This window comes from Micromonospora sp. NPDC004551, assembly GCF_040609975.1.
In the GTDB taxonomy this organism is placed as follows: Bacteria; Actinomycetota; Actinomycetes; order Mycobacteriales; family Micromonosporaceae; genus Micromonospora.
Genome location: NZ_JBEXLM010000012.1, coordinates 1 through 111,428, shown reverse-complemented (window position 1 = coordinate 111,428; position 111,428 = coordinate 1). Strand labels below are relative to the sequence as shown.

At 74.0% G+C, this 111,428-nt stretch carries 104 protein-coding genes and 1 tRNA gene (1 of these 105 running past the window's edge); 64 read left to right on the top strand and 41 right to left on the bottom strand.

The window, feature by feature from the left end; all coding sequences use genetic code 11:
* The 3 genes from ABZW14_RS16690 to eccCa form a co-directional block, all read right to left on the bottom strand.
* A protein-coding gene (locus ABZW14_RS16690; protein WP_355346554.1) for a phosphatase PAP2 family protein crosses the window boundary here: on the bottom strand, window positions 1-211 show its 5' end (the start). 587 nt of this gene lie to the left of the window's left edge; only the first 211 of its 798 coding nucleotides appear in the window; its start codon is at window positions 209-211; its stop codon lies beyond the left edge, outside the window.
* Between the two features lie 48 nt (window positions 212-259).
* The gene (gene mycP / locus ABZW14_RS16685; RefSeq protein WP_355346551.1) at window positions 260-1,612 is read right to left on the bottom strand and encodes a type VII secretion-associated serine protease mycosin; all 1,353 of its coding nucleotides are present in this window, start codon (window positions 1,610-1,612) and stop codon (window positions 260-262) included.
* A 62-nt stretch (window positions 1,613-1,674) separates the two neighbouring features.
* On the bottom strand, window positions 1,675-5,616 hold the full coding sequence (eccCa, locus tag ABZW14_RS16680; RefSeq protein WP_355346548.1) for a type VII secretion protein EccCa: 3,942 nt from the start codon (window positions 5,614-5,616) through the stop codon (window positions 1,675-1,677).
* A gap of 100 nt (window positions 5,617-5,716) precedes the next feature.
* Between eccCa and eccD the strand changes: the two genes are divergently transcribed.
* Complete coding sequence (gene eccD / locus ABZW14_RS16675) at window positions 5,717-7,114, top strand: type VII secretion integral membrane protein EccD (RefSeq protein WP_355346545.1); 1,398 nt, start codon at window positions 5,717-5,719, stop codon at window positions 7,112-7,114.
* 63 nt (window positions 7,115-7,177) lie between these two features.
* Here the strand turns inward: eccD and ABZW14_RS16670 are convergent, their stop codons facing one another.
* On the bottom strand, window positions 7,178-7,684 hold the full coding sequence (locus ABZW14_RS16670) for an inorganic diphosphatase (RefSeq protein WP_091266984.1): 507 nt from the start codon (window positions 7,682-7,684) through the stop codon (window positions 7,178-7,180).
* A 636-nt stretch (window positions 7,685-8,320) separates the two neighbouring features.
* On the opposite strand from ABZW14_RS16670, the gene dacB reads away from it, so the two are divergent.
* The 4 genes from dacB to ABZW14_RS16650 all read left to right on the top strand — a co-directional run bounded on the left by dacB (window position 8,321) and on the right by ABZW14_RS16650 (window position 13,667).
* On the top strand, window positions 8,321-9,751 hold the full coding sequence (gene dacB, locus ABZW14_RS16665; protein WP_355346804.1) for a D-alanyl-D-alanine carboxypeptidase/D-alanyl-D-alanine-endopeptidase: 1,431 nt from the start codon (window positions 8,321-8,323) through the stop codon (window positions 9,749-9,751).
* An 80-nt stretch (window positions 9,752-9,831) separates the two neighbouring features.
* Window positions 9,832-10,902 carry a zinc-dependent metalloprotease gene (locus ABZW14_RS16660; protein WP_355346542.1) on the top strand — a complete coding sequence of 357 codons (1,071 nt, stop codon included), beginning with the start codon at window positions 9,832-9,834 and terminating at the stop codon, window positions 10,900-10,902.
* Window positions 10,903-10,933: 31 nt separating this feature from the next.
* The gene (tilS, locus tag ABZW14_RS16655; RefSeq protein ID WP_355346801.1) at window positions 10,934-11,938 is read left to right on the top strand and encodes a tRNA lysidine(34) synthetase TilS; all 1,005 of its coding nucleotides are present in this window, start codon (window positions 10,934-10,936) and stop codon (window positions 11,936-11,938) included.
* A 100-nt stretch (window positions 11,939-12,038) separates the two neighbouring features.
* Window positions 12,039-13,667 (top strand): gamma-glutamyltransferase family protein, encoded by a 1,629-nt coding sequence (locus tag ABZW14_RS16650; RefSeq protein WP_355346539.1) that lies wholly within the window; start codon window positions 12,039-12,041, stop codon window positions 13,665-13,667.
* Here the strand turns inward: ABZW14_RS16650 and ABZW14_RS16645 are convergent, their stop codons facing one another.
* Window positions 13,668-14,630 (bottom strand): helix-turn-helix domain-containing protein, encoded by a 963-nt coding sequence (locus ABZW14_RS16645; protein ID WP_355346536.1) that lies wholly within the window; start codon window positions 14,628-14,630, stop codon window positions 13,668-13,670.
* 150 nt (window positions 14,631-14,780) lie between these two features.
* Here ABZW14_RS16645 and ABZW14_RS16640 point away from each other — a divergent pair, with 150 nt between their 5' ends.
* The 4 genes from ABZW14_RS16640 (at window position 14,781) to folE (ending at window position 18,682) form a co-directional block, all read left to right on the top strand.
* Window positions 14,781-14,918 (top strand): hypothetical protein, encoded by a 138-nt coding sequence (locus tag ABZW14_RS16640; RefSeq protein ID WP_355346533.1) that lies wholly within the window; start codon window positions 14,781-14,783, stop codon window positions 14,916-14,918.
* Between the two features lie 99 nt (window positions 14,919-15,017).
* Window positions 15,018-15,593, top strand: a complete 576-nt coding sequence (gene hpt, locus ABZW14_RS16635) for a hypoxanthine phosphoribosyltransferase (protein WP_091267002.1) — start codon at window positions 15,018-15,020, stop codon at window positions 15,591-15,593.
* Between the two features lie 378 nt (window positions 15,594-15,971).
* On the top strand, window positions 15,972-17,981 hold the full coding sequence (gene ftsH / locus ABZW14_RS16630; RefSeq protein WP_355346530.1) for an ATP-dependent zinc metalloprotease FtsH: 2,010 nt from the start codon (window positions 15,972-15,974) through the stop codon (window positions 17,979-17,981).
* A gap of 35 nt (window positions 17,982-18,016) precedes the next feature.
* A complete protein-coding gene (gene folE, locus ABZW14_RS16625; protein ID WP_355346798.1) occupies window positions 18,017-18,682 on the top strand; it encodes a GTP cyclohydrolase I FolE in 666 nt (221 codons plus the stop codon).
* Between the two features lie 55 nt (window positions 18,683-18,737).
* On the opposite strand, the gene ABZW14_RS16620 is transcribed toward folE, so the two are convergent.
* Window positions 18,738-19,418 (bottom strand): hypothetical protein, encoded by a 681-nt coding sequence (locus ABZW14_RS16620; RefSeq protein WP_355346795.1) that lies wholly within the window; start codon window positions 19,416-19,418, stop codon window positions 18,738-18,740.
* 194 nt (window positions 19,419-19,612) lie between these two features.
* Window positions 19,613-22,126 carry an FtsK/SpoIIIE domain-containing protein gene (locus ABZW14_RS16615; protein WP_355346527.1) on the bottom strand — a complete coding sequence of 838 codons (2,514 nt, stop codon included), beginning with the start codon at window positions 22,124-22,126 and terminating at the stop codon, window positions 19,613-19,615.
* Between the two features lie 211 nt (window positions 22,127-22,337).
* Between ABZW14_RS16615 and ABZW14_RS16610 the strand changes: the two genes are divergently transcribed.
* Entirely contained in the window at window positions 22,338-22,898 is a 561-nt protein-coding gene (locus tag ABZW14_RS16610) for a hypothetical protein (protein ID WP_355346792.1), read from the top strand.
* A 6-nt stretch (window positions 22,899-22,904) separates the two neighbouring features.
* Here ABZW14_RS16610 and ABZW14_RS16605 read toward each other — a convergent pair whose 3' ends face one another.
* From ABZW14_RS16605 to ABZW14_RS16575, 7 genes are all read right to left on the bottom strand, one after another.
* Window positions 22,905-23,504 (bottom strand): hypothetical protein, encoded by a 600-nt coding sequence (locus tag ABZW14_RS16605; RefSeq protein ID WP_355346524.1) that lies wholly within the window; start codon window positions 23,502-23,504, stop codon window positions 22,905-22,907.
* Between the two features lie 13 nt (window positions 23,505-23,517).
* Window positions 23,518-24,693: a M23 family metallopeptidase gene (locus ABZW14_RS16600; protein ID WP_355346521.1), complete on the bottom strand. Its 1,176-nt coding sequence runs from the start codon at window positions 24,691-24,693 to the stop codon at window positions 23,518-23,520.
* On the bottom strand, window positions 24,690-25,250 hold the full coding sequence (locus tag ABZW14_RS16595) for a hypothetical protein (RefSeq protein ID WP_355346518.1): 561 nt from the start codon (window positions 25,248-25,250) through the stop codon (window positions 24,690-24,692). The genes ABZW14_RS16600 and ABZW14_RS16595 overlap by 4 nt, the downstream gene beginning before the upstream one ends.
* Complete coding sequence (locus ABZW14_RS16590) at window positions 25,247-27,127, bottom strand: MFS transporter (RefSeq protein WP_355346789.1); 1,881 nt, start codon at window positions 27,125-27,127, stop codon at window positions 25,247-25,249. Before ABZW14_RS16590 ends, ABZW14_RS16595 begins: the two co-directional genes overlap by 4 nt.
* 163 nt (window positions 27,128-27,290) lie before the next feature.
* The gene (locus ABZW14_RS16585; protein ID WP_355346515.1) at window positions 27,291-30,803 is read right to left on the bottom strand and encodes an ATP-binding protein; all 3,513 of its coding nucleotides are present in this window, start codon (window positions 30,801-30,803) and stop codon (window positions 27,291-27,293) included.
* A gap of 49 nt (window positions 30,804-30,852) precedes the next feature.
* A complete protein-coding gene (locus tag ABZW14_RS16580; RefSeq protein ID WP_091317037.1) occupies window positions 30,853-31,215 on the bottom strand; it encodes a hypothetical protein in 363 nt (120 codons plus the stop codon).
* Window positions 31,216-31,228: 13 nt separating this feature from the next.
* The gene (locus ABZW14_RS16575) at window positions 31,229-31,543 is read right to left on the bottom strand and encodes a hypothetical protein (RefSeq protein ID WP_355346512.1); all 315 of its coding nucleotides are present in this window, start codon (window positions 31,541-31,543) and stop codon (window positions 31,229-31,231) included.
* Between the two features lie 360 nt (window positions 31,544-31,903).
* On the opposite strand from ABZW14_RS16575, the gene folP reads away from it, so the two are divergent.
* From folP to ABZW14_RS16540, 7 genes are all read left to right on the top strand, one after another.
* Window positions 31,904-32,770, top strand: a complete 867-nt coding sequence (gene folP / locus ABZW14_RS16570; RefSeq protein ID WP_355346509.1) for a dihydropteroate synthase — start codon at window positions 31,904-31,906, stop codon at window positions 32,768-32,770.
* Window positions 32,767-33,126, top strand: a complete 360-nt coding sequence (gene folB / locus ABZW14_RS16565) for a dihydroneopterin aldolase (RefSeq protein WP_355346506.1) — start codon at window positions 32,767-32,769, stop codon at window positions 33,124-33,126. The genes folP and folB overlap by 4 nt, the downstream gene beginning before the upstream one ends.
* Complete coding sequence (folK, locus tag ABZW14_RS16560; protein ID WP_355346503.1) at window positions 33,123-33,650, top strand: 2-amino-4-hydroxy-6-hydroxymethyldihydropteridine diphosphokinase; 528 nt, start codon at window positions 33,123-33,125, stop codon at window positions 33,648-33,650. The genes folB and folK overlap by 4 nt, the downstream gene beginning before the upstream one ends.
* Before the next feature lie 19 nt (window positions 33,651-33,669).
* Window positions 33,670-34,200 (top strand): DUF3180 domain-containing protein, encoded by a 531-nt coding sequence (locus ABZW14_RS16555; protein WP_355346500.1) that lies wholly within the window; start codon window positions 33,670-33,672, stop codon window positions 34,198-34,200.
* Window positions 34,201-34,318: 118 nt separating this feature from the next.
* Entirely contained in the window at window positions 34,319-35,548 is a 1,230-nt protein-coding gene (locus ABZW14_RS16550) for an ABC transporter permease (RefSeq protein WP_355346497.1), read from the top strand.
* A gap of 69 nt (window positions 35,549-35,617) precedes the next feature.
* On the top strand, window positions 35,618-35,926 hold the full coding sequence (locus tag ABZW14_RS16545) for a hypothetical protein (protein WP_355346494.1): 309 nt from the start codon (window positions 35,618-35,620) through the stop codon (window positions 35,924-35,926).
* 82 nt (window positions 35,927-36,008) lie between these two features.
* Complete coding sequence (locus ABZW14_RS16540; protein WP_355346491.1) at window positions 36,009-36,509, top strand: hypothetical protein; 501 nt, start codon at window positions 36,009-36,011, stop codon at window positions 36,507-36,509.
* Between the two features lie 31 nt (window positions 36,510-36,540).
* Here the strand turns inward: ABZW14_RS16540 and ABZW14_RS16535 are convergent, their stop codons facing one another.
* Entirely contained in the window at window positions 36,541-37,527 is a 987-nt protein-coding gene (locus tag ABZW14_RS16535; RefSeq protein ID WP_355346488.1) for an ATP-binding cassette domain-containing protein, read from the bottom strand.
* Between the two features lie 2 nt (window positions 37,528-37,529).
* Here ABZW14_RS16535 and ABZW14_RS16530 point away from each other — a divergent pair, with 2 nt between their 5' ends.
* From ABZW14_RS16530 to ABZW14_RS16515, 4 genes are all read left to right on the top strand, one after another.
* Complete coding sequence (locus tag ABZW14_RS16530) at window positions 37,530-38,216, top strand: ABC transporter permease (protein ID WP_355346485.1); 687 nt, start codon at window positions 37,530-37,532, stop codon at window positions 38,214-38,216.
* On the top strand, window positions 38,213-38,935 hold the full coding sequence (locus tag ABZW14_RS16525; RefSeq protein ID WP_355346482.1) for an ABC transporter permease subunit: 723 nt from the start codon (window positions 38,213-38,215) through the stop codon (window positions 38,933-38,935). The genes ABZW14_RS16530 and ABZW14_RS16525 overlap by 4 nt, the downstream gene beginning before the upstream one ends.
* Window positions 38,936-39,094: 159 nt before the next feature.
* Window positions 39,095-40,099 (top strand): glycine betaine ABC transporter substrate-binding protein, encoded by a 1,005-nt coding sequence (locus ABZW14_RS16520; protein WP_355346479.1) that lies wholly within the window; start codon window positions 39,095-39,097, stop codon window positions 40,097-40,099.
* Between the two features lie 148 nt (window positions 40,100-40,247).
* Entirely contained in the window at window positions 40,248-42,218 is a 1,971-nt protein-coding gene (locus tag ABZW14_RS16515; RefSeq protein ID WP_355346476.1) for a hypothetical protein, read from the top strand.
* Between the two features lie 6 nt (window positions 42,219-42,224).
* Here ABZW14_RS16515 and ABZW14_RS16510 read toward each other — a convergent pair whose 3' ends face one another.
* Together ABZW14_RS16510 and ABZW14_RS16505 are read right to left on the bottom strand one after the other, a co-directional pair.
* Window positions 42,225-43,394, bottom strand: a complete 1,170-nt coding sequence (locus tag ABZW14_RS16510; RefSeq protein ID WP_204343179.1) for an NADH-quinone oxidoreductase subunit D — start codon at window positions 43,392-43,394, stop codon at window positions 42,225-42,227.
* Window positions 43,391-44,536 (bottom strand): SAM-dependent methyltransferase, encoded by a 1,146-nt coding sequence (locus ABZW14_RS16505; RefSeq protein WP_355346473.1) that lies wholly within the window; start codon window positions 44,534-44,536, stop codon window positions 43,391-43,393. Before ABZW14_RS16505 ends, ABZW14_RS16510 begins: the two co-directional genes overlap by 4 nt.
* Window positions 44,537-44,590: 54 nt before the next feature.
* Between ABZW14_RS16505 and ABZW14_RS16500 the strand changes: the two genes are divergently transcribed.
* The 7 genes from ABZW14_RS16500 (at window position 44,591) to nadC (ending at window position 52,018) form a co-directional block, all read left to right on the top strand.
* Window positions 44,591-45,868 carry a phytase gene (locus ABZW14_RS16500; RefSeq protein WP_355346470.1) on the top strand — a complete coding sequence of 426 codons (1,278 nt, stop codon included), beginning with the start codon at window positions 44,591-44,593 and terminating at the stop codon, window positions 45,866-45,868.
* A 145-nt stretch (window positions 45,869-46,013) separates the two neighbouring features.
* Complete coding sequence (locus ABZW14_RS16495) at window positions 46,014-46,961, top strand: Rossmann-like and DUF2520 domain-containing protein (protein ID WP_355346467.1); 948 nt, start codon at window positions 46,014-46,016, stop codon at window positions 46,959-46,961.
* 56 nt (window positions 46,962-47,017) lie between these two features.
* Window positions 47,018-47,866: a pantoate--beta-alanine ligase gene (gene panC, locus ABZW14_RS16490; RefSeq protein ID WP_355346464.1), complete on the top strand. Its 849-nt coding sequence runs from the start codon at window positions 47,018-47,020 to the stop codon at window positions 47,864-47,866.
* 31 nt (window positions 47,867-47,897) lie between these two features.
* Window positions 47,898-48,326, top strand: coding sequence for an aspartate 1-decarboxylase (gene panD, locus ABZW14_RS16485; RefSeq protein ID WP_355346461.1), 429 nt, complete (start codon window positions 47,898-47,900; stop codon window positions 48,324-48,326).
* 96 nt (window positions 48,327-48,422) lie between these two features.
* The gene (locus tag ABZW14_RS16480) at window positions 48,423-49,316 is read left to right on the top strand and encodes a septum formation family protein (protein ID WP_355346458.1); all 894 of its coding nucleotides are present in this window, start codon (window positions 48,423-48,425) and stop codon (window positions 49,314-49,316) included.
* A gap of 61 nt (window positions 49,317-49,377) precedes the next feature.
* Window positions 49,378-51,066, top strand: a complete 1,689-nt coding sequence (locus ABZW14_RS16475; protein ID WP_355346455.1) for an L-aspartate oxidase — start codon at window positions 49,378-49,380, stop codon at window positions 51,064-51,066.
* 55 nt (window positions 51,067-51,121) lie between these two features.
* Complete coding sequence (gene nadC, locus ABZW14_RS16470; RefSeq protein WP_355346452.1) at window positions 51,122-52,018, top strand: carboxylating nicotinate-nucleotide diphosphorylase; 897 nt, start codon at window positions 51,122-51,124, stop codon at window positions 52,016-52,018.
* A gap of 4 nt (window positions 52,019-52,022) precedes the next feature.
* On the opposite strand, the gene ABZW14_RS16465 is transcribed toward nadC, so the two are convergent.
* On the bottom strand, window positions 52,023-53,123 hold the full coding sequence (locus ABZW14_RS16465; protein ID WP_355346449.1) for a hypothetical protein: 1,101 nt from the start codon (window positions 53,121-53,123) through the stop codon (window positions 52,023-52,025).
* A 118-nt stretch (window positions 53,124-53,241) separates the two neighbouring features.
* On the opposite strand from ABZW14_RS16465, the gene ABZW14_RS16460 reads away from it, so the two are divergent.
* Window positions 53,242-54,000: a type III pantothenate kinase gene (locus ABZW14_RS16460; RefSeq protein WP_091267095.1), complete on the top strand. Its 759-nt coding sequence runs from the start codon at window positions 53,242-53,244 to the stop codon at window positions 53,998-54,000.
* Here the strand turns inward: ABZW14_RS16460 and ABZW14_RS16455 are convergent.
* Window positions 53,957-54,163, bottom strand: coding sequence for a hypothetical protein (locus ABZW14_RS16455; RefSeq protein WP_355346446.1), 207 nt, complete (start codon window positions 54,161-54,163; stop codon window positions 53,957-53,959). The two genes, ABZW14_RS16460 and ABZW14_RS16455, sit on opposite strands and share 44 nt — an antisense overlap.
* Before the next feature lie 62 nt (window positions 54,164-54,225).
* Window positions 54,226-54,966, bottom strand: a complete 741-nt coding sequence (locus tag ABZW14_RS16450) for a methyltransferase domain-containing protein (RefSeq protein WP_355346443.1) — start codon at window positions 54,964-54,966, stop codon at window positions 54,226-54,228.
* A 91-nt stretch (window positions 54,967-55,057) separates the two neighbouring features.
* Between ABZW14_RS16450 and lysS the strand changes: the two genes are divergently transcribed.
* From lysS to ABZW14_RS16435, 3 genes are all read left to right on the top strand, one after another.
* Window positions 55,058-56,566 (top strand): lysine--tRNA ligase, encoded by a 1,509-nt coding sequence (lysS, locus tag ABZW14_RS16445; protein ID WP_355346440.1) that lies wholly within the window; start codon window positions 55,058-55,060, stop codon window positions 56,564-56,566.
* Window positions 56,567-56,678: 112 nt separating this feature from the next.
* Window positions 56,679-57,029 carry an Lsr2 family protein gene (locus tag ABZW14_RS16440; protein WP_091267630.1) on the top strand — a complete coding sequence of 117 codons (351 nt, stop codon included), beginning with the start codon at window positions 56,679-56,681 and terminating at the stop codon, window positions 57,027-57,029.
* Window positions 57,030-57,511: 482 nt separating this feature from the next.
* Window positions 57,512-60,049 carry an ATP-dependent Clp protease ATP-binding subunit gene (locus ABZW14_RS16435; RefSeq protein WP_355346437.1) on the top strand — a complete coding sequence of 846 codons (2,538 nt, stop codon included), beginning with the start codon at window positions 57,512-57,514 and terminating at the stop codon, window positions 60,047-60,049.
* A gap of 85 nt (window positions 60,050-60,134) precedes the next feature.
* Here ABZW14_RS16435 and ABZW14_RS16430 read toward each other — a convergent pair whose 3' ends face one another.
* The gene (locus ABZW14_RS16430) at window positions 60,135-61,040 is read right to left on the bottom strand and encodes an A/G-specific adenine glycosylase (protein WP_355346434.1); all 906 of its coding nucleotides are present in this window, start codon (window positions 61,038-61,040) and stop codon (window positions 60,135-60,137) included.
* A gap of 96 nt (window positions 61,041-61,136) precedes the next feature.
* Here ABZW14_RS16430 and ABZW14_RS16425 point away from each other — a divergent pair, with 96 nt between their 5' ends.
* The 3 genes from ABZW14_RS16425 to ABZW14_RS16415 all read left to right on the top strand — a co-directional run bounded on the left by ABZW14_RS16425 (window position 61,137) and on the right by ABZW14_RS16415 (window position 63,095).
* Window positions 61,137-61,649 carry an ACT domain-containing protein gene (locus tag ABZW14_RS16425; protein ID WP_355346431.1) on the top strand — a complete coding sequence of 171 codons (513 nt, stop codon included), beginning with the start codon at window positions 61,137-61,139 and terminating at the stop codon, window positions 61,647-61,649.
* Window positions 61,646-62,209, top strand: a complete 564-nt coding sequence (locus tag ABZW14_RS16420) for a peptide deformylase (protein WP_355346428.1) — start codon at window positions 61,646-61,648, stop codon at window positions 62,207-62,209. Before ABZW14_RS16425 ends, ABZW14_RS16420 begins: the two co-directional genes overlap by 4 nt.
* A gap of 130 nt (window positions 62,210-62,339) precedes the next feature.
* Window positions 62,340-63,095 (top strand): hypothetical protein, encoded by a 756-nt coding sequence (locus ABZW14_RS16415; protein WP_355346425.1) that lies wholly within the window; start codon window positions 62,340-62,342, stop codon window positions 63,093-63,095.
* A gap of 5 nt (window positions 63,096-63,100) precedes the next feature.
* On the opposite strand, the gene disA is transcribed toward ABZW14_RS16415, so the two are convergent.
* The 4 genes from disA to ABZW14_RS16395 form a co-directional block, all read right to left on the bottom strand.
* Window positions 63,101-64,285, bottom strand: a complete 1,185-nt coding sequence (gene disA / locus ABZW14_RS16410) for a DNA integrity scanning diadenylate cyclase DisA (protein WP_091267634.1) — start codon at window positions 64,283-64,285, stop codon at window positions 63,101-63,103.
* 142 nt (window positions 64,286-64,427) lie between these two features.
* Window positions 64,428-65,891 (bottom strand): DNA repair protein RadA, encoded by a 1,464-nt coding sequence (gene radA / locus ABZW14_RS16405; protein WP_355346422.1) that lies wholly within the window; start codon window positions 65,889-65,891, stop codon window positions 64,428-64,430.
* Window positions 65,892-65,998: 107 nt separating this feature from the next.
* Window positions 65,999-66,805: a hypothetical protein gene (locus ABZW14_RS16400; protein WP_355346419.1), complete on the bottom strand. Its 807-nt coding sequence runs from the start codon at window positions 66,803-66,805 to the stop codon at window positions 65,999-66,001.
* A gap of 142 nt (window positions 66,806-66,947) precedes the next feature.
* Window positions 66,948-67,787 carry a UbiA family prenyltransferase gene (locus ABZW14_RS16395; protein WP_355346416.1) on the bottom strand — a complete coding sequence of 280 codons (840 nt, stop codon included), beginning with the start codon at window positions 67,785-67,787 and terminating at the stop codon, window positions 66,948-66,950.
* Between the two features lie 45 nt (window positions 67,788-67,832).
* Between ABZW14_RS16395 and ABZW14_RS16390 the strand changes: the two genes are divergently transcribed.
* Genes ABZW14_RS16390 through ABZW14_RS16375 form a run of 4 tightly spaced genes read left to right on the top strand, consistent with a single transcriptional unit; the run spans window position 67,833 to window position 71,484 of the window.
* Window positions 67,833-68,588: a methyltransferase domain-containing protein gene (locus tag ABZW14_RS16390; protein ID WP_355346413.1), complete on the top strand. Its 756-nt coding sequence runs from the start codon at window positions 67,833-67,835 to the stop codon at window positions 68,586-68,588.
* A gap of 42 nt (window positions 68,589-68,630) precedes the next feature.
* Window positions 68,631-69,797, top strand: a complete 1,167-nt coding sequence (locus ABZW14_RS16385) for an acyl-CoA dehydrogenase family protein (protein ID WP_355346410.1) — start codon at window positions 68,631-68,633, stop codon at window positions 69,795-69,797.
* A 32-nt stretch (window positions 69,798-69,829) separates the two neighbouring features.
* Complete coding sequence (locus ABZW14_RS16380) at window positions 69,830-70,879, top strand: type III polyketide synthase (RefSeq protein ID WP_355346407.1); 1,050 nt, start codon at window positions 69,830-69,832, stop codon at window positions 70,877-70,879.
* 41 nt (window positions 70,880-70,920) lie between these two features.
* The gene (locus ABZW14_RS16375) at window positions 70,921-71,484 is read left to right on the top strand and encodes a hypothetical protein (protein WP_355346405.1); all 564 of its coding nucleotides are present in this window, start codon (window positions 70,921-70,923) and stop codon (window positions 71,482-71,484) included.
* Between the two features lie 7 nt (window positions 71,485-71,491).
* On the opposite strand, the gene ABZW14_RS16370 is transcribed toward ABZW14_RS16375, so the two are convergent.
* On the bottom strand, window positions 71,492-72,193 hold the full coding sequence (locus ABZW14_RS16370) for a hypothetical protein (RefSeq protein ID WP_355346402.1): 702 nt from the start codon (window positions 72,191-72,193) through the stop codon (window positions 71,492-71,494).
* 327 nt (window positions 72,194-72,520) lie between these two features.
* On the opposite strand from ABZW14_RS16370, the gene ABZW14_RS16365 reads away from it, so the two are divergent.
* From ABZW14_RS16365 to ispF, 3 genes are read left to right on the top strand one after another with little or no spacing between them, the layout of a single operon-like run.
* Complete coding sequence (locus ABZW14_RS16365; RefSeq protein ID WP_007073334.1) at window positions 72,521-73,006, top strand: CarD family transcriptional regulator; 486 nt, start codon at window positions 72,521-72,523, stop codon at window positions 73,004-73,006.
* Window positions 73,007-73,060: 54 nt separating this feature from the next.
* Window positions 73,061-73,756, top strand: a complete 696-nt coding sequence (ispD, locus tag ABZW14_RS16360; RefSeq protein ID WP_355346400.1) for a 2-C-methyl-D-erythritol 4-phosphate cytidylyltransferase — start codon at window positions 73,061-73,063, stop codon at window positions 73,754-73,756.
* Window positions 73,757-73,772: 16 nt separating this feature from the next.
* Entirely contained in the window at window positions 73,773-74,255 is a 483-nt protein-coding gene (ispF, locus tag ABZW14_RS16355) for a 2-C-methyl-D-erythritol 2,4-cyclodiphosphate synthase (protein ID WP_355346397.1), read from the top strand.
* Between the two features lie 40 nt (window positions 74,256-74,295).
* Here the strand turns inward: ispF and ABZW14_RS16350 are convergent, their stop codons facing one another.
* The gene (locus ABZW14_RS16350; RefSeq protein ID WP_355346394.1) at window positions 74,296-74,823 is read right to left on the bottom strand and encodes a hypothetical protein; all 528 of its coding nucleotides are present in this window, start codon (window positions 74,821-74,823) and stop codon (window positions 74,296-74,298) included.
* A 186-nt stretch (window positions 74,824-75,009) separates the two neighbouring features.
* On the opposite strand from ABZW14_RS16350, the gene ABZW14_RS16345 reads away from it, so the two are divergent.
* Window positions 75,010-76,365 carry a BTAD domain-containing putative transcriptional regulator gene (locus ABZW14_RS16345; protein ID WP_355346391.1) on the top strand — a complete coding sequence of 452 codons (1,356 nt, stop codon included), beginning with the start codon at window positions 75,010-75,012 and terminating at the stop codon, window positions 76,363-76,365.
* Window positions 76,366-76,428: 63 nt separating this feature from the next.
* On the top strand, window positions 76,429-77,550 hold the full coding sequence (locus ABZW14_RS16340) for a tetratricopeptide repeat protein (protein ID WP_355346388.1): 1,122 nt from the start codon (window positions 76,429-76,431) through the stop codon (window positions 77,548-77,550).
* On the opposite strand, the gene ABZW14_RS16335 is transcribed toward ABZW14_RS16340, so the two are convergent.
* Window positions 77,547-78,713 (bottom strand): cupin domain-containing protein, encoded by a 1,167-nt coding sequence (locus tag ABZW14_RS16335; RefSeq protein WP_355346385.1) that lies wholly within the window; start codon window positions 78,711-78,713, stop codon window positions 77,547-77,549. The genes ABZW14_RS16340 and ABZW14_RS16335 overlap by 4 nt on opposite strands.
* Window positions 78,714-78,807: 94 nt before the next feature.
* Here ABZW14_RS16335 and ABZW14_RS16330 point away from each other — a divergent pair, with 94 nt between their 5' ends.
* The 5 genes from ABZW14_RS16330 (at window position 78,808) to ABZW14_RS16310 (ending at window position 83,203) form a co-directional block, all read left to right on the top strand.
* Entirely contained in the window at window positions 78,808-79,665 is an 858-nt protein-coding gene (locus ABZW14_RS16330) for a hypothetical protein (RefSeq protein ID WP_355346382.1), read from the top strand.
* Window positions 79,662-80,861: a fumarylacetoacetase gene (gene fahA / locus ABZW14_RS16325; RefSeq protein ID WP_355346379.1), complete on the top strand. Its 1,200-nt coding sequence runs from the start codon at window positions 79,662-79,664 to the stop codon at window positions 80,859-80,861. Before ABZW14_RS16330 ends, fahA begins: the two co-directional genes overlap by 4 nt.
* 143 nt (window positions 80,862-81,004) lie before the next feature.
* Window positions 81,005-81,214: a DUF397 domain-containing protein gene (locus tag ABZW14_RS16320; RefSeq protein WP_355346376.1), complete on the top strand. Its 210-nt coding sequence runs from the start codon at window positions 81,005-81,007 to the stop codon at window positions 81,212-81,214.
* 108 nt (window positions 81,215-81,322) lie between these two features.
* Window positions 81,323-81,805: an SRPBCC family protein gene (locus ABZW14_RS16315; RefSeq protein WP_355346373.1), complete on the top strand. Its 483-nt coding sequence runs from the start codon at window positions 81,323-81,325 to the stop codon at window positions 81,803-81,805.
* A gap of 144 nt (window positions 81,806-81,949) precedes the next feature.
* Entirely contained in the window at window positions 81,950-83,203 is a 1,254-nt protein-coding gene (locus ABZW14_RS16310; protein ID WP_355346370.1) for a PQQ-binding-like beta-propeller repeat protein, read from the top strand.
* A 111-nt stretch (window positions 83,204-83,314) separates the two neighbouring features.
* On the opposite strand, the gene hisC is transcribed toward ABZW14_RS16310, so the two are convergent.
* Genes hisC through hppD form a run of 4 tightly spaced genes read right to left on the bottom strand, consistent with a single transcriptional unit; the run spans window position 83,315 to window position 87,371 of the window.
* Window positions 83,315-84,418, bottom strand: a complete 1,104-nt coding sequence (gene hisC / locus ABZW14_RS16305) for a histidinol-phosphate transaminase (RefSeq protein WP_355346367.1) — start codon at window positions 84,416-84,418, stop codon at window positions 83,315-83,317.
* Window positions 84,415-85,386, bottom strand: a complete 972-nt coding sequence (locus ABZW14_RS16300; protein ID WP_355346364.1) for an RDD family protein — start codon at window positions 85,384-85,386, stop codon at window positions 84,415-84,417. The genes hisC and ABZW14_RS16300 overlap by 4 nt, the downstream gene beginning before the upstream one ends.
* Window positions 85,387-85,441: 55 nt before the next feature.
* Window positions 85,442-86,155, bottom strand: a complete 714-nt coding sequence (locus ABZW14_RS16295; protein WP_355346361.1) for an RDD family protein — start codon at window positions 86,153-86,155, stop codon at window positions 85,442-85,444.
* Window positions 86,156-86,165: 10 nt separating this feature from the next.
* Complete coding sequence (hppD, locus tag ABZW14_RS16290) at window positions 86,166-87,371, bottom strand: 4-hydroxyphenylpyruvate dioxygenase (protein ID WP_355346358.1); 1,206 nt, start codon at window positions 87,369-87,371, stop codon at window positions 86,166-86,168.
* Between the two features lie 140 nt (window positions 87,372-87,511).
* Here hppD and ABZW14_RS16285 point away from each other — a divergent pair, with 140 nt between their 5' ends.
* From ABZW14_RS16285 to ABZW14_RS16270, 4 genes are all read left to right on the top strand, one after another.
* Window positions 87,512-88,003: an Lrp/AsnC family transcriptional regulator gene (locus ABZW14_RS16285; RefSeq protein WP_355346355.1), complete on the top strand. Its 492-nt coding sequence runs from the start codon at window positions 87,512-87,514 to the stop codon at window positions 88,001-88,003.
* A 60-nt stretch (window positions 88,004-88,063) separates the two neighbouring features.
* Window positions 88,064-89,497 (top strand): PQQ-binding-like beta-propeller repeat protein, encoded by a 1,434-nt coding sequence (locus ABZW14_RS16280; RefSeq protein ID WP_355346352.1) that lies wholly within the window; start codon window positions 88,064-88,066, stop codon window positions 89,495-89,497.
* Window positions 89,498-89,574: 77 nt separating this feature from the next.
* Window positions 89,575-91,242, top strand: coding sequence for a fumarate hydratase (locus tag ABZW14_RS16275; protein ID WP_355346349.1), 1,668 nt, complete (start codon window positions 89,575-89,577; stop codon window positions 91,240-91,242).
* Between the two features lie 124 nt (window positions 91,243-91,366).
* The gene (locus ABZW14_RS16270; protein ID WP_355346346.1) at window positions 91,367-92,776 is read left to right on the top strand and encodes a class II fumarate hydratase; all 1,410 of its coding nucleotides are present in this window, start codon (window positions 91,367-91,369) and stop codon (window positions 92,774-92,776) included.
* 48 nt (window positions 92,777-92,824) lie between these two features.
* Here ABZW14_RS16270 and ABZW14_RS16265 read toward each other — a convergent pair whose 3' ends face one another.
* On the bottom strand, window positions 92,825-93,370 hold the full coding sequence (locus ABZW14_RS16265; protein WP_355346343.1) for a CGNR zinc finger domain-containing protein: 546 nt from the start codon (window positions 93,368-93,370) through the stop codon (window positions 92,825-92,827).
* An 82-nt stretch (window positions 93,371-93,452) separates the two neighbouring features.
* Here ABZW14_RS16265 and ABZW14_RS16260 point away from each other — a divergent pair, with 82 nt between their 5' ends.
* From ABZW14_RS16260 to ABZW14_RS16250, 3 genes are all read left to right on the top strand, one after another.
* Window positions 93,453-94,409: an EamA family transporter gene (locus ABZW14_RS16260; RefSeq protein WP_355346341.1), complete on the top strand. Its 957-nt coding sequence runs from the start codon at window positions 93,453-93,455 to the stop codon at window positions 94,407-94,409.
* A 13-nt stretch (window positions 94,410-94,422) separates the two neighbouring features.
* Complete coding sequence (locus ABZW14_RS16255) at window positions 94,423-95,124, top strand: HAD family hydrolase (RefSeq protein WP_355346338.1); 702 nt, start codon at window positions 94,423-94,425, stop codon at window positions 95,122-95,124.
* Between the two features lie 83 nt (window positions 95,125-95,207).
* Complete coding sequence (locus ABZW14_RS16250) at window positions 95,208-96,893, top strand: vanadium-dependent haloperoxidase (RefSeq protein ID WP_355346335.1); 1,686 nt, start codon at window positions 95,208-95,210, stop codon at window positions 96,891-96,893.
* On the opposite strand, the gene ABZW14_RS16245 is transcribed toward ABZW14_RS16250, so the two are convergent.
* From ABZW14_RS16245 to ABZW14_RS16235, 3 genes are all read right to left on the bottom strand, one after another.
* Complete coding sequence (locus ABZW14_RS16245) at window positions 96,855-97,781, bottom strand: BTAD domain-containing putative transcriptional regulator (RefSeq protein WP_355346332.1); 927 nt, start codon at window positions 97,779-97,781, stop codon at window positions 96,855-96,857. The genes ABZW14_RS16250 and ABZW14_RS16245 overlap by 39 nt on opposite strands.
* Before the next feature lie 190 nt (window positions 97,782-97,971).
* Window positions 97,972-98,976, bottom strand: a complete 1,005-nt coding sequence (locus ABZW14_RS16240; RefSeq protein WP_355346329.1) for a hypothetical protein — start codon at window positions 98,974-98,976, stop codon at window positions 97,972-97,974.
* A gap of 151 nt (window positions 98,977-99,127) precedes the next feature.
* Complete coding sequence (locus ABZW14_RS16235) at window positions 99,128-99,775, bottom strand: helix-turn-helix domain-containing protein (RefSeq protein ID WP_091267228.1); 648 nt, start codon at window positions 99,773-99,775, stop codon at window positions 99,128-99,130.
* A gap of 63 nt (window positions 99,776-99,838) precedes the next feature.
* Between ABZW14_RS16235 and cysS the strand changes: the two genes are divergently transcribed.
* The gene (gene cysS / locus ABZW14_RS16230) at window positions 99,839-101,254 is read left to right on the top strand and encodes a cysteine--tRNA ligase (RefSeq protein ID WP_355346326.1); all 1,416 of its coding nucleotides are present in this window, start codon (window positions 99,839-99,841) and stop codon (window positions 101,252-101,254) included.
* Window positions 101,254-102,372: a 23S rRNA (guanosine(2251)-2'-O)-methyltransferase RlmB gene (gene rlmB, locus ABZW14_RS16225; RefSeq protein WP_355346324.1), complete on the top strand. Its 1,119-nt coding sequence runs from the start codon at window positions 101,254-101,256 to the stop codon at window positions 102,370-102,372. The genes cysS and rlmB overlap by 1 nt, the downstream gene beginning before the upstream one ends.
* A gap of 59 nt (window positions 102,373-102,431) precedes the next feature.
* On the opposite strand, the gene ugpC is transcribed toward rlmB, so the two are convergent.
* Complete coding sequence (gene ugpC, locus ABZW14_RS16220; RefSeq protein WP_355346321.1) at window positions 102,432-103,523, bottom strand: sn-glycerol-3-phosphate ABC transporter ATP-binding protein UgpC; 1,092 nt, start codon at window positions 103,521-103,523, stop codon at window positions 102,432-102,434.
* A 364-nt stretch (window positions 103,524-103,887) separates the two neighbouring features.
* Here ugpC and ABZW14_RS16215 point away from each other — a divergent pair.
* Window positions 103,888-103,964: transfer RNA gene (locus ABZW14_RS16215), tRNA-Thr, on the top strand.
* Between the two features lie 111 nt (window positions 103,965-104,075).
* Here the strand turns inward: ABZW14_RS16215 and ABZW14_RS16210 are convergent.
* A complete protein-coding gene (locus ABZW14_RS16210; protein WP_355346318.1) occupies window positions 104,076-104,903 on the bottom strand; it encodes a helix-turn-helix transcriptional regulator in 828 nt (275 codons plus the stop codon).
* Between the two features lie 105 nt (window positions 104,904-105,008).
* On the opposite strand from ABZW14_RS16210, the gene ABZW14_RS16205 reads away from it, so the two are divergent.
* Window positions 105,009-105,752 (top strand): SDR family NAD(P)-dependent oxidoreductase, encoded by a 744-nt coding sequence (locus ABZW14_RS16205; RefSeq protein ID WP_355346315.1) that lies wholly within the window; start codon window positions 105,009-105,011, stop codon window positions 105,750-105,752.
* Window positions 105,753-105,761: 9 nt separating this feature from the next.
* Here the strand turns inward: ABZW14_RS16205 and ABZW14_RS16200 are convergent, their stop codons facing one another.
* Window positions 105,762-106,262, bottom strand: a complete 501-nt coding sequence (locus ABZW14_RS16200) for an HIT family protein (protein ID WP_355346312.1) — start codon at window positions 106,260-106,262, stop codon at window positions 105,762-105,764.
* 76 nt (window positions 106,263-106,338) lie between these two features.
* Window positions 106,339-106,803, bottom strand: coding sequence for a carboxymuconolactone decarboxylase family protein (locus tag ABZW14_RS16195; RefSeq protein WP_355346309.1), 465 nt, complete (start codon window positions 106,801-106,803; stop codon window positions 106,339-106,341).
* Between the two features lie 142 nt (window positions 106,804-106,945).
* On the opposite strand from ABZW14_RS16195, the gene ABZW14_RS16190 reads away from it, so the two are divergent.
* From ABZW14_RS16190 to ABZW14_RS16180, 3 genes are read left to right on the top strand one after another with little or no spacing between them, the layout of a single operon-like run.
* Window positions 106,946-107,812 carry a sigma-70 family RNA polymerase sigma factor gene (locus ABZW14_RS16190; RefSeq protein WP_355346306.1) on the top strand — a complete coding sequence of 289 codons (867 nt, stop codon included), beginning with the start codon at window positions 106,946-106,948 and terminating at the stop codon, window positions 107,810-107,812.
* Window positions 107,809-108,213, top strand: coding sequence for an AraC family transcriptional regulator (locus ABZW14_RS16185; RefSeq protein WP_355346303.1), 405 nt, complete (start codon window positions 107,809-107,811; stop codon window positions 108,211-108,213). The genes ABZW14_RS16190 and ABZW14_RS16185 overlap by 4 nt, the downstream gene beginning before the upstream one ends.
* A gap of 53 nt (window positions 108,214-108,266) precedes the next feature.
* Complete coding sequence (locus ABZW14_RS16180; RefSeq protein ID WP_355346300.1) at window positions 108,267-108,686, top strand: VOC family protein; 420 nt, start codon at window positions 108,267-108,269, stop codon at window positions 108,684-108,686.
* 116 nt (window positions 108,687-108,802) lie between these two features.
* On the opposite strand, the gene ABZW14_RS16175 is transcribed toward ABZW14_RS16180, so the two are convergent.
* The gene (locus ABZW14_RS16175) at window positions 108,803-109,255 is read right to left on the bottom strand and encodes a hypothetical protein (protein WP_355346297.1); all 453 of its coding nucleotides are present in this window, start codon (window positions 109,253-109,255) and stop codon (window positions 108,803-108,805) included.
* A 171-nt stretch (window positions 109,256-109,426) separates the two neighbouring features.
* Here ABZW14_RS16175 and ABZW14_RS16170 point away from each other — a divergent pair.
* Window positions 109,427-111,428, top strand: a 2,002-nt coding sequence (locus ABZW14_RS16170; protein WP_355346294.1) for a M4 family metallopeptidase, incomplete at its 3' end; no start/stop codon positions are given.

The window sequence follows — 111,428 nt, the reverse complement described above, 5'->3', positions numbered from 1 at the left end:
CGTGCAGCGAGTCGGTGATCGCCGCGTCCAGCCGGGACAGCGGCGGCCACGCGCCGAGCACCAGCAGCGCGAGCAGGGCGAAGGGCACCAGCACCAGGAACGCGCCGGTGGCCGCCAGGGTCAGCCGGAGTCCCAGCGAGTGGTCGGGGTCGAGGCGGCGGCGCCGCCAGGAGCTCTTGCGCGTGGAGATCAGGCCGCCCGGCGTGTTCATGCGCTGTTCACTACCCACGGTGGGACCGGCTCAGACCGGCGGGACCGGTCAGCGGCGGGACTGCCGGAAGCGGCGGATCGCCAGGGCGGTGCTGGTGACCAGGGCGACGAAGAGGACGAGCCCCGGCCAGAGCCGCTCCCGCGTCGAGTTGTCGACCTGGCCGGCCGGCCGGGCGGCCCAGCGGGCCTGCTGGTTGGGCGCGGCGGCGTGGAACGGATCGCCGCCCGGCGCGGCGGCGGCCTGGTTGTCCGGGCCGAAGCCGGGCGCCCAGCCGAAGCCCACCGACCCGGGGGAGTCGTTGTCGTCGAGCGGGTTGCGTCCCACCGGGGGCACGTCCGCCGTCAGCGCCGCCACCGGGTTCACCATGCCGTAGCCGAACCGGTCGTCGCGGCCGGTGGGTCCGAGGTCCCGCGCCGTCGTGATGATCCGGTTGACCACGTCCGCGGCCGACATCTGCGGGTACTTCGCCCGGACCAGGGCCGCCGTCGCCGCGACCAGGGGAGCCGCGAAGCTGGTGCCCTGCATGAGCCAGTAGCCGCCGCCGGGGCGGGCGCCGTAGATCGCGGTCGCCGGAGCGCTGAGCACCGTCTCGTGGCCGGTGATGGAGCCGGACCAGAGGTTGTCGTTCTCGTCCAGCCCGGTGACGGCGAGGACGCCCGGCTCACGGGCCGGGTACCAGACGTCGCGGGTCTTGGAGGTGGCCAGGTTGCCCGTGCAGGCGACCACCACGACGTTGCGGGCGAAGGCGTAGTCGATGGCGGCGGCCAGGGCCTCGCTGGTGTCGGTGCCGCCGAGGGAGAGGTTGATGACCCGGGCGCCGTGGTCGACGGCCCAACGCACCCCGTTGGCGACGGTGACCGCGTCGTCGTACCGGTTCTCCTGGTCGAGCACGCGGACCGGAAGGATCTTGGCGTCCGGCGCCAGCCCGACCGCGCCCCGGTCGTCGTCCCGGCGCCCGGCGATGAGGCCGGCGACCGTGGTGCCGTGCCCCACCGGATCGGGCCCGTCGACACCGCTCGACACCAGGTCGACGCCGGGCAGCACCTGGCCGGCCAGGTCGGGGTGGGAACCGTCCACTCCGGAGTCGATCACGGCGACGATGACGCCGCGGCCGGTGGAGCTCTGCCAGGCGGCCTGCGCCTGCAACTTGGCGAGCTGCCACTGGCCGTCGCGGGCCGGATCCATACCGGCGAACTCGTCCACCGGCGCCACCCGGGCGGCTCCGGCGGCGGCGACGACGGGAACGGCGGTGGGCGCGGCGGCGTGGGCGGGCGGGGCCAGCGGGCCGGCCACGGCGGCCACGGCGGCAAGCGCGCCGAGCAACGCACGTCCGGCGAGACGCCGGGGAGGCGCGGTGGGAACTCCCTGCCGATCCCTGGTCACATTCCCCAGCCATTTCATCGCGTCAGACACATGCTGCTCGGAGATTACCGGTTCTCCCGGGGGCCACGCTGCCACTCGGGTCACCCGGGTGGGAGATGGGCGAGCTGGACCAGACGTACGCCCTCGCGCCGGGTCACGAGCCGGCCCCGGCCCGGTGGCAGCGGGCCGGCCTTCACCTGACCGACGAGCGGACCCTCCTCCGGGCCGCCCGACATCACCAGCCCGGCCGTGCACAGCTCCCGCAGCCGCTGGATGACCGGCTCGAACGAGGTCCGGCCCGCGCCTCCGGAACGCCGGGCCAGCACCAGGTGCAGGCCGACGTCCCGGGCGTGCGGCAGGTGCTCCTCCAGCGCGCGCAACGGGTTGGTCGGCCCACCGGCCACCAGGTCGTAGTCGTCCACCAGCACGAACAGCTCCGGTCCGGACCACCACGACCGGGTACGCAGCTCGGCCGGGGTGACCTGCGGTCCCGGCAGCCGCCCCTGGAGGTAGCCGGCCGCCGAGTCGATCAGCTCGGCCGTGTGCGGCGCGGCGGTCCCGTAGCCGATCAGGTGCGCCGTCTCGACCGTGCCCATCAGGCTGCGCCGGTAGTCGACCAGGATGACCCGGGCCTGCTCCGGCGTGAACCGGTGGACGATCGAGGTGGCCAGCGCGCGCAGGAACGAGGACTTGCCGCACTCGGCGTCGCCGAAGACCACGAAGTTGGGTTCGGTCGCGAAGTCCAGCACCACCGGGCGCAGGTCCGCCTCGGCCACCCCGATCGGGAACGCCAGCCCGGTGGTGGCGGCCTGGTCCAGCTCCGCGTAGGGCAGCACCGGCGGGAGCAGCCGTACCCGGGGCGCGGCCGGTCCGGCCCAGGCCCCGGCGACCGCCTTCACCAGATCCCCGGTCTGCGCGCCGAGGCCGGCGACCCGGGGCGCGGCGGCGAGGAAGTGCAGGCCGCCAGCGGTGATCCCGCGCCCCGGCCGCTCATCCGGCACGGTCGCCGCGAGCGCCCGCTTCACCACCACCGAGTCGGCCGGGTCGCCGAGGCGCAGCTCCAGCCGGGAGCCGAAGAGGTCGCGGATCGCCGGCCGGAAGTCCGACCAGCGCAGCGCGCTCGCCACCACGTGCACCCCGTACGCCAGGCCCCGGGTGGCCAGCTCGGTGACCAGCGGTTCCAGGTCCTCGAATTCGCCGCGCAGGGTGTTCCAACCGTCGACGACCAGGAACACGTCGCCGAACGGGTCGGTGGCCGCCGCCGCGGCCCGTCGCCTTCGCCAGGCCGCCATCGACTCCACCCCCGCCTCGGCGAACCGCCGCTCCCGTTCGGCCAGGAGGGCGGCCATCTCGCCGACGGTCCGGCGGACCGCGGTGTCGTCGGTGCGGCCGCTGACCCCGCCGACGTGCGGCAGGTCGCGCAGCGCGCCGAGCGCGCCGCCGCCGAAGTCGAGGCAGTAGACCTGCACCTCGGCCGGGGTGTGGGTGAGCGCCAGCGCGCAGACCAGGGTGCGGAGCAGGGTGGACCGGCCGCTGCGCGTGGTGCCCACCACCGCCACGTGCCCGGCCGCGCCGTCGAGGGCCAGCCAGAGCAGGTCGCGGCGCTGCTCGAACGGCTTGTCCACCACGGCCACCGGCACCTGGAGGGCGCCGTGCAGCTCCGGGTTGCCCACGGTGAGCCCGCGGACCGGATCCGCGCCGACCGGGCCGAGCAGCTCGTCGAGCGGGGGCGCGGCGTCCAGCGGCGGCAACCACACCCGGTGCGCCGGCGGGCCCTGCCCGGCCAGCCGCCCGACCATCAGGTCGAGCAGGGTCTCGCCGGTCTCCTCCTCCGCCGGGAGGGCGGCCGGGGTGGCCGGCTCGGGCACCGGCACCAGGTGGGTGGAGAAGGCGAGCAGCCGTGGGCCGGCGGCGCCGGCCGCGCCCGCCGGGGCGCCGCGCCGGCGTACCGCGCCGGAGACGTACGCGGCCTTGAACCGGACCAGCGGGTCGGTGCCCGAGCGCAGGTAGCCGTGCCCCGGGCTGCGCGGCAGTTCGTGCGCGTCCGGCACGCCGAGCACCGTGCGGGACTCCAGCGCCGAGAAGGTGCGCAACCCGATCCGGTACGACAGGTGGGTGTCCAGCCCGCGCAGCCGGCCCTCCTCCAGCCGCTGCGAGGCGAGCAGCAGGTGGACGCCGAGCGAGCGGCCGAGCCGGCCGATCTGCACGAAGAGGTCGATGAAGTCCGGCTTGGCGGACAGCAGCTCGGAGAACTCGTCGCAGACGAGCAGCAGCGACGGCAGCGGGGCGAGGGGGGTGCCGGCCGCCCGCGCCCGCTCGTAGTCGCGCACGCTCGCGAAGTTGCCGGCCCGGCGCAGCAGCTCCTGCCGGCGCATCAGCTCGCCGTTGATCGCGTCGACCATGCGGTCGACCAGCGGCAGCGCGTCGGCCAGGTTGGTGATCACCGCGGCCGTGTGCGGCAGCCGTTCGAAGGACGCGAACGTCGCGCCACCCTTGAAGTCGACCAGCACGAAGTTGAGCTGCTCCGAGCTGTGCGTGGCGGCCAGCCCGAGCACCAGCGTGCGGAGCAGCTCCGACTTGCCCGAGCCGGTGGCGCCGATGAGCAGGCCGTGCGGGCCCATCCCGTCCTGCGCCGACTCCTTGAGGTCCAGCTCGATCGCCCCGCCGTCGGCGCCCACCCCGACCGGCACCCGGAGCCGGTCCCGGGCCGCCCGCGGTGCCCAGCCCTGCTCCGCGGTGAAGCTCGCCGGGTCGCCGAGGCCGAGCAGCTCGGGCAGGCCCGGCTCGGCACCGGGCGGGGCGTCCGGTCCACGCGCCGTCCCGGCCAGCCGCAGCGGGGCGAGCCGGCGGGCGACCGCCTCGGCGTCGGCCGGCTCCAGCGCGTCGGCCGCGCCCACCTCGGCGTGCCCGTCGGCGGAGTGCGAGTGCAGCCGGCCGTCGACCAGGTCGAGCAGGAGGGCGTACCGGTCGAGCAGGCGGGGTGGCGGCGTGTCCAGGTCGAGCACGGTGACGGCGTCGATCCCGCCGTCGCCGGCCAGGTCGGTGGCGCCGGTCAGGTCGCCGCCGTCGAGCACCACCACCACGTGCGGCCCGTCCGTGGCCGGACCCGCCGGACTGAACCGGGACCGGCTGCCCAGCACGTCGTCGAGGAGCCGCTCCAGGTCGGCGGCCGAGCTGGTCACCAGCCGGACCGGGCCGAGCGCGTCGGTGCGCGTCGGATGGTGGGCGTGCGGGAGCCACTTGACCCACTCCCACCCCGCCCGGCGTTCCGGCCCGGCGCAGACCGCGATCAGCAGCTCGTCGGGCGCGTGGAAGACGGCGAGCTGGGTGAGGACCGCCCGGGCCAGCGCCTGTGCGGCCGGGGAACCCGCGCCGCGGACGGCGCCGGCCGGGCCGCGCACGAAGACCCGGGCGAAGCTGCGCAGCGAGAGCGCCACCGGCAGGTCCGGCACCACCGAGTACGCGTCCAGGAAGCGCCGCAGCGCCCCGGCGGTCATCGGCTCCAGCTCGTCGAGTGGCCGGGTGACCGGCGGGAGCAGCGGGGTGGCCAGCGTCTGCGGCCCGACCCCGACCCGGACCACGGCGAAGTCCGGGTCGCCCGGCCGGCGCTCCCAGACCCGGTGGCTGTCCACCGTCGACCAGAGCCGCCCAGGGGCGGGGTGCCGGTAGTAGAGGCCGGCCCGCTGCGCCCCGGCGGTCTCCCGGACCCGGCGGCGCAGCGCGGCGAGGTGCCGGAGGTATTCCCGGCGGGCGGCCATCATCTCCGACTTCTTCGGCCCGGCGCTGCCCCACGAGGTCACCAGCATCGCCACCGAGGAGAGCCCGAACATGCCGCCCACCACGTACGAGTAGGCCCCGCCGCCCCGGCCGAACATCATGGCCATCGCCACCGTCCCGCCGAGCATCGGCAGCACCATCAGCGCCTGCTGCCAGCGTCCGCCGGCCACCGCGGGGATCTCCGGCGGCGCCTCCACGGGCAGCTCGCCGGCCGGGATCTCCGGCGCCGGGCGGCGCGGCGGCCGCTTGATGACGACAGTGGACACCCGACCTCCCCATGGCTCTCGGTAACCCGAGCCTGGCTCATCGTAGGTAAAGTCCACTCGTCCGTCAGCCACCGTTCCCGCTCGATATGGAGAGACATCGATGACAAGCGGGCTGGCCCGGGTCACGATCAGCGCCCCCCGGCGGCGGGTCGACGTGGCCCTGCCGGAGCAGATCCCCCTGGCCGAGCTGCTGCCCGAGGTGCTCCGGCACGCCGGGGAGGGGCTGGCCGACGACGGCGAACGGCACGGCGGCTGGGTGCTGCGGCGGACCGACGGCGGCGTGCTGGCCACCGCGCAGGCGCTGCTGCCCCAGGGCGTCCGCGACGGCGAGGTGCTGCACCTCGTCCCGGCCCACGCCCAGTGGCCCGAACTGGAATACGACGACGTGGTCGAGGCGATCGCCGACGGGGCCCGCCGCCGCGGGGCCGCCTGGTCACCCGGGGCCACCCGGGGCGCCGCCCTGGCCGGGGCGGGCGTGTCGCTGGCCGTCGGCCTGCGCGCGGTGCTGGCCGCCGGCCCCGGGCCGCGCAGTGGCTGGCCGGTCGCCGCCGCGGTGGCCCTGCTCCTGGTGCTCGCCGCCACCGCCGCCTCCCGGGCCTTCGGTGACGGGCCGGTCGGTGCCACCCTCGGCGCGTACGCGCTGCCCTGGGCCGCCGCGGCCGGCGCCCTGGCGGTCGGCTCCGGCGATCCGGTCGGCCCGTTCGGGCCCCTGGGCTGGGTCGGCGCGCCCGAACTGCTCGCCAGCTCGGTGGCGCTGCTGCTGGTGTCCGTGCTGGGCCTGCTCGGGGTGGCCAGCCGGTCCCGGGTCTTCCTGGCCGGCGCGACCACCGGCGCGGCCGGCGCGGCCGCGGGCCTCGGCGGGCTGTTCCTCGATCCGGCCGGCACCGCGTCCGTGCTGCTCTGCGCGCTGGTCTTCGCGCTCGGCGGGCTGCCGCTGCTGGCCCTCCGGCTCGGCAAGGTGCCGCTGCCGCCGATCACCCTGCCGGCGCCGGCCGGCGGCCCCCCGGGCGTCCGTGACCTGCCCGACCGGGCCCGGGTGCACGCGGCCGTGGCTCGCACCGAGGAGATGCTGACCGGGATGCTGCTCGGGCACGCGGTGCTGGCGGTCGTGGCCGCCGCCGTGCTCGCCACCACCGGCGGGATCGCCGGGCGGCTGCTGGTGGCCGTCGGCTGCGGGGTGCTGCTGCTGCGCTCCCGGCTCTTCGTGGCGGTCCGCCACCGGGTGCCCGCGGTCACCGCCGGGCTGGCCGGGTACGCCCTCCTCGGCGCGGTGCTCGCCGACCGGGCCGGTCCGGCCGGTCGGCTGGCGCTGACCGTCGGCGGGCTGGCCCTGGCCCTGCTCGCCGTGGTGGCCGGCGCCACGTACGCCCGCCGGCCGGTCTCCCCGTACCTCGGCCGGCTGGCCGACCTGACCGACACCGCGCTGGTGGTCGCCGTCGTCCCGGTGGCCTGCGCGGTGCTCGACCTCTACGACCGGGCCCGCGGTCTGCTCGGCTGAGCCACACGCACGCGGGCCCGGGTCGCTCGGTGGAGCGGCCCGGGCCCGTCGGCGCGGATCAGGTCAGTGCAGGGTCTCGCCGCGCTCGGCGGCCTCCTTGGCACGCTGGTACGAGGCCACGATCTCGGCCTCGGCCTCGGTGCGACCCACCCAGGTCGCGCCCTCGACCGACTTGCCCGGCTCCAGGTCCTTGTAGACCTCGAAGAAGTGCTGGATCTCCAGGCGGTCGAACTCGCCCAGGTGGTGGATGTCCCGCAGGTGCTCCTGGCGCGGGTCCTCGTAGGGCACGCAGAGGACCTTGTCGTCGCCGCCCTTCTCGTCCGTCATCCGGAACATGCCGATGGTCCGGCAGCGGATCAGACAGCCCGGGAAGGTGGGCTCGGGCACCAGCACCAGCGCGTCCAGCGGGTCGCCGTCCTCGCCCAGGGTGCCCTCGATGAAGCCGTAGTCGGCCGGGTACTGCGTGGAGGTGAAGAGGGTGCGGTCCAGCCGGATCCGGCCGGTCGCGTGGTCCACCTCGTACTTGTTGCGGTGACCCTTGGGGATCTCAACCGTGACGTCGAAATCCATCTCCCACGCTCCCTCGTTTGCCCACGCTGGCTAACGGAAACCAGTGGCGCCGCCCACCGGACGGGGTGAACGCCCCCCGCCGGCTCCGGCCGCCGCATAGTGTTCGGACCGAAGTAGTGTCACCCAAGGCGCTTTTGAGCGGGGGAGGAGGGGGTCGTGGGGAGGGAAGATTCACACTACCGCCCCGAGGGGGTTGACGGGCGCAGGTCCGCAGGTTCCGGTTCCGGCGGGGCCACCGGCCGCGTCTCGGTCCCCGGCACCACCCCCGCCCACCGCCCCGGGCCGCCCGTCGGGTCCGCGCCGGTCGGCCGCGCCAACCCCGGGCAGTACGGCCCCGCGGAACACGGCCGCCCGCAGGAGTACGGCCGCCCGGTCCCGCAGGAGTACGGCCGCCCGCAGGAGTACGGCCGCTCGGCCCCGCAGGAATACGGGCGCTCGGCCCCGCGGGAGTACGGGCACGCCGATTCCCGGCAGTACGGGCACCCGGACCCCCGGGACCACGGCCCGGGTCCGGCCGCCCCGGTGAGCTGGCCCGGCTACGACGCTCCGGGCGGCATCCCGGTGAGCCCGCCGGTGCCGCCGGTCGGCGCCGCACCGCTACCGCCGTCGCCCCCGCCGCGCCGACGCCCGGTCCGGCTGGTCGCGGTGCTGGCAAGCGTGCTGATCATCGCCCTGGCGGCGGTCGGGCTGGCCGTGGCCCGCCCCGGCCCGGTGGCCGGCTGGCTGGGTGGTGCGGACGACCCCACCGCCGCCGCTCAGTCGCCCGAGCCGCCCCCGCCCGCCGTGCTGGCCGGCGCGGACGGCAACGCGCCGCTGCCCACCCCCGAGGGGGTGCGCGCCGCCCTCGAACCGCTGGTCCGTGCCGCGGCGCTCGGCGAGCGGGTGAACGTCTCGGTGGCCGATGTGACCACCGGCCAGGCGCTCTACGGCGCCGGGCAGGACAGCCCGACCGTGCCCGCCTCGGTCACCAAGCTGGCCACCGGCGTCGCCGTGCTGGCGGCCCGCGGCCCCGCGTACCGGATCCCCACCCGGGCGGTGGCCGGCGCAGCCCCCGGCGAGGTGGTCCTGGTCGGTGGCGGCGACCCGACCCTCGCGGTCGACAAGAACGGCTTCTACCCGGGCGCGGCCCGGCTGGACGACCTCGCCGCCCAGGTCCGCAAGGCGCTCGGCGGCACCGCCCCGACCAAGGTCACGGTCGACTCGTCCCTGTTCAGCGGCCCGGTCTACGAGCCCGGCTGGGACTCCGACATCCCCACCGGCGGGTTCGGTGCGGCCATCACCGCGCTGATGACCGACGGCGCGCGGCGGGATCCGGCGGAGGCCCGCCGCACCGAGGAGGCCATGAACCACGCGGCCGAGCGGGTGCCCCAGCCGGACCTGACCGCCGGCCGGCAGTTCGCCAAGCTCCTCGGGCTCTCCGGGGCCGCCGCCGAGGTGAAGCGGGGCACCGCTCCCGCCGCCTCCGGTGCGACCGCCACCGCAACGCCCGAGCCCGGCGCCGAGCTGGGCAAGGTCCAGTCGCTGCCGATGGTCCGCCTGGTCGACATCATGATCAGCGACAGTGACAACGTGATCGCCGAGGCGATGGCGCGCCAGGTCGCGCTCGCCAAGGGCAAACCGGGTTCGTTCGCCGGCGGCGCGGCCGCCACCGACCAGGTGCTCGGCGAGCTGGGCCTGCCGGCCGACGAGATCAGCCTCGCCGACGGCAGTGGCCTGTCCCGCACCAACCGGATCAGCCCGTCGCTGCTCACCGACCTGATCACGCTCGCCGGCAACGGGAGCCATCCCGACCTCGCCGCGATCTTCGGCGGCCTGCCGGTGGGCGGCTGGTCCGGCACCCTGGACGAGCGCTACCAGGCGTCGACGACGAAGGCCGGCGCGGGCGTGGTCCGGGCGAAGACCGGCACGCTCAGCGGGGTGAACGCCATCGCCGGGCTGGTCACCACGGCCGACGGCCGGTTGCTCACCTTCGCCGTCCTCACCGACCGCACCCCGGACTCCCTCGACGAGACCCGGCAGGCCCTCGACCGGATCTCCTCCGCGCTGGCCCGCTGCGGCTGCCGCTGACCGTCCCGCCCGGTGTCACCGGCGTCGATCGGCGCTCGCGAGCCCGGGTAGGGGTGTCGCGGCGCGGGTACGGTGGGTTCATGGCGCAGTTCGTGGACTGGGATCTGGCCGCCGCGACCGCGGGGGCGCTGGGCAAGTCGGGCCCCCGGGTGTCGTACGCCGAGGCCACCGACGTGGTGGGCGAGCTGCGCCGGCTGACCGAGGAGGCCGCCGGGCACGTCGCCGACTACACGGGCCTGCGCTCCCAGGTCACCCACCCGCCGGTCCGCGTGGTCGACCGCCGGGACTGGGCGGCCGCCAACATCGCCGGGCTGCGCGAGGTGATCACCCCGCTGGTCGACCGGCTCTCCGGCGACAAGCGCCCCGGGCCGCTCACCGAGGCCATCGGGTCCCGGCTCACCGGGGTGCAGGCCGGCACGGTGCTGGCCTACCTCTCCGGCCGGGTGCTCGGCCAGTACGAGGTCTTCGCCGGTGACCCCGGCCAGCTGCTGCTGGTCGCCCCGAACATCGTCGAGGTGGAACGGAAGCTGGGGGCCGACCCCCGCGACTTCCGGCTCTGGGTCTGCCTGCACGAGGTGACCCACCGGACCCAGTTCACCGCCGTGCCGTGGATGCGGGCGTACTTCCTCAGCGAGGTCCAGGCGTTCGTGGACGCCTCGCAGGGCGGCGAGCACGTGCTGGAGCGGCTGCGCCGCGGCGTGGCCACGCTCTCCGACGCGGTGAAGGACCCGGAGAGCCGCGCGAGCGTGCTGGACATCGTGCAGACCCCCGCGCAGCGGGCCGTGCTGGACCGGCTCACCGCGCTGATGACCCTGCTGGAGGGCCACGCCGAGTTCGTCATGGACGGCGTCGGCCCGCAGGTCATCCCCAGCGTCGAGTCCATCCGGGCGGCGTTTAACCGCCGCCGCGAGGCCGGCAACCCGCTGGAGAAGGCGATCCGCCGGGTGCTCGGCATCGAGGTCAAGATGCGCCAGTACGCCGAGGGCCGCAAGTTCGTGCACGGGGTGGTGGACCGGGTCGGCATGGCCGGGTTCAACAAGATCTTCTCCTCGCCGCTGACCCTGCCCCGGCTCGACGAGCTGGGCGACCCGGACGCCTGGGTGGCCCGGGTGCACGGCGGGCCGGCGAGCGTTCCCCCGGCCGCCGGCTGAGCCGGTGGTCCGGGCGAGGAGCGAGCCGGGGCTGCCCGCTCCGCAGTCGCGAACGGGCGCCGCGCCGGCCCCGGCGGTCGCCGCCGTCCGGCTCGCCGTACGCCGCACGCTGACCGGGCTGCCCGGGACCGGGCCGGTACTGGTCGCCTGCTCCGGCGGCGCCGACTCGCTCGCCCTGGCCGCCGCCACCGCCTTCGTGGCGCCGCGCCTCGACCGCCGGGCCGGCCTGGTGACCGTCGACCACGGCCTGCAACCCGGCTCGGCCGAGCGCGCCGAACGGGTGGCCCGCTGGGGACGCGACGCCGGTCTCGGTCCCGTCGAGGTGGTCCCCGTGACGGTCGCCGGCCGGCCCGGCGGCCCGGAGGCGGCCGCCCGCGAGGCCCGGTACGACGCCCTGCTCGCCGCCGCACACCGGCACGGCGCGGCCGGGGTGCTGCTCGGGCACACGCGCGACGACCAGGCCGAGACGGTGCTGCTCGCGCTGGCCCGGGGCGCCGGCCCGCGCGGCCTGGCCGGCATGCCGCCGCGCCGCGAGCGGGACGGCGTGCCGCTGCTGCGCCCGCTGCTCGACATCTCCCGCGACGACACCCGGGCGGCGTGTGCCGCGCTCGGGCTCACGCCCTGGGACGACCCGCACAACGCCGACCCCGCGTACGCCCGCTCGCGGGTCCGCGCCGACGTGCTGCCGGCGCTGGTCCGGGCGCTCGGCCCGGGGGTGGTGGACAACCTGGCCCGGACCGCCCGCCTGCTCGCCGCCGACACCGCGGCCCTGGACGACCTCGCCGCCGCCGCACTCACCGAGGTCCGGGCCGCCGAGGGCGGGCTCTCGGTCGACGGCCTGGCCGCGCTGCCGGCGGCCGTACGCACCCGGGTGCTGCACGCCTGGGCCCGGGAGCTGGGCGCCCCGCCGGCCGCCCTGTCGCACCGGCACGTGGCGGCGCTGGACGCCCTGGTCACGGGCTGGCACGGGCAGGGCCCGGCGTACCTGCCCGGCGGGCTTCTCGTCCGCCGCCACGCCGGCCGGCTCACCACCTGATCCGTCCGGCATCCAGCACTCAACCGCCAGCACGGCGAGGTGGCGGTATCCCGGGCGGAGCGGGGTCGCCGGGAGCCGCCGGAGGCGGTAGACAGGGCTCATGGCGTACCCCCGACAGCCGCTGCTGGCCCCCCGCGGCGCGGTCGCGACCAGCCAGCCGCTCGCGGCGGCCGCGGGCCTGGCCGTGCTGCGGCGCGGCGGCAACGCCGTCGACGCGGCGCTGGCCACCGCGATCACCCTGACCGTGGTGCAGCCGCCCTCGAACGACATCGGCGGCGACCTCTTCGCGATCGTCTGGGACGGCGAGCGGCTGCACGGGTTGAACGCGTCCGGCCGGTCCCCGGCGGGGCTCACCCGGGAGCTGGTGCTGGCCGCGACGGGCGGGCGCGGCGTGGCGCCGGTCGACGCGCTGGGCGGGGCGCAGGGCCGGGGGCCCGCCATGCCGGCCCGGGGCTGGCTGCCGGTGACCGTGCCGGGCGCCCCGGCCGGCTGGCGCGACCTGCACGAGCGGTTCGGCTCCCTGCCTTTCGCCGAGCTGTTCGCCGACGCGATCGGCTACGCCGAGCACGGCTATCCGGTGGCCGCCGGCACGGCCGCCGCCTGGGCGCGCGCGGTCGCCGCGCACGACGGGCCGGCCGGGGCGGAGCACGCCGAGTTCCGCCGGGTGTTCACCCTGGACGGCCGCGCCCCGGCAGCGGGGGAGTGGTGGCGCAACCCGGATGCGGCCGGCACGCTCCGGCGGATCGCCGAGAGCGGAGCGGAGGACTTCTACCGCGGGCGGATCGCGGCGGCGATCGACGGCCACGCGGCCCGGACCGGCGGGTGGCTGACCGGCGACGACCTGGCCCGGCACGCGTCGACCTGGGTCGACCCGGTCCCGGTGCGCTACCGGGGGCACGAGGTGTGGGAGCTGCCGCCCAACGGGCAGGGGATCGCCGCGCTGCTGGCACTCCAGGTGCTCGACGGGGTCGACCTGGCCGCGCTGCCGCCCGAGGAGCGGCTGCACTGGCAGATCGAGGCGGTGAAGCTCGGCTTCGCCGACGCGCACGCCCACGTGGCCGACCCGGAGCGGGCCGACGTGCCCGTCGCGGCGCTGCTCGATCCCGGCTACGCGGCGGCCCGGCGGGCGCTGGTCACCGGGCGGGCGGGTGAGCCGGTGGCCGGCGAGCCGGAGCGCGGCGGCACCGTCTACCTCTGCACGGCCGACGCCGGCGGCATGATGGTCAGCCTCATCCAGTCGACCTACCTGGCGTTCGGCTCCCGCGTGGTGGTCCCCGGGCACGGCTTCGCGCTGCAGAACCGCGGCCTCGGCTTCCGTCTCGACCCCGACCACCCGAACGTGGTGGGGCCGGCCAAGCGGCCGTACCACACGATCATCCCGGGCTTCCTGACCCGGGACGGCGGGCCGGTCGGCCCGTTCGGCGTGATGGGCGGGCACATGCAGCCGCAGGGGCACGTGCAACTCGTCTCGGCCACCGTCGACGGCGGGCGCGACCCGCAGGCCGCCCTGGACACCCCGCGCTGGTACTGGCACGCCGGCCGGACGCTGCTGGTGGAGCCGGAGCTGGACCCCGAGCTGGTCGCGGGGCTGCGGTCGCGCGGGCACGAGATCACCGTCGCGGCCGAGCCGTCGGTCTTCGGCTACGGCCAGGCGATCTGGCGGGCGCCCGGCGGTGGGTACGTGGCCGGGTCGGAGTCCCGGGTCGACGGCGCGATGCTGGGCTGGTGATCAGACCTCGACGCGCTCCCGGAACGTGGTCCGGTAGGCGTGCGGCGTGGTGCCGACCCGGCGGGTGAAGTGGTGCCGCAGCGCCGCCGCGTCGCCGAACCCGGCCTGGTCGGCGACGCTCTCCACGCTCAGCCGGGTCTCCTCCAGCAGCCTCCGCGCGAGCAGGACCCGCTGGTTGGTCAGCCAGTCGTGGGGCGTGGTGCCGGTCTCGGCCCGGAACCGGCGGGCGAACGTGCGCGGCGCCATGCCCGCCCGGGCGGCAAGTTCGTCCACGGTCACCGTCCGATCCAGGTGCCCCATCAACCACTCCAGCACCGGCTCCAGGGTGGGCGCCTCGGGGGCCCGGGGGATGGGCGCCTCGACGTACTGGGCCTGGCCGCCGTCGCGGTGCGGCGGGACGACCATCCGGCGGGCCAGCCGCGTGGCCGTGGCCGAGCCGTGCGCCTGGCGGACCAGGTGCAGGCAGGCGTCGATGCCGGCAGCCGTGCCGGCGCTCGTGAGCAGCCGCCCGTCCTGCACGTAGAGCGAGTTGCAGTGCACCCGGGCCGCCGGGAACTGCTCCTGAAGCTCGTCGACGTGCCGCCAGTGGGTCGTGCAGTCACGCCCGTCGAGCAGCCCCGCCGCGCCGAGCACGAACGCACCCGAGCAGACGCTGAGCAGCCAGGCGCCCCGGTCGGCGGCCCGGCGCAGCGCGGCCAGCACCGGCTCGGGCACCGGCGTCCTCCCGTCGCCGTGTGCGGGCACGGCCACCAGGTCCGCGTCGTCGATCGGGGTCAGGTCGGCGGTCGGGGTGAGCAGGAAACCGGACCGGCTGCGGACTGGCCCGCCGTCCACGGTGCAGACGTCGAACCGGTAGCCGGGGAAGCCGTCGGCGGTGCGGTCGGTGCCGAACACCTCGGCGACCACGCCGAGTTCGAACACCGCCACCTCGTCGAGAGCGACGACGGCGACGGATCGAAGCATGTGACGAGGGTAACCCGACAGGTGGCAGGAAATCGAGGATCGCTGGCATTCCTGCCACTGTCCGATGGGGGTGGCGGCCCGCAGACTTGGTGGTGTCCGGTGCGCACCGGCGGCGAAAACCACCTCAACCACGCGAAAGCGAGCGCCGCCATGACCGTTCTGCTGCTCCTGCTCTTCCTGCTCCTCCTCGTCGGCGCCAGCGCCGCCGGGCTGACCGTCGACACCCGGGACTCGGCCGACTGGAAGCCGACCGAGGACGGCCGCCCCTGGCGCTCCCGCACCTGCTGAGGTGATTTGCTCCATCTGCGCCGTTAATCCTCGGCGGGACCGCGCCAAAAGGGGCGGCCCCGCCGACGGAGGCCATCCGGCGTACGGCAGGCTAGGAGCATGGCTGACGGCTCCTGGTACGACGCCGACATCGACCACGTGATCATCTCTGAGGCGCAGATCCGCGAGAAGACCGCGGAACTGGCCAAGCAGGTCTCGGCGGACTACGCCCACGTCGAGGACGGTCTCCTGCTCGTCTGCGTGCTCAAGGGCGCGGTCATGTTCATGGCCGACTTCGCCCGCGCGCTGGGCCGCCAGGGGCCGCCCGCCGAGCTGGAGTTCATGGCCGTCTCCTCGTACGGCCAGGGCACCACCTCCTCCGGCGTGGTGCGGATCCTCAAGGACCTCGACCGGGACATCGCCGGCCGGCACGTCGTGGTCGTCGAGGACATCGTCGACTCCGGCCTGACCCTCTCCTGGCTGCTGCGCTACCTGGAGTCGCGCTCCGCCGCCAGCGTCGAGGTGGTCGCCCTGTTCCGCAAGCCGGACGCGGTGAAGGTGCCGGTCCCGGTGAAGTACGTGGGCTTCGACATCCCGACCGAGTTCGTGGTCGGCTACGGCCTCGACTTCGGCGAGCGCTACCGCGAGGTGCCCTACGTCGGCGTGCTCAAGCCCGAGGTCTACGCCCGGGCCTGACCCCGGCGCCCGGCTGGTCGTCAGCCGACGTTCAGCGGGCTCTCAGCCTTCCGGTCTACGGTAGAGACCGGTGACGTGGAGGCACCCTCCACGCCCGACCCCTCGAACCGCGTGACCGGGCGGTCGGGTGGCCGGGTGGGGAGCTCCCCGCCACGCCGGCTCAAACCCGGGTTCGCCGTACGCGTAAGTGCCGGGCTCGCAAGCTCGCATCTGGCGCGAACGGTGTACCGTCGAATGACCGCGGCGCGGCAGTTGACGCGCCTCGGGGTCGGGGCCGGCCCGCACGGCGGCTACGGCCGCCGCCCGAGGCGGCGACACCATTCAGACGGTCAGGACGTCGATCAGGAGGATGCGGGCGCCTCGGTGCCCGACAACAGCATGGAACGTACGCGTTTCTTCCGCCGACCGGTGGTCTGGATCATCCTGGTCATCCTCGGCGCCGTTGTGCTCAGTCAACTCTTCACGGCTGGCCCGAGCTACCACCGCGTGGACACGTCGGTGGCGCTCGACCAGCTCCACACCGCAAAGATCAACAAGGCGGTCTTCCAGGACAAGGAGCAGACGCTCCAGCTCGACCTGGCCCAGAAGACGAAGTTCGGTGACACCACCACCGACCGGATCGAGGCGCAGTTCCCCTACGAGGTGGGCGGCCAGGTCTGGAACGAGGTGCTGGACGCCAAGGCGGCCAACCGGATCACCGGCCCGGCCGACACCAAGGTCTCCTCGGACAGCATCTGGGTGAGCCTGCTGGTCAACCTCCTGCCCATCGCGCTGCTCGTGCTCCTGCTGCTGTTCTTCATGTCGCAGATGCAGGGCGGCGGCTCGCGGGTGCTCAACTTCGGCAAGTCCAAGGCGAAGATGATCACCAAGGACACGCCGAAGACCACCTTCGCGGACGTGGCCGGGGCGGACGAGGCCGTCGAGGAACTGCACGAGATCAAGGACTTCCTGCAGAACCCGGCGAAGTACCAGGCCCTGGGCGCCAAGATCCCGAAGGGCGTGCTGCTCTTCGGCCCGCCCGGAACCGGTAAGACCCTGCTCGCCCGCGCGGTCGCCGGTGAGGCCGGCGTGCCGTTCTACTCCATCTCCGGCTCGGACTTCGTGGAGATGTTCGTCGGTGTCGGCGCCAGCCGGGTCCGCGACCTCTTCGAGCAGGCCAAGTCGAACGCGCCGGCGATCGTCTTCGTCGACGAGATCGACGCGGTCGGCCGGCACCGCGGCGCCGGCATGGGCGGCGGCCACGACGAGCGGGAGCAGACGCTCAACCAGCTGCTGGTCGAGATGGACGGCTTCGACACCAAGGGCGGCGTCATCCTGATCGCCGCCACCAACCGGCCGGACATCCTCGACCCGGCGCTGCTGCGCCCGGGCCGCTTCGACCGGCAGATCCCGGTCGACGCCCCCGACATGGAGGGCCGCAAGGCCATCCTGCGGGTGCACGCCAAGGGCAAGCCGTTCACGCCCGACGTCGACCTCGACTCGGTCGCCCGGCGCACCCCCGGCTTCAGCGGCGCCGACCTGGCCAACGTGATCAACGAGTCCGCGCTGCTCACCGCCCGCAAGGACCAGCGGGCGATCACCAACGACTCCCTTGAGGAGTCGATCGACCGGGTGATCGCCGGTCCGCAGCGCCGGACCCGGGTGATGAGCGACCAGGAGAAGAAGATCACCGCGTACCACGAGGGTGGGCACGCGCTGGTCGCCTGGGCGCTGCCGCACGCCGCGCCGGTGCACAAGGTGACCATCCTGTCCCGGGGCCGGTCGCTGGGCCACACCCTGGTCCTGCCGACCGAGGACAAGTACACCCAGACCCGGGCCGAGATGATCGACACCCTGGCGTACGCGCTGGGTGGCCGGGCCGCCGAGGAGCTGGTCTTCCACGAGCCCACCACCGGCGCCGGCAACGACATCGAGAAGGCCACCCAGCTGGCCCGCGCGATGATCACGCAGTACGGCATGAGCTCCAAGCTCGGCGCGATCAAGTACGGCACCAGCGGCGACGAGCCGTTCCTCGGCCGCAACATGGGCCACGAGCGGGACTACTCGGACGCGGTCGCCGCCGAGATCGACGGCGAGATGCGGGCGCTGATCGAGCTGGCCCACGACGAGGCCTGGGAGATCCTGGTGGAATACCGGGACGTCCTGGACAACATCGTGCTCGAGCTGATGGAGAAGGAGACCCTCTCCACGGCCGACATGGCCCGGATCTGCGCCCGGGTGGCGAAGCGCCCACCGATGGCCCCCTACCACGGCTTCGGCAAGCGTCAGCCCTCCACCGAGCCGCCCGTGCTCACGCCCGCCGAGAAGGAGACCCTCAAGGCGCAGGCCCAGGCCGACGGCGCCTCGGTCGGCGGGTCGCCCTCGAACAACTCGGACGGTACCCACTGACGACCGACCCGACGGCCAGCTCCCACGACCGGGAGCTGGCCGTCTCCGCGACCGAGCCCGACGGGGACGACGCGCTCGACTACGTCGCCGCGCGCCTGATCAGCGGCAAGCTGACCGGGCGGCCGGTGGAGGAGAGCGTCGACCTGGCCCGCATCGAGAAGGCGGTCCGGGAGATCCTGGTGGCCGTCGGTGAGGACCCGGACCGGGACGGCCTCCGGCAGACGCCGGCCCGGGTCGCCCGCGCGTACGCGGAGCTCTTCGCCGGCCTGCGGGTGGACCCGGCCCAGGTGCTCAGCACCACCTTCGAGGCCAACCACGAGGAGTTGGTGCTCGTCCGGGACATCGACGTGATGAGCCTCTGCGAGCACCACCTGCTCCCGTTCCGGGGTAGCGCGCACATCGGCTACATCCCCGGGCCGGACGGCCGGATCACCGGCCTGTCCAAGCTGGCCCGGCTGGTCGAGGTGTTCGCCCGGCGCCCGCAGGTGCAGGAGCGGCTCACCTCGCAGATCGCCGACCTGCTGATGACCAAGCTGGCGCCGCGCGGCGTCGTCGTGGTGCTCGAGTGCGAGCACATGTGCATGGCGATGCGCGGCATCCAGAAGTCCGGCGCCAAGACGATCACCTCGGCGGTCCGGGGCACCCTCCAGAACGACGCCAAGTCGCGCGCCGAGGCGATGGCCCTGATCATCCCGCGTTGACCGCACCGCCACCGGGCCCTTTCCCGCGGGGAGGGGCCCGGTGGCGTGTCCGGACTCAGCCGGCCAGCATGGCCAGCAGCAGGCCGGCCGTGGTCAGCACCGCTGGGACCAGGCAGACCAGCGCGCCGAAGCGGGGCGTCCGGTCGACCCGGTCGGCCGGACGGGGCCGGAACAGCCTTCCCACGGCGAGCCAGCCCAGCATGAACGCGACCGCCGGCAGCGGCAGACCCACCACGAGCGCGACCAACGTCGCCGCGCCGGCGCCGGTGGCCAGGAAGATCGTCAGCTGAACCAGCGGTACCAGCAGCGCCAGCGGCCCGTAGACCAGCAGGTTGCGGGGGCGGGCCGGCCAGCGGGCCAGCCGGGGCAGGCCGCGCGCGGCGAGGCTGTCGTCGGCCGCGTCCGCCCAGCCCCGTGCCGTTCGCAGCGCGGCCAGCACGGCCGCGGGCCCGGCCGCCATCGACCGGGCCGCCTCGGACACCTCGGGAGGCGTCGGCACCAGCGAGATCGCCGGGACGCCCAGCTCACGCAGCCGCGACTGCTGCGGCGCGAGCCGCTCGCGGACCGCGGTCAGCTCCTCCCGGGCGGCCGCCACCGACCGGGCCTGCTCGCCGGCGGCTGTCGCCGCGGCCCGGCGTACGCCGTCGAGCTGGCGGGCGGCGGCCACGTAATCTGCCCAGGCGGCGCCGGCCGGGTCCAGGTCGACCGTCGGGCCGCTGGACCGGGGCGCGGGCACAGCCGTGCCGGTGTCGCTCACGGTGCCTCCCGGGTTCGCGACTGCGGGGCTCGCAGAACCGGCGCACTCCTCGCGCTCACGGTGCCTCCTGGGTTCGCGACTGCGGGGCTCGCAAAACCGGCGCACTCCTCGCGCTCACGGTGCCTCCTGGGTTCGCGACTGCGGGGCTCGCAAAACCGGCGCACTCCTCGCGCTCACGAGATCCCCTCCCCGAACGGCACCAGCACCGTGCCTTGCTCGCCGGGGCCGTCCCAGAGCACCGCCCGGCCGGGCCGGGGTCGCCAGAGCACCGGCCGGTCGAAGAGCTGCTCCAGCCGGGCGCCGGGCACGTCGGTGACCACCACGGCGGTGAGCTTGTCGACCTCGCCGTCCGGGCCGAGCAACCCGGCCAGCGGCGCCACCGTGCGCCACCAGCCGAGCAGGTGCCGGCCGGCCGGCGGCCCCTCCAGCAGCAGCGCGCGTAGCAACTCGGGCGGCAGTTCGTTCGCGTCCGGCACGTCCAGCCCGAACACCACCAGGTAGCCCGGCTCGTCCGCCGCCATGGCCGCCCGCAGCCCGGTCACGTCGACGGTCTCCACCCGGTGCCGCCCGGCCAGCTCGGCGGCGAGCACGCCGGCCGGCTCGGCCGACCCGTTAGCCAGCGGCGCCAGCACGAACCGCGCCGCGCCGGGGTGCGCCGCCGCCGCGCTGCGGACCGCCGTGATCAGCAGCCGCTCGGCCTCCTCGTCCCGGCCCAGCACCGCCAGGTTCCGGCCCGCGGCCGGCCCGAGCGGCACGGCCACGGTGGAGCGCCGGACGTCCACCGCCCGACCGAGCAGCGCGGCCGGCGCGTGGGCCCGGCCGGCCAGCGCGGCCCGGTGGCGTGGATCGTTGGCGAGCAGGGGGCGGGCGAACCCGGCGAACACCACCGGCGGGGCGGCCCCCTCGGGCCGGGCCGACCAGAGCCGGTGCCGCAGGTCGGCGAGGACCGCCGGGTCCTCGTGCGGGTCCGGGAACCGGATCATCCGCTCGTGGCCCCGGGTCGCGCCGCGCGGGCCGCCCAGCCCACCGGCGGTGTTCACCACGGCGCTGCCGACCGGCAGGCCGGCCGCCGCGTCGTTGGTCGGCTCCAGCACCGCCGAACCGCCCGGCAACGCCACCCGGACCGGGAACTGGCCGAGCAGCGGATCGCGCGGGCCCCCGATGCCGAGGTCGCCCTCGCCGGCCAGGACCAGATGGATCCCGTACGACCGCGCGGCGCGGGCCAGCCCGTCGAGCCGGGTCAGCAGGTCGGCCGCGAGCCGGTCCCGCTCGCGCAGCAGCAGCGGGAAGTTGTCGATCACGCAGACGATCCGGGGCAGCGACTGGTGCTGGCGCAGCTCGGCGTAGCGCTGCCCGCCGGCCCGCCGGGCCGCCTCCTCCCGGCGGTGCAGTTCGGCCTCCAACTCGCCGAGCAGGTCCGCCACGTACTCGCGGTCGGCCGCCATCCCGGCGGCCCGGACCTGGGGCACCCAGGACCGGTCCCGCTCGGTCTGGAGGAACTCCACGAAGGACTCGCCGTCGTCGACGTCGGCCAGGTAGAGGACCAGCTCCTCCGGGCCGTAGCGGGCGGCCAGGCCGAAGAGCGCGTCGGTGAGGAACGCCGAACGCCCGGCCTGCGAGCGGCCGCTGACCAGCCAGTGCGGGGTCAGCTCGGTGAAGCCCAGGCCGACCGGCCGCCCCGCGGCGTCGCCGACCGTCGTGGTGAGCCCGTCGACCGAACCCTCCGCCCACAGGTCGCCCGCCGGCAGCAGGTCGGTGAGGGCCAGGCGGGAGCCGTCCTCGATCTGCCGGACCAGTCGCCGGCACACCTCGGCGACCAGCTCCGCGGGCGGATCCTCGTCCAGGAAGACCGGCGAGTTCAGCCCGCCCGGCGACTCCGCCCCCGGGCTGCTGAACCCGGCGGCGGGCGGGTCACCGACCAGCGCGTACGCGGTGCGCACCGCGAGCGGGGTGGCCTGCGGCAGCGGCGCCCCGGCGGGCCAACCGGCCACCACCAGGTGCAGCCCGGCCCGGGGACCCTGGGCGGCCAGCTCGGCGAGCCGGTCGAGGTCGGACGGTGCGACACCGTCGGGCAGCGCGGCCACCACCAGCAGCAGCGTGCGGTCATGCCCGCGCTGGCGGGCCGTGCCGGCGGACACCCACTGCTCGGTCTCCGCCAGCACCGCCCGGAGCCCGGCCAGATCGGTGGCGGGCGGCGGAAGCAGCCCCGCGTCGGCCAGCGCGGCGTAACCGGCGAAGGTGCCGCCCGAACCGCCGTCGACCACGCGGGCCAGCAGCGCGCCGGCCGGGCTGGCCGCGAACAGCCGCAGCATGAGGGCCCGGAGCAGCCCCGCCACCCGCGGGTCACCGGAGTCGGCGTCGATGCTCAGGTGACCACTGCCGAACAGTGGCACCAGCGCGGGGAACCGGGCGTCGTCCAGCGGCGCGGCGGTGCCCACCCGCACGAAGGCGGGCGGACCGCCACCGGGCGGGGTCGCCGGGGTCAGCGTCTCCAGCGGGTCGCCGGCCCAGCCCGGCGCGGCGACCGCCGCCGCGGCACGGAGCCGTTCGGCCAGCTCGTACTGCCGGTGGTGGTCGGCGGGGGCGGGCCGGATCTCGTCGAGGATTCCGGCCGCCGCGGTAGCGGTGGCCTCGGCCCTGCGATGCAGCGCGGCGGCCCGGCCGGCGCGCGCCTTCGGACTCGCCACCGTCCACCTCTCTTCCCGAGGCCGACACTCCTCCCCGGCTGTGACGGTATCCCAGCCGGGGGCCGTCCTCCGGGATGTCGGTCGGCGCGGTGCCGGGCTCGCCGGTGAGCAGGCTCACCCGCCGGACCCGGTCCGGCGGGTCGCCACGATCCGCCGATTCTGAGGCATTGGGTACGCGGCGCGCAGCCGATAGCCTCAGGAGGTGGAATCAGTGCAGCCCCCCGCCGGTTCCCAGGTCTCCCGCGTACCGGCGCAGCGGACCCCGCCCGAGCAGTTGGCGCCGCCCGCGCCCGCTCCGGCGCCGGTCCGCCCGAAGCGGCGGCTGCGGACCGTGCTCGCGGTGGTCGCCGGGGTGCTGGCGCTGGTCTGCGCGGGGGGCGGCATCGTCGGATTCGTGCTGTACGACCGGGCCACCGCGCCCGACCGCAGCGCGCCGGACGTGGTCGTGGACAACTACCTCCGGGCGTTACTGGTGGACCGCAACGACACCAGGGCACAGGAGTTTTCCTGCACATCCGGTGCCGACCTAAACGCGATCCGCGCCCTCCGTTCCGAAGTGGAACAGCGCGAGGCCAACTTCAACGTTGTGGTCCGGGTCGGCTGGGGGCCGCTCACCAGGGCAAAGAATGACGACGGCGAGTCGGTGACGACCACGTTGACGATCTCCGGCTCGGCGAACGGACAGATCCGCAGCAGCCGTCGTGAGGACTGGCAGTTCCGCGTGGTCGAGCGGGACGGTTGGCGCGTCTGCGGCGGCAGCAAGGTCAGCTGAGCCGGCTCATTCCAGCCAGAGCAGGTGCACGGGCACCTCCATGGTGGTGGGTGCCTGGCCGCGCCAGGCCCAGCGGTACCACTCCAGCTCCGGGGCCACCCGAACGCAGATGTCCCCGTCCGCGCCGGAGTAGGTCTCGGTGACCGCGCGCAGGTCCCGCTGCTCGGTCGTCCCGGTCACGTGCACCACCCGCCGGCCGGTCACCGAGTCGGCCTCGAACACGGGGGTGGGCGGGCGCCTAGTGGGCGCGTCGAGCGAGACCAGCCGGAAATCCGGCTCGGTCGGCCCGGCCGGCGGCCGTCGCTCGCCCACGGTCTCCACCCAGACCCGCTCCACCGGCACCAGCGGCGCGAAGACCTCCACCTGCTCGGACTCGGCGCGGTACCACTCGTGCTCCGGGATCACCGGCACGTAGGTCCGGCTGCCCTGCACCACCCGCTCGTCCGCGCGCAGGTCACCGCGCCAACCGAGGCCGGGCAGGCCGACCAGCACTCGTCGGCCGCGCAGCTCGATCCGGCCGGTGGCCGGGACGATCTCGACCGGGAGGGGTGGCTGGGGCGCCCAGTCGGGGTGGTCCGCGAAGGGGTCGGGCAGTGGGTTGCTCATGTGCCGGTTCGCCTCATGCGGTCCCGTCCACCGGGGCGCCCCGCGCCCGCATGAACGGCACGGGATTGATCGCGCCCCGGCTGGACCGGTCGCTGTCCACATGCACCTCGAAGTGCAGGTGCGGGCCGGAGGAGTTGCCGCTGGTACCGGAGAGGCCGATCACCTCGCCCGCCTCCACGAACTGGCCGGGTACCACCCGGGGACGCTCGATCATGTGGCAGTAGCGGGTGATGTATCCGCCGGCGTGCAGGATGTCGACGAACCAGCCGCAGCCACCCTTGTCCGGCCAGCCGTCCCGGTCGCAGTCGCGCTTCCCGGAGTGGTCGGGATCGCAGCGGGCCACCAGCACGCGGCCCGCGGAGGCGGCGTGGATCTCAGTGCGCTTGTCGGCGGCGAGGTCGACCCCGTTGTGGCTGGGTCGCTCCGTGGTGCGGAAGCCGGACACCACGCCGCCGGGCAGCGGTGCGGTCCAGCCGGAGGCGGCGATCCGGGCTCCGGCGGCGGCGTCACAGACCGTCTTCCCGGCGATCTCGACGGTCCGGGCCGCCCCACCGGCGAGGGCGTCCACGATCCGGCCGGCCAGGTCCTCGTGCTTGGCGTAGGCGTCGGGGAAGGCGCTGACCTGCACCCGCTGCGCCACCACGGTGAGCGGTCGGTGCTGCCAGTCCCGCACCTTGAGCATCTTCTCGTAGAACTTCCGGGCCGTGTACGAGGGCGTCATCCGCTGCTCGACGCTGCCCCACCCGGGTCGCTGCTGGAACAGGCCGAGCGAGTCGTGGTCGGCACCGACGCCCTCGTGCGGCAGGGCCAGGGACGCCCGTACCCTGCTGTTGGCGAGGTTGCGCAGCGCGGACTCCTGCATGGCGGTGGCCAGCGCGATGACCCAACCGCGAGCGGGCACCTTCATGTCCTGGCCGACCTTGACGATGACGGCGGCGTTGCGAAGCTGGCCCTCGCCGTACTCGGTGAAGCGCGGCATGTCCCCCGTGAGGTTGACCTGGTAGGCCGGGTCGCAGTTCAGGCCGGCGAGCACGCCGTCCTTCTGGTCGCCGCCCAGTTCGGTGAGGAGGAACGCGCCCGCGCCCCCGACGCAGCAGAGCAGGGTGAGCACCGTGGTGACGGCGGTGACCAGCACGCCGACCCGCAGCTTGCGACGGACCGGCGCGGCGGCGCCATCCGCGGCACTCACTGCCGCTCCCAGTCGACCGCGTCCACCAGCCACCGGCCGTCGGGGGCCACCAGTTCGAGCCGGAGCCGGCCGTTGTCGAGCGGCACCAGCGCCTCCACGAAGGACTCCGTCCGCGCCCGGAGGGTCACCGCCTCGGTCACCCGGCGGGCGGGCACCGTCTCCGGGTCGGCGCCGCCCATCTTCTCGATGAGGGCGGGCGTGGAGAGCGGCCGCAGGCGGGACTGCCACGCCTCGCCGCTGCTGCCCGGCCCCGTCAGCCAGGCGGCGGTGAACCGGCTCGCGGTCTGCTCCGGGGTGTCCTCACCCGGTCGCGTCTTCGGGGAGACCGCCGCCGGTGGACTCGACAGCACCCCGTCGTCACCGGCATGCGGGTCCACCGTGCTGATCGGCTGGCTCGGGCGGGTGCTGAGACCGGTGGTCGTGTCGACCGGGCCGGAGACCAGCCGGGCTGCGCCGATCACGCCGAAGACCAGGACGGCGATCACCAGCGCGACACCGAGCCGGGACCGCAGTATCCGAGTGACCAGGAACTCCAGCGCCCGTCGCACCGGTCTCACCGCGCCTCGGAGCGGATTCGCGGCGCTGGCTTCGACGCCGGGGTGCGCTCGGCCGAGTCCGGCCGGTAGACGGCGAAGGCGGGTGCCTCCTCGGGCACGTCCGGTCCGGTCCACGTCGACGGTGCCCGGCGGGGCCGGGGCGCCGAGCGCCCTCGACCACGTTCGGCCGGTGCGTCCTCGGGCTGCTCCCGGCCGTCGGGTCGGTCCCGCTCGATCACGGTGACGGTGTGTGCCGGGTCCTCGTGCCGAGCCTCCGGCCGGAGGCTGCGCTGGTCGGCCGTCACGGCACGCCGCCGGCCCATCGCCGGCTCGGCGGTGCCACCCGGCTCGGCCACGTCGAGGCGGGCGGCGATCCGCATGTCGCGGAAGAACCGCCGGTGCCAGGAGCCGGCCGAGCTGACCGCCTCGCTGCTGTCCTTGCCGCCGAGCTGCGTGATCCGCCGGTACGGGCGGAGCAGCAGCCAGCCCACCACGCCGCAGAGCCAGACCAGGACCACCTGGAGCCAGCCCGGCAGGGTCGGCGTGTTCATGATCAGATCCACGGCGAACAGGTAGATGGCCGCACCGGTGCCGAAGATGGCGATGTTGAAGACGGCGGCGACCACCGCGTTGGCCAGCCGCCGCAGGCCGGCGCTCGCGGGGCGCATCAGGCCGACCGTGCCCAGGATCGGCGCGGCGATCACCGCCCAGCGGAAGATCAGGAAGCCGAGCAGCACCAGCAGCGAGGCGGTCAGGTCGAACATGGCGAAGAGCAGCGAGGCCAGCACCGCGATGAAGCCGGCCCCGATCCGGTCCATGTCCCGGACGCCCTGGAGGTACTCGTACGCCTCCGGGTCCTCCGACTTGATCTGCTCGGCCACCCGTGCCCACTGCTGCTGCTTGGCCTTGATGGTGGCCTCGCGCGTCGCCGGGTTCTGCCGGAGCTTCTCCGCTTCCTCCCAGGAGAGGGACTTGGCGTCGTAGAGCGCCGGGCCGTACTTCTTGGCGGTCTCGCTGTCAGCCGAGCCGAGCACGCCGCGCAGCCAGTTGCGATAGAGCATCGTCTCGGTCGCGGTGTCACTGGCTCGCACGGCCGGGGGCCGGTGGTCCTTGCACGCCGCGGGGTTCGGATCGTCGCACTGGCCCGGTGGCGTGTCCCTGGAGGCCGGGCCGACCGCGTCGTGCACCACACCGAGGCTGGTGATCAGGGTGCTGTCGGCGATGTTCGCCGACTTGACCGGCCAGGCGGCCAGCGCGGTCACCGCCACCATCACGAGGATCGCCCACCCGGCCGTGGTCATGGCGTTGCTCATGTCCGACTGGCGGGAGCGCCAGAGCAGGTAGAGACCGACCACGCAGATGGTGATGATGCCGAAGACGCTGAACACCTTCTGATAGACGGCCTTGGTGGCCTGCTCCACCAGCGGGTCCGCCCAGCCCCACATGGTCCGCGGGTCCCAGGCGCGCTCGCGCAGCGCGTTGGACGCGCCGATGATCGCGTTGGCGAACATGAACTCGCCATTCGCCACCATCGTGGTGAAGCGGTAGTCCGGATGCAGCACCGAGGAGGCGCAGCCGCCGTCGACGTCGTACGTCGTGTAGCTGTATCCGGCGTAGCCGTAGTCGCTGTAGAGGCCCTTGGGGCCGGGCTGCTTGGCGGAGTCGGGACGGGAGGCGAACCAGCCGGCCAGGCCGGAGTCGGGCGCCCCCGGCACCGGGGCGTTGCGGCACTCGACCTGGTCCTCGCTGACCGCCTTCAGCTTGGCGACGCAGGCGCGGAAGTCGGCCTGCCACTCCTTGGTGCTGCACAGCTCGGCCCGGGCCTGAGCCGCGGGCACGGCGGCGTACGCGGGTGTCGCCCCGACCAGCGGCCAGGCGATCGTGGCCCCGGCCAACAGGCCGAGCGCGAGGAGGAGCGCCGCGATCCGGCCTCGGGCCCGAGGGCCCGTGCCAGACTCCCTGTCCGGCCTGCGGCGGGCCCAGACGGAACTCCGCCTTGCCGGACGCCGCCCGGACTCCGCCTCGGCTCGACCAGGGACTCTGACACAGGCCCTTGCCATGTCACGCCTCCAGATCAGCCAGGACGGTCGGCAGCTGCCCGGCGGCCTGGGCGACCGCGGCGGGGGTGGTGTCCAGGTGCTCCAGCAGCCCGTCGACGTACGACACGTCGACCCGGACCTTCTGCACGCGGCCGTCGACGTCGCGCATGACGAACTCGCGGAAGCCGAGCCGGGCGGCCGACCCGCTGTCGGCCTGGGACAGCGAGGCGAGGGTGGCCTCGTAGCCGTCGTTGACCGGCACCCGCAGCAGCCGTAGCGCCTCGGAGGCGATCTCGGTGTCCTCGGCGATCCGGCCGACGAACACGGTGGAGACCAGGTTCTGCACGTCGAGCCCGAGGATGTCCTTCGGGTTCTGCGAGGCGACCAGCGCGGCCAGGTTCCACTTGCGGGAGTCGCGGGCGAGGCGGACCAGGAACGACCGGCCGGAGCGCCAGCCCTCCATGAAGTGCGCCTCGTCCAGGCCGACCAGCTTGCGCGAGGACATCGAGCCGCCGTAGCAGCGGCGGACGGCCAGCCGGTGAGCGGTGTGCAGCATCGGCAGGGCCAGCGCCTCCTCGGCCGACCAGTACTCCCGCTCGATCTTGAGGTCGGGCAGCCGGAGCCCGGCCATGGTGATCACGGTGAGCGCTGCGTCGGCGCCGAGCAGCCCCTCCGGCGGGCGGCCGAAGAAGAGCATGGCCAGCGGCATCTCGGCGGTGTCCAGCAGCAGGTTCGCCAGCTCCCGGCCGGAGTCGTCGTCCAGTTCCTGCAGGGTCCGCACCACATCGTCCAGGGTGGACGTCTCCTCCGCCGGCACCTGGCGTACCGCGTGCCGGAACAGGGTGGCGGTGGACGCCTCCCGGGCGACCTGCGGCGGCACCAGCATCATGCAGATGTCCTGCACCAGCATCCGGCGCTCGGCGCGGGCGTTGGAGACCGCGATCTCGAACTCCCGGTCGCCGGCCGCACCGGCGCCGAACTCGCTGCGGAGGGGCGTGGGGATCAGCGCGTACGGTGCCAGGGTGCCCTGCTCCGAGCCGGTCAGGTTGAGCACCCGCGAGTAGGGCGCCAGCTCGGGCATGGCGCACAGCCGGGCCAGCGGGCCGGACGGGTCGAGCAGCGTCACCTGCACGCCGCGCCGGGCGGCCAGGTAGCCGAGCGCGCCGAGCAGGGTGGACTTGCCACCGCCCGGCTCGGCGACGAAGACGGCGAGGCCGGAGCGCTCGCGGACCTCCATGGGGAAGTGCAGGTCGAGGAAGACGGGGCGACGGCAGGTGCCGGCGGTCCGGCCGATCAGGTCACCGCGCCGGTCACCGACCGTGGAGGCGGCCTGGGGCAGCGCGGCGGCGAGCAGGTTGACCGGCATGCGCCGGACGTAGCCGGTGTTGGCGATCGGCTCACCGGGGATGAACTCGCGGGCCAGCCAGTCCTGGTTCTTCGGGTGCTGGAGCGAGATGCGCAGCTCGCGCGAGTAGAGCTGGATGAGCCGGCGGGCCCGCTCCAGGCACTCCTCGCGGGTGCGGCCGCCGACCGCGATCCGGTGCCAGCCGTGCGCGCGGGCCGAGTCCACCGGCAGGCCGGTCGTCATCTCGTCGCCGATCACGAGCGCCCGCTTGGCCAGCCGTTCCAGCTCGGGCGGGGCGTCGATGCCGTGCTCGGCGTAGTCGAGCTGCTGGGACCGGATCATCCGGAGCCGGTGTTCGAGGTTCCGGAAGGAGTCGCCGGGGCCCAGGATGTCGACCCGCGTGGAGAGCTCCATGGGCCACGGCAGCCGCTCGTGGAAGTGCAGCCAGGGCTCGTGCCGCTCGGGGATCTCCAGCGGTTCCATCCGGCCGACCGCGAGCACGGCCACGTGCCGCTCCTCGCCGGTCATCCGGTTGACCAGCTTCACCGTCGAGCCGTACGGGGTGCGGTAGCGCTCGACCTGCTCGGTGAGGGCCAGCAGGTCACCGCGTTCCCACCGCCCGTTGCTGACCGGGGAGAGCACGCCGGGCGGTGCCATGCAGAGCGCCACCGAGCGGTAGAGCAGCCACTCCAGTTCCTGCGCCGTGACCCGGCGGCCACGCATGCCGAACGCGCCGAGCACCTCGTCGAACTGCTCGACCGTGCGGCCCAGCCGGCGCCGCTCGCCGTCGGCGGTGCCCCGCCCGAAGGTGCGTAGCAGCCGCTCGGTGAGCGAGTCGCCGAGCGACCGGCGGGCGAAGGTGACGCCGAGGTAGGTCTGGCCCTCGGCGTGGTTGACCGCCATCAGGTGCCGCTGCGCCGCGACCAGGTGGTCGGCCCAGCCGGTGGTGCCGGGCACGTCGGGCAGCGGCGCGGCGGTGTGCGCGTCGATGGTGCGGGCCCACTCGTCGGCCGGGAACGGCCGGGTGGTGCGGCGCAGGTGCAGCCGGAAGCCGGCCAGGCCGGCGTACTGCTCGGAGATCGCCGAGAGCAGCGCCTCGCGCTCGGCGTCGGGGCGGAACGCCCAGCGCACCTCGGGCAGCCAGTACCAGGCGGTGACCGTGTTCGGTGTGAAGGTCAGGTGGCCGGCGATCTCGGTGATGGCCAGCTCGACCGACGGGTCCCGGTCACCGAACTTGATCTTCGGGGCCCGGACCCGGACCGGCTTGGTGGGGCGGCCGCTGCGCTCCGGGGACCGCTGCCGGGGCGGGGCCACCTCCCGGCCGGACGGGGTGGCCAGCTCACGTGCCTCCGGCCGCGGCTCCGCCGTCCGCCGGTCGCGCCGGCGGGCGGGGCGCTCGACCGGGGCCTCCGGCTCGGCCTGCTCCGGCTCGACGGTGGACCGGAGCGCCGGGAGCCGGTCGCCGGCCTGGTGCGGCACCCGGGTGCGGGTGGCCGGCGCCGGTTCGAGGGCGGGCTGCTCCGCCGCTTCGGGGGCGGTGTGCACCGCCGGGCGGGCGGCCTCGACCGCCTCGCGGGGCCGGCCCACGGGGCGGACGCCGGGTGCGCTCTCCCGGAACCGGGCGGCCGGCGGCTCGTCCTCGGGCCGGCCGGGCAGGGCCGGTGGCGGCAGGGGTCGCTCGACCGGCTCCACCGGAGCGGCGTGCTGGTGCGGGATCGGCAGGGGCGGCTCGACCGGCTCGACCGGGGCGGGGAGCTGGGACGGGACGGCCCGGGGCGGCGGGGCCGGCTCGACCGGAGCGACGTGCTGCTGCGGGATCGGCAGCGCCTCCCGGCCCACGCCGCGCCGGGGCGGCGCCACCACCGGTTCCACCGGGACGGACGGACCGGCGGGCGGGCCCGCCGGCCGGCGGACCCGGGGCTGCGCGCCGCCGAAGAGGTCGAGGAACGGGGAGTCGATGTCGCCGCTGTCGGCGACCACCGGCTCGCGCTGCTCCCCGTTGCGCGGGGCCAGCGGCCGGGGCGGCTGGAAGACGCCGACGCGACCGTGCTGAGGGCCGGGCACCAGCGCCGGGTCGAGGACGGCCTCGTCCAGCTCCTCGTCCGGTGGGTAGTCGAACGATCGCGCACGGTTACCGTAGGGCCCGGCCGGGCGTCCGGCCGGGGAACCCGGCGTGGAAGAGCGACTCATGCGACCGCCTCACCCGCGTCGTTCGTCTGCGCCGTCGGCGTACGCCCGGTCATGCCAGTTCCTCCCGGATCCTGATCCGGCTCGCGACGAGGCGCGGGTCGCGCAGCTCGGCGGCCGGCTCCCGGGTGCGTCGCCAGTCCGTCAGCGCGGTCCGGATGACCATGCGCGCCGGCCGGTCCGGGTCGACGTACCGGAAGATGAACGAGGTGGTCACGATGGCGAGCGAGATCTCCCAGGCGGGAAAGAGCTCGACCTGGAGCGTGAACAGCCAGTGGATGAACATGTAGAGGGGTACGAGCAGCATGAACAGGCCGTACTGGGCGTACGGCAGGTGGACGGGAAGGGTGTACCCGGGCGGCCCCAGGTAGACGAGGCGTGCCCGGTAGATGTCGTCGTCGGTGCGCAGCCGCATCGTCGCCCAACGCCTATTCGAAGATCAGGTTGATCAGGTAGTCGCCGACGAAGAAGAGTGTGGCGGCGCCGGCGATGAAGGCCAGCCCGATGATCGCGATGGCCGAGCTGGTCAGCACCTTGGAGATCTCACCGCGGCTGGCCCGGCCGATGAAGATCACGCCGAGCACCGCGAGCAGGATCGGTGCGATCTTGCTGGCGAAGAAGGAGACGACACCGCTGGTGTCGATGCCCTTGGGAGCGGGCTCGGCGAGTGGAGTCGACGCCAGGGTGTGGAGCGCGTGGTCGACGGCGGCGGACGCCGTCCCCATGAGCTCGATGGCGATCACTGGAAACCTCCCCAAGGTCGCGGCCGGCGGCGCCGCGGTGGTGCATGTGGGCAAAGCCTGGCGGGATGGTGCTCGTTGCACACAGCGTCGGCGACGCTGCGTTCGTCACCCACCACGGAGGGTGGTGAGCTTTGGGGGGATTGTTCCCGCTTCGGCCCTCCCTCCAGGCTTCGCCATCTCGATGCTGGGCAATTCCAAAGCGTACGGCCCGGTTACCTTTGCGACAACCCGCGAAGAGTCGACCCGGAACGGACCCGAAGACCGATCGTACACCTGTTCCAATCGGCACGTCAGAGCCGTCGTCGGGCGGGGTTGCCCGGGCCGCCGGAAGCCCTGCTGGCGACCGGTACTGTCGGGTCCGTGACCGATCTGGTACGGGCGGAGACCCCGGTGGTGATGGGCGTCCTCAACGTCACGCCCGACTCCTTCTCCGACGGCGGCAGATACGCCGACCTGGACGCCGCCGTCGCACACGGAGTGCGACTGCGGGCGGCCGGCGCGGACCTGGTCGACGTGGGCGGCGAGTCGACGCGGCCGGGTGCCGAGCGGGTCGACGCGGAGACCGAGATCGCCCGGGTGCTGCCGGTGATCCGCGAACTGAGCGCCGCCGGCATCCCGGTCAGCATCGACACGAGCCGGGCCCGGGTGGCCGAGGCGGTCCTCGCCGCCGGCGCGGACGTGGTCAACGACGTCTCCGGCGGTCTCGCCGACCCGGACATGGCCCGGGTGGTGCGGGACGCCGGGTGCCCCTGGGTGCTGATGCACTGGCGGGGCCACTCGCGCGAGATGCGGGACCTGGCCCGCTACACCGACGTGGTGGCCGACGTGCGGACGGAGCTGAGCCGGCGCGTCGACGAGGCGCTGGCCGCCGGGGTGGCCGCCGACCGGATCATCGTCGACCCCGGGCTGGGCTTCGCGAAGACCGCCGCGCACAACTGGGAGCTCAGCGCCCGCCTGCCCGAGCTGGTCGACCTGGGCTTCCCGCTGCTGTTCGGGTCGAGCCGCAAGTCCTACCTGGGCCGGCTGCTGGCCGACGCCGACGGCAACCCCCGGCCCACCGCCGAGCGGGAGGCGGCCACCGTCGCCACCAGCGTGCTCGCCGTGGCGGCCGGCGCCTGGGGGGTCCGCGTGCACGACGTCCGGGGCACCGCCGACGCGCTCGCCGTCTGGCGGGCCACCGGCCGCCCACGCCTCGCCCGGCCCACCACGGAGGAGAAGGAGCGATGACCGACCGGATCGAGCTGACCGGCCTGCGCGCGCACGGCCGGCACGGCGTCTACGACTTCGAACGCGCCCAGGGACAGGAGTTCGTGGTCGACGCGGTCCTCGAACTCGACCTCGCCCCGGCCGCCCGCTCCGACGAGGTGACCGACACCGTGCACTACGGCGAGCTGGCCGAGAAGCTGGTCGCCGTGATCACCGGCGAACCGGTCAACCTGATCGAGACGCTCGCCGACCGGCTGCTCGCGGTCTGCCTGGCCGAGCCGCTGGTCGCCGCCGCGACGGTCACCGTGCACAAGCCGGAGGCCCCGATCCCGCACACCTTCCGGGACGTGGCGGTGACGATGCGGCGTACCCGATGACCCGGGCCGTGCTGTCGATCGGCAGCAACCTGGGCGACCGCCTCGCCCACCTGCGTGCCGCGGTGGCCTCGTTCGGCGACACCGTGCTGGTGGTGTCCGGCGTCTACGAGACTCCACCGTGGGGGGACGCCGACCAGCCCGCGTACCTCAACGCGGCGGTGCTGGTCGCGGACCCGGCGGCGACCCCGCGCGACTGGCTGGCGCGGGCCCGGGCCGCCGAGGCGGCGGCCGGGCGGACGCGGGACCCGGAGCGGCGGTACGGCCCGCGCACCCTCGACGTGGACGTGATCGCCGTCTGGGACGCGGCCGGGGAAGCGGTGCACAGCGCCGATCCGGAGCTGACCCTCCCGCACCCCCGGGCCCACCTGCGCGCCTTCGTGCTGCGGCCGTGGATCGACATCGAGCCGCACGGCCGGCTGCCCGGGCACGGCTGGCTGACCGACCTCCTGAACGCCGAGCCGCTGTCCTCCGACGCGCTGGAACTCAGTCCGCGCCCCGAGTTGGCGTTAGAGTCGGACACATGACGCTGTGGAGCCGGACGGCATGAGCCAGGCGCAGTCCCCGCGCGACCCCGACCGTTTCCGGATGGGTCCGACCCGGCTCTCCACGCTGGTGGTGGCCGCGCTGGCCGCCGCCGCGCTGGCCTGGCTGCTGATCAGCGCCTTCTACTACGAGATGGCCCCCGAGCTGCCCTGGCTGCCGGTGGTCACGCTGGCCGGCCTGGCCGTGCTGGAGGGGTACGCGGCCATCAACACCCGGGGCCGGATCGAGCGCCGACCCGGCCGGGATCCGGTGAACCCGCTGCTGGTCGCCCGGTTCGTGGTGCTGGCCAAGGCGTCCGCCCTGGCCGGGGCAATCTTCGCCGGCTTCTACGCGGGGCTGACCGGCTGGCTCTTCGTCGAGCGCACCAACGCCGCCGTGAGCGACCGGCCGGCCAGCGGTGCCGGGCTGCTCGCCTCACTGGCCCTGGTCGCGGCGGCCCTCTGGCTGGAACGGTCCTGCCGGGTCCCCGAGCAGGATGACGACGAGGATCGGGAGCCCGGCGACCGGGAGACTCCGCGCGGCCGCCTCTGAACAGGGGGTTCCCAGCACCTTTCCCCGCAGGTACCGTGCCTGGCGACCGGAGAGCAACGGCCGCCGCCGGTCCGCCCGCGCGTCGGACCGCACGGCTGCCACGTGGGAGGCGCGGGCCATGGCGTACGACGAGACGGGCCGGAGTGCGCCGCTGGAGACGTCGTCCGGCGTGCCCGCCGCCGTGCTGGAGAACGTCTTCGACGACCCCTCCCACGGCGAGCCCGGTCGGGACCGGATCGCCGTGCACGTGGTCTGGGAGTTCCTGCTGCTGGCCGGGCTGGCCGCGGTGACCTGGCTGCTCTGGCGTGAGGACGCCGACGCGCTGCGCGGGACCGCCCTCAAGACGCTGCTCGTCGACGTGGCCGGGCTCGGGCTGCTCGCCCTGGCCGCCGGGCTCAGCCTCCGCGCCGCCGCGGTGAACCTGGCGATCGGGCCGGTCGCCGTGGCCGCCGCCCTGCACTTCGCCGAGCAGGGCGACCGCGGTGTGCGGGAGTCGCTGCTCCCGGCCCTGGTGGTGGCGGCACTCGGCGGACTGGCGCTCGCGCTGGCCGTGGTGGTGCTGCACGTGCCCGGCTGGGCGGCCAGCCTGGCCGGCGCGGCCGGCGTGATCGTGTACATCGAGCGGCGGACCACCCCGATCGTGGTGCAGGGCGGCTACGACCCCCGGCGCACCGCCCTCTACCTCTTCGTCGGCTTCGCGGCGGTCGCCGTTCTCGGCGGGCTCTTCGGCGCGATCAAACCGGTCCGCCGGCTGGTCGGTCGGTTCCGGCCGGTCGCCGACCCGGCCCGGCGGCGGGGCGGCGTGGCCGCCACGGTGACCGCGCTGGCGCTTGTCGGCTCCACGGTCCTGGCCGTGCTCGGCGGGGTGCTGATCGCCGCGAACGGGGTCGGGCCGGTGGCCCCCACCAGCGGGTTCGACTGGTCGGTGCTGGCGGTCGGCGCGGTCCTGCTCGGCGGCACCAGCGCGTACGGCCGGCGGGGCGGGATCTTCGGCACCCTGCTGGCGGTCTGTGCCGTGGAGGTGTTCCTGGCGTGGGCCGTGGCGCAGGACTGGACGATCAGCCGGTGGGCCGTGGGCGGGGCCGCCCTCGGCGCCGGGCTGCTGGTCACCCGCCTGGTCGAGACGTTCGGCCGGCCGCGTCCGGCGGTGCCGAGCGGGGTGCCGGCCGGCCCCAACGGGCCGAGCGGCGACGGCACGATCAGCACCGGCTGGGCGCTGACGCCGTCGCCCGGACCGGCCGACGCCTGGCCCTCGGTGCTGCCGGTGCGGGACACCGACACCGTCGACTCGTGGGAGTCGCCGTGCTGGGAGAGCGAGCCCCGCCGCTGGGACGACGGGGACCGCTGACTCGGCCCGGACCGGCGCCGCGTCGCGTCCGTCCGACCGGAGCTGATCTCGCCGGTTAGGCTCGGCGGCATGACGGAGACTCCTGCCCCCGGCGGCCGCACCTTCGACGAGCTGGACAAGCTCTCCACCGAGGACCTGCGCGAGCAGGCGTTCCACCTGGCCCGGGAGCGCCGCGACGTCGAGTTCTTCTGGTCGGTGCTGCGGCACATGCCCAACGCGGACGAGGCCGCTGTCCTGGACGGCGCGCCCAACTCGATCGGGCCGATCATCGACGAGGCCAACGCCCTGTGGCGGGAGATGACCGGGCACGGCTACGAGGAGGCGGAGTCCACGCCGCTGCTGCGGGCCGCCTTCATCGACTACCTCCTGAAGCACTGAGCCGATGGCCACGCGCCGCCCGTCGGCGGTCGCGCGGGTACGCAGGTTTGCCCGGCGCGGCGGCCCGGGAACTGACCGGTCCATGGCCCTCACCAACCGCCCCCGCACCGTCGCCGCGTACGGCACGGCCGCCGGCACCGGCACGCTCGCCGCGCTCCTGCTCGTCGCGGTCTGCGGCAGCCCCATGTACGTGGGCTGGGTGCAGGACCACACCGACCCCACCGGTGCGGGCGGCTGGTTCCTCCGGCTGCTCGCCTGGCCGGCCTGGCGGCTGCACGCCGACGACCCGTCGCAGGGCGTGCTCGCCACCAACCTGCGGGCGATCCTGCTGATCGTGCTGGCCGCGGCGCTGCTCTACCTGCTGCCCGGTCCGCAGGTGGCCCGGGTGGAGAGCTCGGGCAGCCAGTTCTTCTCCGGCTGGGGCGCGTACGCCCTGGCCGCCGGGTGCACGGCCCTGCTCGCGACCCTGCTCGGGCCGCACGGCTCGCTCTTCGCCGCCTTCCAGGCCGCCAGCACCGGGGTCACCTACGGCTTCTTCGCCGGCTGGATCGTCGGCCTGGCGAGCCTCGGGGGCCGCGCCTGACCGGTCGCCCGCCGGCGACGGGATGGACGGCTCAGTCCAGCACGCCCAGGTCGAGCAACCGGGAGCGGCTGAGCAGGCCCACCGGCCGGCCGTCCTCGGTGACCACCGCGTGCTCGACGCCCGAGGTGAGCAGCCCGCCCAGCGCGTCGTACGCCGAGGCGCCCAGGGACACGGTCGGCAGGTCGGCCGCACCGCCGGCCGGGAGCGGGTCGAGCACCTCGCGGGTGACCGGCGTCACCGCCAGCCGGCGGATGCCCCGGTCGGCGCCCACGAACTCGCGGACGAACGGCGAGGCAGGCGACCCCAGCAGGGCGGCCGGGGTGTCGTACTGCTCCAGCCGACCGCCCTCGGAGAGCACCGCGATCCGGTCGCCCAGCCGCACCGCCTCGTCGAGGTCGTGGGTGACCAGGACGATGGTCTTGCGGACCTCGGCCTGGAGCCGGAGGAACTCCTCCTGGAGCCGGGTCCGGACGATCGGGTCGACGGCCGAGAAGGGCTCGTCCATGAGCAGCACCACCGGGTCGGCGGCGAGCGCGCGGGCCACGCCGACCCGCTGCCGCTGGCCGCCGGAGAGCTCGTGCGGGTAGCGGCGGCCGAACTGCCCCGGGTCGAGCCCGACCAGCTCCAGCAGCTCGTCGACCCGGGCCCGGGTGCGCTCCCGGGGCCAGCCGAGCAGGCCCGGCACGGTGGCCACGTTGGCGGCGACGGTCTGGTGCGGGAAGAGGCCGACGTTCTGGATGACGTACCCGATGCGGCGGCGCAGGGTCACCGGGTCGACCCGGGTGACGTCGTCGTCGCCGAGCAGGATCCGCCCGTCGGTGGGCTCGATCAGCCTATTGATCATGCGCAGCACGGTGGACTTGCCGCAGCCGGACGGGCCGATCAGCACCACCAGTTCGCCGGCCTTCACCTCCAGGCTCAGCTCCCGCACCGCCTCGGTGCCGTCCGGGTAGCGCTTGCGGATGCGCTCCAGCGTGATCGAGGCGGCGCCGTGTCCGGCACCCGGGGTAACGTCCACGTGTGTCCCTCCACCTGAGCTACCGGGCCGCGCCGGGTAACCCGTGGTTCTCCTGGCAGTACGTGCGGGACAACTCTGACACGATCCTGGCCGCGCTGCGCGAGCACACCTGGCTGACCGCCCGGGCCGTGCTGATCGCGGCGCTGGTGGCGCTGCCGCTGGCGGTGGCCGCGTACTGGTTCCGCTCCCTGGCCGCGCCGATCGTGGCGCTGACCGGGGTGCTCTACACGATCCCGTCGCTGGCGCTGTTCGCCTTCCTGGCGCCCTACCTGGGCATCGGCGCGATCACCGTGCTCACCGTGGTGGCGCTCTACGCGCTCCTGGTCATCGTGCGCAACGCGCTCGCCGGGCTGAACCAGGTGCCCCCCGAGGTGCGGGAGGCCGCCGAGGGCATGGGCTACGGCCGCTGGGGCCGCCTGTTCCGGATCGAGCTGCCGCTGGCGCTGCCCGGCATCCTCACCGGCGTACGCCTCGCCACGGTCTCCACGGTGGCGCTGGTCACGGTGGGCGTGGTGGTCGGCCGGGGCGGCCTCGGGCAGCTCATCTTCGCCGGCTTCCAGAACAACTTCTACAAGGCCCAGATCATGACCGGCACCGTGCTCTGCGTGCTGCTGGCGCTGGTGCTCGACCTGATCCTGGCCGGCGTCGGCCGGATGCTTACCCCCTGGCTGCGGGGACGGAACTCATGAACCCGGTGCAGCAGGCGGTCGTCTGGCTCAACGACCCGCTCAACTGGACGAACCCGGGCGGCGTCGTGGACCGGCTGGGCGAGCACCTGAGCATGTCCGCGCTGGCGGTGCTGCTCGGCTGCCTGGTGGCCTGGCCGATCGGGCTCTGGCTCGGGCACACCGGCCGGGGCGGCGGCCTGGTGCTGCTGGTGTCCAACGTCACACTCGCGATCCCGACGCTGGCCCTGCTGACCATCCTCCCGCTGACCTTCCTCGGCTTCGGCCGGCCCGCGGTGGTGGTCGCGCTCGCGGTCTTCGCGGTGCCGCCGCTGCTGGCCAACGCGTACACGGGGGTGCGGCAGGCCGACCCGGAGGCCCGGGACGCGGCGCGCGGGATGGGGCTCTCCGGCGGGCAGGTGCTGCGCCGGGTGGAGTTGCCGCTCGCGGTGCCCTACCTGGCGGCCGGGTTCCGCACCGCCGCCGTCCAGGTGGTGGCCACCGCGGCCCTGGCCTCGTTCGTCAACGGCGGCGGGCTCGGGCAGATCATCCGCGCCGGCTTCGGGCTCGACATCGCGGCCGGCGGCGGCCAGATCATCGCCGGCGGCGTGCTGGTGGCCGGGCTGGCGCTGCTCGTCGAGGGGGTGCTGGCCATGGTCGAGCGGATGGTCACGCCGCGCCCGCTGCGCCGGGCCCGGCGGGCGGCGAACCGCCGCGCGGCCGAGGCGACGGCGGGCGGCTGAACACCCCGAGGGTGACGATCCGGTGACGAATTCCGCTCGGAGTTTGTCGGTCGGGTCCGGAAGATATTGGCTGGAAGACGCGGGCGTTCGATCGGACCGCCCGTCGGACACGCGGCCGGCCCGGGACGGGTCGCGCCGGGACACGGAAGGCGGGCACTGATGCACGCACGTTCACGGTTGGCCGTGGGGGCGCTCGGCGTCCTCGCCGCGGCGACCCTCCTCACCGGCTGCGGTGACGCCGGTTCCTCCGGCACCGACGCGCCTCAGCAGGGCGCCTCGGGGGCCGGTTGCGCCCCGGTGGCGGGCGACAAGCTGGTCGTCCTCACCGACGACAAGAAGCTCCAGAACACCGACAACGTCATCCCCGCGGTCAACGCGAAGGCGGCCACCCCGCAGCTCGTCGCCGCGCTCGACAAGGTCTCCGCGAAGCTCGACACCCCCAAGCTGATCGAGCTGAACCGGGCGGTCGACGTCGACCGGAAGACCCCGCAGGTCGCAGCGAAGGAGTTCGCCGACGCCAACGGCCTGACCGACGGTGTCGAGAAGGGCCCCGGCGGCCAGGTGACGGTCGGCGCCGGCAACTTCAGCGAGAGCCAGACCATCGCCGAGCTCTACAAGATCGCGCTCACCGCGGCCGGCTACCAGGTCAAGGTCCAGACGATCGGCAACCGGGAGCTCTACGAGCCGGCCCTGGAGAAGGGCCAGGTCCAGGTCGTCCCCGAATACGCCGCGACGATGGCCGAGTTCCTCAACACCAAGGCCAACGGCAAGGACGCCCAGCCGGTCTCCTCGCCCGAGCTGGACAAGACGGTCAGCGCGCTGAAGGCGGCCGGCGACAAGGTGGGCATCAGCTTCGGCCAGCCGGCCCAGGCGCAGGACCAGAACGCCTTCGCGGTCACCAAGGCGTTCGCCGACAAGTACCAGCTCGCCACCCTCTCCGACCTGGCGGCCAAGTGCTCCGGCACGGCCACGGTGCTGGCCGGTCCGCCCGAGTGCCCGCAGCGGCCGAAGTGCCAGGCCGGCCTCGTCGAGGTCTACGACTTCAAGGCCGGCTCGTTCAGCTCGCTCGACGCGGGCGGTCCGCAGACCAAGAACGCCCTGAAGACCGGCGCGGCCAGCGTCGGCCTGGTGTTCTCCTCCGACGCCGCGCTCGCCGCGAGCTGACCACCGCCGCAGCGCCGGCGGGCCGCCCGGCCCGCCGGCGCGACGGCAGCAGCCGCCGTGGCCGGGCAGGGAAACCCTGGTCACCGGCTCTACATCGAGGCTTTCGGCCCGTTCCCTACCGGGGCAACTCTCGGTAGTCTGCTCAGCCATGCCCGCCTCGGTCGCCCCTGCCGGAAACCGCAGTCCCCAGCTCCTGGCCATCCTGTTCTGGATCGGAGTGGCGCTCGCGCCGCTGGCGGCGCTCATCCTGCTGGTGGCCGACGGCAACGGCTCGCTCCGGTTCGGCGCCGTGCTGGCGATCCTGGCGGTGGTGCTGATCGGCCTGTCCGTCGCGCTGCGCGCCGAGACCGGCGGCAGGGCGGTCGGCAGGGAGGAACTGCACGAGGAGATCGAGCAGCTCCGCCGCCAGCTGCGCGCGGAGATCGGGGCCGCCGCCCAGCGCGGCAACCAGGCGCTCGACCAGGCCCAGCGGACCGAGGATTCGGTCACCGCGATGCGCCGCCGGCTCGACGCCGCGGCCGCCGGCATCGCCGCCGCCGCGGGGCTCACCACGCCCGCCACCGAGGAGCCGGCCGGTGGCCGCGCCCGGGTGCCGGTCACCGAGCCCTATGACGAGGGGCACGCGCGCACCGAGCCGGGCCGGGCCCAGCCCCCCGCGCGGGACGAGGACGAGCTGGCTTACCGGCCGCAGCCCGGCACCCGGTACGGCGCGGATTCCGCCGGCGACCGCTCGGACCGCCCCCAGGCGAGCGTCCACGGTGCCGACCGCTCGGCGGCCGGGGTCTACGGCGGCGACCGCCCGCAGGCCGGGGTCTACTGGGGCGACCGGCCGCAGGCCGGCGTCCACGGCGGCGACGGCCCGCAGGCCGGGGTTCACGGCGGGGACCGCTCGTCGGCCGGCGTCTACGGCACGTCGCGCGGTCCGGAGCCGGAGGTCCGCCCCGAGTCCCGGCCGCTCGGGGTCGTGCACCACACCGAGACCGTGCACGTCACCACCCGGCACACCATCGTGGACGGTGGCACCGACCCGGCCGCCACCCGGTACGGCGGCTACGCCGGCCGCTGGTCCCCGGCGCCGGACGAGCGCTCGTGGAGCGGCGCCGAGCCGGAGGAGCGCCCCCGCGCCGGGTACCGGGACGGCGAGCACGACCGCACCCGACCCGGACGGGACGAGCGCTCCCGGTCCGCCCAGGCCGCCGGCGGCTGGTCCGGGTCGGCCGGCCCTCGCGAGGACGCCTCGCGATCGGGCGCACCCGGAGGTGAGCACCCCTGGGCGGGCACGGGCCGGGCCTACGGCGAGGACCCGGGCTGGTCCGGGCGCGAGAGCGACGACCGGGGCTGGTCTTCCGCGCGCGAGAGCGGCCGGGGCCGGTCGACGCGAGAGACTGAGGATCCGGGCTGGTCCGGGCGCGAGAGCGACGACCGGGGCTGGTCTTCCGCGCGCGAGAGCGACCGGAGCCGGTCGGCGCGGGAGGGCGACGACCGAGGCTGGTCCGCCGATCAGGCCGACGACCGGTCCTGGTCCGCCGCCGCGCGCGACGAAGCCGTCCGCGGCGGCCAGGGCACCTGGGCCGGGCAGGGCAGCTGGCAGGGTCAGGACGACCGGGACGGCTACGGCGACCGGAACGGCTACGGCGACCGGAACGGCTACGGGGATCGGAACGCCCACGGCGACCGGGTGGCCGACGGCTGGGCGGGGACGGACGCGGGCCGCGCGGTGCCGGACGACCCGGACGGTGACTACTGGTCCGAGCTGCGCACCGGCAACCGCTGGGCCGCGGTGCGCGACGACGAGCACGGCCGGGAGGTCCGCGTCGGGGAGCGGCGGGCCGCGGTGCACGCCGACAGCGGCGGCACCGAGTACCGGATCGAGGACCGCTGGGCGTCCGTGCGCGGCAGCGGCGGTGCCGGCGAGGCGGGCGGCGGCCGGGGCGGGGAGCACCGCCCGGCGCTCCCGGCCGGCGGGGTGCCGGTGCCGGAGGAGTGGCGTCCCCCGACGCAGCGCAGCGGCCAACCGGAGTGGCGTCGGGCCGAGCCCGAGCCGGCCCGCTACGGCTACCCGCCGCGCGGCGACGCGCCGCGGGCCGGCGGCACCCGGGCCACCGAACGCTGGGGCTGACCCGGGCTACTTGTCGATGTCGCCGACCACGAAGAACATCGAGCCGAGGATGGCGATCAGGTCCGGCACGAGGCAGCCCGGGAGCAGGGTCGCGAGCGCCTGCACGTTGGCGTACGAGGCGGTGCGCAGCTTGAGCCGCCACGGGGTCTTCTCGCCCCGCGACACCAGGTAGTAGCCGTTGATGCCGAGCGGGTTCTCGGTCCAGGCGTAGGTGTGCCCCTCGGGCGCCTTGACCACCTTGGGCAGCCGGGTGTTCACCGGCCCGGTGAGCCGGTCCACCCGGTCCAGGCACTGCTCGGCGAGGTCCAGCGAGGCGTACACCTGGTCGAGCAGCACCTCGAAGCGGGCGTGGCAGTCCCCGGCGGTCTTGGTGACCACCGGCACGTCGAGCTGGTCGTACGCCAGGTAGGGCTCGTCCCGTCGCAGGTCCAGGTCGAGCCCGGAGGCCCGGGCGACCGGCCCGGAGGCGCCGAACGCGGCGGCGTCGGCCGCCGACAGCACGCCCACCCCGACGGTGCGGGCCAGGAAGATGTCGTTGCGCCGGATCAGGTTGTCCAGGTCCGGCATCCGGCGGCGGACCTCACCGATCGCCGCCCGGGCCCGCCCGGTCCAGCCGGCCGGCACCTCCTCCTTGAGCCCGCCGACCCGGTTGAACATGTAATGGATCCGGCCGCCGGACACCTCCTCCATGACCGCCTGGATGGTCTCCCGCTCGCGGAACGCGTAGAACATCGGCGTGATCGCGCCGATCTCCAGCGGGTAGGAGCCGAGGAACATCAGGTGGTTGAGCACCCGGTTCAGCTCGGCGAGCGCCATCCGCAGCCAGGTCGCGCGCTCCGGCACCTCCATGCCCATGAGCCGTTCGACGGCGAGCACCACGCCCAGCTCGTTGGAGAACGCGGAGAGCCAGTCGTGCCGGTTGGCCAGCACGATGATCTGCCGGTAGTCGCGGACCTCGAACAGCTTCTCCGCGCCCCGGTGCATGTAGCCGACGATCGGCTCGGCGGAGACCACCCGCTCGCCGTCGAGGACCAGCTTCAGCCGGAGCACACCGTGCGTCGACGGGTGCTGCGGCCCGATGTTGAGCACCATGTCGGTGCCGAGCTGCTCCCCGCCGGCCCCGGTGCCGACGGTCAGTTCGCGGAGGTCGCCGGCGTCGGTGGTCATGTCCGTCATCGTGCCATGAGCGGATCGAGGGCGACGCCGACCGGTTGCAGCAGCCACCAGTGCCCGCCGAGGCCGGCCGGGTCGGTCAGCTCGGCCACCGCCGACGCGGCGGCGAGGGCCCGCACGTAGCCGGCCGGGTCCCGCGAGGCCAGGCTCAGTGGCGGTCGCCCGCCGTCGGCCCCGAGCGCCCGCAGCCCCTCCCGCTGTGAGACCAGGGTGTACGCACACCGCGCGACCCGCTCACCGGCAGCGGCGACCGAGTCCATGGCGACGTGCGCCGTCACGTCACACGACCCGTCCGGCACGGGCGCCACCTGCCGCCCACCCCGATACCCGGTCAACGTCCCGCCGATCGGCCGGTCCTCCCGCAGATGCCCGTAGTCCACGGCCAACGCCACCCCCCGGTCGAGGTGCGTGACCGCCGCCGCCCAAGCCTCATCCCGGCTCCGCCCCACCTCGCCGCGCCCGCCCACCCCGTTGATCAAGAAGTTTGCGTCTGAACCCGGGCCCATTCCCGACGCAAACTTCTTGATCGACGCCGGGGCCGGGGCCGGGGCCGGGGCGGGCCACCACTGGTCCAGCCAGGAGCCGTCTTCGACGTCGACAGGGTCCCCTGTCGACTCCTCGCCCGTCGCCGGGTCCACCAGCAGGTACCGCCAGCCTCCGGGGGTGTTCACGGCGAGGTCCAGCGGAACGTTGTCCAACCACTCGGTGCCCACCAGCAGACCCGTGAGGCCCTGGGGGATCTCGTCCATCCACTCGATCTCCGCGGGCAGGTCCTCCGGTCGGGAAGCCTTCTCGACGGCGACGAGGCGTACCCGTTGGGCCAGCGGAACCGGCGCGGTGGACAGGGCCCCGGCGGAGGCCGGCCCGGAGGGCGACGGGCGCGCGCCGGCCGTGGTGGCCCCCACGGCGAGCGCCAACGACCGCAACAGCTCGCCCCGACCCGCACCCACGTCCACGATGTCGAACCGGGCGGGATGGCCGAGGGCGGCATCGAGGGAGACGAGAAGACGGGACAGGCACGAGGCGAAGACGGGAGACGCGTGGACGCTCGTGCGGAAGTGCGCGGCAGGTCCCGCACCCGAGACGAAGAACCCGTCCGGCCCGTAGAGGGCCGTGGACATCGCGTCGCGCCAGCGGAGCGCCATCAGTTCATTCCTCGTTCAGGGGGCGTCACCGTGCCGACCCTACGGTGAGCGGACATGAGACGAACCGCAATCCCCGCGCTGGCCGTCGTTCCGCTCCTGCTGGTCGCCGCCCCCGCGGTGGCCGCGCCGGCGGCCGACGCCCCGCGCCCGGTCCGGGCGGTGACCGAGACCGCCTCCCTCTTCGACGACGAGGCCGGTGGCGACGCGGACGCCGACGACCCGGCGATCTGGGTGCACCCGACCGACCGGGCGGGCAGCCTGGTCATCGCCACCGCGAAGAACGGCGGCCTGCGGGTGTACGACCTGCGGGCTCGCGAGCGGCAGTCGATCGCCACGCCGCCGGCCCCGGGACCCGACGACGAGCCCGGCCGCTTCAACAACGTCGACCTCGTGGCCGGCTTCCGGCTGGCCGGGCGGGCCACCGACCTGGCCGTGGTCACCGACCGGGGGCGCGACACGCTGCGCTTCTACCGGATCGACCCGGCCACCCGGCGGCTCACCGACGTCACCGCGCCGGACGTGCCGTTCGCGTTCAGCCGCGACCAGGCCGAGGTGAACGAGCAGCGCACCGCCTACGGGCTGGGCACCTTCGTCGACCCCACCGGGGCCGCGTACGCGGTGGTGAGCCGGCGCAGCACCCCCGCGGTGGGGGTGTTCCGGCTGGTGGAGCGGGCCGGCCGGGTCAGCTACCGGCCGGTGGACCGGCTGGTGCTGCCGTCGACGTTCACCCTGCCGGACGGGACCTCCTGGTCGCCGTGCACCGACCCGGGCGACGGCCCGCAGGTCGAGGGGACCGTGGTGGACCCGGCCACCGGCGTGGTCTACCTGGCCCAGGAGAAGGTCGGCCTGTGGCGGACCCGGCTGGCCGGCGGCCGGCTCGCCGAAACCCCGCAGCCGGTCGAGCGGGTCCGCGAGTACGGCGTCCCGGCGGCCTTCGACGCCGAGGAGGACGACTGTGTGACCGACCACTCCGCCGACCCGGGCTTCGGCGGGCGGATCGCCCAGGACGTCGAGGGGCTGACCATCCACCGGACCGGCCGGCTGACCGGCACCCTGATCGTCTCCAGCCAGGGCGACGACACCTTCTACACCTACGACCGGCGCACCAACCGGCCCACCGGGCGGTTCGCAGTGGTCGACGGCCGGGTCGACGGCGCGCAGGAGTGCGACGGCGCTGCGGTGACGGCCACCCCGCTGCCGGGGTTCCCGGGCGGCCTGCTGGTGGTGCACGACGGGCGGAACACCCCGGAGACGCCGGGCGGGGACGGCGAGGCGCGCCCCGACACGGACTTCAAGTTCGTCGACGCGGGCTTCCTGCGCGGCCGGCGCTGACGTAGCAGAAGGGGCCGCTCCGCGCCGCCGGAGCGGCCCCTTCGCGCCGTCGGTGAAGGTTTTCACACATGCTTGTTTCGGCTCTGTGACCCCGGCGCATACTTGCGATCGACCGGTACCCCCTCCGAGGACTGGATCGATTGCCATGAGCGCACCGCTGCGTTCGCGTCCGGCCGCCCCGCACCGGGCCGCCGACGCCCCGCTCGTCTTCCCGCGCACCCTCACGGTCGGCGTGATCGGCGCCGGCCGGGTCGGCGCCGTGCTCGGCGCGGCCCTCGCCGCGACCGGCCACCGGGTGGTCGCCGCCGCCGGCGCCTCCGGCGCGACCAGGGCCCGCATGGCGCTGCTGCTGCCCGAGACCCCCACCCGCTCCGCGGCCGCCGTGGCGCGCGTCGCCACCGACCTGCTGGTCCTGGCGGTCCCCGACGACGCGCTCGCCGGCGTGGTGGCCGGCCTGGCCGAGGCCGGCGCGCTGCGCCCCGGACAGGTGGTCGCGCACACCTCCGGCGCGCACGGGCTGGCCGTCCTCGCCCCGGCCGCGGCCGCGGGCGCCCGGCCGCTCGCGCTGCACCCGGCGATGACCTTCACGGGTACGCCGGACGACCTGACCCGCCTCGCCGGCATCTCCTACGGGGTCACCGCCCCGGCCGAGCTGCGCCCGTTCGCCGCCCGGCTGGTGGCCGACCTGGGCGGCGTGCCCGAGTGGGTGGCGGAGGGCGACCGGCCGCTCTACCACGCGGCCCTGGCGCACGGCGCGAACCACCTGGTGACCCTGGTCAACGAGGCGGCCGACCGGCTGCGCGACGCCGGGGTGGACCGGCCGGAGAAGGTGCTCGCCCCGCTGCTGCGGGCCGCCCTGGAGAACGCCCTGCGGCTCGGCGACGACGCGCTCACCGGCCCGGTCTCGCGGGGCGACGCGGGCACGGTACGCCGGCACCTGGAGCGGCTGGCGGCGACCGCCCCGGAATCCGTACCCCCCTACCTGGCGTTGGCCCGACGGACGGCGGATCGCGCGATCGCGGCGGGTCGGCTGCGGCCGGCCGACGCGGCGCCGCTGCTGGACGTCCTGAACGGCATGCAGGTGTGGGCGTGAGGGCGAGGAGTGAGCCGGTTTTGCGAGCCCCGCAGTCCCGAACTGAGGAGGCACTGATGACGGAGCTGGTGCACACCCGCAAAGAGCTGGCGGCGGCCCGCGAGCGGCTGACCGGCACGGTCGGCGTGGTGATGACCATGGGTGCGCTGCACTCGGGGCACGAGACCCTGCTGCGGGCGGCCCGCGAGCGGGCCGACCACGTGCTCGTGACGATCTTCGTGAACCCGCTCCAGTTCGGCCCGAACGAGGACTTCGACCGCTACCCGCGCACGCTGGACGCCGACCTGGAGATCTGCCGGCGGGCCGGCGCGGACGTGGTCTTCGCCCCCGCCGTCGAGGACATGTACCCGGAGGGCCAGCCGAAGGTGCGGCTGAACCCGGGGCCGCTCGGCGAGGACCTGGAGGGGCTGAGCCGTCCCGGCTTCTTCCACGGTGTGCTCACCGTGGTCATGAAGCTGCTCCAGCTCACCCGTCCGGATCTGGCCTTCTTCGGCGAGAAGGACTACCAGCAGCTCACCCTGGTCCGGCGGATGGTCCGGGACCTGGACGTGCCGACGGAGATCGTCGGCGTGCCGACCGTACGCGAATCGGACGGGCTGGCCCTGTCCAGTCGCAACCGCTACCTGTCGGCGGAGGAGCGGCAGGCCGCGCTGAGCCTCTCGACGGCGCTGCGGGCCGGCGTCACGGCCGCCGAGCAGGGCGCGGACGGCGGCGCGGTGCTGGCCGCCGCACACCGGGCCTTCGACACGGGTACGCCCGGCGCCCGCCTCGACTACCTGGTGCTCACCGACGCCGACCTGGAACCCGGCCCGGTCTCCGGCACGGCGCGGCTGCTGATCGCCGCCTGGGTGGGCGCCACCCGGCTGATCGACAACACGGCGATCCACCTCGCCCCGCGTTCCTGACTCACCAGTTCCTTTTCCGAAAGGCACCCCGATGCTCCGCACCATGCTCAAGTCGAAGATCCACCGGGCCACGGTGACCCAGGCCGACCTGCACTACGTCGGCTCGGTGACCGTGGACGAGGACCTGCTCGACGCGGCCGACCTCATCCCCGGCGAGCAGGTCGCGATCGTGGACATCACCAACGGCGCCCGGCTGGAGACGTACGTGATCCCGGGGCGGCGGGGCAGCGGCGTGATCGGCATCAACGGCGCCGCGGCGCACCTCGTGCACCCGGGTGACCTGGTCATCCTCATCTCGTACGGGCAGATGGACGACGCCGAGGCGCGCGCGTACCAGCCGCGGGTGGTGCACGTCGACGCCGAGAACAAGGTCGTCGACCTGACCGCCGACCCGACCACGGCCGCGCCCGGCACCGCCGGTGACCCCGTCCCCAACCCGCTGGCCGCCGCCCTGGGCTGAGCCGGGGCCGCACGCACCGTCTGTCACCGGAAGGTCATTTCCCGCTACCCTTGTCGCACCGTCGGAATCGACGGTCGTCGGGCTGGGGGAGGCGCGATGGGCCGTGCGATGCGCAGCCTCGTCGCCGCGCTGGTCGCGGGGGCGGCGCTGGCCGGTTGTGCCTCGTCGGGCGGGCTGGACGGGGATCTCACCGACGACTGGGCTGCCCTCCCGGCGGCCGGCGCGTTCACCCCGGCCGCCGGGGTCTGCCAGGTCGCCGACTTCACCCCCACCGTGGGCCTGTCCGGTTACGACCCGGTGGGCTGCGACCTGCCGCACCGGGTGGAGACGGTGCACGTGGGGGCGTTCACCGTCGAGCGGGCGACGCCGCCGGCGTTCGGCTCGCCCGAGTTGCGTGCCGCGTTCGCCGAGTGCGACACCCGGGCCGGCGGCTACGTCGGCGACGACTGGCGGGCCGGCCGGCTGCGGCTGGCCGTGGCGCTGCCCACCCGGGCCGGGTGGGCGTCCGGTTCCCGCTGGTACCGCTGCGACCTGACCGAACTGACCACCGTCGAGGCGGCGGCGACCGTGGTGACCCGCACGGGCAGCCTGCGCGACGCGCTCAAGGGGCCGTCCCCGCTGCGGCTGGGCTGCCAGCGCACCGGCCGGGACGCCCGCCGGGTCCAGACCCTCACCCCGGTCGACTGCCGCGCGACGCACGACGCCGAGTTCGTCGGGGTGTGGGTGGCGCCGGACCGCCCGTACCCGAAGAAGGACGCCGACTGGGCACCCCTCTACACCGGCTGCAACAGCGTCCTGGCCCGGTACGCCGGCGTGCCCGACGACCCGACGCTGCGGTTCCGTAGCGGCGTGGTGGTCCGCCCGCCCGGCGCCGGCCGATGGGCGGTCGGCGACCGGGGCGTGCGCTGCTACCTCTGGTTGAGCGACCGCATGGTGACCGCCTCGCTCAAGGGGGCCGGCACGGCGGGCCTCCCGGTCCGGACGAGGTAGCCGAAACCACTCGTCCCGCCCCCGCCGCCCGGGGCGAGAGCCCTTCGGGTTGACTGTGTTCATGGACCTTCCGACCGTCGACCTGCCGGCCCTGCCGAGGCTGCTGGCCGCGCCCGCACCCGGCTGGGTGGAGACCACCGACGTGATCGTCGTCGGCTCCGGGGTCGCCGGGCTGACCGCCGCGCTGCACCTGCGCGAGGCCGGCCTGCACGTCACCGTGGTCACCAAGGTCAACATGGACGAGGGCTCGACCCGCTGGGCGCAGGGCGGCATCGCCGCGGTGCTCGACCCGGCGGACACGCCGGCCTCGCACGCGTACGACACCGAGGTGGCCGGCGTGGGCCTGTGCGACCCGGCGGCGGTCCGGGTGCTGGTCGAGGAGGGCCCGACCCGGCTGCGCGAGCTGATGCGGATCGGCGCGGAGTTCGACCGCAACCCGGACGGCTCGCTGATGCTCACCCGCGAGGGCGGTCACCGGGCCGACCGGATCGTGCACGCCGGCGGCGACGCCACCGGCGCCGAGGTGCAGCGGGCGCTGCACGCCGCGGTCCACCGCGACCCATGGATCCGGCTGGTCGAGCACGCCCTCGTGCTGGACCTGCTGCGCGCCCCCGGTGACGGCCCGGACGGGCTCGGCCCGGCCTGCGGGATCACCCTGCACGTGCTCGGCGAGGGCAGCGAGGACGGCGTCGGGGCCATCCTGGGCCGGGCCGTGGTGCTGGCCACCGGCGGGATGGGCCAGATCTTCGCGGCCACCACCAACCCGGCGGTCTCGACCGGCGACGGCGTGGCGCTCGCGCTGCGGGCCGGCGCGGCGGTCACCGACCTGGAGTTCGTGCAGTTCCACCCGACCGCGTTGATCGTGCCGCCCGGTGAGCCGGGCGCGGGCCTCGCCCAGCAACCGCTGGTCTCCGAGGCGCTGCGCGGCGAGGGCGCCCACCTGGTCGACGGCGACGGCAAGCGGTTCATGGTGGGCCAGCACGAGCTGGCCGAGCTGGCGCCCCGCGACGTGGTGGCCAAGGGCATCCACCGGGTGCTGCTGGCCACCGGCGCGGACCACGTCTGGCTGGACGCCCGCCACCTGGGCGGCGACTTCCTGGCCCGGCGCTTCCCGACCATCGTGGCCTCCTGCCTGGCCATCGGCGTCGACCCGGCCACCGACCTGATCCCGGTGGCCCCGGCCGCCCACTACGCCTCCGGCGGCGTCCGCACCGACCTGCGCGGCCGCACCTCCATCCCCGGCCTGTACGCCTGCGGCGAGGTCGCCTGCACCGGCGTGCACGGCGCCAACCGGCTGGCCAGCAACTCGCTGCTGGAGGGGCTGGTCTTCTCCCGGCGGATCGCCGAGGACATCGCCGCCGGGCTGCCCGAGCAGGCGAAGCCGGCCGAGGTCGGCGCCTGGGTGGGCGGGCAGGGCTGGCTGGTGCCGGCGGGTGCCACCCCCACCCTGCAACGGGCCATGACGCGAGGCGCGGGCGTCCTCCGGTCGGCGCCGACCCTCGCCGGGACCGCCGCCGCCCTCACCGAGCTGGGCCAGGCCCGTGGCGTGCCGCGCACGGCCGACTGGGAGGCGACGAACCTGCTCACCGTGGCGTCCACCCTGGTCGCCGCCGCGTACGCCCGCCGGGAGACCCGGGGTTGCCACTGGCGGGAGGACTTCCCGACGGCCGACGAGCGGTGGCGGGGCCACCTCGTGGCGGCGGTCGGCGCGGAGGGTTTACTGACCGAGCGCTGGGAGGAACAACCGTGAGCGCGAGGAGTGAGCCGATCCTGCGAGCCCCGCAGCCGCGAACGAAGGAGACACAGTGAGGGAGTCGACGGAGCGGGCGCTGCGGGACGGCGGCCTGGATCCGGAGCGGGTCCGGCGGATCGTCGTCGACGCGCTCACCGAGGACCTGGGCGCCGACTTCCTCGACGTCACCAGCGTCGCCACCATCCCGGACGCGCAGAACGACACCGCCGACCTGGTCGCCCGCGCCGATGGCGTGGTGGCCGGGCTGCCGGTGGCCGCGGCCGTGTTCGAGCTGGTGGGCGAGGTGACCGGGGCGGACCGTACGGTCGAGGTGTCGCTGGTGGCCCACGACGGGCAGCGGGTGGCGCGCGGCGACGTGCTGGCCACGGTGACCGGCCCGACCCGGCTGCTGCTCACCGCCGAGCGGACGGCGCTCAACCTGCTCTCCCGGATGTCCGGGGTGGCCACCCACACCCGGGCCTGGGCCGACGCGCTGGCCGGCACCAAGGCGACCGTGCTCGACACCCGCAAGACGACCCCCGGCCTGCGGGCCCTGGAGAAGTACGCGGTCCGTGCCGGCGGTGGCACCAACAAGCGGATGGGCCTGCACGACGTCGCCATGATCAAGGACAACCACAAGGTGGCCGCGGGCGGGATCGGGGCCGCCTTCCGCCGGGTCCGGGAGGCGTTCCCGGACGTGCCGGTGCAGGTGGAGGTGGACACCCTGGCCGAGGCGGTGGAGGCCGTCGAGGCGGGCGCCCGCTTCCTGCTGCTGGACAACATGAGCCCGGCGCAGCTGCGTGAGGTGGTCGCCGCCGTGGGCGATCGGGCGGAGCTGGAGGCGACCGGCGGGCTCACCCTGCCGGTGGCCGCCGAGTACGGCGCGACCGGCGTCGACTTCCTCTCCGTCGGCGCGCTGACCCACTCCTCGCCGATCCTCGACATCGCGCTGGACCTGCGGGAGGAGTGACGGGTCAGGTCAGCCGGGCGGTGAGCGCGGTGGCCGGCACCAGGTTGAAGATGACCTGACTCTCGGTGTCGTCCCGGGCGTCCAGCCCGTACTTGGCGCGGAAGAGCTGGAGCGCGCGGTGGTAGACCTCGGCCTCCAGCTCGTCGGCCTCGGCGAGGGCGAACGCCTGCCCGGACGCCTCCGGCCGGTCCAGCACCACGGTCAGCCCGGTTAGCCCGTGCCGGGCGACGTTGCGGACCAGGTCGCCGCCGGCGATGTACCAGGTGCCGTCCAGCCGGACGTAGCGGGCATCGCAGGACTCCAGCTCGGTCGTGCCTCGGCGGAGGCAGACGTTGAGGGTGAGGCAGGCGTCGAGGTCGCGCACCGGGGCGGTCTCCCACAGCTCGTCGAACCGGTCGTCGACGAACTCCCCGAGCGGGGTGGAGACGAACGCCTCCAGCTGCTGGGCGTCGAAGGTCTTGCCGTGCACCGGGAAGAACGAGATGAACGCCTTGTCGTCCCAGCGGTACATCTGGACCGAGGGCGCGGTGGCGTAGATGCGTACCCGCAGGCGCGAGCGGGCGGCCGGCGCGAGCTGCTGCTGGAGCCGGCCGAAGTGGTAGAGGTTGTTCATGATGGCCACGGCCGTGTCGGCGCGGCGCAGCTCCTCGGCGCGTAGCCGGACGGCGGGGGAGTCCGGGTCGAGCAGCAGCACCTTGACCGTGGCGCCGTTGGCCAGGGCGAAGCGCAGCGCCCCGAGGAACCGGGTGGTGTACGGCCCCTCCAGCATGCTGGTGAAGGTCTCCAGGATGGCGACGACCTCGCGGGACTGCGACACCCGCTGGATCAGCGCGTCCCGGTCCAGCCGCGGGTGCTCGATGATGGTGGCGGTCCTGAGCTCCCGGAAGAGCGGGTTGAGCACCAGATAGGTCAGTAGCGTCATGATCAGGGCGGCGCCGATGTTGAGGTAGAGGTCGCCGCGGAACGTCTGCCCGTGGCGTTGCCAGGACTGCGCGGCCTGGACGATCATCCAGAGCGCCCCACCGGCCAGCACCGCGAGCACCAGCACGTGCCGGCGTCGGCGTAGGAGGGCGCTGCGCCCCCGGGCCCACCACATCCTCGACATGTCCGCTCCCCGTCCGGCCGTGCCGTGGATAGAACCATGTTCATGCCGCGATGTGTCCAGGATACGGTTCGGCCGCCGCTCCGCGCCCGCCCGTACGCCGGTTGTCTAGGCTGCGATCGTGCTGCTCTGCATCGACATCGGGAACACCAACACCGTGCTGGCGACCTTCGACGGCGACAAGCTGGTGCACAACTGGCGGATCAAGACCGACGCCCGGTCCACCGCGGACGAGCTCGGCCTCATGTTCCGCGGGCTGCTCGCCGGTGACGCCGTGGAGATCACCGGGGTGGCCGCCTGCTCGACCGTGCCCGCCGCGCTGCGCTCGCTGCGCACCATGCTGGCCCGCTACTACGCCGACCTGCCGAGCGTGATCGTGGAGCCCGGGGTGCGCACCGGCGTGCAGCTCGCCATCGACAACCCCAAGGAGGTCGGCGCGGACCGGGTGGTCAACACCCTGGCCGCGTACACCCTCTACGGCGGGCCGTCGATCGTCGTGGACTTCGGCACCACCACGAACTTCGACGTGATCAGCGGCCGGGGCGAGTTCCTCGGCGGCGCTTTCGCCCCGGGCATCGAGATCTCCTTCGACGCGCTCGCGGCCCGCGCCGCCCAGCTGCGCAAGGTCGAGGCCACCCGGCCCCGCTCGGTGATCGGCAAGAACACGGTCGAGTGCCTCCAGGCCGGCCTCTACTTCGGCTTCGCCGGCCAGGTGGACCGGATCGTCGAGCGGATGACCGAGGAACTGGGCGAGGTCAAGGCCGTGATCGCCACCGGTGGCCTGGCCTCGCTGGTGCTCAGCGAGTGCCGCACGATCACCCACCACGAGCCGATGATCACCCTGATCGGCCTGCGGATGGTCTACGAGCGCAACACCTGAGCGTCAACGCCGCCGGGGTGCCCGCGCCGAGGTCCACCACCCGGGCCGGGGTGGCCGGCCCGTCCAGCGCCCAGCGCAGCGCCTCCTCGGGATAGCGAGGGCGGAACCGGTCGTAGTCGGCGGCGGCGGCGCCGAAGGAGAGTGCCTGGTTCACGTCGGCCATGGGGCGAGGCTAGTGCGGGGACGGCTCCGGCGTACCCCCGGGCGATCCGGGTGCGGGCGGGGTCAGGAGCACCGCGCCCGGGCGACCAGGGTGCGGTAGGGGAGGTCGACGGTGTCCCGGCCGGCCAGGTCCGGGTGAGTGGCGAGCAGGTCGCGCAGCTCCGCGTCGACCTCGCGGCGCCGGTCCGGCCCGGCGGTCAGGTAGTGCGAGCGGGTGCGCACCATGCCGAGCAGGTCATCCGGGGTCAGGGTGGTGGTGTGGTCGAACACCGCCCATTCGGGCGGTGCGAATCGGGGACCGAAATCCGCCACGGTCGCGCGCAGGTGGTCGACGGTGTCCCCGATCTCGGCGATCCGGTTCAGCTCGGTCACCCAGCCGGCCCGCTCGTCCCGGAGGTTCCAGAGCGCCGCGAGGGTCCCGCCGGCCCGCAGCACCCGGGCGATCTCCGGGTGCGCCCGCTCACGGTCGAACCAGTGGTACGCCTGGCCGACCAGCACCGCGTCCGCGTACCCGTCGGGCAGCGGGACCGACTCGGCGCTGCCGGCCCGGGCGGCGACGCCCGGCGTGACGGCCTCGAACTGGGCGCGCATCCCCGGGTCGGGCTCGACGGCGGTCACCTCGTGCCCGAGGGCGAGCACGCCGCGGCTGACGATCCCGGTGCCGGCGCCCAGGTCGACGGTGCGGGCCGGCGGGGTGAGCCCGTCGAGCGCCCAGCGCAGCGCGACCTCGGGATAGCGGGGCCGGTAGCGGTCGTAGTCGGCGGCGGCGGCGCCGAACGAGAGGGCCTCAGTGGGGTCGGTCATGGCGGGCAGGTTATCCCGTAACGGCCCGGCAGCCCCTTGAGTACGCTCGGGGCCTGACCCCGCCCGAATTCTCCGTCTGAGGAAGCGTGCCGTGACCGAGCAGAACGCCCTGCCAGTAGACCCCGCCGACGACCTTCCGGAGCAGATGAAGGTCCGCCGGGAGAAGCGGGACCGGATGCTCGCCGAGGGCGTCGAGCCCTACCCGGTCGGCTTCCCGCGGACCAGCACGCTGGCGGAGATCCGCGAGCGCTACGCCGAGCTGCCCACCGACACGGCCACCGGCGACCGGGTCTCGGTCACCGGCCGGGTGATCTTCGTACGCAACACCGGCAAGCTCTGCTTCGCCACCCTGCGGGACGGCGACGGCACCGAACTCCAGGCGATGCTCTCCCTGGACCGGGTCGGCGCCGAGCGGCTGGACGACTGGAAGCGCCTGGTCGACCTGGGCGACCACGTCGGGGTGACCGGTGAGGTGATCACCAGCCGGCGCGGCGAGTTGTCGGTGCTGGCCGAGGAGTGGGCCGTCACGGCCAAGGCGCTGCGACCGCTGCCGGTGGCGCACAAGCCGCTGAGCGAGGAGGCCCGGGTCCGCCAGCGCTACGTGGACCTGGTGGTGCGCCCGCAGGCCCGGCAGATGGTCCGCACCCGGGCCGCCGCCGTGCGCAGCCTCCGGGACACCCTGCACGCGCAGGACTTCATCGAGGTCGAGACCCCGATGCTCCAGTTGCTGCACGGCGGCGCGGCGGCCCGCCCATTCGTGACCCACAGCAATGCGCTGAACACCGATCTGTATCTGCGAATCGCGCCGGAACTGTTTCTCAAGCGCGCGGTCGTCGGTGGCGTCGACCGGGTCTTCGAGATCAACCGGAACTTCCGTAATGAGGGCATCGACTCTTCGCACTCGCCCGAGTTCGCGATGCTCGAGACCTACCAGGCGTACGGCGACTACAACACCATGGCCGAGCTGACCCGAAATCTCGTGCAGCAGGCCGCTCTCGCGGTCGCGGGCTCGACGGTGGTCACGCACGCCGACGGCCGTGAGTTCGATCTGGGCGGCGAGTGGCGCTCCGTGTCGCTGTTCGGTGTTCTTTCCGAAGCGCTCGGTGAGGAGGTCACCGTCCGCACCGAAAGGTCCCGCCTGGTCGAGTACGCGGACAAGGTCGGCCTCTCCGTCGACCCGAAGTGGCTCCCGGGCAAGCTGGCCGAGGAGTTGTTCGAGGAGCTGGTGGTGCCGTCGCTCCAGGCGCCCACCTTCGTCCGTGACTACCCGGAAGACACCAGCCCGCTGACCCGGGCCCACCGCAGCGAACCGGGCCTGGCCGAGAAGTGGGACCTCTACGTGCTCGGTTTCGAGCTGGGCACCGCGTATTCCGAGCTGGTCGACCCGGTGGTGCAGCGGGAGCGGCTGGTGGCACAGGCGCAGCTCGCGGCGCGGGGCGACGACGAGGCCATGCGGCTGGACGAGGACTTTCTCCGGGCCATGGAGTACGGAATGCCGCCGGCCGGTGGTATGGGAATGGGAATCGACCGGCTCTTGATGGCCCTGACCGGCCTGGGAATTCGGGAAACCATCCTGTTCCCGTTGGTCCGGCCCGAGTAGGACAGAAGCTTCTCCGGGTCGTTACCGCGTCCTATTGACGGAGCAAGCATCGGGCGGGTTATTGTGCTCCTGTATTGCAGGAGCACAACCCTGCTCGAAAGGAATGTGGGACGTGGCCAAGCAGATCATTCACAAGCTGGTCGATGACCTGGACGGCGGGGACGCTGACGAGACCGTCAAGTTCGCGCTCGACGGTGTGCAGTACGAGATCGACCTCTCGGCTTCCAACGCTGAAAAATTGCGTGACGTATTCGCTCAGTACATCGCGCACGGCACGAAGGTCGGCCGCGGTGGCGTGGTCGTGGGTGGCCGGGCCGCGCGCGGCCGGGGCGGCGCGACCGCCGACCGCGAGCAGAACAAGGCCATCCGGGCCTGGGCCAAGAAGGCCGGCAAGGACATCTCCGACCGGGGCCGCATCCCGCAGGAGATCGTGGACGAGTACCACGCGAAGGCGGGGCACTGACCCCGACGACCCACAGCGGGCGATACGACGCCGGACCGGAGTGCGACTCCGGGCCGGCGTCGCCGTTTCCGCCCGGCTGCGCCGTCTGTCCGGTCCGCTCCCGGGCGCGTGGGGCGGTGTGCCGGACCCGGGAAGAAACCGGCGCCCGGGAGAGTTGTCCACAGGCGGTGGAGATGCTGTCCACAGGTTGTGGAAGACCGCGGCCGGGCGCCGACGCCCCCGCCTCAGCCCCTCGACCGGGCTTTTCCACCAGCGGTCGAATTTCGCTCTGCGCGTACAGGCAGGGGTACCGGAACACCTCCTGAGCGCGGACGGTTGTCAGAAACGACGCGTGAACGGCCATTCGCGGGGACACACGACCTCAGCGGAGTCGGTCCGCGGCGATAGAGTAAGGAGGCACGGACGCCCGTCCCGGACGTCCGCGCACCGGCCCCGCCGAGATCTGACCATCAAGGCGCACGGCACGTGAGGAGCACGAGGGCATGTTCGAGCGGTTCACCGACCGAGCGCGACGGGTTGTCGTCCTGGCCCAGGAAGAGGCCCGGATGCTCAACCACAACTACATCGGTACGGAGCACATCCTGCTGGGCCTGATCCACGAGGGTGAGGGTGTCGCGGCAAAGGCCCTGGAGAGCCTCGGCATCTCCCTCGAGGGCGTCCGTCAGCAGGTCGAGGAGATCATCGGCCAGGGCCAGCAGGCGCCGAGCGGGCACATCCCGTTCACGCCGCGGGCCAAGAAGGTGCTGGAGCTGTCGCTGCGCGAGGCGCTGCAGCTCGGCCACAACTACATCGGCACGGAGCACATCCTGCTCGGCCTGATCCGTGAGGGCGAGGGCGTCGCCGCCCAGGTGCTGGTCAAGCTCGGCGCCGACCTCAACCGGGTCCGCCAGCAGGTGATCCAGCTGCTCTCCGGCTACCAGGGCAAGGAGCCCGCCGCGGCGGGCGCCGCGCCGGGCGAGGCCGCGCCGTCGACCAGCCTCGTGCTGGACCAGTTCGGCCGGAACCTGACCCAGGCCGCCCGCGAGGGCAAGCTCGACCCGGTCATCGGGCGCGAGAAGGAAATCGAGCGGGTCATGCAGGTGCTCTCCCGCCGGACCAAGAACAACCCGGTCCTGATCGGTGAGCCCGGCGTCGGCAAGACCGCCGTGGTGGAGGGGCTGTCCCAGAAGATCATCAAGGGCGAGGTGCCCGAGACGCTGAAGGACAAGCAGCTCTACACCCTCGACCTCGGTGCCCTGGTCGCCGGTTCCCGCTACCGCGGTGACTTCGAGGAGCGCCTCAAGAAGGTGCTCAAGGAGATCCGCACCCGCGGCGACATCATCCTGTTCATCGACGAGATCCACACCCTGGTGGGTGCGGGTGCCGCCGAGGGCGCGATCGACGCCGCCAGCATCCTCAAGCCGATGCTGGCCCGCGGCGAGCTGCAGACCATCGGCGCCACGACCCTCGACGAGTACCGCAAGCACCTGGAGAAGGACGCCGCTCTCGAGCGCCGCTTCCAGCCGATCCAGGTGGGTGAGCCCTCGCTGGCCCACACCATCGAGATCCTCAAGGGCCTGCGGGACCGCTACGAGGCGCACCACCGCGTCAGCATCACCGACGCGGCTCTCGTCGCGGCCGCCACCCTGGCCGACCGCTACATCTCCGACCGCTTCCTGCCGGACAAGGCGATCGACCTGATCGACGAGGCCGGTGCCCGGATGCGCATCCGCCGGATGACCGCGCCGCCAGACCTGCGTGACTTCGACGAGCGGATCGCCCAGGTCCGCCGCGACAAGGAGTCCGCGATCGACGCGCAGGACTTCGAGCGGGCCGCGCAGCTCCGCGACAAGGAGAAGCAGCTTCTCGGGCAGAAGGCCCAGCGGGAGAAGGAGTGGAAGGCCGGTGACCTGGACGTCGTCAGCGAGGTCGACGACGAGCAGATCGCCGAGGTGCTCGGCAACTGGACCGGCATCCCGGTCTACAAGCTGACCGAGGAGGAGACCTCGCGCCTGCTGCGCATGGAGGACGAGCTGCACAAGCGCGTCATCGGCCAGGAGGACGCGGTCAAGGCGGTCTCGAAGGCGATCCGGCGCACCCGGGCCGGCCTGAAGGACCCGAAGCGCCCGTCCGGCTCGTTCATCTTCGCCGGCCCGTCCGGCGTCGGTAAGACCGAGCTGTCCAAGGCGCTCGCCGAGTTCCTGTTCGGCAGCGAGGACGCCCTCATCCAGCTGGACATGTCCGAGTTCCACGACCGCTACACGGTCTCCCGGCTGGTGGGCGCCCCTCCCGGCTACGTCGGCTACGACGAGGGCGGGCAGCTGACCGAGAAGGTGCGTCGCCGGCCGTTCTCGGTGGTCCTCTTCGACGAGATCGAGAAGGCCCACCCGGACGTGTTCAACACGCTCCTCCAGATCCTGGAGGACGGGCGCCTCACCGACGGCCAGGGCCGGATCGTGGACTTCAAGAACACGGTCATCATCCTGACCACCAACCTCGGCACGCGGGACGTCGCCAAGGCGGTGTCGCTGGGCTTCCAGGCCTCTGAGGACTCCGAGTCGAACTACGACCGGATGAAGCAGAAGGTCAACGACGAGCTCAAGCAGCACTTCCGGCCCGAGTTCCTGAACCGGATCGACGACACCATCGTCTTCCACCAGCTGCGCGAGAACGAGATCCTCTCGATCGTGGACATCATGATCGCGCGGATCGAGACGCAGCTGAAGAACAAGGACATGGGCCTGGAGCTGACCGACAACGCCAAGAAGTACCTGGCGAAGAAGGGCTTCGACCCGGTGCTGGGCGCGCGGCCGCTGCGTCGCACGATCCAGCGCGACATCGAGGACAACCTGTCCGAGCGGATCCTCTTCAACGAGCTGACCCCGGGTCAGATCGTCGTGGTGGACTGCGAGGGCGACCCGAGCAACATCGACAAGTCCAAGCTCGTCTTCCGGGGCGCCGACCGGCCGGTGGCCGTGCCGGACGCGGTCCCGGCGGACCTCGGCGGCACCGCCGCCACGGGCGCGGACGACGCGGCGTAACTTCGGGCAACTGATCGAGGGCGACGGCCCCGGTAGGCGAGAGCCACCGGGGCCGTCGCCTTTTCTCGATCGGGACCGGGCCGGGTCAGGGCCGGGGGAGCGGGACCGGCGGGCCGTCGCCGACGAGCCGGAAGGACTCCTCGCCGACCGGCTCGACCAGGCCGTCGGTGACCAGCCCGGCGAGGGCCCGGGCGCGCTGCACGTCGTCGTGCCAGACCTGGTCCAGCCGCTGGTGCGGCACCGGCCCGGGGGCCTCGCGGAGCACCGCGAGGAGCAGGCCACGCACCTGGCGGTCGGTGCCGGCGTAGCGCTGGGGGCGACGGGTCGGACCGGCCGGGGCCGGCCGGCCGGAGGCCCGCCAGGCGCAGATCGACTCGACGGGACACACCCCGCAACGCGGGGCGCGGGCGGTGCAGACCACCGCACCCAGTTCCATGAACGCCGCGCTGGCCAGTGCGGCCGCGGCCGGCTCGACGGGCAGCAGCTCCTCGGTGGCGGCCAGGTCGGCCGGTCGGGTGGCCGGTCCGGCGTCCGGCTCGCCGGCGATCGCCCGGCAGACCACCCGCCGGACGTTGGTGTCGACCACGGGGTGCCGCTGCCCGTACGCGAAGGCCGCCACGGCCCGCGCCGTGTACGTGCCCACCCCGGGCAGCGCCAGCAGTTGGTCGAGCCGCTCCGGCACCTCGCCCCCGTGCCGTTCCACGACGGCCACCGCGCAGTCGCGCAGGCGTACGGCCCGGCGGGGGTAGCCGAGCCGGCCCCACATCCGGATCGCCTCGGCCGGGGTGTCCTCCGCCAGCGCGGCCGGCGTCGGCCAGCGGGACAGCCACGCCTCCCAGGCGGGCAGCACCCGGACCACCGGTGTCTGCTGGAGCATGACCTCGCTGACCAGGATCGGCCAGGCGCCGATCCCCGGCTCACGCCACGGCAGGTCGCGGGCGTTGCGCTCGTACCACCGGCTGACCAGGGTGGCGAAAGTGGGTTCGGACATCGCGCCGCCGATGATGTCACGGGCGGCCTTCCCGCAGGTTGGGCGGGGCGGGCGGGCCGTCGCGGCCGGCCGGCGGCGACGGGGCAGAATGTCCGGATGAACGAGCTCGCGATCACCGTCATCGGCCGGGACCGGCCGGGCATCGTGGCCGACGTCGCCGAGGTCCTCGCGCGGCTCGGCGCGAACCTCACCGACTCGACGATGACCCGGTTGCGGGGACACTTCGCGATGACCCTGATCTGCGTGGGCCCGGCCGCCGCCGACGTCGAGGCCGCGCTGGCCCCGCTCGCCGCCGAGGGCCAGCTGTTGGCCACCGTACGTGCGGTCACCCCCGACGGGCAGACCGAGCCCGCCGGCGAGCCGTACGTGCTGGCGGTGCACGGTGCGGACCGGATGGGCATCGTCGCGGCGATGACCCGGGTGCTGGCCGACGCGGGCGGCAACGTGACCGACCTGAGCACCCGGCTGACCGGTTCCCTCTACGTGGTGGTCGCCGAGGTCGAGTTGCCGCCGGGCAGCGCCGACGAGGTGGCCGGCCGGCTCACCCGTGCCGCTGCGGATCTGGGCGTGGGGGTCAGCCTCCGGCCGGCGGACACGGACCTGCTGTGACGGCCGAGGAGTACGCCGGCCTGGGCGGCTGGACCCCGGAGAAGCTCGGCCTCCCCGGTGCCGTACGCACGGTCGTGGCCGCGCCCGACCCGGTGCTCAGCCGGCCCGGTCCGGCGGTCGACCCGACCTCGGCGGAGGTGGTCCAGCTCGCCGCCGACCTGGTCGCCACCATGCGGGTGTCGCCGGGCTGCGTGGGCCTGGCCGCGCCGCAGGTCGGGGTGAGTGCCCAGGTGTTCGCCGTGGACGTGACGGGGCATCCGAAGGCGGTCACCGTGCACGGCGTCTTCGTGCTCTGCAATGCCACGGTGGTGGAGGCGAGCCGCTGGAAGGCCGGGCGGGAGGGCTGCATGTCGGTGCCGGACCTGACCGGTGACGTGAAGCGGGCGAGCCGCCTGGTGGTCGAGGGTGTGCTGCCGGGCAGCGGCGACCCGGTGCGGCTGGTGACCGACGGGTTCGAGGCGCGGGCGCTCCAGCACGAGATCGACCACTGCAGCGGCCTGCTCTTCCTCGACCGGGTGGCCGGGGCGCACGCCGTCTACCAGCGCAAGGTCTACCTCTGACCGGCCGTGGTCCGGCCGTGCCGCTCGGTGACCTCAGCCGTCCATTGTGGAGCGATGTGGCGTCGGGGTGCGGGGCCACCGGCGCGTCGCGCCAGCGGGCCGGGCGTCGCGCCGTTACGGTGAACGCATCATGCGTATGACGGTCGGCCCGCTGCCTCCCGCCGTGTACTGGCGGCGTCGAGCCGTCGTCTTCGGAGCCGGGCTGCTTTTCCTGATTGTCCTGCTCTATTCGTGCACCGGCACCGACAAGAACTCCGGTGCCCCGACGGGCAACCAAGGCGGCTCCCCGTCGGCCGCCGCGCCCGGCCCGACCGGTTCGCTGCTCACCCCGCAGTCCGGCAGCCCGTCACCCACCCCGGGCGACTCGGGCGGCGGCAGCGGGACGACCACCGGCGGCGGCAGTGGGGCGAACAACGGTGGTGGCACGGGCACCGACAACGGCGGCGGCACGAACGACGGTGGCGCGCCGGCCGCCCCGGTGGCCGACGACGGCACCTGCGCCGACTCGGAGATCCAGGTGACGCCGGCGGCGTTGCCGGCCACCGCCCAGCGCGGCACCGTGGTCACGCTGCGCCTCAGGATCAAGAACATCTCGGAGCGCACCTGCAGCCGGAACGTCGGTGCCGACCTCCAGGAGCTCTACATCAAGGCCGGCGCGGCCAAGGTCTGGTCCTCGGACACGTGCGGCACCGGCAAGGGCTCCGACGTGCAGTCATTCACGCCGAACTTCGAGCGCTCCTACGAGCTGGGCTGGAACGGGCGGGACACGAGCCGCTGCGCCAACGGCGTGGCCGCCGGTCCGTACGCCCCGATCGGCACGTACCAGGTCTTCGCCCGGGTGGGCACCAAGCTCAGCGAGCCAGTGAAGCTGACCATCACCGGCTGACCGGGTCAGACGTAGCGCTCCAGGATGGACGCCTCGGCGAGCCGGGACAGCCCCTCGCGGACGCCCCGGGCGCGGGCGTCGCCCACCCCCTCGACCGCCTGAAGATCCTCGACGGTCGCGCCGAGCAGCCGCTGGAGGCTGCCGAAGTGCACCACCAGCCGGTCGACCACGGCCGCGGGGAGCCGGGGCACCTTGGCCAGCAGGCGGAAGCCGCGCGGGCTCACGGCGGCGTCGAGCGCGTCGGAGGCCGACGGGTAGCCGATCGCCTTGGCCACCGCGACCAGGTCGATCAGCTCGGTGGCGCTGAGCAGGTCGAGCTCGACCAGGGCCTCGTCGAGGGTGCGTGACTTCCGGCCCACCGGCAGGTAGTCGCGGATGACCAGGGTGCGGTCGGCGTCCACGCCGGCCATCAGCTCGTCGAGCTGGAGGGCGAGCAGGCGGCCGTCGGTGCCCAGCTCCACGACGTAGCCCGCGATCTCGTCGGCGATCCGGCGGACCATCTCCAGCCGCTGCACCACGGCCACGGCGTCGCGGACGGTGACCAGGTCCTCGATCTCCAGGGCGGAGAGCGTGCCGGAGACCTCGTCCAGCCGGAGCTTGTAGCGCTCGAGGGTGGCCAGCGCCTGGTTGGCCCGGGAGAGGATCGCCGCCGAGTCGTCCAGCACGTGCCGCTGGCCGTTGACGTAGAGGCTGATGATCCGCATGGACTGGCTGACCGAGATCACCGGGTAACCGGTCTGCCGGGCCACCCGCTCGGCGGTGCGGTGCCGGGTGCCGGACTCCTCGGTGGGGATCGACGGATCGGGCATGAGGTGCACCGCGGCCCGGACGATCCGGGTGCCGTCGCTGGAGAGCACGACGGCGCCGTCCATCTTGCACAGCTCGCGGACCCGGGTCGCGGAGAACTCGACGTCGAGCGGGAAGCCGCCGGTGCAGATCTGCTCGACGATCTTGTCGTAGCCGAGCACGATCAGCGCGCCCGTGCGGCCGCGCAGGATGCGCTCCAGGCCGTCGCGCAGCGCCGTGCCCGGCGCCATGAGGGCGAGGTTGGCCCGCAACGGGTCGCCGCCGGCCCCGCCGACGCTTCCGGTGACGCTCACGCTGATGGCACGGGCGGGGGAGCCCACGGCGCCGGTGCGGGCGTGCGGCGTCGTCGCGGCGGGCTTGGTGGCATCGCGGTCGATCGGCACGGGCACAGTCTACGGACTGCCGTGCGGTGGGTGCTCTCGTGGTTACTGTGATGTGTCACGATGTCCGGCTCCCCCGGTCGTCGACCCGGTGCGCCGGCTGTCCGGAATCGCCCGGCCGGTCCCGCCGCACGCACACGGATCGTCACTCCGCGGACGCGCGGGCCGCAGCCTGGAGGGCCCCACGGACGTCGGTGACCTCCATCACGCGCATGTTCGCCGGGGCCACGCCGCTGTTGCCCGGACCGCAGCCGGGCGGAACGAGGGCCAGCCGGAAGCCGAGCCGGGCCGCCTCGGCCAGCCGGCGGGGCACGGCACCGACCCGGCGCACCTCGCCGGTGAGTCCGACCTCGCCGATGGCCACGAGATGCGGGTCGAGGGCCAGGTTGAGCCCGCCGGAGGCGACCGCCAGCGCCACGGCCAGGTCGGCGGCCGGCTCGACCACCCGGATGCCGCCGACCGTGGCGGCGAAGACCTCGCGATCGTGCAGCGTCAGCCGCTCGGTGCGGCGCTGGAGCACCGCGAGCACCATGGCCAGCCGGGCGCCGTCCAGCCCGGAGACCGTGCGCCGGGGGGAGCCGGCGACCGTGGCGCCGATGAGCGCCTGCACCTCGGTGACCAGGGCACGCCGCCCCTCCATGGCCACCGTCACGCAGGTGCCCGGCACCGGCTCCGAGTAGCGGGTCAGGAAGAGGCCGGACGGGTCGGCCAGGCTGCTGATGCCGCCCTCGTGCATCTCGAAACAGCCCACCTCGTCGGCCGCGCCGAACCGGTTCTTCACCCCGCGGACCATGCGCAGCGAGGAGTGCTTGTCGCCCTCGAAGTGCAGCACCACGTCGACCAGGTGCTCGAGCACCCGGGGGCCGGCGACCTGGCCGTCCTTGGTGACGTGCCCCACCAGCACGGTGGCGATGCCGCGCTCCTTGGCGACCGCGACCAGGGCTGCCGTGACCGCCCGGACCTGGGTGACCCCGCCGGGCACGCCCTCGGTGCCGGTGGTGGAGATGGTCTGCACCGAGTCGAGGACCAGCAGGCCCGGCTCGACCGCGTCGAGGTGGCCGAGCACCGCCGACAGGTCGCTCTCGGCGGCCAGGTAGAGCTGGTCGTGCAGGGTGCCCATCCGCTCGGCGCGCAGCCGCACCTGGCTGACCGACTCCTCGCCGCTGACCACCAGCGACGGGCTGCCCGCGTTGGCCGCCCACTGCTGGGCGACGTCGAGCAGCAGGGTGGACTTGCCGACCCCCGGCTCGCCGGCGAGCAGCACCACGGCGCCGGGGACCAGGCCGCCGCCGAGCACCCGGTCGAGCTCGCTGACCCCGGTGGCCCGGGCCCGGGCGGGCGCGGCGCTGATGGTGGCGATCGGGCGGGCCGGCTCGGCGGGCAGCCGGGAGCTGACCACCCGGCCGGAGACCAGCGGGCCGGTCACCGTGCACTCGACCACCGAGCCCCACTCGCCGCACTCCGGGCAGCGCCCGACCCACTTGGGAGGCTGGTGGCCGCAGGCGTCGCACTCGTAGGCCGGACGCGGCTCACGGGTGGCGGCGCGGCCGCGGCCGGCGGTGGCGCGGGGCGAGGTCGAGCGGGGCGGGATCGATCGGGACGTGCTCACCCCAGGACGCTAACCGGACGGTACGACGAAAGCCCACCCGGAAACGGCGACACCGCCGGCGTGGCGTCGGCCACGGCGGCGGTGTCGCCGGAAGATCGCTCGGTCGGTCAGCTGTGGCCGCTGCCCTCGTTGCCGCCCTCCTCGAGGCCACCGGGGTGACCGGCGCCACCCTCCTCGCGCGGCTGCACCACCGGCGAGGGCGGCGCGGCCGGGGTCAGCGGGACGCCGACCGCCGCACCAGTCTTGATCACCTTGCCGTTGCCGAAGTCGAAGGTCAGGTTGACCGGCTGGCCGACATGCACGTCCTGGTTCAGGCCGACGAGCCGGAGGGACTGCGGGCTGCTGCCGGTGAGCGGAACGTAACCACCGGGCGGGATCTCGAACCGGGCCGGCTGGCCGGCCGGGGCCGAGCTGGCGGACGGCGACGGGTTGGCCGAGGCGGAGCCGCTGGCCGAGGGGGACCCGCTGGCGGACGGCGACTCCTCGGTGCCGAGCGACTGGCTCGGCGAGGCGCTCGGGTCGGTCGCGGTGGGCGACGCGGAGGCCGGCTCGGTCGGCGAGCCGGTCGGGGTGGCCCCCTCGCTGGCCGCCGCGGCGCCGCTGAGCACCACCTCGCGGGCGCTGTCGGTGGTGACGGTCACGGTCACCGGCTGCTGGCTGTCGTTGTAGAAGACGACGTTGACCCGCGCGTCGGCACCTGCCTTGTAGCCCTCCGCGCCGGGGAACTCCAGGTAGAGGCCGCGCACCTTGTAGAAGTTGTCGGGGGTCTGGACGTTGATGCCCTGCACCGACGGGATCTTGTTGGCGGTCTCGGACACCTGCCCGGTGCCACACCCGGTCAGCAGCAGGCCCGCCGCCGCCGTAGCGGCCAGCAACAGGGCCGCCCGCCGGGAACCCCTGATCGAGCGCGTCACGTCGGTCCTCCTCGTCACGATCCCCACCCGGCCGGACGCCGGACACGGGGTGGCCATACCCGCGCAGACCGCGCTCCAGGGTAGTTGGAGCTGATCGAGGCCCGCACGCCGACCCGGTAATGCCACCTGCGAGGGGAAACGGTCAGACCACCCGACCGCTCGCCACCAGGAGCACCACATCGATCAGCGCCACCACCATCACCGCCCGGAAGGCGGCCACCGGCCGGGCGCCGGCCCCGGTCGCCGTGCGTCCCGCGTACCACCCGAGGGCCGGCACTCCGACGGCGGCCGCGACCGCCGCGAGCCCGGCCCACGACGGCGGCCCGGGCGGCCCGACGACCAGCGCGACGGTGGCCGCGAGCAGCAGGCCGGCTGCGGCCGCCCGGCTGCCCGCCGCGCCCAGCCGGTGGGGCAGCCCCCGCACCCCCGTCCGCGCGTCGTCGGCCAGGTCCGGCAGCACGTTGGCGAAGTGCGCCCCGGCGCCCAGCAGCGCGGCGGCGGCGACCAGCCAGACCGGGGGCGCGGGCGCGCCCGGCAGGGCCAGCACCACGAAGGCGGGCAGCGCGCCGAACGAGACCGCGTAGGGCAGCACCGAGACCGGGGTCGACTTCAGCGGCCAGTTGTAGAGCAGTGCCGACACCAGGCCGAGGGTGGCGCACAGCGCCGCCGCCGGACCGACGGCCAGCGCCAGCAGCGGGGTGGCGACGGCGGCCGGCACGGTGGCGCGGGCCAGGACCCGCCGCGAGACCGCGCCGGTGGTCACCGGCTTGTCGGTACGCCCCACCGTGGCGTCCCGGTCGGCGTCGATCAGGTCGTTGCTCCAGCCCACGGCGAGCTGGCTGGCCAGCACCGTGAGCGACACGGCGGCGACCCCGCCCGGGCCGTGCCCGACGGCCCGGGCGAGCAGCCCGGCCACCACGGTCACCGCGGCGGCCGGTTCCGGGTGGCTCGCCCTGACCAGCCCTAACACCGACATCGACATAAGGGAAGTCTGGTCGTTACCGGGGAGTCGTGCCACGCTCGGTCCATGCGAGACGCGGCCCCGGTGTCCACCCCGCCCCGGGTGCTGCCGCCCAACGATCCCCGGCAGTACGACGACCTGGCCGGGGAGTGGTGGCGACCGGACGGCGCGTTCGCGATGCTGCACTGGCTGGCCCGGGCCCGCGCGGACCTGGTGCCGCCGGCGTCCGAACAGGACGCTCTGCTGGTCGACCTGGGCTGCGGCGCCGGGTTGCTCGCCCCGCACCTGGCCGGCAAGGGCTACCGGCATGTCGGCGTGGACCTGACCCGCTCCGCCCTCGACCAGGCCGCCGCGCACGGCGTGACGGTGATCCAGGGCGACGCCACCGCGATCCCCCTCGCGGACGGCTGCGCCGCCGTGGTCTCCGCCGGCGAGCTGCTGGAACACGTGCCGGACTGGCGGCGTGCGGTGGCCGAGGCGTGCCGGCTGCTGCGGCCCGGCGGTCTGCTGGTGCTCGACACCCTCAACGACACCCTGCTGGCCCGGCTGGTCGCCGTGGAACTGGGCGAGCGGCTGCCCACCGTGCCACGCGGCATCCACGATCCACAGTTGTTCGTGGACGCCCGCGCGCTGGTCGCCGAGTGTGCCCGGCACGGCGTGGCGCTGCGCCTTCGCGGGGTCCGCCCGCAGTTGGGTGGGACGCTGACCTGGCTGCTGCGTCGGCTGCGCGGCGCCGACCGTCCCGTCCGGACGGAGCCGCGCATCGTGCCGACCTGGTCGACCGCGGTGCTCTACCAGGGCCGCGGGCACCGGAACGGGTAGCGGGGGCCGCCCGGGGTAAAGGGACGCCGAGAAGGGGGCTACATGACTGTGCACGCGCTGGAGGCGGCCCGCAGGTTGGCGCCGCGACTGGCCGCCCGCGCGGCCGGCCACGACCGGGACGGCTCGTTCCCGGTCGACGACTTCGCCGACCTCCGGGAGGCCGGCCTCTTCGGGCTGATGGTTCCGCGCGAGCTGGGCGGCCAGGGGGCCACCTTCGCCGAGTACGCGGCGGTCGCCACCGAGCTGGCCCGGGGCAACGGGGCGACGGCGCTGGTGTTCAACATGCACGCCTCGGTCACCGGCGCGCTGGGCGCGGTGACCGAGGAGCTGGCCGAGGCGCTCGGCGTACCGGACGAGGCGCTGGCCGCCCGGGACCGGCTGCTCCGCGCGGCGGCCGAGGGTGCCTGGTACGCGGTGGCCATGAGCGAACGCGGCGCCGGCGCCCGGCTGTCCCAGCTCAGCACGGTCTACGAGCCGGTCGAGGGCGGCTGGCACCTCAAGGGCAGCAAGACCTTCTGCTCCGGCGCGGGCCACCCGGACGGCTACCTGGTGGCCGCCCGCAGTGCCACCGACCAGTCGGTGGTCTCCCAGTTCCTGGTGCCGGCGGGGGAGGGGATCACGGTCGAGCCCACCTGGGACTCGCTGGGCATGCGCGCCACCTCCTCGCACGACCTGCACCTAGACGTGACCGTCCCGGCCGATCGGCTGCTGGGCGGGGTGGAGGGGCTGGCCCTGGTCGTCGCCCAGCTCATGCCGCACTGGCTGGTGGCCAGCTACGCGGCCGTCTACGTCGGGGTGGCGCGGGCCTCGATCGACGCCGCCGCCGAGCACCTGAACGCGCGCAACCTGGCCGGCCTGCCCGCGGTCCGGGCCCGGCTGGGCCGGGCGGACGCGGCCGTCGCGGCGGCCGAACTGGTGGTCGCCGAGGCGGCCCGCCGGGTCGACGAGGCGCCCGGCGACGCGGAGACCAACCGCTGGGTGTGGCGGGCGAAGCTGCTGGCGGGCACCACCGCCGCCGACGTGGCCGCGTCCATGTTGGAGGCAGCCGGCACGTCGGCCACCCGGCGGGGGCATCCACTGGAGCGGCTCTACCGGGACGCCCGGTGCGGCTCGTTGCACCCGGCCACCTCCGACGTCTGCGCCGACTGGCTCGGCATCGCCGCGCTCGGCGGCGACCCGGACCGCGACAGCGCGACGCCTCGTTGGTAACGCGTGGGGTTGGGGGACGAGAGGTGGGGGACATGGGCGTGCCGGTGATCGCGGGCCTGGGTACGGCGCAGCCGCCGTCCGCCGCGCAGGACGAGCTGTGGGAGGGCTTCTTCGCGAAGCACTTCTCCGGGACCACCCGGGCACTGGCCGAGCGGATCTTCGCCAACTCCGGCGTGTCCCGCCGGCACGCGGCCGTGAACCCGCTGCTGGAGGACGTCTCAGAGTGGCCGACCGAGCGCCGGATGCGGCGCTACCAGGTCGAGGCATTGCCGCTGGGCAAGGAGGCGGTCGGCCGGGCGCTGACCGCCGCCGGCCTGGACGCCGGTGACCTCGGCCTCTTCGTGGTGTGCTCCTGCACCGGCTACGCCACCCCGGGGCTGGACATCCTGCTCGCCCGGGACCTCGGCATGGCCCCGGACACGCAGCGCATGTTCGTCGGGCACATGGGCTGCTACGCGGCCCTGCCCGGGCTCGGCGCGGCGAGCGACTTCGTGACCGCCCGGGGCCGCCCCGCGCTGCTGCTCTGCGCGGAGCTGACCAGCCTGCACATCCAGCCGCCGGGCGCCCGGGTGGACACCCAGCAGATCGTCTCGCACGCGCTCTTCTCGGACGCCGCGGTCGCCGCCGTGGTCGTCCCCGGCGGCCGGGGGTACGCGCTGCGCGAGGTCACCTCGGTCACCGACACCTCGACCGCCGACCACATGACCTGGGACGTCACCGACACCGGCTTCCGGATGGGCTTGTCGCCCAAGGTGCCGCAGGTGCTCTCGCGCCACGTCCGGGGTCTGGTGGACGACCTGCTGGCCCGGCACGGGTGGCACCGCGGCGAGGTGGACGGCTGGGCGGTGCACCCGGGCGGCCCCCGCATCCTCAACGTGGTGGAGCGGGAGCTGGCGCTGCCGCCGGCGGCGCTCGCGGCGTCCCGCGCCACCCTGGACGAGCACGGCAACTGCTCGTCCCCGACCGTGCTGCTGATCCTGGACCGGCTGCGCCGGGCGGAGACGCCGCCGGAGCGGGTCGTCATGCTGGCCTTCGGGCCGGGCCTCACCCTCTACGCGGCGCTGCTGGAACGCACCGCCTGACGGGGACGGTGCCCGCCGCCCCGCGCCGATACGCTCTGCGCGTGGCTTCCGACGAGCGGATCCGGGGCGCGCTGCTGGCCGGGTTGACCGTGGCGGCGCTGGCGGCCGGCGCCGGCTGGTGGCGGGCGGCGGCCCCGGCGCTCGGCCGCACCGGGCCCGAGCCGGCCCCGTCGACCGGCGCCTTCCTGGAACCCGGCATCCGCCTGGTCGACCCGCGGACCGGGCAGGTGCTGCCGGGGCCGGAGGCGGATCCGGACGAGTCGGTGGTGATCCACGAGGAGCCCGGCGGGGTGGCGCGGCGGCGCGCGGTCTCGCACACCGTGTGGGAGGATCAGTCCCTCCTGGCGCCGGCGGGCCCGCCGGTGACCCGCCGGGCGAACGCATCCGACGGGGCCGAGTTCCTGTTCACGGTCGCCTGCTCCGGCGCGGGCGCGCTCGTCGTCAGGTTCACCGGTTCGTCGATGGACGACACGGAGCAGGTGCTGAGCTGCAACGGGCCGCCCCACGTCACGGTGGTGAACTCGCGCGGCGGGCCGCTCCTGGTGCGCTTCGTCGCGCTCCGCGACCAGATCGAGCTCGACGCCCGGCTGGAGGCGCTGGGTTGAGCGGCGGTCAGCCGGCCAGCCGGATCAGGTCGTCGCGGTAGTCCGCCGCCGGGCCCAGCTCCGGCACCACCCGGACGAGGGTGCCCTGGCGGTCCACCAGCAGGGCGGCGGCCGTGCCGGGGTGGGCTGACAGGTGCAGGTACGAGCGGAGCCCGCCGGCCGGGTCGGCGAGCGGGCGTACCCCCGGGGCGGTGGCGGGCGCGGCGGTGCGGTCCTGGGTGACGGTGACCACGGTGACCCCCGGCGGCGCGGCGGCCGCCGCGGTGCCGACCTGCTCCACGCAGGCGCACGCGTCCACCAGGACGATCATGGCGGGCAGCAGGCTGCGCAGCGGCACCGGCGCGTCGTCGGGGCCGACCAGGTCGAGCGCGGGCAGCGGCCCGACGGGGGCCGTCGGGTACGGCAGGACGGTGGGCGCGTTCCCGGAGCGACTCGATCGGGGCCAGGTGACCGCGGCCAGCCCGGTGAGGGTGACCAGCACGGCGACCAGCAGGACCAGCACCGGCAGCCCGACCGACGGCCGGCCGGCGTGCCCGGCGCGCCGCCCCGGGCCGGCCTGCCGGCGTGCCCGGCGCAGCTCGCGGCGGACCTGGCGGGCCTCCTCGGCCAGCGCCGAGGCGTCGTCGGGGACGACCACCCGACCCCACTCCGGTGGCAGGTCGGGCAGCCCGTCCGGTGGCCCGTGGCCTTCAGCGTCAGGCATGCCCATCGGACCCCCAGGAGCCGTCTCGGTGAGCGGACGTCAGTCCACCCCAAGCGTCCCGCACCGGTCGTCGTACCGCCACACCTGGGCGCACGTGGAATTCCGGAGCTACCATGGAAGGAGCGCATAGCCCTAGATATGAACGCTTCCGTCACCCTTACCGGGTTGTCATCCACTGGTCACGGAGCGTGTCGAAACCATCGGCTTGACCGCCTGTCAAGCTGAAGAAATACCTCTCACAGGGCCCCTGAGCTGCGCCAACGGTCAGGACAGCGGTGAGACATCGGTGCCTGAGCGTGTTACCCTAGACACAGCGAAAGGGGTTTCGAACCTATGGTTTTCAGTGTCGGCGAGACCGTTGTTTACCCCCACCACGGGGCCGCACTCATCGAGGCAATCGAGACTCGGGTCATCAAGGGCGAGCCCAAGCAGTACCTCGTCCTGAGGGTCGCGCAGGGTGACCTGACGGTCCGGGTGCCCGCCGAGAACGCCGAGATCGTGGGTGTGCGAGAGGTGGTCGGCGAAGAGGGCCTGGGCAAGGTCTTCGACGTGCTCCGTGCACCGCACACCGAGGAGCCGACCAACTGGTCGCGGCGTTACAAGGCGAATCTGGAGAAGCTGGCCTCCGGTAACCCGCTGAAGGTCGCCGAGGTCGTCCGCGACCTGTGGCGCCGGGAGCGGGAGCGGGGTCTCTCCGCGGGTGAGAAGCGCATGCTGGCCAAGGCGCGCGACATTCTCGTCGGCGAGGTCGCGCTGGCTGAGAAGAGCACCAAGGACGAGGCGGAGACGCTGCTCGACAAGGTGCTGACCGAGGCCTGATCCGCACCAGGTCGTCGTACCCACCCCGTAGCGAACGAATCCGAGGACCGCGACGTGACCGCGCAGCTCAATCCGCGCGGTGACGTCGCGGTCCTTGTTCCTGCGGCCGGAGCCGGGGTACGCCTCGGCCCCGGTGCTCCCAAGGCCCTCCGGCCGCTCGCCAGCGAGCCCCTGCTGGTGCACGCGGTCCGCCGGATCGCCGCCGCGCCCTCGGTGCACACGATCGTGGTGGCGGCCCCGGCCGCCGACGTCGAGTCGGTCCGGCGGATGCTCGCGCCGGTGGCGCGGGTGACCGTGGTCCCCGGCGGCGCCGAGCGCCAGGCGTCGGTGGCCGCCGCGCTGGCCGCCGTCCCCGCCGGGCCGGAGATCGTCCTCGTGCACGACGCGGCCCGGGCCCTCACCCCGCCCGAGCTGGTCGAGTCGGTGGCCGCGGCGGTCCGTGGCGGCCACGACGGGGTGATCCCGGTGCTGCCGGTGGTCGACACCGTCAAGGAGGTCGACGCCGGTGAACGGGTCCTCGGCACGGTCGACCGGGCCGCCCTGCGCGCGGTGCAGACCCCCCAGGGCTTCCGCCGGTCGGTGCTGACCGCCGCGCACGAGGCGGCCGGCGATGCGCTCACCGACGACGCCGGTCTGGTCGAGAAGATGGGCGTCCCGGTGATCTGTGTGCCCGGGTCGGAGCTGGCTCTGAAGATCACCCGGCCGTTCGACCTGGCCCTGGCCGAGCATCTGCTGGCCGGCGGCGCCTGACGCGTACGCTCGGGCCATGATCGTTCCTCGGGTGGCCATCGGTACCGACGTGCACGCCTTCGCGCCGGGCCGGCCCTGCTGGCTGGCCGGCCTGCACTGGCCGGACCAGGACGGCCTGGCCGGTCACTCGGACGCCGACGTGGCGGCGCACGCCGCCTGCAACGCCCTGCTCTCCGCCGCCGGGCTCGGCGACCTGGGCGCCAACTTCGGCGTCGATCAGCCGGAGTGGGCGGGCGCGTCCGGGGTGGCCCTGCTCACCGAGAGCGCCCGGCGGGTCCGGGCGGCCGGCTTCCAGATCGGCAACGTGTCGGTGCAGGTGATCGGCAACCGGCCCAAGATCGGTCCGCGCCGGGAGGAGGCGCAGCGGGTGCTCTCCGCGGCGGTCGGCGCGCCGGTCACCGTCTCCGCCGCCACGACCGACGGCCTGGGCTTCACGGGTCGCGGTGAGGGGCTGACCGGGATCGCGGTGGCCCTGGTCCACGAGGCGCCGGCCGAGTGACGCGGCGACCGGGCGGCACCCGGTCGCCGGGCCGCATCGATCAGTCGACGTCCGTGCAGACGTTGTGGGTCGTGCCGTGGAGCATCGTGATGGTCTTCTCGAAGGTGGGGGTGAACTCCACGGTGAACTGGCCGTCGACGATCCACAGCCCCTTCGGCAGCGAACCCGCGTTCTCCCGGAAGCCGAGCAGCACCGGTCCGGTCACGTACCAGGTCATCGACCCGTCCGTGCCGTAGACGACCAGCGAGGTGCCGCTCGCGTCCGCCGTGGAGGTGGCCCCGGTCTCCAGATTGGTCACCCGGTCGATCAGGGCGCCGGTGAACAGCTCCCGCTTGGGCGAGCCGTCCGGATACGTCGCCAGGGTCAGCTTCCGGACCTCGTCGACGGTCGGTTCGACCCGCACCGCGAAGTCGCAGCGGGCGCCGGCGGGCAGCTCGAACGCTGCCTGCGGGGCCGGCTCCCAGGCGCCGGGGGCGATGTCTCCGCTCGCGGCGGACGCCGTGCCGGGCAGGCTCGCGACGATCGCGGCCACGACCGACGCCACCGCGATGCTCATCTTGAAACGCATGGTCACTCCATCCGTGCTTCTGGTCAGGGCCGGACCAGGATCACCAGCCCCGCTCACCACGGGCTCACCGCGCCGAGCCGGAAGGAGGCCGGATCCCCCGGAACGCCGGGCCGGCCGCCGGGGCACGCACCATCCGCTCACCGCCGGATGACAACCGGCGGCCCGGGCCAGCATGTCCTGTTCGGTATGGAGTTCCGACTGCTCGGACCCTTCGAGGCCCGCCACCAGGGCCGGCCGGTCGAGGTCGGCAGCCGGCGCCAGGAGCGCTGCCTGCTCGGTGTGCTGCTGCTCGACACGGGACGGGTGGTCCGGACCGAGCGCCTCATCGACCTGCTGTGGAACGGCAGGCCGCCGGCCTCGCCCCGGGGGGTCGTGCAGACGTACATCGGCCGGCTACGGGCGTCGCTCACGCCGTACGGGGTGCGGATCAGCACCCGGGGTGAGGGCTACCTCGTGGAGGCGGACGGGCACCGCGTCGACGTCGACGAGTTCGGCGAGCTGGTCCGGGCGGCCAGCGCCGCTGCGGACCCCGGCGAGCGGGTGCGGTTGCTCGACCGGGCGCTGGCGCTCTGGCGGGGGCCGCTGCTCGCCGACGCGGTGGACGGCGAACTGCGGGACCGGCTGCGCGGCACCCTCGGGGAACTCCGGCTGGTCGCCGTCGAGCTGCGCGCCGAGGCGCAGCTCGCCCTGGGCCAGCATGCCAGGGCGATCGCCGAGCTGATGCCCCTGGCCGCCCGGCACCCGACCCGGGAACAGCTCGTCGCCGTCCTGATGACCGCGCTGTACCGGAGTGCCCGCCAGGCCGACGCGCTGCGGCTTTACCGGACCACCCGGCAACTGCTCGTGGACGAGCTGGGCGTCGAACCGGGGTCGCGGCTGCGGGAGGTGCACCGGCGGATCCTGAGCGGCGACGACCGCCTGGACCGGCCCGGACGGCCGGTGTACGAGGTGCTGGTCCGCGACGAGAGCCTTCCTTGGAGCGTCGGTGGCCACCCGGCGTTGGACTTCTGCAACACCTTCGCCGGCTGGGGGCACGAACCGCCGCTGCCCGGCGCCGAGTGGCTGCGCGGCTACCGCACCCTGGCCGTGTGGGCCGGGCACGTCGGTCTCCTCGACGACGTCTCGGTGAGCCGGCTGCTGCACCTGGGCCGGCGGCAACCCGACCGGGCCGAAGCGGTGCTCGCCGAGGCCCGGGACCTAAGGCACGCCCTGTACGGATGCCTGACCGCACCGGATGACCGGCACGCCTTCGACGCGGTCGCCCGATACTCCGAGGCCGCCGCGAAGGAGCTGGTGTTCCGGCGCGGGACCGACGGCCGCGGGCGGTGGTGGCCGCAGCTTGCGGCCGGACTCCGGATGCCGCTGCACGCCGTCGCGTGGAGCGCCGCCCAGCTGCTCGCCGACCCGTGCCGGCTCACCCTCCGGATCTGTCCGGACGAGCGGTGCGGCTGGCTCTTCCTGGACGAGACCGGGCTGCGGCGCTGGTGCAGCCTGGGCACCTGCGGGCGCTCGCCGGACCGCGTCCGCTGCCACAGCGCTTGACCGGCGTCCCGCCCGCTCGGCGTCAGCGGGCGGATGGACAGACCGGCGGCTACGCTCGCCGGGATGCCGAGTGACGCCGCCCCCGACCAGTCCGCCGCCGACGGCTACGTCCAGCGTGCGCAGCTCCTCGCCGAGCTGGGCCGGTACGACGAGGCCGCCGAGGAACTCGACGGTGCGCTCGCCGCCCGGCCGGGCAACCCGGAGGCGTTGACCATGCTGGCCCGGGTGCACCTGGCCGCAGCCCGGCCGGCGGAGGCCTTGCCGGCCGCCGAGGCGGCTGTCGCGGCCGCCCCCGGTGCCCTGTCGCCGCTGGTGGCGCTCGGCTTCGCCCTGGCCGACCTGGGCCGGTGGAAGGCCGCGGCGAGCACCGGGGACAAGATCCTGGCGCTCGGCCCGGATGACGCGTACGCCCAGCGGAGCGCCGCCGCGATCCTGGCCGGCGCGCGCAACGGGCAGCCGGCGCTGAACGCCGCCTGGCGGGGTGTGGAGCTGGCCCCGGATACCGCGCAGGCGCACCTGGTGCTCGCCCTGGTCGCGGCCCGGCTGGAGCTGTTCGACCTGGCCGAGCGGGCCTACCGGGAGGCGCTGCGGCTCGACCCGGAGGTGGCCGAGGCGCGGCACGACATGGGGGTGATCCGGCTGGAGCAGCGCCGCTACGCGGAGGCGCTGGAGCACCTGGCCGAGGTGGCGGCCCTGGACCCGGGCGCCGGCGAGGCCGGTCCGGCCGTCGCCGATGCCGGCCGGACCGTCACCGATGCCGGCCGGACCGTCACCGATGCCGGCCGGACCGTCACCGATGCCGGCCGGACCGTCGCCGACGGGGTGCGCCGGCTGGTTCTCCACGGCGCGGGCTGGTCGCTGATGGCCAGCGTGCTGGTCGCCGTCCTGGCCCCGGTCGCGCCGGGCCCGTCCCGGGTCCTCGCGGTGCTGGCCGCGCTCGGCGGGGCGCTGCTGGTCTGGCGGTCCGCGGTCCGGCTGCCCGGCCTGCTGGACACGATCCTGCCCGGGCTGTTCGGCGCGGACCGCGGCCTGGCCCTGGCCGTGTGCGCGATGGCCGCCGCCCCGGCGCTGCTGCTGCTCTACGCGCTGGTCGGCGGCCCGTGGCCGCTGGTCACCGGGATCGCGGTGTCGGTGGTGGCCGGGTTCGCCGTGCTCGTCCGGACCGGCCACCACCCCCGGCGCTAGGCCCGGCGGGCCCAGGTCCAGGCGTACGCGTCGTCCTCGCAGGCACTCGCGGCGTCGCAGAGGTCCAGCGGGCGGAAGGTGTCCACCATGACGGCCAGCTCGTCGAAGAACTCCGCACCGATCGACCGCTCGGCGGCACCGGGCTGCGGGCCGTGAGTGAAGCCGGACGGGTGCAGCGAGATCGAGCCCTGCTCGATGCCGGAGCCGCGCCGGGCCTCGTAGTTGCCGCCGGTGTAGAAGAGCATCTCGTCGGAGTCGACGTTGTGGTGGTTGTACGGCACCGGGATGGCGCCCGGGTGGTAGTCCACCTTGCGCGGCACGAACGAACAGATCACGAAGTTCGGGCCCTGGAAGGTCTGGTGCACCGGCGGCGGCTGGTGGATCCGGCCGGTGATCGGCTCGAAGTCGTGGATGGAGAACGCCCACGGGTACATGTGGCCGTCCCAGCCGACCACGTCGAACGGGTGGTTCGCATAGACGTACCTCGTCCAGCCGCGCCGGTGCCGGACCAGCACCTCGACGTCGGTCTCGTCGACCAGCAGCGGCGTGTCCGGCCCGCGGACGTCCCGCTCGCAGTAGGGCGAGTGCTCCAGGAACTGCCCGCGCACCGAGAGGTAGCGCTTGGGCGGGCCGACGTGGCCGGCGGCCTCGATGGCGAGCAGCCGGGCCGGCTCGTCGCCGGTGGGCACGAGGCGGTGGATGGTCGAGGTCGGGATGATGACGTAGTCGCCGGCCACCGCGTCGAGCACGCCGAACGGCGACTCCACCCGCAGCGTCCCCGACTCCACGTAGAGGCAGTGGTCGCCGGTGGCGTCCCGGAACAGCGGCGACGGCCGGTCGGCCAGCACGTAGGCGATCCGTACGTCGTCGTTGGCGAGCAGGTACTGCCGGCCGAGCACCGGGTCCGCGCCGGCACCGTCGAGCTTGTGGGTGCGCAGGTGCCGCGGCTTGAGCGGCAGGTTTGGCACCCGGGTGAAGGCGGGCGGGGTGAACTCCTCGGCGGCCACGATGGCGGTGGGCGCGTGCCGGTGGTAGAGCAGCGACGAGTCGGAGGAGAAGCCCTCCTGACCGACCAGCTCCTCGGCGTAGAGGGTGCCGTCGGGCTGGCGGAACTGGGTGTGGCGCTTGCGGGGCACCTCGCCGACGCTGCGGTAGTACGGCATCTCGCCTCCCGATATGTCCCGTTCTCCGGCCGGTGACGTCCGATAATCGGACGCGGTTGTCCGTTCCTTGTAGCGTCCCGTAGATTCTTGTCTCGTGTCAACGCAGGTGCCCCGCCTCTTCGCCGGCCTGGTCGACGACGCGGCGGTCTTTCCGCCCGGTAGCGCCGCGCTCCCGGACGCCGTGACCGCGCATCACCGCCACCGGACCGGGTGGTACGCCGACCTGGTCGGTCCGCTGCTGCTGCCCGCCTCGGCCCTTCCGGACGTGCCCGACCTGCTCGCCCAGGAGGCGGCCCTGCCGGTCGGCGTGATCGGCGACGTGCCGGTCGGCCGGCTCGAGGCGGCCCTCGCCGAGGCGGACGCCCGGCTCGCCGTCCGCCAGGTCGAGACGCCCGTCGCCAAGCGCGGCGAGGACCCGCAGCCCGGCCTGGCCGACCTGCTCAAGCTCGCCGAGCGCCTCGGCGGCACCACCGTCTACGCGGAGGTCCCGCTGACCTTCGGGCTGATGGGCGCGCTGGACGCCCTCGCCGAGGCACGGGCCGGCGGGCTGCCGGTCGCCGCCAAGTTCCGCACCGGCGGGCTGGCCGCGGAACTCTTCCCGACCCCGGTCGAACTGGCCGCGGTGATCTGCGCCTGCCGCGACCGGGGGCTGCCGTTCAAGCTGACCGCCGGGCTGCACCAGGCGATCCGGCACCGGGACCCGGAGACCGGCTTCACCCATCACGGGTTCGTCAACGTGCTGGCGGCGACGCTGGCCGCCACCGGGGGCGCCGAGGTGGCCGGCGTGGCCGAACTGCTCGGCGCCACGGACCCGCTCCGGGTGGTCGAGCCGGCCCGGGTGCAGCGGGAGGCCGAGCGCCCCCTCTGGGTCGGCTACGGCTCGTGCAGCATCTCCGAACCACTGACCGATCTGATCCGGCTGGGGCTGGTGAACGGGGGCTACGAGGAATGAGTTGGGTCTCAGGCGCGGCGGGTTCGCCGTACGGGGTGAGCAACCTGCCGTACGGGGTGTTCCGGCAGGGCGACCGCGAGCCGCGGATCGGCGTACGCATCGGCGACTTCGTCCTGGACCTGGCCGGTGCGGAGGCTGCCGGGCTGGTGCTGGCCGCCGGCGCGCTCGGCCGGCACACCCTCAACGACTTCATGGCGCTCGGGCGTCCGCAGTGGACCACCGTGCGGCAGCGGGTCAGCGAGCTGCTCACCGATCCGGCGCACCGGCCGGCCGTGGAGCCGCTGCTGGTGCCGCTGCGCGAGGTGGAGCTGCTGCTCCCGTTCGAGGTGGCCGACTACGTCGACTTCTACTCGTCCGAGCACCACGCGTCGAACGTCGGGCAGATCTTCCGCCCGGGCCAGCCCCCGCTGCTGCCGAACTGGAAGCACGTGCCGATCGGCTACCACGGCCGGGCCGGCACGGTGGTCGTCTCGGGCACCCCGGTCGTGCGGCCCACCGGCCAGCGGGCCACCGCGCAGGGCCCGACCACCGGCGCCTCCGTCCGGCTGGACATCGAGGCCGAGGTCGGGTTCGTGGTCGGTGTGCCGAGCCGCCTCGGCGACCGGGTGCCCGTCGCCGACTTCGCCGACCACGTCTTCGGGGTGGTGCTGGTCAACGACTGGTCGGCCCGGGACATCCAGGCGTGGGAGTACCAGCCGCTCGGGCCCTTCCTGGGCAAGTCCTTCGCCACCTCCGTGTCGGCCTGGGTCACTCCGCTGGACGCGCTGGCCGACGCCTTCGTGCCCGCACCGGACCAGGACCCGCCGGTGCAGGACTACCTGCGCGACACCCCGCACCTCGGGCTGGACCTGGCCCTGTCGGTGGAGTGGAACGGCGAGCAGGTCGCCGAGCCGCCCTTCGCCACCATGTACTGGACGCCGGCCCAGCAGCTCGCCCACCTCACCGTCAACGGCGCCTCGCTGCGCACCGGCGACCTCTACGCCTCCGGCACCGTCTCCGGGCCGGAGCGCGGGCAGGTCGGTTCCTTCCTGGAGCTGACCTGGGGCGGGGCCGAGCCGGTCAAGTTCGCCGACGGCACCGCCCGGACCTTCCTGGAGGACGGCGACACGGTGACGATCACCGCCACGGCACCCGGCCCGGACGGCACCACCGTCGCCCTCGGCGAGGTCACCGGGACCATCCTTCCGGCCCGCTGAGCCGCCCCTGTTCACTCTCCGTCCCTGGTCGCACCCGCTGTGCGACCGGGGACGTTTCGTTCGCCGTTGATCGTCGCGGATTGCGTACGCCCCGGCGGTGCGGGCCGGGGCGCACCCCGAGTGGAACAGGAAGGACCGCGACGATGACCGAGCTGACCGGCGCCGTCTGGCGCACCAGCAGCCGCTCCAACGATCAGGGCCTCTGCGTCGAGGTGGCGACCAACGTGGTCGCCGCGCACGGCGTGGTGGGCGTACGCGACTCGAAGGACCCCGAGGGACCGGCGCTCGCCGTCAGCCCACCGGGCTGGACGGCGTTCGTCGCCGCGATCCGGGGTGACGCCTTCCGCTCCTGACCGCTCGCCGCGCCCGGTGCCCCGGTCGGGGCACCGGTGGTGGAAATGTCACCGCAAGGCTCCCAATGGTCGGTGACGGCCCGTACCGTGGACGACACGGGAGGTGCCATGTCGACGGTGACGGTTTCCGCATTCATCGAAGCGCAGGACGTCGACGTCTGGCGGCTCCTCACCGACCTCCCGGCGCGGGCCGACTGGCTCTCCGCGGTCGGCAGGATCGACGTCCTCAGCCCCGGCGATCTCGGGCCCGGCACGGCCTGGCGGGAGACCCGGGTCCGGCCCGACGGCGTCGCCGAGGCGGAGGAGTTCCTCGTGGTCGAGGCGGTCGCCCCGGCACGGCTGGTGCTCAGCTCGCGGGGCGCGGGCGCGGACTACCGGATCACCTGGACGCTGCGCACCGTCGAGCGCCGGCGGCGCGGCTGCACCGAGGTCACGGTCGAGCACGAGGCCGTACCGACCCGCCCGGTCGGCCGGGTGCTGGCCCTGATCCTCGGCGGCCTGGCGGCCCGTGCGGTCGAGGGCGCCCTCCGCCGTGACCTGGCCGACCTGGCGCTGGCCGTCGGGCCCACCCGGCCCGCCGAGGCCGCCTGAGCCGACCCGGGCACCGGGACCGGGGCCCGGCCGTCGGACCGATCGGCGTGCCGTCCACTCCACCGCGCGACGCAGGCGGCAGCCCGCCGACGCGGCGCGGCGTCGGCGAGCCCCGCTGGGTAGGGTGCCGGTCGGAGGTGCGGCATGGGCAAGCCCGCGGGGCGGCGGATCCTGGTGGCGGCCGTGGCGGTGCTGACCGTCGCGGCGGCGGCCGCCGTGGTCCTCCGGGTCCTCGCGCCCGCCGAGGTCGAGACGGTCGCCCGGGGCGCGTACCCGGCCGCGCCGGCCCCGCCGACCGGGGTGATCGGGCGGCTGCCGGTGGCGCCGCTGGTCGTGGACGGCCGCCTCCGCGTCTACGCGGGCGCCCGCCAGGTGTACGCGGACCAGCCCGTCTCCGGGAAGCACCGGGTCACGCCGTTCTGGTCCTACCGCCGGTGGCCGGCCAAGCTGGTCGGGGTGCTCGCCGAGGGCACCACGGTGGTCAGTCGCTGGTCCGACGGGAAGCTGGTGGCGCTGGACGCGCGTACCGGACGGGTCGTCTGGCGGGCCGACGGCCCGGAGCCGGGCGCGGTGCCGAAGCCCCGTCGCACCTATGCCGCCACGGTCTGGGACCCGGCGGGACTGCACGTCACGCGGGCCGCCGGCGGTGGCGCCGTGCTGGTCGCGGCCGGGCCAAGCGCGGTCGGCGGGTACGCCCTGACGGACGGCCGCCGGCTGTGGCGGGCGGAGGTGGGGCGCGGCTGCCGTGCCGACGTGGGCACCACGGCCGCCGGCGAGCTGGTCGGGGTGGACTCCTGCGCGGGGCCGGCGAGGGTGGAGTTCCGGGACGCCGCGACCGGTGCGGTACGGACCCGCTGGCGACCGCCGGACGCCCCGGACGGGCTCGTGGTGACCCCGGTCGGCTGCCGGGACGGGCACTCGTCCTGCCGGGGGCTGCGTACCTCCGGACGGGGCGACGAGACCGGCCGGGGCTGGCTGGTCCCGGCGGCGGGTGAGCCGGTGGCCGCCCCCGCCCTGGACGGCCCGGACACCGAACTCGACGGCGAGCACGCCGTGTCCGTTGCCGGTGGCGTGGTCACCGGAAGATCCGCCCGGACCGGGGAGGAGCTGTGGCGCCGGGCCGACCTGGGTGCGGTGCGGATCCTGGCGGTCGAGCCCGGCCGGGTGCACCTGCTGACCGAGGGGCGGGACCTGATCGCGCTGGATCCGGCCACCGGGGCGGAGCGGTCCCGGTTCGTCATGGACATCGGCCGGGACGGGACCGGCTGGCAGCCGGGCCGGGCGCACGCGGCGGGCGGCTACGTGGCGGTGGAGCGGCTGCACGAGGGGGCCCGGCCGGAGGACGACGACCAGGGCTACTTCCTCATGGCCGAATCGGTGCTCCTCGCCGCGACCTGATCCTCGCTAACTCGACAAATCGGACAAGAAGCCTATACTTCCGGTATCCCGTCGGCCGAGGCGTCCGGGGCCGGTCCGTAGGGGGTTGACGGACCGGCCCCGGACCAGCCGTCAGGCCAGCGCGGCCTCGGCGGCGGCCAGGAAGGCGTCGTTCTCGGCCGGCGTGCCGATGGTGACCCGCACGCCGTCGCCCGGGAACGGCCGGACGATCACGCCACGCGCCTCACAGGCCCGGCCGAACTCGACCGCCCGATCGCCCAGCGGCAGCCAGACGAAGTTGGCCTGGCTGTCCGGCACGTCCGGGACGAACTTGCGCAGCGCCTCGGTGACCCGGTCCCGCTCGGCGACGACCAGCGCGCAGCGTCGCTCGACCTCGTCGGCCTGGGCCAGCGCGGCCAGCGCGCCGGCCTGGGCGGCCATGCTGGTGGAGAAGGGCGTGACCACCTTGCGCACCGCGGCGGCCACGGTCGGCTCGGCGACCAACCAGCCGATCCGCAGGCCGGCCAGGCCCCACGCCTTGGACAGGGTGCGCAGCACCGCCACGTTCGGCCGGTCCAGGTAACTCAGGCCGTCCGGCACCTCGGGATCGGTGACGAACTCCCGGTACGCCTCGTCGATCACCACGAGCACGTCGTCCGGCACCGCGTCGAGGAAGCGGTCCAGCTCGGCCTTGCGAACCGCCGTGCCGGTCGGGTTGTTCGGGTTGCAGACCAGGATCATCCGGGTCCGGTCGGTCACCGCCGCCGCCATCGAGGCCAGGTCGTGGCCGTGGCCGGCGTCGTTCGGCACCCGCACGCTGGTCGCGCCGCTGGTCGCCGCGATGATCGGGTACGCCTCGAACGACCGCCACGAGTAGAGCAGCTCGTCGCCGGGCAGGCAGGTGGCCCGGACCAGGTGCTCGGCCAGCGCCACCGAACCGCAGCCGGTGGCGATCCGGTCGGCGTCCACGCCGTAGCGCTCGGCGAGGGCCTGACGCAGCGCCACCACGCCCATGTCCGGGTAGCGGTGCGAACCGGCGACGGCCTCGGCGACCGCCTCCACGACGCCGGGCAGCGGGCCGTACGGGACCTCGTTGCTGGCCAGCTTGATCGCCTCGGGCAGGCCCAGCTCGCGGGCCAGGTCCGCCGGGCTGCGCCCGGGCACGTAGTTGGGCAGCGCGTCCAGGTCGGCGCGGGTGAGCCGCAGCGGAGGCTGGTGACGTCCGGTGTCGGTCATGGGGTGTCTCCCGGGGGGTTGGCGCGGTCGCGCGGGGTGGTACGGGTGTCGGGCCGGGTGCGGGGGAGCTGGACCACCACGGTCTGCGCCCGCTTGTCGTGCAGGGCCTGGCGCAGCGGCTGGTCGAAGAGCGGGGAGACCGCGTCCACGAACTGGAGCAGCAGGCCCAGGCCGCAGCAGTACCAGAGCAGGGTGGGCAGGCCGAGGGTGCTCCAGCGCCGGGTGGCCCGGCCGAAGCCGAGCGGCTGGTCCGCCTCGACCGGCACCGCGCGGACGCCCACGAGCCGCTTGCCGAAGGTCTGGCCCCGGGCCGCCATCGACGGCACCTCGTACGCGAACCAGAGCGCGGTGGCGATCAGCAGGATGGTGATCTGGAGCCCGGCGGCCTGCTCGCCCGGCTGGGGCAGCCCCTCCGTGGAGGTCTCCCCGGCCAGCGACCGGCGCACCGACTCGCGCAGGTACGGCGAGATCTCCTCGATGTAGCGCCAGACGAACCAGCCGTTGACCACGACGTTGAGCAGGAACACCACACCGAGGTCGATGAGGCGGGCGACCAGCCGGGCGCCGTACGAGGCGAGCGGCAGGCCGTGCGGGCGCGGGACCGGCGGCCGCCCGGGCCACCCCGGATATGGCCAGCCCGGCGGCGGCCCCTGCTGTCCGGGCCACGGGCCGGCCTGGCCCGGCTGCCCCGGCTGTCCCGGCCACGGCTGGCCGGGGCCACCGGTCGGCGGGCCCGGGAACGGACCGACGCCCGGGCCGCCGGGGTGTCCGCCCGGGGCGGGCTGGGCCGACTGCGGCGCGGCCGCGGCGGGGGCCGGTACGGGGGCGGGAGCCGGCTCAGGCGGCGGTGGTCCCTCGGGCGGGGTGGCGTCGACCGGGATCGGCGCGCCGATCCACCCCTCGCCGTCCCAGTACCGGCGGGTCTCGGGATCGGCGGGGTCGACGTACCAGCCGGGTTGCACGCTCACGGTGCCGGCTCAGTTCGCGATTGCGGGGCTCGCAGACCCGGCTCACTCCTCACGCTCACGGTGCAACCTTAACGACGACCGTTCCGGCGAACTTGTCGTGCAGGGTCTGCTGCCAGGGCTTGTCCCAGAGTTGCCAGAACCCGTCGAGGTAGTTGGCGAACGGCACCAGCGAGCCGGCGACGAACTCCACCAGGTACCGCCGGCCGAGGACGCCCCGCGTCAGCGGCGCGGTCGGGTCGAGCGGGACGATGCGCAGCTTCATGGCCTTCTTGCCGAGCGTCTGGCCGGTCCGGCGGGCGTACTCGACGTGGTAGAGCCAGTAGAAGACGAACATCACGACCAGCAGCCCGGCCTCGGCGAGCAGGACCGGCAGGAAGAAGTCGGTCAGCACCGTGGCCGGGTCGGGCTCGGGAATCGTCCCGTCCGGGGCGACCGCCATCATGTCGCTGAACACCCGGAACCAGAGCCAGAGGAAGACCGGCAGGAAGAGCACCATGGCCACCCCGGTCGCCACCGCGGTGTCGATCAGCCAGGCCACCAGCCGCTCGCCGAACCCCGCCAGCGGCTGCCCGTTGGGGGCCAGGGTGGGCGGCACGAAGGCGGCGTGCGGGGCGTACCCCGGCGGTGGGGCCGGGTAGTGGGGCAGCCCGGTGTACGCGGGCGGGGTGTGCTGGCGCGGCGGCTGGTACGGCCCGGACGGCGGCGCGAAGCCGCCGCCCGCGGGCGGGGGCCCGGCGGGCGGCGGAGACGCGGGGGAAGGCTCGGTCACGCGGACAGTGTTACAGGTTGCCGCGCTTCTCCTGCTCCCGCTCGATGGCCTCGAACAGGGCCTTGAAGTTGCCCTTGCCGAAGCCGAGCGAGCCGTGCCGCTCGATCAGCTCGAAGAAGACGGTCGGGCGGTCCTGCACCGGCTTGGTGAAGATCTGGAGCAGGTAGCCGTCCTCGTCCCGGTCGACGAGGATCTTGCGGGACTGGAGCTCCTCGATCGGCACCCGCACCTCGCCGATGCGGGCGCGCAGCTCCGGGTCCTCGTAGTAGGAGTCCGGGGTGTCCAGGAACTCGACGCCGGCGGCCCGCATGGCGTCGACGCTGGCCAGGATGTCGTTGGTGGCCACGGCGATGTGCTGGGCGCCCGGGCCCTGGTAGAACTCCAGGTACTCGTCGATCTGCGACTTCTTGCGGGCGACGGCCGGCTCGTTGAGCGGGAACTTCACCTTGCGGGTGCCGCTCGCGACCACCTTGCTCATCAGCGCCGAGTAGTCGGTGGCGATGTCGTCGCCGATGAACTCGGCCATGTTGCTGAAGCCCATGACGCGCTTGTAGAACTCGACCCACTCGTCCATCCGGCCCAGCTCCACGTTGCCGACCACGTGGTCGACGGCCTGGAAGAACCGCTTCGGCTGGATGCCGGCGTCGATCATCGGCTGGCGGTCAACGATCGGGCCGCGGGCCACGAAGCCGGGCAGGAAGGAGCCGGTGTAGCGGGACCGGTCGATGAGCGTGTGCCGGGTGTCGCCGTACGCGGCGATGGCGGCCATCCGGACGGTGCCGTGCTCGTCGCTGAGGTCGTGCGGCTCGACCAGTCCGGTCGCGCCCTGGGCGGTGGCGTGCGCGTACGCGGCGTCTACGTCCGGCACCTCCAGCGCGATGTCCGAGACCCCGTCGCTGTGCTTCGCCACGTGCTCGGAGCCCTCGGCGTCCGGCCGGACCGCGCCGGTCAGCACGAAGCGGGCCGAGCCGCTGGTCAGCACGTACTGGGCGTGGTCCCGGTAGCCCTGCTCCGGCCCCCGGTAGGCCACGCAGGTCATGCCGAACGCCGTGGAGTAGTAGTGGGCGGCCTGCTTGGCGTTGCCCACCAGGAAGTGCACGTGGTCGAGGCCCTTGACCGGGAACGGGTCGCGGGTGATGTCGTGGTCGACGGCGCCGACGAGGGCGTCGACGTCGACCTCCTCGGTCGACTGGGGTCGGTCGATCGCCTGGGTCATGGTGGCCTCCCTTGCGTACCGGCCGGCCTCGTGGGCCGCCGTTCGTCTGCTGTTGTGGCGAGGATCGCCGGGCGGCCGCCGGTTGGGCAACAGTTGGCGTAAATCCTGGTCAGGTTGTGCATTCGGTAATATGAAACCCCATGAACGCTGGACAGGATGTACAGCTCGACTCGCTGGACGCCCGCTTGATCGATCTGCTCGCCGAAGAGCCGCGGATCGGGGTGCTGGAGTGCTCGCGGCGGCTCGGCGTGGCCCGGGGCACCGTCCAGGCCCGGCTCGACAAGCTGGTCGAGCGGGGGGTGATCGGCGGGTTCGGGCCGGACATCTCGCCGGCCGCGATCGGCTTCGGGGTGACCAGCTTCGTGACCCTGGAGATCAGCCAGCGGCACGGTCACGACCAGGTGACCGCGCACCTGGCCGCGATCCCCGAGGTGCTGGAGGCGCACACGATCACCGGCTCCAGCGACCTGCTCTGCCGCATCGTGGCCCGGTCGAACACCGACCTCCAACGGGTCATCGACCAGATCGTCGCCTCGGAGGGCATCCGCCGCGCCTCCACGATCATCGCCCTGGCCGAGCAGATCCCCTACCGCACCCTGCCCCTGGTCCGCTCCGCCGCCCGCGGGGGCTGACCCAGAAAGCGGCGCGACACGACCGTTCGGGGGGCCGGCGCAGCGGTGCTCGTCGCTACCGTGTGCGGTGTGAAGGGCCTTGGCGTACGCGGCTGGTTGCTGCTGGGGCTCATCACCGTGATCGTGCTCGCCGCCACCGGGGTGTGGAACCCGTTCCCCGCCCTGTGGGACTGGGTCGATCGGAGCAAGCCGCTCTCCGACCCGGAGCCGGTCTGGCAGCAGCGGGTCGGCGGCACCCCGAAGAGCGTCACCATCGCCGGCGACACGGTGATCGTGGAGCAGCGCACCCGGGTCGAGGCGCGGAGCCTGGCCACCGGCACGCAACTCTGGGAGCGCAAGGCGGACTGGGCGGCGGTGGCCGGCAGCGAGCGGGCCCCGGTCGTCGCCGTGGGCAAGCTCCTCGACAAGGGGTACGAGGTGCTCGACCCCGTCACCGGCGTCGTACGCCGCCGCGACGAGCGCGCCATCGCCGTCTGGACCTACCGGAACCTGCTGCTCGACGCGTACTGCGTGCGGTCCACCGACTGCACGCTGCGCGCCTGGGACCCCCGGGGCAGCACCCCGCTGTGGAGTGCCTTCCTCCCCGGTGTGAACAGCGGCGTGCTCGCCGACAACCCGGAGCTGCTCGGCACCCGGCGGCTGGGCACCCCGCGGATCGACGGCGGGGTGGCCGGGCCCGAGTCGGTCCCGCCGCTGCTCGGCTTCCCGGTCGACGACCGGGTGCACGTGGTCGACACCGCCACCGGCCGGGTGCTCCAGAACGTCGAGCCCGGCCGCGAGGAGCGGCTCGCCGTGGTCGGCGGGCGGCTGCTCCGGATCGCCGCCACCTCCCGCGACGGGACCTGCCAGTTCGTCCTCACCGCCGTCGACCCGGCCACCGGGCAGCAGGTGTGGCGGCGCAACGGCGTGAACCTGCGGACCGCCGACTACGCCGGCTGCGTGCAGCGGGAGGACCCGCAGGGCGCCCGCAACGTGCTGGTCGGGGTCGCCCCGGACGGGCGCGAGGCGGTGCTCGACGGGTACGACGGCCGGCTGCTCCAGGTGGGCGCGGAGGGCGAGAAGCTGCTCGCCGTCGACGACCGCTACGCGCTGGTCCGCAGCGCCGACAAGGGCTCGATCCTCGGCCGGGACCTGTCGGCCGACCGGACCCGGTGGACCCGGCCGGCGGGCGGCAAGACCGGCGCGGCGCTCACCCCGTACGCAGCGCTGATCGCCGAGGAGAAGCCGTCGCGGCTCATCGCCGTCGAGCCGCGCACCGGTCGGGAGCTGGTCCTGCTGCGGACCTCCGCCAACGCCCTGGCGGTCGGCCCGAACGGCATGATCATCGGGGAGGGCCGCGAGATCGGGTACGTCCGCTGGGGCGCCGGCGCCGCCGAGGTGCCTCCGCCGGACGAGGGCGCGGTGCCCGTGCCGGACCCGGGCGACACCTGGCGACCCCCGGCCGGCCAGGGCAGCTGCGGCCCGAAGAACGAGCTCTGCGCCGACGGCAAGTGACGCCGGGTGAGAGCGGCGTCCCAGGACGCACCCGGCGGGTGCCACCGATCGACGGCTCTGCCCTAGGCTTTTCCGTCATGAGCAGTGCCGCCGCCTTCTCGTACGCCCCCCTGCTGCCGACCGGACCCGACCAGACGGAATACCGCCTGGTCACGGATGAGGGCGTCGACGTCGTCAACGGCCCGGGTGGCCGCCGGTTCCTCACCGTGGAGCCCGCCGCGCTGACCGCGCTGACCGCCGAGGCGATGCACGACATCGCCCACTTCCTCCGCCCGGCCCACCTGGCCCAGCTCCGCTCGATCATCGACGACCCGGCGGCCTCGCCGAACGACCGGTTCGTCGCGCTGGACCTGCTGCGCAACGCCAACATCGCCGCCGGTGGCGTGCTGCCGATGTGCCAGGACACCGGCACCGCCATCGTGATGGGCAAGCGCGGCCGGCACGTGCTCACCGACGGCACCGACGCCGAGGCGATCTCGCGCGGCGTCTACCAGGCCTACACCCGGCTCAACCTGCGCTACTCGCAGCTCGCCCCGCTGACCATGTGGGACGAGCGGAACACGGGCAGCAACCTGCCCGCCCAGGTCGAGCTCTACGCCGAGGACCCGGACGGGCACGCCGACGCCTACAAGTTCCTCTTCATGGCCAAGGGCGGTGGCTCGGCCAACAAGTCCTACCTCTACCAGGAGACCAAGGCGCTGTTGAATCCCACGCGGATGATGCAGTTCCTGGAGGAGAAGCTGCGCCTCATCGGCACCGCGGCCTGCCCGCCCTACCACCTGGCCATCGTCATCGGCGGCACCTCCGCGGAATACGCGCTGAAGACCGCCAAGTACGCCTCCGCGAAGTACCTCGACGCCCTGCCGACGCAGGGTTCGATGAGCGCGCACGGCTTCCGCGACCTCGAACTGGAGGCCGAGGTGCTGGAGCTGACCCGCAACTTCGGCATCGGCGCGCAGTTCGGCGGGCGCTACTTCTGCCACGACGTACGGGTGGTCCGGCTGCCCCGGCACGGCGCGTCCTGCCCGGTGGCCATCGCGGTCTCCTGTTCGGCCGACCGCCAGGCGGTCGCCAAGATCACCCCGTCGGGGGTCTGGCTGGAGCGCCTCGAGACCGACCCGGCGCGCTACCTGCCCGACGTCACCGACGCCCACCTCGACAGCTCCGAGGTGGTCCGGGTCGACCTCAACCGGCCGATGGACGAGATCCGTGCCGAGCTGTCGAAATACCCGGTGAAGACCCGGCTGTCGCTGACCGGCCCGCTGGTGGTGGCCCGGGACATCGCCCACGCCAAGATCGCCGAGCGGCTGGACGCCGGCGAGCCCATGCCGCAGTACCTGCGCGACCACGCCGTCTACTACGCCGGCCCGGCCAAGACCCCCGAGGGCTACGCCTCCGGCTCGTTCGGCCCGACCACGGCGGGCCGGATGGACGCCTACGTGGAGAAGTTCCAGGCGGCCGGCGGCTCGATGGTGATGCTGGCCAAGGGCAACCGCTCTGCCCAGGTCACCCGCTCCTGCCAGACCCACGGCGGCTTCTACCTCGGCTCGATCGGTGGCCCGGCCGCCCGCCTCGCGCAGGACTGCATCAAGCACGTCGAGGTGCTCGAATACCCCGAGCTGGGCATGGAGGCGGTCTGGAAGATCGAGGTGGAGGACTTCCCGGCCTTCATCGTGGTCGACGACAAGGGCGAGGACTTCTTCGCCGAGGTCACCAAGCCGGTGCTCACCGTCGGGCGGCGCTGAGTTCCGACGTACGCCAAGGGGCGCCGGGTGGGATCCCACCCGGCGCCTCGGCTTCGCGGGCCGAGCTGGGCTGGGCGGGCGGCCGGCAGTGCTTTCCCTGCGGGTGGGCGACCAGCGCGGCAGGATGGTACGCGTGACGACTCCAGAGGCGACCGGCTACCGGATCGAACGCGACTCGATGGGCGAGGTGGAGGTGCCCGCCGAGGCGCTGTGGCGGGCGCAGACCCAGCGCGCGGTGCAGAACTTCCCGATCTCGGGGCGCGGCATCGAACCGGCCCAGATCAAGGCCCTCGCGCAGATCAAGGGCGCGGCGGCCCAGGTCAACGCCGAGCTGGGGGTGATCGGCGCGGACGTGGGGGAGGCGATCGCCACCGCGGCCGCGCACGTGGCCGACGGCGGATACGACGACCAGTTCCCGGTCGACGTCTTCCAGACCGGCTCGGGCACCTCGTCCAACATGAACACCAACGAGGTCATCGCCACGCTGGCCGGCCGTGAGCTGGGCCGGAACGTGCACCCGAACGACGACGTCAACGCCTCCCAGTCCAGCAACGACGTCTTCCCATCCTCGATCCACCTGGCCGCCACGCAGGCGGTGGTGGAGGACCTGCTGCCCGCGCTCAAGCACCTGGCCGGCGCGCTGGAGGAGAAGGCCACCGAGTTCGAGACCGTGGTGAAGGCCGGGCGTACCCACCTCATGGACGCCACCCCGGTCACCCTGGGGCAGGAGTTCGGCGGCTACGCCGCCCAGGTCCGCTACGGCGTGGAGCGGCTGGAGGGGTCGCTGCCCCGGCTGGCCGAGCTGCCGCTCGGCGGCACCGCCGTGGGCACCGGCATCAACACCCCGCTCGGCTTCGCCGCGAAGGTGATCGAGAAGCTGCGCGCCTCGACCGGGCTGCCGCTGACCGAGGCCCGCAACCACTTCGAGGCGCAGGGTGCCCGGGACGCGCTGGTGGAGACCTCCGGCCAGCTCCGCACCGTCGCCGTCGGTCTCTACAAGATGGCCAACGACATCCGCTGGATGGGCTCCGGCCCCCGGGCCGGCCTGCGCGAGCTGCGCATCCCCGACCTCCAGCCCGGCTCGTCGATCATGCCCGGCAAGGTGAACCCGGTGGTCGCGGAGGCGATGCGGCAGGTGTGCGCGCAGGTGATCGGCAACGACGCCGCGGTGGCGTTCGCCGGTTCGCAGGGTGACTTCGAGCTGAACGTGATGCTGCCCGTGATGGGCCGCAACCTGCTGGAGTCGATCCGGCTGATCTCCGCGGCGAGCCGGCTCTTCGCCGACCGCCTGGTGGTCGGCCTGGTCGCGGACGCCGAGGTCTGCCTGGCGTACGCCGAGGGCTCGCCGTCGATCGTCACCCCGCTGAACCGCCACCTGGGGTACGACGAGGCCGCCTCGATCGCCAAGGAGGCGCTGGCCAAGCAGGTCTCCATCCGCGAGGTGGTGATCTCCCGCGGGCACGTCGACTCGGGCAAGCTCAGTGAGACCCAGCTCGACGAGGCCCTGGACCTGCTCCGGATGACCCACCCCTGAGTCGCGGCGCCGCCCGGGCCCGCTCGCCGATCGCCGGCCCGGGCGGCGTCAGGAGTGGGACGCGGCCTTGCGGGCCCGGTAGGCGCTCACCGCCGCCCGGTTGCCGCAGCCGCCGTCGCAGAACCGGCGGGACCGGTTCTTGGAGAGGTCGACCAGCACGTTCTCGCAATCTGGGTGGTTGCAGAGGCGCAGCCGGCTCAGCTCGTCCATCCGGACCAGGTCGGCCAGCGCCATCGCGGCCTCGACCGCCATCCGGGTGGCCAGCGGCGCGTCCCGCGGCACGGCGTGCAGGTGGTACGGCTCGTCGTCATGCCGGACGAGCTGGGGCAGGGCGTGCGACTCCCGGAGCAGCCCGTTGACGACGGTCACCACCTCATCGGTGTCGGCGTGCCAGATCCGGCGGAGCCGGGGCCGCAGCGCCCGCACCTCGCGCAGCTCCGCCTCGGTGTGCTCGTGCCGGCCCGTCCATCCGTACGCTGTGAAGAACTCGTCGAGGGCCGTCACGTCGGGCAGCCCTTCCCGGTCCGGGCCGGCCGTGTTGACCAGCGCCGCGGCCGCGACCAGGCCGCACTCGGTGTCATGAGCAAAAAGCAACTTGACTCCTGTCGAGGTGCCCGCCTAGCGTCATGAGCATAACTCCGATTTGCTCATGTCCGGTCGACCCAAGGAGCTGTCGATGCGTGAACGGCCCGGCGTCGGCCTCGGCCTGGCGCTGCTCTCCGCGCTCACCTTCGCCACCTCGGGCAGCTTCGCCCGACCGCTGATCACCGGCGAGTGGTCCGCCGAGGCGGTGGTGCTCGCCCGGGTCGGCATCGCCGCGCTGGTGCTCGCCGTACCCGCGCTGCTGGCGCTGCGGGGCCGGTGGCCGGTGCTGCGCCGCAACGCCGGCACGCTCGTGGTGTTCGGGCTGCTGGGGGTGGCCCTGGCCCAGGCCTGCTTCTTCAACGCCGTCCGCTACCTGCCGGTCGGCGTCGCGCTCCTGCTGGAATACCTGGGCATCGTGCTGGTGGTCGGCTGGATGTGGCTCGTCCACGGCCAGCGGCCCCGGCTGCTCACCGTGGCCGGTTCCCTGACCGCCCTGTGCGGGCTGGTGTTCGTGCTGGACCTGACGGGCACCGGCAGCCTCGACCCGGTCGGCGTCCTGTGGGGACTCGGCGCCGGGGTCGGGCTGGCCGGCTACTACGTCATCGCCGGCCGGGTCGACCCCGCGCTGCCGTCGGTGGTGATGGCCAGCGCGGGCATGGCCGTCGGTGCCCTGGTGCTGCTCCTGCTCGGGCTGGTCGGGGCGCTCCCGCTGCACGCCGGCACCGCCGATGTGAGCTTCGCCGGGCACGAGATGAGCTGGCTGGTGCCGATCGCCGGCCTGTCGCTGATCGCCGCCGTGGTCGCCTATCTCACCGGCGTCGCCGGGGCCCGCCTGCTCGGCGCGCGGCTCTCCTCCTTCGTCGGGCTGACCGAGGTGATGTTCGCGGTGCTGATCGCCTGGCTCGTGCTGGACGAGCTGCCGACCGCCGTGCAGCTGCTCGGCGGTGCGCTCATCGTGGCCGGTGTGGCCCTGGTCCGGGTGGACGAACTGCGCGGCGGCCGCCCCGAGCCGGTGGACGAGCGGGCCGACGAGCCGGCGCTGGCGTGAGGAACTGCCCGTCGTGCTGCGCGTGGTGGTGTTCGACGCCGACGAGACCCTGCTCGACCTGCGCCCGGCCGTGACCGGCGGGCTGGTCGCCGTGCTCGCGGAGATGCGGGCGCTGACGCCGGCGGCGGCCGCGCTGTCCCTCGCGGACCTCGAGGCCGACTGGCACGCGGTTTTCGGCGAGCGGAGCGCGGCGCCGGTGCACGAGATCCGGCGCGCGGCGCTGGCCCGGTCGCTCGCCCGGGTCGCGCTCGACGACCACCTGGACGTGGTGGCGGCGCTCTTCTTCGCCCGGCGCTTCGCGCTCACCCGCCCGTTCGCCGACGCGCTGCCCGCCCTCGCCGCGCTCCGCGGGCGCTACCTCCTGGGCTACGCCACCAACGGCAACAGCCGCGCGGAACGCTGCGGGCTCGCGGACGAGTTCGCCTTCGAGCGGTACGCGCACGACGGCGGCCTGCCCAAGAAGCCCGCCCCCGAGTTCTACGCCGCGGTGGTCGAGGCGGCGGGCGTGCCGGCGGAGCAGATCGCGTACGTCGGTGATTCCCTCGCCCACGACGTGGCCGGCCCGCAGCGCGCCGGCCTGCGGGGGATCTGGCTCAACCGGCAGGGCCTGCCCTGCCCGCCGGGACTGCGTCCGGACGCGGAGGTGGCGACCCTGGCCGATCTCCCCGAGGCGCTCGCCGCCCTCGACGAGGTGGCCCCGATAGCGACGTCGTAGCCGGCGCGTAGCCGGCCCGCCCAGCCTGGTGGGAGCCGCGGCCATCAACCGCGGTAGATCGAGGTCTCTCACCGAGGAGTCCCATGGGCTGGTTGCACATGTCCCGTCGCCGCTGGAGCGCCATCGCGCTCACGGCCCTCACGGTCGGCACCGTCGCCGCCGTCGCACCGACCGCCCCGGCGCTCGCCGCCGGGCCCACCGACCACGTCCTGTACTGGAACGACGTCCTGCTCCGCACCTTCCGCCAGGTCGGCGGCGCGCCCGGCCCGCTCGCCCGCGCCGGGGCCATGGTCCACGGCGCCATCTACGACGCCGCGAATTCCGCCCTCTGCGCCGACGGAGCTGATCGGTGCATCGGGCAGCCGTACCGGACCAAGGTGAGCCCCACGGCCGGGGTCAGCCCCGACCTGGCCACCGCCATCGATTACGCGGCCTACGACATGCTGCGCAGCATCTGGCCGTCGATCAGCTTCGCCGCCGACCTCACCACCGCGCAGCAGGACATCCCCAGCTCCGCGGCGCGGACGGACGGCCAGCGGATGGGCTCGGCCAGCGCCCAGGCCATGATCAGCTTCCGGACCAACGACGGTTCGCCGGACACCTCCACCTACGCCGACGGCACGGTCGCCGGCCAGTGGCGCCGCACCGGCTCCGGGGAGCCCGCGACCCCCAGTTGGGGGCTGCTGAAGCCGTTCGCCATGACCTCCACCACCCAGTTCCGCCCCGGCCTGCCGGGCGGCTACACCACCTACGCGCAGCTGCTGGCCAGCCAGACCTACGCGAACCAGGTCAACGAGGTGAGGGGCCTCGGTGCGTCCAACAGCACCACCCGCACCGCCGACCAGACGCAGACCGCCTGGTTCTGGGCCAACGACCTCGACGGCACCTACAAGCCGCCGGGCCAGCTCTTCGCGCACACGCAGGTGGTCGCCAAGTCGGCGAAACTCACCCAGGCCGGGAACGCCCGCCTCTTCGCGCTGGTCGGCATCGCGATGGGTGACGCGGCGATCGTCGCCTGGGACGCCAAGTACCAGACCGCCATCGACCTGTGGCGGCCCGAGACGGCGATCCACGAGCCGCAGGACGACAACAACGCGGCCACCACGCCCGACCCGAACTGGAAGCCGCTCTCCGCGAACACCAGCGGGGTCAACTTCTCCCCGCCGTTCCCGGCGTACGTCTCCGGGCACGCCACCTTCGCCGCCGCCTGGGCGGGTGCCATGAAGGGCTTCTTCGGCACCGACGGGTTCCGCTTCGTCGGCGGGACGGAGGACCCGCACGCCGTCGGCGTGAGCCGCAGCTTCACCGGGTTCGGGGCCGCCGCCACGGAGAACGCCCGGAGCCGGGTCTACCTGGGCGTGCACTACCAGTTCGACGCCGACTCCGGGATGTCCGCAGGCACCTCGCTGGCCAACCACGTGACCGGCAACTTCCTGCGGCCGAGCGTGCCGGCGTACACCTTCGACGGCTTCTACGAGGGGTCCGGGTACCTGGGCACCAGCTATCCGGACGCCGTCTCCGGGGGGAACTTCCTCGTCACCTTCAAGCTCACCGCCAACGGGACGCCGGTGACCGACCTGAACGCGGTCGTCGGGGTCTCCTGGAACGGTCAGCCGGCGGCGAGCAGTGGCCCGGTCGCCTTCACCAACGGCCGGTACGAGGTCCGGGTCTACACCGGCAAGTCGTGCGGCCCCGGCGGGCAGACGCTCTCCGTTCTGCTGCGGGACGGGTCAAGCCGCAATCTCCGCGTGACCTGCACCACCGTCTGACACCTGCGGCGCTGGCGGCGCGGTCGGGACCACCGGCCGCGCCCTCGCCGCCTCGACACCCAGCCGCGACAACTGCTGCCGGATCTCGCCCAGCATCCGCTCGGCCTCGGCCAGCCGGTCGAGGGTGAGGGTGAGGTCGATCCCGACGGCCGCAGCCGGCGGGGCCTCCAGCAGCGACCGGTAGGTCCGGGACAGCTCGGGACCCGGCTCGACGCCCAGCTCACGGCGGAGCAGCAGGCGGACCCGGTGGTAGCGGGCGATGGCTTCATTCCGGCGGCCGGCGCGGTCCAGCGCCACGAGCAGGTGGCACCAGAGCGGCTCGTGCCACGGATGCCGCTCGACCAGCGCGGAGAGGCGCGGGATCAGCTCGTGGTGCCGGCCCGCGTCGAGGTCCAGGTCAACCAGGTCAGCGAGGACGGCCAGCAGTTCCTCGGTGAGGCGGGCCGCCGCAGCCCGGGCGAAGGGGGCGTCGATGTCGCCGAGCGGCGGACCGACGTGGAGCCCCAACCCCGCCCGGTACGCCTCGGCCGCTGCGGCCGGCTGCCCGGTGGCGGTCAGCCGGCGCCCCTGTCGGGCCAGCCGGCGGAACACCTCCACGTCGATCTGGGACGGATCCGTGCGAAGCACGTAGCCGCTGTCGTGGGTGACGATCTGGGCGTCCGGGACAGCGCGCAGCCAGCGGCGCACCGCGGAGATCTGGCCGTGCAGCTGGGTGCGGACGGTGCGCGGCGGCGCCTCGCCCCAGACCGCGTCGATGATCTGCTCGACCCGGACCAGCGAGTTGGCATCGAGGAGCAGAAACGCCAGAACCGCCCGCGATCGCCGGCCGTCGAGGCGGTGCTGGCCGGGCCCCTCAACAGCGAGCGGGCCCAGCAGTCGGAATCTCATGACAGCGGTGCCGGGTGGCGGCACACGACACGCGAAAAGAAGCCCATCAGTCCTCCGGCCCCCGTCTTTGGAGGAGAACGCCAAGCTGCTGTAACCATAGAAGTTGCTTGATGCAATGACAATCGTGCGCAGGGTCACGGCGGTCCCGCCGGCCGTTTCCGTGGACCGGTGGTGTGCGAGGCGGCGGCTCTCACGGCCGCCAGCCCCGGGCGACCAGTGCGGCGCGGATCTCGCGGACCAGCGCGGGAAACTCCCGGTCCAGCCGGCGACCGCTCACGCGCGGCACCAGCCAGCCGGCCGCCCCGAGCTGGTGGAGCCGATGACGGTCCCGGTCCAGGTGATCCGGGTCGGCGTGCCACCGGCCGTCGTGCTCGACGGCGACGCGGAACTCGGGCCACGCCAGGGCAGGGAGCAGGACCAGGCCCGACGGCCCGCGCACCGGGTGCCGCGCGACCGGGCGGGGCAGGCCGGCCAGCACCAGCCGGACCCGCAGGTGCGACTCGGGCGCGGACCGCGCCCCCGGATCCGCCAGGCCGAACACCCATCGCGCTCGCCGGCCACCGGGCCGTCCCGCATTGCGGTGCGCCACGTCGGCCAGATCGGTCCGGCTGACCGTGCCCATCCGCAGCAGGGCGTCGACGATCCCGACCGCGCGGACCGGATCGGACCAGACCGCTGACTCCCAGGCGCAGACGGCCGGCTCGGTGCGGAGCAGCCGGCCCGGCCCGCTCGGCCGGCCCGGCTCGCCGCCGAGCGGCCCGGGCTCCGCGACGGCCGTAGCGACGAACCGGCTGCTGTTCGCCGAGCCCGCGGCGGTGCTGGAGATCAGGAGGCCGATCCGTTCGGGCGACGACGGGGCCTGGTGCACCCGCACGCCGGGCTGGGCGTCGGCCCGGGCCGACGCCGGGAGCAGGACGTGCACGTCGTCCCGGAAGCCGGCGGCGTGCGCGACCCCGTGCAGGTGGGCCGCCGAGGGGCCGGCGAGCAGCGTGCCCGGCGGGAGGCGGAGCAGCGCGGCGCGACAGGCGAGCGTGTGGTCGCGGTCGAGGCGGGCGTCCGCGTAGACATCCTGCCGGAGCCGGACCCAGGAGGCGCCCCGGAGCTGGTGCCGGGTCAGCAGCCCGCGCCGGACCACGTCCGAGCCGCGGAAGACCTGCCAGGTCAGCTCGGGCGGTCGATGGGGATGAGGTGGCATGTCGACCAGCCTGGCGGCGACGGGCCGCCGCCCGACACCCCTGTGGACAGCCGTGGCCGGCCCGGACGAGGGGCCCTGTGGACAACCACCACGGCGCCCGGACGGTGTGCTACCGGCTCCCGTCCCGCCCGCGCGGAACTCCGGACCCGGGTCAGGACAGGGCTGCGGCGATCGACTCGGCGGCGGCGGCAACCTGGGTGCCGACCTCGGTGACGTCGAGCGGGGTCAGCGAGACCACCCCGACGCTCGCCTCCAGCCCCGGCACCCCGAGCACCGGCGCGGCCACCCCGTAGGCCCCGGACTGCAGTTCGCCGCTGGTGCTCACCGGGGCGGCGGCACCGGCGCGGCCGGCCAGGATGGCGCGTCCGGCGGCTCCCCGCTCCAGCGGGTGCCGCGAACCGGTCCGGTACGCCACGTGGAACGAGGTCCAGCTCGGCTCGACCACCGCGAGGGCCACCCCCTCACCGCCCTCGACCACGGTCAGGTGTGCGGTCGCCCCGGCCTGCTCGGCGAGCCGGCGCAGCGCGGGCAGCGCCCCCTCGGCGAGCAGCGGCTGGGCCCGCCGGGCCAGGTGCAGCACACCGGCGCCGAGCCGGAGCCGGCCCTCGCCGTCGCGGCGCAGCATGCCGTGGTCGGTCAGCGCGCCGACCAGCCGGTAGACCGCCGCCCGGCCGATGCCGAGCCGGTTCGCCGCCTCGGTGACCGTCAGCCCGCCCGGCGCGTCGGCGACCAGGTGCAGCAGGCGCAGCCCCCGGTCCAGGGTCTGCGCCGTCTCTCCCGCACGTGCCGCCGTGTCCACAGCACGCAGCGTACGACCCGGCTCCGGACTCCTTCGATATGCACGGACGGCTACCCTTGTACGGTGACGCTACGCCTGTATGACACCGCCACCCGTTCGGTGCGGGACTTCGTCCCGCGGGAAGCCGGCAAGGTGGGGGTCTACCTGTGTGGTCTCACCCTCCAGGCACCGCCGCACATCGGCCACCTTCGCTCCGGTGTCAACTACGACGTGCTGCGCCGCTGGCTCACCGCCTCCGGTTTCGAGGTCACGTTCATCCGCAACCTGACCGACATCGACGACAAGATCCTGGTCAAGGCGACGGAGCAGGGGCGCCCGTTCTGGTCGATCGCGTACGACAACGAGCAGATCCTGGCCGCCTCCTACCGGGCGCTGAACGTGCTGCCGCCGACCTACGAGCCGCGGGCCACCGGGCACATCCCGGAGATGCACGAGCTGATCGCCCGGCTGATCGAGACCGGGCACGCCTACCCGGCCACCGACGGCTCCGGCGACGTCTACTTCGACGTGGCCTCCTGGCCGGCGTACGGGTCGCTGTCCGGCCAGTCGCCGGAGGACATGCAGTCCGCCGGGGACGCCCCGGAGCGCGGCAAGCGCGACCCGCGTGACTTCGCGCTCTGGAAGGGCGCCAAGCCGGACGAGCCGGCCGACGCCTACTGGCCGTCGCCGTGGGGCCGGGGCCGGCCCGGCTGGCACATCGAGTGCTCGGCGATGTGCTGGCGCTACCTGGGCCCGGAGTTCGACATCCACGGCGGCGGGCTCGATCTCACCTTCCCGCACCACGAGAACGAGATCGCCCAGTCGCAGGCCGCCGACCTGCCGTTCGCCCGCTACTGGGTGCACCACGGCCTGCTCGGCATCGGCGGCACCAAGATGGGCAAGTCGCTGGGGAATACCCTCGACCTCGACTACGTGGCGTCCCTCGGGGTGCGTCCGGTGGAGCTGCGCTACTACTACGCGGCCGCCCACTACCGGTCCCGCATCGACTACTCGGAGGACGCGCTGCGCGAGGCCGCGGTCGCGTACCGGCGGATCGAGGGCTTCGTGCAGCGGGCCGTCGAGCGGGTCGGCCCCGGGCAGCATGGCGAGCTGCCGGGCGGCTTCGCCGCGGCGATGGACGACGACCTCAACACGTCGGCCGCGCTGGCCGTGCTGCACGAGGTGGTCCGCGACGGCAACACCGCGCTGACCGCCGCCGACGATGTGACCGTCCGCACGACGCTCGCCGCCACCCGGGCGATGCTGGATATCCTCGGCGTCGACCCCCTGGATCCGGCCTGGACCGGCGGCGGCCGCGTGGACGACCTGCGCGGCGTGGTGGACTCCCTGATCGCGCTCGCTCTGGAGCAGCGCGCCCAGGCCCGCAGCCGCAAGGACTGGGCCGCCGCCGACGCCGTACGCGACCAGCTCAAGCAGGCCGGCGTGGTCGTCGAGGACACCCCCCAGGGCCCCCGTTGGACTATTGGAGAGCAGGACTGATGGCCGGCAACTCGCAGCGCCGTGGCCGGCGACTGACGCCGAAGGCGGGCGCCCCCAAGGGCTCCGGCGGCAAGAACAAGGACTCCCTCGCCGGCCGGGGCCGCACCCTGCCCGCCGACGAGCGGCCCTGGCACAAGGCCTACTCGGGCACCGAGAAGCTGCCCCAGCGCACCGCCTGGAAGCAGGACAAGGAGCGCCGCGCCGCGGCCGAGGAGGGGCGCGCCCCCAAGATCGGACAGCCGGGCAGCAAGGACACCACCTGGGGCAAGGGCGGGGGTCGGGGCGTTCCGGCCGCGAAGGGCCGGGGCGGCAAGCCCGCCGGCCGGTCCGGGCCACGGGTCGCTCCCGGCCGCAAGGCGAACCCGGCCAAGGACAGCCCGGAGCTGCTGGTCGGCCGGAACCCGGTGCTGGAGTCGCTGCGCGCCCAGGTGCCGGCGACCGCCCTCTACACCGCCCAGGGCATCGACATCGACGACCGGGTCAACGAGATCATCCGCACCGCCGCCGACCGGGGCATCGCGATCCTCGAGATCAGCCGGGCCGAGCTGGACCGGATGACCGGCGGCGTGCTGCACCAGGGCGTCGGCCTCCAGGTGCCGCCGTTCGCCTACGAGCCGTTCGAGGACCTGATGGCGGCGTCGCTGGAGCAGGCCGCCCCGCTGCTGGTTGCCCTGGACGGGGTCACCGACCCGCGCAACCTCGGCGCCGTGATCCGGTCGGCCGCCGCGTTCGGCGCGCAGGGCGTCTTCGTACCCGAGCGGCGGGCCGCCGGGATCACCGCGACCGCCTGGCGGACCAGTGCCGGCGCGGCCGCGCGGGTGCCGGTCGCCCAGGTCACCAACCTGACCCGGTCGCTGAAGGCGTGCAAGGAAGCCGGGTTCATCGTGGTCGGCCTCGACGCCGACGGGCAGACCGACCTCTACGACCTGGAGGCCGCCGTCGGCCCGCTGGTCGTGGTGGTCGGGTCGGAGGGGCGCGGCCTGTCCCGCCTGGTGGGGGAGACCTGCGACCTCACGGTCAGCATCCCGATGGTCTCCGACGTCGAGTCGCTCAACGCCAGCGTCGCCGCGGCGGTCACCCTCGCCGAGGTCGCCCGCCGCCGCTCCGTCGAGGCATAACGCCGACACGAAAAAAGGGGCGGTCCGCCGTGGCGGGCCGCCCCTTTTCTCTGCGTACGTCAGATCCGGTTGCCGGTGGCGGCGTGGAAGACGTGGCTGCGGCCGGTGCGCGGCTTGACGAACACGGTGTCACCCATGTTCGGCATCGTGCGCCGGTCGGTGCGGACCACGAACCGCTCGTTGTGGCCCTCGAGCGCGGCGTGGCCGTAGACGTTGGCGTCGGAGCCCAGGTCCTCGACCAGCTCGACCACGACCGGCATGCCGCCCTCGGTCGGGCTGACCAGGTCGCAGTCCTCCGGGCGGAAGCCGACGGTCACCTTGCCGTCGCCGCCCTCGGCGCGGGCCGCCTCGACCTGCTCGCGGGTCAGCGGCACGTTCAGCTCGGCGAACGAGGCGCCGTTGTCGGTCAGCGGCACGGTCTTGATGTTCATGGCCGGGGAGCCCATGAAGCCCGCGACGAAGACGTTGGCCGGGGTGTCGTAGAGCGCGCGCGGGGTGTCCACCTGCTGGAGGACGCCGTCGAGCATGACCGCGACGCGGTGACCCATGGTCATGGCCTCGACCTGGTCGTGGGTGACGTAGACCGTGGTGACGCCCAGCTTGGCCTGGAGCGACGCGATCTGCGTACGGGTCTGCACCCGGAGCTTGGCGTCGAGGTTCGACAGCGGCTCGTCCATGAGGAAGACCTGCGGCTCGCGGACGATCGCGCGGCCCATGGCGACACGCTGGCGCTGACCGCCGGAGAGCGCCTTCGGCTTGCGGCTGAGGAACTCCTCCAGCTGGAGCAGCCCGGCCGCCTCCTTGACCCGCCGGTCGATCTCCGACTTCGAGGTCTTGCGCAGCTTGAGGGCGAACGCCATGTTCTCGTACACCGTCATGTGCGGGTAGAGGGCGTAGTTCTGGAAGACCATCGCGATGTCGCGGGCCTTCGGCGGGAGGTGGGTGACGTCCCGGTCGTCGATGTAGATCGCGCCGTCGTCGACGTCCTCCAGGCCGGCGAGCATCCGGAGGCTGGTGGACTTGCCGCAACCCGACGGGCCGACCAGGACGAGGAACTCCCCGTCGCCGATCTGGAGGTCGAGCTGGTTGACCGCGGGGCGTTCGGTGCCCGGGTAGATCCGGGACGCCTTCGCGTAGGTGACCGTAGCCATGGTGGAGCGCTTCCTTTCACCGGCAGGAACGTGCCGGACGATCCGAGTGGAAGGAGCGACCGGCGCCCGAGGTGCCGGCCAACGGGCGGTGCACCGGGCAGCCGAGGCCAGCCGGAGTGTCGTCCGTGTCACTGCACCGTAAACGTGTTTGGCGGGCCTGCCAAGACAAGAGGTGGCTCGTGGGACGGAGCGCATACGCATAACGGTCAGGCGGGCACGGTGAGGCATCAATCCCCTCGGCTGTCGGTGGGGATGGGCGTCGATCCGTTGATCCAGCGGTCGGGAAATTGACGTTTTCCGTGCTCGGGACGCCTGCTGAGCGGGATTTCCGGCGCTCAGTCGCTATGCTGACCCCGGACCACGCGCCCCTGTAGCTCAGCTGGCCAGAGCACTCGCCTTGTAAGCGAGATGTCGCCGGTTCGATCCCGGCCGGGGGCTCCAATTCCATCAGGCATTTCGCGGCGGTGGCCGCCGCGAGACGGCCCGATGACAGCAACGCCGACAGCGACGCGGTTCATGACAGCCGCCCGCCGAGCGCCTGACGCATCGCGGTCAGACCGTTGAGTCGGTGGTCAGCGAGGCCAGGATGCGCAGCTTCTCCGCGCTCTCGCTGCCCTGGTCGGGGTAGTAGAGCACCAGGATCACCTCGCCGGCCGGCAGCTTGTCCCGGTTCAGCCGCAGTGTGCCGACCACCGGATGGTTCACCGTGATCGAGCCGCCCTCCAGTTCGCTGACGTCGTGGCGGGCCCAGAGCCGCCGGAAGCGCTCGCTGGCCAGGGAGAGCTCGCCGACCAGTTCGACGATGCGGGCGTCGGCGGTCTCGTCACCGATGGACTTGCGGAAGGCGGCGACGAACCCGGCGGTGGACGCCTCCCAGTCCTGGTGGAACGCCCGCTCCTCGGGGTCGAGCAGCAGCGAGCGCAGCCGGTTCTCGCCCGGTCGCAGGCGCGGGGACAGCGCGACGGCCAGCGGGTTCGACGCCAGCACGTCAAACGAGCGACCCTCGATGAAGGCCGGCACGTCGACGGCGGCCAGCAGGTGGTGCAGCCGGGCCGGGACACGTTCCGGTGGGCGGCGGCGCGAGCGGGCCCGTGGCCGGGCGGTGCTGAGGCCGAGCAGATATTCGCGTTCGACGTCGTCCAGCTCGAGCACCCGGGCCAGCGCCTCGAGGACCTGCGGCGACGGGTTCTTGTCGCGGCCCCGCTCCAGCCGCAGGTAGTAGTCGGGACTGATGCCGGCCAGCAGCGCCACCTCCTCGCGGCGCAGGCCCTTGACCCGGCGGTTGGCGCCGGCCGGGATGCCCGCCCGTTCCGGCGTGATCAGCTCGCGCCGGGCCCGCAGGTACGCCCCGAGCCGACTGGTCGCGTCGTCACCGCTCACGAAGGTCACGATAGTCCGGGCCGGGTGGCCGGAAGGGGGTCCTGCCGCACCCCTGGATCAGCGGGACCTGCCCAGTCGTCGTGATCCGGCTGGAGGGTGGATCGCATGGACATCACGAATCGCACGGTTCTCATCGTCGGCGGCACCTCCGGCATCGGGCTGGGCCTGGCCCGCCGATTCGCCGCCGCCGGCAGCACGGTCATCGTCGGCGGGCGCCGGACCGACCCGGTCGACGGCCTCGCCACCGTCGAGGTCGATGTCACCGACCCCGAGTCGGTGCTGCGGGCCCGCGACCGGGTGCTGGCCGACCACCCGGACCTGGACGTCGTGGTCACGATGTCCGGAGTCATGCTCGTGGAGGATCTCCGCGACCCGACGCACTTCGCCAGCGCCGAGACCACGATTGCGACGAATGTGCTCGGTACCATCCGGGTGATCGACGCGTTCACCCCACACCTCATCGAGCGCGGCGTCGGCACGATCATCACGGTCAGCTCGGGCATCGCCTTCCTGCCGTTCCCGATCGCGCCGACGTACGGCGCGTCCAAGGCGGCCGTGCACGCCTATTCGGAGGCCCTCCGCGCTCAGCTCGTCGGCACCGGCGTCGAGGTCGCCGAACTGGTGCCGCCGGCCGTGGCCAGCCGTCCGGACATCGCGAGCAGGAACCCGCACGCCCTGGACCTCAACGACTACCTCGACGAGGTGATGGGCTTGCTGTCCGAGCAGCCCACCCCGCACGAGATCCTGGTCAAGGGCGTGCTGACGCATCGCTGGGCCGAGCGCGACGGCACCTACGCCGAGTTGGTCGCCCAACGTTCGAAGGCGCTGGCCGGCCTCCCCGGCCGCTGATCCCGGCGTTCAACCCTGGAGGTGGCCGCGGACGTCCCGCGCGATGGCTGCCTGGCTGTCGTCGTCGACCTGCAGGACGCCGTTCTCCGCCATGACCGCGCGGAACTGCTGCTGGTCGTAGGGCACGCCGGGGGGCAGCGGTGCGAGATGCCAGTGCAGATGGGCGTTGCCCTGCCGGCTGCCGAGGCTCATCGAGTACATCCGCTCGGTGGGCAGTGTCGCCGCGATGGCGCGGGCGACCCGGTGCACGACGCCCTGGAAGCGGAGGAACTCGGGCTGCTCCATGTCGTGCACCCAGCTCTCCAGGTGGCGCTTCGGCGCAACGAGGCAGTAGCCCAGCAGCGTCGGGTAGCGGCCGAGGAAGGCGACGGTGTCGTCGTCCTCGTAGACGACGTGGTGCCGGTAGTCAGGATCGCCGGCCAGGAACGCGCAGACGAAGCAGGGCCCTTCGTGCACCCGGCGGGCGTACTGCGCGAAGTCGAAGGTGGCCTTTCGCGGCTGGTTCGCCATGCGAGGAGACTAGGCCGGCTGAGGCGCGTCCGCGGGGGCGGAGGTGCGGCACCTCCGCCCCCGCGGGGTTCGCCGGTCAGCCCCAGTTCTGCGGGGCCGGCTGCCGGGTGGCGGCGTTGAGCCGGTTGAAGAAGTTGGTGGTGGCGATCCAGAGCACCAGTGCCGCCAGCTCCTTCTCCCCGAAGTGCCGGGCCGCCTCGTCCCACACCGCGTCCGGCACGGCGTCGCTCCGGTCGGCGAGCCGGGTGGCGTGCTCGGCCAGGGCGAGCGCGGCCCGCTCGGCATCGGTGAAGTAGGGCGTCTCCCGCCACACGGCCACCGCGAAGAGTCGCTCCTCGGTCTCGCCGTTCTTGCGGGCGTTGCGCGCCCCGGAGTCGACGCAGGCACTGCACCCGTTGATCTGGCTGGCCCGCAGGTGGACCAGTTCCAGGGTGGTTGCCGGCACGCCGGCCGAGTGCGCCGCCTTGTAGAGGAGGTTGACCGCCTTCACGGCGTCGGGGAGGAGAGCCGCCGGGTTCTGGATGCGAGCCTCGAGAGACATTTTCATCCGTCCTGTCCTGTTAGGCTGGCCGGCGTTCGCCGCGCGGCCGCTGTCGTCGTCCGTCACCGGGTTGTCGAGGTCCGGGTCGGTGGCGTGACAGAGGTGACGGTGGTCACCGGAGTTCGTGGGGGATGCGGAGGCCGTGAGCGACACCGACCTGTTGGTCCGCAGGTTCGAGGAGCAGCGCCCGCGCCTGCGGGCGGTGGCCCACCGGATGCTCGGATCCGCCGCCGAGGCCGACGACGCCGTGCAGGACACCTGGCTCCGCCTGAGCCGCGCCGACGTCGGCGCCATCGACAACCTGCCCGGGTGGCTGACCACGACGGTCGGCCGGGTCTGCCTGGACCGGCTGCGCTCGGCCAGTGCCCGGCACGAGGAGGCCACCGACGAGGCGGGGGACGGGCCGGCGGGAGAGGCGGCCGGCGGGCGGGACCCGGAGCAGGAGGCGTTGCTCGCCGAGTCGGTCGGCCGGGCTCTGGAGGTGGTGCTGACCACCCTCGGCCCCACCGAGCGGCTGGTGTTCGTGCTGCACGACATGTTCGCCGTCTCGTTCGAGGAGATCGCGCCGGTGGTGGACCGCAGCGCCCCTGCGGTGCGGCAGATCGCCAGCCGGGCGCGTCGCCGGGTGCAGGACCGCTCGGCCGACCCGGTCACCGATCCCGCACGCCGGCGCCGGGTGGTCGAGGCGTTCCTCGCCGCGTCCCGGGACGGCCGCTTCGACGACCTGGTCACCCTCCTCGATCCGTACGTGGTGATGCGCGCCGACGCCGCCGCGGTGCGGATGGGCGGCACGGCGGAGGCCCGTGGCTCCTCCGTGGTGGCCGACTTCTTCAACGGCCGGGCGCAGGCCGCCGTCCCCGCGCTCGTGGACGGGCTGCCCGGCGCCGTGGTCGTCCTGGACGGCCGGATCCGCCTCGCGATCAGCTTCCTGGTCACCGACCGGATCATCGGCATCGAGACCGTGGCCGACCCCGAGCAGCTCCGCGCACTCGACCTGGTGGTGGGGTGAGCCGCGCCGTCGAGGAGTCGAACCGGGCGATGCTCCGTGCCCGGGACGCCATGGACCGGGCGTACGCGGAGCCGCTCGACGTGCCGGCGCTGGCCCGCATCGCGCACGTCTCGGCGGCGCACTTCATCCGCACCTTCCGGGCCACCTTCGGCGAGACGCCGCACCGCTACCTGCAACGGCGGCGGGTCGAGCGCGCCATGTACCTGCTGGTGCAGACCGACCAGCCGGTCACCGAGATCTGTCACCTGGTCGGCTTCGGCAGCCTCGGCACGTTCAGCCGGACGTTCCGCGACATCGTCGGCGAGTCACCGTCGGCCTACCGGCGCCGGAAGGCGGCGGTGGTGGACGTGCCGAGCTGCTTCACCAAGGCGTGGATGCGGCCGAGCGCGGCGGCCGGGTAACCCGTCAGTTTTGGATAAGCAGCAGGTCAACTGGCTGCTCTAGCGTTCCAGGCATGACGATGACCTCGATTTCCCGCTCCCAGATCTACGTTCTCGACCAGGACGAGGCGCTCGACTTTTACGTCGGCAAGCTCGGCCTCGAGGTGAACACCGACCAGGACCTCGGCTTCATGCGGTGGCTCACGGTCAACGTGCCGGGCGACCCGGAGCACGAGATCCTGCTGGAGAAGCCGGGGCCGCCGGCCCTCGACCCGGCCACCGCCGAGCGGGTCCGGGAGCTGCTGACCAAGGGCGCGATGAGCGGCTGGCTCTGCCTCACCACGGACGACGCACGCAAGTCGTACGAGGACCTGGTGGCCAAGGGTGTGGACATCACCGACGAGCCGACCGAGCGGCCGTACGGGATCGACTTCGGGATCCGCGACCCGTTCGGCAACCGGATCCGCATCGGCCAGATGAACCCCCGCGCCTGACCCGCGGATCCCTCAGCGGGTCCCGCTCGACGACGTCGCCCACCTGCCCCCGGAGCTTCCGCTCCGGGGGCACCACCACATCTGGGTCCCGCCTCCGGGTCGGACTGCGCCGGGCATCAGTCCGTGGCGCGGGTGAGCAGGTCGACCACTGCCGCCGTGGCGGGGGGCGGGGTGATCTCGGGCGGGCAGTCCACGTACCCGGTGGTGGTCGCGCCGACGGTGAGCTTGTAGCTGAACGCGTCCGCGCACATGGTCGCCGGGACGGTGGCGGTGGCCTCGGCGACCAGCCGCGAGTCGGTGGTGAGCTGCCGCAGGCGGTCGAGGTCGGCGTCGCTGAGCCGGCCGGTGCGCGAGGCACCGGCGCGGTCGACCCGGGTCCACCGGCCGTCGGGCTGCACCGTGACGGTGTCCTCGAGCCCGACGATGCCGCCGGACTTGGTGAGCACGACCGGCAGGGCGGTGGTCGGTGCCGGGCCGTCGGACGCGGGCGCACCGCCGTTCTGCGCGCAGCCGGCGAGCGGGGTGAGGAGAGCGGCGAGGAGGGTCGCCGCGGCGGGGGTCGCTCTCATGCCGATCGGACGCACGGCGGAGCCACCCGGTTCCGACACGCTCCGTCGCATCGTCCGAACGGTCAGTGTCTCCGGCAGGAAAGCGCTCGCACCCTTTCACGTTCTTCGATGTATCGCTATATCTACATCAGTGACTACCCCCGTCACAACTTCCCCCCTTCAGGAGGGCCCGTGAAAAGATCCGTCGCCGCCGTCAGCGCAGCGTTGCTCACCAGCGGCGTGCTGGCCTGCGTCACCACCACGGCGCACGCGGCAACCCCGAGCGCACCGTCCCCCGAGTCCGCCGCAACCCGGGCGGAGAGCCTGCTCCGCGCCAACCCCGGTGCCGTCCAGGGCGCCGGCGGGGAGGCGTACCAGGCCGTCCGCACCAAGGTGGACTCCTCCGGGGCCACCCACACCCGGTACACCCGGACCTACCACGGTCTGCGCGTCTACGGCGGTGACTTCGTCATCCACACCGCCCCGAACGGCACGCTGGCCGGCACCTCGGTCGGCCTGGCCGCGCCGCTCACGCTGGGCACCACCGCCAAGGTGAGCGCGTCCGCGGCCAAGGCCAGCGCACGCAAGGCGTTCTCCGGATCGCTCACCTCGGTGGGCGCACCGGAGCTCTTCGTCGACGCCAGCTCGGGCCGGGGCAGGCTGGCCTGGGAGACCGTCGCCAGCGGCTGGCAGGCGGACAAGCAGACGCCATCCAAGCTGCACGTCGTCACGGACGCGACCACCGGCGCGGTGATCGGCTCCTACGACGAGATCGAGACGGTGGTCGGCAGCGGCCAGGGCATCTACACCGGCACGGTCAGCATCGACACGACGCTCTCCGGCAGCACCTACCAGATGGTGGACCCGTCGCACGGCAACGGCCGCACCTGCGACATGAACAACACCACCGGCGGCACCTGCACCACCTTCACCGACCCCGACAACAACTGGGGCAACGGCACCAACTCGAACCGGCAGTCGGCCGGCGTCGACGCCCACTTCGGCGCCGCGAAGACCTTCGACTACTTCAAGAACACCCACGGCCGCAACGGCATCTTCGGCAACGGCAGCGGCGTGCCGAGCCGGGTGCACTACGGCAGCAACTACGTCAACGCCTTCTGGGACGGGTCCCAGATGACCTACGGTGACGGCTCGGGCAACTCCCGCCCGCTGGTCTCGCTCGACGTCGCCGGGCACGAGATGAGCCACGGCGTCACCGAGGCGCTCTCCGGCCTGGTCTACTCCGGTGAGTCCGGCGGCCTCAACGAGGCCACCAGCGACATCTTCGGCAACATGGTGGAGTTCTACGCCGCCGCGCCGAGCGACCCGGGCGACTACCAGGTCGGCGAGAAGATCAACATCAACGGCAACGGCACGCCGCTGCGCTACATGTACAACCCGTCGCTGGACGGCTCGTCCGACTCCTGCTGGAGCACCAGCACGAAGAACAAGGACGTGCACTACTCCTCCGGCGTGGCCAACCACTTCTACTTCAACCTCGCCGAGGGCACCGGCTCGACCGCGTACGGCACGTCGCCGGTCTGCGGCTCGGCGCCGGCGGTGACCGGCATCGGTCGCGCCAAGGCGGAGAAGATCTGGTACCGGGCGCTCGACGTGTACTTCACCTCGAACACCTCGTACGTCAACACCACCACCCCGGCGAACACCGCCCGGGCCTACACCCTGAAGGCCGCCACCGACCTGTACGGCAACTGCTCCACCGAGTACAAGACCGTCCAGGCGGCGTGGACCGCGGTGAACGTGGCCGGCAACGACGCGCCCTGCGGCTCCACCGGCAACGACTTCTCCGTCTCGCTCTCCCCGACCTCCGGCTCGGTGACCGCGGGCGGTTCGACCTCCACCACCGTCGCCACCGCCACCACCAGCGGGACCGCGCAGACCGTGACGTTCTCCGCCTCGGGCCTGCCGAGCGGCGCCACCGCGTCGTTCAGCCCGTCCTCGGTGACCTCGGGCGGCTCGTCCACGCTGACCATCGCCACCACGGCGAGCACCCCGGCCGGCACCTACTCGGTGACCGTCACGGGCACCGGCTCGGTGAGCCACTCGGCGACCTACACGCTGACCGTGAACGGCACCGGCGGTGGCTGCACGGGCGCCGGTCAGAAGCTCGGCAACCCGGGCTTCGAGTCGGGTAACACCGTCTGGTCGTCCAGCTCGGGCGTCATCGGCCAGT

What these genes read in the sequence shown, in the direction of transcription:
- ABZW14_RS16525 (WP_355346482.1), top strand. Translation starts at nt 38,213, where the DNA reads ATGAACCCGGTGCAGCAGGCGGTCGTCTGGCTCAACGACCCGCTCAAC.
- ABZW14_RS16585 (WP_355346515.1), bottom strand. Translation starts at nt 30,803, where the DNA reads ATGAGTCGCTCTTCCACGCCGGGTTCCCCGGCCGGACGCCCGGCCGGG.
- ABZW14_RS16515 (WP_355346476.1), top strand. Translation starts at nt 40,248, where the DNA reads ATGCCCGCCTCGGTCGCCCCTGCCGGAAACCGCAGTCCCCAGCTCCTG.
- ABZW14_RS16240 (WP_355346329.1), bottom strand. Translation starts at nt 98,976, where the DNA reads ATGCCACCTCATCCCCATCGACCGCCCGAGCTGACCTGGCAGGTCTTC.
- ugpC (WP_355346321.1), bottom strand. Translation starts at nt 103,523, where the DNA reads ATGGCTACGGTCACCTACGCGAAGGCGTCCCGGATCTACCCGGGCACC.
- ABZW14_RS16520 (WP_355346479.1), top strand. Translation starts at nt 39,095, where the DNA reads ATGCACGCACGTTCACGGTTGGCCGTGGGGGCGCTCGGCGTCCTCGCC.
- ABZW14_RS16245 (WP_355346332.1), bottom strand. Translation starts at nt 97,781, where the DNA reads ATGAGATTCCGACTGCTGGGCCCGCTCGCTGTTGAGGGGCCCGGCCAG.
- ABZW14_RS16370 (WP_355346402.1), bottom strand. Translation starts at nt 72,193, where the DNA reads ATGGGCATGCCTGACGCTGAAGGCCACGGGCCACCGGACGGGCTGCCC.
- ABZW14_RS16175 (WP_355346297.1), bottom strand. Translation starts at nt 109,255, where the DNA reads ATGAGAGCGACCCCCGCCGCGGCGACCCTCCTCGCCGCTCTCCTCACC.
- ABZW14_RS16180 (WP_355346300.1), top strand. Translation starts at nt 108,267, where the DNA reads ATGACGATGACCTCGATTTCCCGCTCCCAGATCTACGTTCTCGACCAG.
- ABZW14_RS16500 (WP_355346470.1), top strand. Translation starts at nt 44,591, where the DNA reads ATGAGACGAACCGCAATCCCCGCGCTGGCCGTCGTTCCGCTCCTGCTG.
- ABZW14_RS16310 (WP_355346370.1), top strand. Translation starts at nt 81,950, where the DNA reads ATGGGCAAGCCCGCGGGGCGGCGGATCCTGGTGGCGGCCGTGGCGGTG.
- ABZW14_RS16340 (WP_355346388.1), top strand. Translation starts at nt 76,429, where the DNA reads ATGCCGAGTGACGCCGCCCCCGACCAGTCCGCCGCCGACGGCTACGTC.
- ABZW14_RS16510 (WP_204343179.1), bottom strand. Translation starts at nt 43,394, where the DNA reads ATGACGGACATGACCACCGACGCCGGCGACCTCCGCGAACTGACCGTC.
- ABZW14_RS16450 (WP_355346443.1), bottom strand. Translation starts at nt 54,966, where the DNA reads ATGACCGACCCCACTGAGGCCCTCTCGTTCGGCGCCGCCGCCGCCGAC.
- ABZW14_RS16480 (WP_355346458.1), top strand. Translation starts at nt 48,423, where the DNA reads ATGGGCCGTGCGATGCGCAGCCTCGTCGCCGCGCTGGTCGCGGGGGCG.
- ABZW14_RS16540 (WP_355346491.1), top strand. Translation starts at nt 36,009, where the DNA reads ATGGCCCTCACCAACCGCCCCCGCACCGTCGCCGCGTACGGCACGGCC.
- ABZW14_RS16550 (WP_355346497.1), top strand. Translation starts at nt 34,319, where the DNA reads ATGGCGTACGACGAGACGGGCCGGAGTGCGCCGCTGGAGACGTCGTCC.
- ABZW14_RS16320 (WP_355346376.1), top strand. Translation starts at nt 81,005, where the DNA reads ATGACCGAGCTGACCGGCGCCGTCTGGCGCACCAGCAGCCGCTCCAAC.
- ABZW14_RS16455 (WP_355346446.1), bottom strand. Translation starts at nt 54,163, where the DNA reads ATGGCCGACGTGAACCAGGCACTCTCCTTCGGCGCCGCCGCCGCCGAC.
- ABZW14_RS16385 (WP_355346410.1), top strand. Translation starts at nt 68,631, where the DNA reads ATGACTGTGCACGCGCTGGAGGCGGCCCGCAGGTTGGCGCCGCGACTG.
- ABZW14_RS16335 (WP_355346385.1), bottom strand. Translation starts at nt 78,713, where the DNA reads ATGCCGTACTACCGCAGCGTCGGCGAGGTGCCCCGCAAGCGCCACACC.
- ABZW14_RS16200 (WP_355346312.1), bottom strand. Translation starts at nt 106,262, where the DNA reads ATGGCGAACCAGCCGCGAAAGGCCACCTTCGACTTCGCGCAGTACGCC.
- ABZW14_RS16430 (WP_355346434.1), bottom strand. Translation starts at nt 61,040, where the DNA reads ATGTCCGAACCCACTTTCGCCACCCTGGTCAGCCGGTGGTACGAGCGC.
- ftsH (WP_355346530.1), top strand. Translation starts at nt 15,972, where the DNA reads ATGGAACGTACGCGTTTCTTCCGCCGACCGGTGGTCTGGATCATCCTG.
- ABZW14_RS16605 (WP_355346524.1), bottom strand. Translation starts at nt 23,504, where the DNA reads ATGAGCAACCCACTGCCCGACCCCTTCGCGGACCACCCCGACTGGGCG.
- ABZW14_RS16555 (WP_355346500.1), top strand. Translation starts at nt 33,670, where the DNA reads ATGAGCCAGGCGCAGTCCCCGCGCGACCCCGACCGTTTCCGGATGGGT.
- ABZW14_RS16650 (WP_355346539.1), top strand. Translation starts at nt 12,039, where the DNA reads ATGGCGTACCCCCGACAGCCGCTGCTGGCCCCCCGCGGCGCGGTCGCG.
- eccD (WP_355346545.1), top strand. Translation starts at nt 5,717, where the DNA reads ATGACAAGCGGGCTGGCCCGGGTCACGATCAGCGCCCCCCGGCGGCGG.
- ispF (WP_355346397.1), top strand. Translation starts at nt 73,773, where the DNA reads ATGATCGTTCCTCGGGTGGCCATCGGTACCGACGTGCACGCCTTCGCG.
- ABZW14_RS16465 (WP_355346449.1), bottom strand. Translation starts at nt 53,123, where the DNA reads ATGTCGAGGATGTGGTGGGCCCGGGGGCGCAGCGCCCTCCTACGCCGA.
- ABZW14_RS16350 (WP_355346394.1), bottom strand. Translation starts at nt 74,823, where the DNA reads ATGCGTTTCAAGATGAGCATCGCGGTGGCGTCGGTCGTGGCCGCGATC.
- ABZW14_RS16250 (WP_355346335.1), top strand. Translation starts at nt 95,208, where the DNA reads ATGGGCTGGTTGCACATGTCCCGTCGCCGCTGGAGCGCCATCGCGCTC.
- hppD (WP_355346358.1), bottom strand. Translation starts at nt 87,371, where the DNA reads ATGACCCAGGCGATCGACCGACCCCAGTCGACCGAGGAGGTCGACGTC.
- hpt (WP_091267002.1), top strand. Translation starts at nt 15,018, where the DNA reads ATGGCTGACGGCTCCTGGTACGACGCCGACATCGACCACGTGATCATC.
- ABZW14_RS16415 (WP_355346425.1), top strand. Translation starts at nt 62,340, where the DNA reads ATGCGTATGACGGTCGGCCCGCTGCCTCCCGCCGTGTACTGGCGGCGT.
- ABZW14_RS16425 (WP_355346431.1), top strand. Translation starts at nt 61,137, where the DNA reads ATGAACGAGCTCGCGATCACCGTCATCGGCCGGGACCGGCCGGGCATC.
- hisC (WP_355346367.1), bottom strand. Translation starts at nt 84,418, where the DNA reads ATGACCGACACCGGACGTCACCAGCCTCCGCTGCGGCTCACCCGCGCC.
- mycP (WP_355346551.1), bottom strand. Translation starts at nt 1,612, where the DNA reads ATGAAATGGCTGGGGAATGTGACCAGGGATCGGCAGGGAGTTCCCACC.
- ABZW14_RS16435 (WP_355346437.1), top strand. Translation starts at nt 57,512, where the DNA reads ATGTTCGAGCGGTTCACCGACCGAGCGCGACGGGTTGTCGTCCTGGCC.
- ABZW14_RS16345 (WP_355346391.1), top strand. Translation starts at nt 75,010, where the DNA reads ATGGAGTTCCGACTGCTCGGACCCTTCGAGGCCCGCCACCAGGGCCGG.
- ABZW14_RS16285 (WP_355346355.1), top strand. Translation starts at nt 87,512, where the DNA reads ATGAACGCTGGACAGGATGTACAGCTCGACTCGCTGGACGCCCGCTTG.
- ABZW14_RS16645 (WP_355346536.1), bottom strand. Translation starts at nt 14,630, where the DNA reads ATGCTTCGATCCGTCGCCGTCGTCGCTCTCGACGAGGTGGCGGTGTTC.
- ABZW14_RS16315 (WP_355346373.1), top strand. Translation starts at nt 81,323, where the DNA reads ATGTCGACGGTGACGGTTTCCGCATTCATCGAAGCGCAGGACGTCGAC.
- fahA (WP_355346379.1), top strand. Translation starts at nt 79,662, where the DNA reads ATGAGTTGGGTCTCAGGCGCGGCGGGTTCGCCGTACGGGGTGAGCAAC.
- ABZW14_RS16275 (WP_355346349.1), top strand. Translation starts at nt 89,575, where the DNA reads ATGAGCAGTGCCGCCGCCTTCTCGTACGCCCCCCTGCTGCCGACCGGA.
- panC (WP_355346464.1), top strand. Translation starts at nt 47,018, where the DNA reads ATGACGGAGCTGGTGCACACCCGCAAAGAGCTGGCGGCGGCCCGCGAG.
- folB (WP_355346506.1), top strand. Translation starts at nt 32,767, where the DNA reads ATGACCGACCGGATCGAGCTGACCGGCCTGCGCGCGCACGGCCGGCAC.
- ABZW14_RS16640 (WP_355346533.1), top strand. Translation starts at nt 14,781, where the DNA reads ATGACCGTTCTGCTGCTCCTGCTCTTCCTGCTCCTCCTCGTCGGCGCC.
- ABZW14_RS16365 (WP_007073334.1), top strand. Translation starts at nt 72,521, where the DNA reads ATGGTTTTCAGTGTCGGCGAGACCGTTGTTTACCCCCACCACGGGGCC.
- ABZW14_RS16260 (WP_355346341.1), top strand. Translation starts at nt 93,453, where the DNA reads ATGCGTGAACGGCCCGGCGTCGGCCTCGGCCTGGCGCTGCTCTCCGCG.
- ABZW14_RS16660 (WP_355346542.1), top strand. Translation starts at nt 9,832, where the DNA reads ATGGCGCAGTTCGTGGACTGGGATCTGGCCGCCGCGACCGCGGGGGCG.
- ABZW14_RS16495 (WP_355346467.1), top strand. Translation starts at nt 46,014, where the DNA reads ATGAGCGCACCGCTGCGTTCGCGTCCGGCCGCCCCGCACCGGGCCGCC.
- ABZW14_RS16380 (WP_355346407.1), top strand. Translation starts at nt 69,830, where the DNA reads ATGGGCGTGCCGGTGATCGCGGGCCTGGGTACGGCGCAGCCGCCGTCC.
- ABZW14_RS16270 (WP_355346346.1), top strand. Translation starts at nt 91,367, where the DNA reads ATGGTACGCGTGACGACTCCAGAGGCGACCGGCTACCGGATCGAACGC.
- ABZW14_RS16670 (WP_091266984.1), bottom strand. Translation starts at nt 7,684, where the DNA reads ATGGATTTCGACGTCACGGTTGAGATCCCCAAGGGTCACCGCAACAAG.
- ABZW14_RS16205 (WP_355346315.1), top strand. Translation starts at nt 105,009, where the DNA reads ATGGACATCACGAATCGCACGGTTCTCATCGTCGGCGGCACCTCCGGC.
- ABZW14_RS16475 (WP_355346455.1), top strand. Translation starts at nt 49,378, where the DNA reads ATGGACCTTCCGACCGTCGACCTGCCGGCCCTGCCGAGGCTGCTGGCC.
- ABZW14_RS16390 (WP_355346413.1), top strand. Translation starts at nt 67,833, where the DNA reads ATGCGAGACGCGGCCCCGGTGTCCACCCCGCCCCGGGTGCTGCCGCCC.
- folK (WP_355346503.1), top strand. Translation starts at nt 33,123, where the DNA reads ATGACCCGGGCCGTGCTGTCGATCGGCAGCAACCTGGGCGACCGCCTC.
- panD (WP_355346461.1), top strand. Translation starts at nt 47,898, where the DNA reads ATGCTCCGCACCATGCTCAAGTCGAAGATCCACCGGGCCACGGTGACC.
- ABZW14_RS16545 (WP_355346494.1), top strand. Translation starts at nt 35,618, where the DNA reads ATGACGGAGACTCCTGCCCCCGGCGGCCGCACCTTCGACGAGCTGGAC.
- ABZW14_RS16505 (WP_355346473.1), bottom strand. Translation starts at nt 44,536, where the DNA reads ATGGCGCTCCGCTGGCGCGACGCGATGTCCACGGCCCTCTACGGGCCG.
- rlmB (WP_355346324.1), top strand. Translation starts at nt 101,254, where the DNA reads ATGGCCGGCAACTCGCAGCGCCGTGGCCGGCGACTGACGCCGAAGGCG.
- ABZW14_RS16195 (WP_355346309.1), bottom strand. Translation starts at nt 106,803, where the DNA reads ATGTCTCTCGAGGCTCGCATCCAGAACCCGGCGGCTCTCCTCCCCGAC.
- ABZW14_RS16580 (WP_091317037.1), bottom strand. Translation starts at nt 31,215, where the DNA reads ATGCGGCTGCGCACCGACGACGACATCTACCGGGCACGCCTCGTCTAC.
- ABZW14_RS16395 (WP_355346416.1), bottom strand. Translation starts at nt 67,787, where the DNA reads ATGTCGATGTCGGTGTTAGGGCTGGTCAGGGCGAGCCACCCGGAACCG.